The organism is Amycolatopsis albidoflavus, assembly GCF_039525725.1.
GTDB classification, from domain to species: Bacteria; Actinomycetota; Actinomycetes; order Mycobacteriales; family Pseudonocardiaceae; genus Amycolatopsis; species Amycolatopsis albidoflava.
Genome location: NZ_BAAAHV010000022.1, coordinates 276282 through 388967, shown reverse-complemented (window position 1 = coordinate 388967; position 112686 = coordinate 276282). Strand labels below are relative to the sequence as shown.

Here is a 112686-nt window from a genome sequence, read left to right as displayed (position 1 = left end):
CGTCGGCAAGCTCACGAGCAGCTGATTCGTCACTGCGGGCCGGGCCAGTCCGAGGACCCAGTAGGTCGGCATGATCTGCGCGACGTCGTGCATCCAGGACGGCATGCCCTCCAGCGGGATCCAGAGCCCGCCGAGGAAACCCATGCCGAGGGTGACGATCATGCTGATCGGCTGCATCGACTCCGGCGTGCCGAACTGGCCCAGCAGCAGTCCGAGCAGCACCAGCGGGATGGTGCCGAGGAAAACGCCGAGGAAGACGCGCAGCCAGCCCGCCGGGTCGAGGTGCACGCCCTGGGAGAAGGCCGCGATAGCCGGGACCAGGATCAGCGCGGGCAGCCCGGCGAGCATCCCGGAAAGCGCTTTGCCGCCGAGGTAGCCCGCGCCCGACAGCGGGGTCAGCCGCAGCTGCCGCTGCCAGCCGCCCGCCCGCTCGATCGCGAGCCGGGCGCCGTTCGTGGTGGCCGCGGCGAAGGTGCCGAACGTCATCATGTTGACCATGATCACGCCCGCGACCGCGACGTGGTCCGGCGCGGATTTGTCGGTGAACACCGTGGCCTGCAACAGGAACATGATGACCGGGAAGGCCACGACGAAGATCAGGAACCGCGGCGAGCGGAACAGCCTGCGGGTTTCGACGACCAGGTAGGCGGGGTTCATCGGACTGCTTCTTCCGTTTCGTCGGAGGTCAGGGAAAGGAACGCGCCTTCGAGGCCGACCGCGCCGATCTCGATGTCGTGCACGGCCGGGACGGCGGCGAGCAGCGCGCGCAAGGTGGTGTCGGAGTCCGAACTGGACAGTGCGACGCGTTCGCCGCGCAGTTCGAAGGACGTGACCGCGGGCAGCGTCGAAACGAGCTGATCGCTGACCCCGGCCGGAAGCACCGCGCGAATCGTGCGGCCGCCGGCGAGCGCGCGGACCTCCGCGACAGACCCGTCGGCGACGACCTCCCCGGCCCGCATCAGCACCACCCGGTCGGCGAATTCTTCCGCCTCTTCGAGGTAATGGGTCGCGAAGAGCACGGTGCGGCCGGTATCAGTGAAGGAGTACATCGACTTCCAGAACTCGCGCCTGCTGCCGACGTCCATCGCCGCGGTCGGCTCGTCGAGCACGAGCAGATCGGGATCGGACACCAGCGCGACCGCGAACCGCACGCGCTGCTTCTGGCCGCCGGAAAGCTTGTTGGCCCGCCGGTCGGCGATGTCCTCGACGCCGGCGCTGCGCAGCGCGTCGCGCACCGGCATCGGACGGCCGTGCAGTTTCGCGACGAGGCCGACAGTTTCGCGCACGGTCAAGTCGTCCAGCAGCGTGCCGCCCTGCAGCATCGCGCCGATCATCCCGGCGCGCACCGCGTCGGCGGGTGTCTGGCCGAACACCGAAACGGTGCCCTCGTCGGGTTTGGTGAGCCCCAGAATCATGTCGACGGTGGTCGATTTGCCCGCCCCGTTGGGTCCGAGCAGCGCCACCACTTCCCCCGGCGCGATGGTCAGGTCGACGTGCTTGACCGCGCGCACGTCGCCGTAGCGCTTCGCGATCCCGCCCAGCCGGATCGCCGCCCCCGCCGCGATTGCCTGTGTGTTGTCCATGGCTTGAAGCGTGCCGCGCCGAGGGGGCCGGTACGCAGGCCGAGCGTCACGACCCGACCGTGACAAGTGTCAGGGGTGCCGGTGGGTGCCGGGGGTGAAATGCCGGACGGCCCTCCCCCCGTTGCGCGGGAAAGGGCCGTCCGGAAGGGTTTTCGCGTCCGTCAGCAGCCGAGCAGACGACCGGCCAGGTACGACTCGACCTGGTCGATCGAGATGCGCTCCTGGCTCATGCTGTCGCGCTCGCGCACCGTCACCGCGTTGTCCTCGAGGGTGTCGAAGTCGACCGTGACGCAGTACGGCGTGCCGATCTCGTCCTGGCGGCGGTACCGGCGGCCGATCGCCTGGGCGTCGTCGAAGTCGACGTTCCAGTGCTTGCGCAGCCGCGCGGCCAGGTCGCGTGCCTTCGGCGACAGGTCGGCGTTGCGCGACAGCGGCAGCACCGCGGCCTTGAACGGCGCGAGCCGCGGGTCGAGGTGCAGCACGGTGCGCTTGTCGGTGCCGCCCTTGGCGTTCGGCACCTCTTCCTCGTCGTACGCGTCGACCAGGAACGCCATCATCGAACGGCCGACGCCCGCGGCGGGCTCGATCACGAACGGCCGGTAGCGCTGGCCCGATGCCTGGTCGAAGAACGACAGGTCCACGCCCGAGTGGTTCGAGTGCGTGGTCAGGTCGAAGTCGGTGCGGTTGGCGATGCCTTCCAGCTCGCCCCACTCCTGGCCCGCGTTGAACGCGAACCGGTACTCGATGTCGACGGTGCGCTTCGCGTAGTGCGAGAGCTTTTCCTTCGGGTGCTCGAAGTGGCGCAGGTTCTCGGCCTTGATGCCGAGGTCCTTGTACCAGTCGGTGCGCGCGTCGATCCAGTACTGGTGCCACTGCTCGTCGTCGCCCGGCTCGACGAAGAACTCCATCTCCATCTGCTCGAACTCGCGGGTGCGGAAGATGAAGTTGCCCGGCGTGATCTCGTTGCGGAAGGACTTGCCGATCTGGCCGATGCCGAACGGCGGCTTCTTGCGCGAGGCCTTCTGCACGTTGAGGAAGTTCACGAAGATGCCCTGCGCGGTCTCCGGCCGGAGATAGTGCAGGCCTTCCTCGGACTCGACCGGGCCGAGGTGCGTCTTCAGCATCATGTTGAAGTCGCGCGGCTCGGTGTACTTGCCGCGAGTGCCGCAGTTCGGGCACGGCACCTCGGACAGGTCGTCCTCGGTGGTCGCCTTGCCGGTGCGCGCCTCGAAGTCCTCGGCGAGCTGGTCGGCGCGGAACCGCTTGTGGCACGAAAGGCACTCGATCAGCGGGTCGGTGAACACGTTCACGTGCCCCGAGGCGACCCAGACCTGGCGCGGCAGGATCACCGACGAGTCGATGCCGACGACGTCTTCGCGGCTCTGCACGACGGTCTTCCACCACTGGCGCTTGATGTTGTCCTTCAGCTCAACGCCGAGCGGCCCGTAGTCCCACGCCGACTTGGTGCCGCCGTAGATGTCTCCCGACGGGAAGACGAAGCCACGGTGCTTGCACAGGCTGACGACGGTTTCGATTTTGTTGGCGGGCACTCCACGCTCCGGACGCATGCGGGGACAGTTATCGGAAGGTCCAGCGTATCCGGCCGGTCCCTGGAGCCTCCGCGCAGGTCGGAGGTCACGAACGAGTGACCGGGGAGGCCGTCACGACCCGGTTGTCGTCGTAGCCCTCCTGGCCGCCGACGTAGTCGCCGCCGCACGTGACGAGCACCAGCCGGTGCGGGCCGTCGGGGTCGAAGAGTTTCGCGGATTCCGCGGCGAGGTCCGATTTGTGGATCGTGCGCGCCTCGTCGATCTTGTACTCCCACTGCTTGCCCGCGGTGTCGGTGACGGTGACGACCTGGCCCGCCTTCATCTTCCAGAGCTCCTGGAACGGCCCCGACTTGCCTGCCCAGTTGACGTGCCCGGACAGCAGCGTGACGCCACGGGCGGCCCCGAGGCCGGATCCCCACCAGGCCGCTTCGGCGAGGCTCTTCGGGATCGGCAGCGCGCCGTCGGCGCCGACCTCCTCGGCAATCAGCTTCGCCTGCCCGCCGCCGGGCAGCTTGACGGTGCCGGGGGTCTGCCCGGGGTCCGGCTGGGTGTTCCCGGCCTGGCTGTTTCCGGACTCGCCGGTGCCGGCCTGTGCGGTGCCGGTCTGCTGCTGCGGCTGCGCCACGTTGTCGTTGCCGGTGAAGAAGATCAGCACCGCGGCGATGACGGCTGCCACGACTACGACGGCCGCTGCGACGATCAGTGCGCCGCGTTTGCGTGCTGGTTGGGCCTGTGTCCCCTGCATCGTGCTCCCTGGTCTGGAGGTTTCTCCGGGGAGACATGCGGTGGGGCGGCGAAGGGGTTGCACTGATTTTCGCCGCGGTGGCGGGTTCCTTCGCGGCCTTGGTGCTCGCGTTTTCGGATGAGGGGACCCGTCACGCGGCCGATGTCCAAAGCTCAACGAGCCGTTCCAGCCCTGAACGGCGCGGGCCGACCGGCTCAGTCCGGCCGCGAGACCAGGTCCGCCGTGACGATCCGGTTCTCGTCGTAGCCCTCGGTGCCGCCGACGTAGTCGCCGCCGCAGGTGACCAGGACCAGGCGGTGCGGGCCGGTCTGGGCGAACCAGCCGGGGGCCTGCGCGGGCAACTGTTCCTTCGGGATCGTGGTCGCGCCGGTGACGCGGTAGAGCCAACGGCCGCCGGAGGCGTCGACGATGCTGACGTTGTCGCCAGTGTGGACGCGCCACAGGTCGTCGAAGGGTCCCTTCGCGCCGGCCCAGTTGACGTGTCCGGACAGCACCGCCGCGCCCTGCTGCGCGCCGAGACGGGCACCCCACCACGCGGCGTCGCTGAGGCCGCGCGGGATCGGCAGGATGCCTTTCTGGGTGATCTCGGTGCGCTTCAGCCGGGCCTCGGAGCCGTCGGGCAGCCGGATGCTGCCGGGGCGCTGCAGGCCGATCGCCTGGCCGTCCGAGGGCAGTTCGGCAGGCGCGCCGTCCTCGCCCGGCAGCGAGCCGGGCGGCGGGTCGGCGACGGCCGTGGTCGGAGCGGGCACCCAGGTCAGGACGATCACGCCGGCCGCGATCGCCAGGACGGCGATCACCGCCGACACGACCGTCAGCACGGTGCGCGGCATGGTCTATTCGCCGCGGGAACGGACGACCCGCGCCGCGCGGCGCCGGCCGAGCACGATCGCGACCGCGCCGAAGAGCAGACCGCCGCCGAGCAGGCCGAAGCCGAGCTGCAGGCGCAGGCCGTCGGACGGCGCGGCGGCCTGGGCGCCGAGGTAGCCCGCCGGGACCTCGGTGGGCACCGACGGCTGCTGCACCGTGCCCCCGCTGCCCGAGCCGTTGCCGGCCGCGGCGACGAAGTTCTTCGGGATCGAGCAGCTGACGCCGCCGAGCACCATGGTGGTCTGCACGTCGCTCAGCTTGGTGTCCTTGGCGTCGCGCGCGTGCGTGGTGATCTCGACGCGCCAGCCCGCCTGCGCGGTGACGTCGCCGGAGCGCCAGCCGTCCTGCTTGATCAGCTGGTCGAACGCGGAAACGCGGGACACGACGACGTCGGAGACGGTCTTGCCGGGGTCGCTCTGCGGCACGCTCGTGGGCGAGCCCATTTTGAGGCCGGTGACGCTGAGCGTCCCGTTGGCGGGCATCGCGACCTGCTTCAGCGCGTCGTCTTCGCCGCGCACCCAGACGCGGGCGGCCGTGGTGGAGCCGGTGACCTTGCCGGGGCCGGAGCAGTCGACCGAGCTGCGCGCGCCTTCGAGGACCAGCATCGTGTTGTCGAGCGACTTGAGCTTCTTGCGACCGAGGTCGCGCAGCGCGTAGTTCGTCTCCGCGACGGCGGTGGGCACGTGGGTGGTCTGCAGCGCGGCGACGACCTGGTGGTCGCGGCTCGCGATGCCGGCCGGGTACGGGCTGGTCGAGCTGTCGCCGTACTTGCCGAGGTCGATCTCGTAGTTCGGGCCGAAGCTGGAGCGCTCGCCCGCGTCCTTCGGCACCGCCACGCGGTCCGTGCCGAGCTGAGACTGGCCGGGGGTGAGCGGGGACCGCTGGGTTTCGGTGATCAGCGCGCCGCCGTGCTGCGGGTCGCCGCCGAGCCGGACGGACGCCACGTTGGCGAACGACACCGGCCCGGTCTTCTCATCGACGGCCTGCCCGGCCGGAGTCTGCGCCGCGGCGGCCGGAGCCAGGACGGGAAGTGCCACCAGGGCCGCCACCGCGGCCTTCGTCACGAAACGAGTCATGTCTCCCCACTGCCCTCCGGCAACCCCGAGCGATCCGCCACTGTACGAGACGCGACGAAACGCCCCCGCGACAACCTTGCACCGTCCGCCACGACTTGCGAAGCCGACAAGCCAAATCTTCCCGAACTCACCCGATCGGGTCACGCGGAAGGCTAGTCCCCTCGCGACCCGGCGATCACCGAACCCGGAGAAGGGAACACTACGATGGCGGCGACGGTTATCGGCAATGACATCCGGCTTCGGAAACGCCGCTCCCGACAGGCCACGGTTCGCGCCGTCGCCGCGCGTCGGGAACGGCGGGCGAGGCGGGCGGCGGGACGCGAGTGGAGGCAGCGATGAAGTCGGCACCTTCGAGCGCCCTGTCCGACGGCCTGGGGGCTGGATCTCCGGGCGTGGGGGCGGCTGGTTCGGCTGGGGTGGGCTCGGCTGGGACCGGCTCGGCTGGCGCGGGCTCAGCTGCCGCGAGTTCGGCCGGGGCGGGCTCGTCGGGTTCGGCTGAGGCAGGCTCAACCGGGGCAGGCTCGGCCGATTCGGCTGGCAAGGGCCCGGCTGCGACAGGCCCAGTCGGGGAAGGCTCAGCTGGCGCGAGTTCGGCCAGGGCGGACTCGGCGGGCTCGAATAGCGCAGGCTCGAACGGAGCGGGCTCGACCGCGTCGGCTGAGGCCGGGACTTCTGGACCGGCCGGGCAGCACGCAGGCCTGGCAGAGGCAGCCGCCGCAAGTTCAGCGGCGGCGGTCAGCGGTGGTGGCGCGACCGGCTCGGACCGCGCAGATGCGGGCGAGGCAACCACAGCACATCTGGCCACCGACGAGGCTTCTGCGGAGCACGCGGGCGCGGGCGCCGCGAGCTCGGCCACCACCGGGCGGGCCCCTTCGGAACCTGCGGACGAGCCGGTCGGCGGAGGGCAGGCGGAGCCGACTGCGGACCCGCCGCATCCCGTCGATGCGGGCGGAGCGGATGGCGTCCACGCGGGCGGTGCGAGCGGCTCAATCGGCCAGTCCCCCGGTTCCGGACCGGCGGTTCTTCCCTCGGGCGTGCTCGCCGACGCGGGCGAATTGCTCCGGGCGCTCGCCGCTCCGGTGCGGATCGCTATCGTGCTGCAGTTGCGGGAGGCGGACCGGTGCGTGCACGAACTCGTGGACGAACTCGACGTCGCCCAGCCGTTGATCAGCCAGCACCTGCGCGTCCTCAAGACGGCGGGCGTGGTGCAGGGCGAGCGGCGCGGTCGCGAGGTCGTCTACCGGCTGGTGGACGATCACCTGGCGCACATCGTCGTCGACGCGGTCGCCCACGTGCAGGAAGGGAAGTGACGATGTCCTCGGTCCCCAAGCCGGTCCCGGTGCCCGGCCGGCGTTCCACGAAGCAGCGTGCGGCGGTGGTCGACCTGCTCAGCACCGTCGACGACTTCCGTTCGGCCCAGGAACTGCACGACGAACTCCGCAAACGCGGCGACGGCATCGGCCTGACCACCGTCTACCGCACGCTGCAGTCGCTCTCCGAGGCGGGCGAGATCGACGTGCTGCGCACCGACTCCGGCGAGGCGATCTACCGCCGGTGCTCGTCGCACCACCACCATCACCTCGTCTGCCGCGTGTGCGGGCGCACGGTGGAGGTCGAGGGTCCCGCGGTGGAACGCTGGGCGGAGAAAATCGCGGCGGACCACGGGTTCACCGAGATCAGCCACACCGTGGAGATCACCGGCACCTGCGCCGAACACTCGAGCTGACCGCGCCGGGGCCGTGGCTGCCTCTGGCCGGGGCGCTCCGGCTCGGCGAGTACGCGAGCTGCCGACCATGGCGGCGAACTGCTCGGCAGCGGGCCGGAACTCGCAGGGTGATCGAGTACGCGAGCGGGTCCCCAGGACAGCGAGCGCAGTGTTCGGGACGCTCCCGGATTGCCGTCTGGTTGGCGAGCCGGTCCCTTCGGACTAGCAGTACTGCCGCATCTGGCCGCTGGGCAGCAGAGCCGACTCGGTTCGGCGGCGAAACCGTTTCGGCTCTGGGAGGAGCGGGGCTCGTCACGGGTCCGGAGCACGCTTCCGGCAAGCGGGGCCGCCGCGAGGGCGGCTGGCCGCAGGGGTTTCGCAACTCTGAGCAACTCCGGGCTGACCGCGGTCAGGTTCCGTTCGGGAGCCGTCTCAAGCCGGGGGCTTGAGCGAGCGCTCGAAGCAGAACCGCTTCGGGATCGGTCGGTGAGGCTCAGGTGCACCGGGCGGGTAGGCGCGGCGGGCCGCGTTCCGAGGACGTCGAGTCCAAGGGGGCGTCGCTCTTTTCAGTATTCATACGGATCCTTCGGCGCGGTGATCCGCTCGACTGTCACCGGGACCAGGTCCGGTGTGTAGCTGTTGGCTTCGGTCGCCGTGCCCGGGACGACTTGGCCTGCGACGCGCAGCCAGGTGTCGCTCGGGAAGCGGTCAGCGTCGCCGCCTTTGAGGTGCACGGTGACGGGGGCCGCGTCGGCTGCGCAGCAACTGATCACCAGGCGGGCCAACAGGGTTTGGCCTCCGGTGTGGACGACGAACCCGGAGATTTCGACGGTGCGTCCGTTCATGGTGCCGTTGGCGTCCCAGCCCGCACGCGTGACTACCTGGTTCATCGCCATCGGCACCACTGCCCCGGCAGGCAGCGGCGGGAACGCGGCTGCGGACGTGGTCGCGGCGCTGGCGGGCAGGCGTGCTTCGGTGCGGGTGACCGAATCCGCGCCGAGAGCGGGTGGTGCGACGAGGAATACCGCCAGTACCGGGACGACCAGCAGCCAGGCGGAGCGCGCCGGGTGATGGTGGTGGCCGTGTGCGTCTGGATGGTCGGCGGTTTCGGATTCTTGGGCTGCTTTTGCCGCGGCGCGCGCGGCCGTGATGTCGCGGATGATGGCTGTCGCGCCTAGCACCAGCATTACCGCGCCGCCTGCGATGATCCATGGCTGCTGGGCTGGTTTTACGTAGCGCAGGTAGTCGCCGTTGAGCGCGATCTTCACGAGGGCGCCGCCCAGGAGGATCAGCAGCACGTTTTGGGTTTCGCGCCTCATCGGACTCCTCCGAGGAAGATCACGCCCGCGACGGTGCCGCAGGCGATCGCCACCACGAAGGTGACCGGGGCGAACCGGGCGGCGAAGGATCGGCCGAAAGTGCCTGTCTGCAGGGCGAAAAGCTTGACGTCGACGGCGGGGCCGACCACCAGGAACACCAGCTTCGGCAGCAAGGGCACGGCGGTGAGGGAAGCGGCGACGAAGGCGTCGGCCTCACTGCACAGCGCGAGGACTACGGCCAGCACCGCCATCACTACGACACCGACGATTACCTGTCCGGACAACACTTCGAACCACTTCGCGGGCACGAGAACGTTGAGGGAAGCGGAAATCAGTGCGCCGAGGACGAGGAAACCTCCGGCTTCCACGAGATCGGTGCGGGCGGTTTCGGTGAAGACGCGCCATCGCTGTCCTGGTTGGACGTCGGGCAGCCGGCGCAGCGCTCGTTCGGTGATCCAGGACAGTTTGCCCCAGCGGGCCCAGATCCAGCCCATCACCATCGCGGTGGCGAGCGAGCCGGCGAACCGCGCGAACACCATTTCCGGGCGGCCGGGGAAAGCGACCGCGGTGGCCACCAGCACCACCGGGTTCACCGCGGGTGCGGCGAGCAGGAAGGTGAGCGCGGCGGCGGGCGCGACGCCTTGGCCGATCAACCGGCGCGCCACGGGAACCGACGCGCATTCGCAGCCGGGCAGAGCGACTCCGGCCAGCCCGGCGACGCCGACCGCGGCCGACGCTCTCCTCGGCAGCACCCGTTCCAGCGCGCGGGCGGGCACGAAGGCGGCGATGGCGCCGCTGATCAGCACGCCGAGCACGAGAAACGGCAGCGCCTGCACGCACACCGCGACGAAGACGGTGGACCCGGTGCGCAGCGCGGGCACGTCGAAGAGGTCCTGGAGCTTGCTTTGCGCGAGGACAGCCACGAGCAATACGGCGCACAGGATCTCGATGGAGCTGATTCGGAACCGCCGCGTGCGGGGGCGCTCCTCGGCGGCGTTGTTGGAAAGGGTTTCCACGAAGGCGATGATGCCAGCCGGGTCCGACAGAACCCCAGCCGCCGGTGTCGCGAGGGGTCCCCTCGCGCCGGTTTTGCGTGAATGTCACCCGATTGGGAGGGAGGAAGGGGCGGAATCGGGCGGGCGGCGAGAGGTTGGAGAGCGCGGGGGGCGGGTGGAGTGGTTTGGACGGAAGGGGTTGGCAGCGAAGGGGAATACGGAACGGGGCACGAAGCGAAACTGCCTGCGCGGAGAAAGTCGGCAGCGAAGGGACACTTCGGGCAAGTGGGAGGGGCTGGGGACTCAGCGCGGGGCCGGAACCAAGGTCGGCCGCGCGCTAGCAGACGACGAGCCGTCGGCAGACTCAACCAATCGCGAAACTCGGCCCGGAGCCCGTACCAAAGTCGGCCGCGAACTAGCAGACGGCAAGCCAACGGCGGGCTCAACGCGGACCCGGACCCAAGGTCCGCCGCCAGCTAGCAGACGACGAACCAGCAGCGGACTCAACCAATCGAGACACTCAACCCGGAGGCCGAACCAAACTCGGCCGCCAGCCAGCAGACAACGAGCCAGTAGCGGACTCAACGAATCGCGAAACTCAACCCAGCCAGGGAGATCCGCGATGCGGGAGAAGCAAACGCAGGTGAGGCATCAGCGACCTCCGCGCGCGGCCAAGGCCAGCCAGGACTCGAAACATGGTTCGGCTAAGGAGATTCGCCAGCGAGGGATCAGCGACGCTCACAGGCGAAGTCGATCACGCAGCGAACAGCCGCGAGACAGCGAGGACAGCGAAGACCGCGCAGGCAACACCCCAGCGCTCAGACAGAAACCCAGCTCAGGACTCCGCGCCAAGCAGACAACCAAGCAGGCAACACGTCGCTCCCCAGACAGAAGCCGCCTCAGGCCTCGACCCCAGGCAACTCCGTGCGCAGCTGCGAAGCGGTGGAAACCACCAGCATCAGCAACGTCCCCAACGGCGACGGGTCCATCCCCTCCGCCGGGAACGCGTACCGCAGCGTCACGTCCACCCCGCGCTCAGTGTGGCCGACGCCCAACGTCCCGAACAGCCCCTGCCCGGCCCGCTCCGCGACCGCGACCGCCAGGGCCGGGTCGTCGGGCAGGTCCCAGGCCACCACGCAGGTCAGGCTCAGGACCGTCAGGCCGTCGGCGAGGCGGGTGGCCTGGATGACGCACGGGACGTCCGCATGAGAAAACGTGATCGCGCCGTCGTCGTCGACGTGGACTTCCAGGTAACGCTCCAGCGCCTCGCGCGCCCGGGTGAGCAGCGCTCCGGTCTCGGCGGCTTCCGCGGTGCTCATTTCGTGCTCCCTGCCTGGTCCACCGCGCCGCCGAACCGGCGGTCGCGCTTCGCGAAGTCGAGGCACGCCTGCCACAGGTGCGTCCGGTCGAAATCCGGGAACAGCGTGTCCTGGTAGACCATCTCCGCGTACGCCGATTGCCACACCAGGAAGTTCGACGTCCGCTGCTCCCCGGACGGGCGGAGGAACAGGTCGACGTCCGGCATTTCCGGCTGGTACAGGTACTTCCCGATGGTGCGCTCGTCGATCTTGTCCGGGTTGATCTTCCCCGCCGCGACGTCCTGGCCGATCCGGCGCATCGCGTCGCCGAGTTCGGCGCGGCCGCCGTAGTTGACGCACATGGTCATGTTGAGCTTGGTGTTGTTCTTGGTCTTCTCTTCGGCGATCTGCAGTTCCTTGATCACGCTGGCCCACAGCTTCGGCCGCCGGCCGGCCCAGCGGATGCGCACGCCGATCGAACCGAGGTAGTCGACCTGGCGGCGGATGGTGTCCCGGTTGAAGCCCATCAGGAACCGCACTTCCTCGGGGCTGCGCTTCCAGTTCTCCGTCGAGAACGCGTACACCGACAGCCACTTCACGCCGATCTCGACCGCGCCGCTCGCGACGTCGATCATCACGGCCTCGCCGCGTTTGTGGCCCTCGATCCGCGGCAGGCCGCGCTGGTTGGCCCAGCGGCCGTTGCCGTCCATGACGAGCGCGACGTGCTTCGGCACCAGGTCGGCCGGGATTTCCGGCGGTTTCGCGCCCGAGACATGCGGCTCCGGAGCCCGCAGCTCGTACCCCGCCGAGCGGGTCTCCCGTCCCCTGCGCAGCACTCGCGGCCTCCTGAAGAGTAGATTTCCTACCCGGCCGACCCTACTGGGCCGGGCCCGGCGGTCTCCCGGGCACGCCGCTCCACGAGCGGGAGCGAGCGCAGCTGCCGTTCCAGATGCCACTGCAGATGCGCCGCGACCAGGCCGGACGCGTCCCGGCGGGTGATTCCGGGCGACGATTCGGCGACCGCCCACTCCCCCTGCAGCAGCGCGTCCAGCAGGGTCAGCACCTCGGGCGAGGGATGCACCGAACCCGCGATGCGGCAGTCCGGGCACATCGAGCCGCCCGCGGCGACGTTGAACGCGGCGTGCGGGCCGGGCAGGCCGCAGCGGGCGCATTCGGTGATCGCCGGGGCCCAGCCCGCGTAGGCCATGGCCCGGAGGAAGAACGCGTCGAGCACCAGCGACGCGTCCCGCTGCCCGCCGGCCAAGGCTCGTAAAGCGCCCACGACCAGCAGGTACAGCTTCAGAACCGGTTCGCCCTCTTCGGCCGAGAGCCGGTCCGCGGTTTCCGCGATCGCGGACGCCGCGGTGTAGCGCTGGTAGTCGGCCACCAGCGGCAGGGCGAACGCGTCGACGGTCTCGACCTGGGTGATGACGTCGAGCGTCCGTCCGGGATAGAACTGCACGTCCACGTGCCCGAACGGCTCCAGCCGGGCCCCGAACCGCGACGACGTGCGCCGCACGCCCTTCGCGACAGCCCGGACCTTGCCGTGCCGCCTCGTGAGCAGGGTGACGATCCGGTCGGCCTCGCCCAGCTTGTGCGTGCGCAGCACCACCCCGGTGTCGCGGTAGAGGTTCACCACCCCGACATCGTCCCACTCGGGAGGCGATGCCGGGGCGGGACACCCTGGTTCAGCAGTAGCTGCCGGTGCAGTAGTAGCTGTGCACCTCGGACGCGGCCACGAGGCTGATGATGATCATGATGATCGCGAACACCCAGCCGAGCGCGCCGATGATGGTGGCGACGAGGCACAGCGTGCGCGTCGTCTGCGACGACTGCTGGGCCATCGCGTAGTTGCCCTGCATCTTGTACGTCTGGACTTCGTTCGACTTCATGATCGCGAAGATCGCGACGATCCACATCAGGAAGATGCAGCCGATCGCCCAGCCCTTGTAGTCCTTGATGGCGCTCATGTCGCCGCCGGGCTGGCCGCCGTAAGCGGGCTGGCCGTACGGCGCGGGCTGGCCGTAGGGCTGCTGCGGGTACGGCTGCGCCGGCGTCGCGCCGGACTGCGGGTACGGCTGCTGCCCGTAGGGCTGCTGCGGCTGGCCGCCGTAGGGCTGCTGGGGCTGCTGCGGCTGGCCGTAGGGATTGGTCATCTGGGTTCCCCCGAGTTTCTCGTGCTTACCGTGCTTTCCGTGATCCGGTGCGGATCAGGACTGTGCCGGACCGGGCTCCGGTGTTTCCGGCTTGATCATCTGCGTCGCTTCCGGCTCGCCTGCCGGCTTCACGACCTGGGTGCGCTCGGCGGCGCCGAACGCTTCGGACGGCGATTGCCGGGGTGCGGCCGGGCGCACGACCTGGGTCGGCTCGGGCTGCTCGAACGCCGTGGGACCCGGCTGCTGCGGCGATGCTCCGGCACCCGGCGCGGCGGGCGGCTGCCCGAATCCCGGCTGCGGCTGACCTGGCTGGCCGAACGCGGGCTGCGGTTGAACCGGCTGCCCGAACGCGGGCTGCGGCGGGACGCCCGGCTGCCCGAATCCTTGCTGCGGCGGAGTTCCGGGGACCGGCGGCTGGCCGTATCCCGATTGCGGAGCCCCGAATCCGCCTGGTGCGGCGGGAAATCCGGCGTTCGGCTGCGCGGGGAATCCGGCCGAGGCGGGCTGGCCGAACCCCGGCGCGGCACCTGGCTGGCCGGGGAAATCGCCTGGCTGACCGAATCCCGCCGGAGCACCCGGCTGTCCCGGGAAACCTCCCGGCTGGCCGGGCTGCCCGAAGCCGCCGGGCTGGCAGGGAAATCCGCTCTGCTGACCGAATGCCGCGCCCGGAGCGCCCGAGGGCGAGGGGTCGGCGGGCACCACGATCGTGCTCAGGATCTTGTCCGAGAACGTCTGCGCCTTGTCGTCCCACAGCGGCCACAGGTAACCGAGGGCGAACGCCATGCTGTCCAGCGCGTGCGCGAGGTCGCGGACGAACGCCATCCCGGCCCCGATCGGTTCGCCGGTGGCCTCGCTGACGAGTTTGATGCCGACGATCCGCTTGCCGAGCGACTGTCCCGTGTTGCCGCCGTTGATCCAGCGGTTGAAGACCGTCCAGGCGAGATTGCCGAGAATCGCCAGCAGGTAAACGATCGTGCCCGCGACACCGGACGCCATCGACACGAGCAGAGCGAGGACGATCCCGCCCAGGAGCGGGGCGAAGTCGATGAGATAGGCGCCGGCGCGCCGGCCCCAGTCCGCGTAGACCCGGGCGGGACCGTACGGCTGGGGGTAGCCCGGTGCCTGCTGTCCCGGCGGCGCGCCGAACGACGGTCCGCCTTGAGGCGGGCCGCCGGGCTGGCCGTAGGGATAGGTCATCGAGTGTCCCCCTCGTTCATGGTCTCGGCAGGCGAGTGCTGATCGCGGCCGCTGTGGACACGTCAGTGCGCGGGAGCGTACCTCGTTCATCCGGGCCGGGCCGAGCAGGTGTCCGCATCGGGTGACGCGGTGGACGCGACGGCCCCCGAACCAGTTCCTGGGACAGCGAAAACGGGGCTAACTCAGACAGACAGGCTGGTGAACGGGGCCAACGGAATGTTGCGCGCGACGAACCACAGCACGAACACGACCGCGACGACGTGCGGCGTCCAGCGCCAGTGCAACCAGGACCGCATCGCCCTTCCGCGCAGCCGTCCGATCGTCCAAGCCAGACCGCTCCACGCGAAGAGCGCGACGAACGCCAAAGCCACCGCGTTGTAGTGCAGTGCGGCGGAAAAATCGCCGTGCAGCACGCTGTAGGCCATGCGCATCCCGCCGCAGCCGGGGCAGTCGATGCCGAAAAGCAGCTTCGTCGGGCACACCGGGAGCGGGCCGCCGGGGGTGGTCGGATCGCCGAGCCACACCGCGACGCACGCCAGGCCGATCCCGCCAGCCGCGGCCGCGGGACCGGCGAGAGCCCTTGCCACCGCACGGGTTCCGCGCGCCGGCTGTCCGGTGTAGACGGTGCTCAACGGAACCAGAGCACGTGTCCGGCGAACACCAGGACGACGAGCGCGACGAGCACGTACAGCCCGATCAGGATCGCGATGCTGAGCGCCGACCACATCGCCCACTTGCGCGCCTCGTCCGCCGCGCGGTGCGCTTCGGCCGCGTATCCCTGGTACCACAGGGTGTTCACCTGGCTGGCCTTGACGATCGCGACGATCCCCAGCGGCAGGCAGCAGAACACGGTCGCGAGGATCGCCCACACCAGGTTGCTGTCCGGCGGCGGCGGGTACTGCGGCGGGTAGCCGTACGAAGGAGGGTACGGGCCCTGCGGCGGATACGGGCCGGTCATGCGGTCCCCCTGGACAAATCGGATACGGTTCGGCCTGACGCTACCTTCCCGCGCCGCCGGGCACGACGGGAACCGGTCAGAAACCCAGCCGGCGCAGCTGCTTCGGGTCCCGCTGCCAGTCCTTGGCCACCTTGATGTGCAGGTCGAGATACACCTTCGTGCCGAGCAGCCGTTCGATGTGCTTGCGCGCGGTCGCGCCGACCTCGCGCAGCCGTTCGCCCTTGTGCCCGAGGATGATCCCCTTCTGGCTGGGGCGTTCCACGTACAGCAGCGCGTGGATGTCGATGAGGTCGTCGCGGTCTTCGCGCGGGATCATTTCCTCGACGGTCACCGCGATGGAGTGCGGCAGTTCGTCGCGGACGCCTTCCAGCGCGGCCTCGCGGATCAGCTCGGCGACCAGCGTCTGCTCGGGCTCGTCGGTGAGTTCGCCGCCCGGGTACAGCTGCGGTCCTTCGGGCAGCCGCTGCACCAGCAGATCGGCGACCGTCTGCACCTGGAAACCGTCCACGGCGGACACCGGCACGAGGTCGGCGAATTCCATCACCTCTTGCAGCGCGACCAGCTGCTCGGCGATCTGCTCCGGCTTCACCAGGTCGGTCTTGGTGACGACGCCGATCACCGGCGTGCGCCGGGCGATCTTCTTCAGCTCGGCCGCGATGAACCGGTCGCCCGGGCCGATTTTCTCGTTGGCGGGCACGCAGAACCCGACGACGTCCACTTCGGACCACGTCTCGTGCACGACGTCGTTGAGCCGCTGGCCGAGCAGCGTGCGCGGACGGTGCAGGCCGGGCGTGTCGATGATCACCAGCTGCGCGTCGTCGCGGTGCACGATGCCGCGGATGGCGTGCCGGGTGGTCTGCGGCTTGCTGGAGGTGATCGCGACCTTCGTGCCGACGAGCGCGTTGGTGAGCGTCGATTTGCCCGCGTTGGGGCGGCCGACGAAGCAGGCGAAACCGGAACGGTGCGGCTCGGTCACGGGTGAAGCACCTCGACCACGGCGCCAGACGGATCGGCGAAGACGATCGGCGCCGCGCTGGACACGTCGCGGACCGCGTGCACGGACGCTTCGGCGACGAGCGCGTCGGCGGTCACGACGGCCGCGGCTTCGAGGCCCTCCGCGCCGCTGGAGAGCGCGGCGGCGACGGCGGCCTGCACGGCGGTGAGCTTGAACGACGGCTGGTCGACGGTGGCGGCGGCGTAGGTGCGGCCGTCGCTGTCGCGGACCGCGGCGCCTTCCGCGGCGCCGGTGCGCGCGCGGGCCGAACGGGCCAGCGTGACCAGTTTCTGGTCCTCGGCGTCGAGGTCAGGCATGTTCGACTCTCCTGTCGTGCTCTTCGGGCTGGGGCGGGCGGGTGCGCGGGCGCGCCGACGACGGCCGGACGACCACGGACGTGATCCGCATCCGGCCGCGGCGGTCCTTGCCCCCTTCGGCGAACAGCCGAAGACCGGCGACCTCGGCTTCGGCCCCCGGCAGCGGGACCCTACCCAGTCGCTCGGCGAGCAGCCCGCCCACGGTCTCCACGTCGTGGTCTTCGAGGTCGATGCCGAACAGTTCGCCGAGGTCGTCGACGCCGAGCCGGGACGACACCCGGACCGAGCCGTCTTCCAGTTCCTCGACGTCGGGGCGTTCGTCGGCGTCGGACTCGTCGGTGATCTCGCCGACGATCTCCTCGAGGATGTCCTCGATGGTGAGCAGGCCCGCGGTGCCGCCGTATTCGTCCACCGCGATCGCCATGTGGTTGTGCGTGCGCTGCATTTCCTTGAGCAGCTCGTCGAGCCGTTTGGAGTCGGGCACGAAGCTCGCCGGGTTCATCACCGCGTCGACGACCGTGCTCGGCCCGTCCGGGCCCATGTACTCGGACATCAGGTCTTTGATGTTGGCCACGCCGACGATGTCGTCCACCGAATCGTCGATCACCGGGACGCGGGTGAAGCCGGTGCGCAGCGCGAGCGCGAGGGCCTGGCGGACGGTTTTGGTGCGCTCGATCCACACGATTTCGGTGCGCGGCACCATGACCTCGCGGGCGACGGTGTCGCCGAGCTCGAACACCGAGTGGATCATCTCGCGTTCGGAGTCCTCGACGACGCCGCGTTCCTGGGCGAGGTCGACCAGTTCGCGCAGTTCGACCTCGGAGGTGAACGGGCCTTCGCGGAAGCCGCGGCCGGGGGTGATCGCGTTGCCGAGCACGATCAGCAGCCGCGACAGCGGGCCGAGGACGGTGCCGAGGACGCGGACCGGCCCGGCGACGATCGTGCCGACGCGGTACGGGTGCTGGCGGCCGATGGTGCGCGGGCCGACGCCGATGATGACGTAGCTGACCACCACCATCACGACCGCCGACACCAGGATCGCGAGCCACAGCCGGTCGAACCAGGCGACGAAGGACACGGTGACCAGCACCGTGGCGGTGAGTTCGCAGACGAGCCGCAGCAGAAGCAGCAGGTTGATGTGCCTGCGGCGTTCGGCGACGACCGCGGCGAGCTGGCGGGCTCCGACGCGGCCGGCGCGGACGAGGCCGTCGACCCTGGCTTGCGACACCGTGCCGACCGCGGCGTCCGCGGCCGCGAACACGCCCGCGAGCAGCACCAGCGTCACCGCGATGACGACCTGTGCCGGGGGGTTTCCCATGATCGGAGCCTAGGACGTTTCCCCGGGCTGCGGCGTGTCGAGCCCAGCGATGCCGAGCACGCGGTCGTCGACGTCGCGTTGCGCGTCGCGGGCCTGGTGCGCCGCGACCGCGGCCTGGAATTCGCCGAGGATCCGCTTCTGCAGCCCGAACATCTCGCGTTCCTCGGCGGGTTCGGCGTGGTCGTAGCCGAGGAGGTGGAGGCAGCCGTGGACGGTGAGCAGGTGCAGTTCGTCGATCAGCCGGTGGCCCGCGGTTTTCGCCTGGTCTTTCGCGAAGGCCGGGCAGAGCACGATGTCGCCGAGCAGCGCCGGGGACGCGTCGGGCGCGTCGGGGCGGCGCGAGGAGTCGAGCTCGTCCATCGGGAAGGCCATCACGTCGGTGGGCCCCGGCAGGTCCATCCAGCGTTCGTGGAGGTCTTCCATCACCTCGAGGGTGACGCACAGGATGGACAGCTCGGCGAGCGGGCTGACCTCCATTTTCTCGAGGGTGTAGCGCGCGGCGGAGACGATGGACGCCTCGTCGACGTCGACGCCGGACTCGTTGGCGATCTCGATGCTCATCGGCGGGCGCCCTTCCAGCCGCCGTTCTGCTGCTCTTGCGCGTCCTGCACGGCCTGCCACTTCTCGTACGCGTCGACGATGTCGCCGACCAGTCGGTGCCGGACGACGTCCTGGCTGGTGAGCTCGGCGAAGTGCAGGTCCTCGACGCCGCCGAGGATGTCGCGCACGACGCGGAGCCCGCTGCGCTGCCCGCCGGGCAGGTCGATCTGGGTGATGTCGCCGGTGACGACGATCTTCGCGCCGAACCCGAGGCGAGTGAGGAACATCTTCATCTGCTCGGGCGTGGTGTTCTGCGCCTCGTCGAGGATGATGAAGGCGTCGTTCAGCGTCCGGCCGCGCATGTAGGCCAGCGGTGCGATTTCGATCGTCCCCGCCTGCATGAGCCGCGGAATCGACTCCGGCTCGACCATGTCGTGCAGCGCGTCGTAGAGCGGCCGCAGATACGGGTCGATCTTCTCGTTCAGCGTGCCCGGCAGGTATCCGAGCCGCTCGCCCGCCTCGACCGCAGGACGCGTCAGCACGATCCGCGTGACCTGCTTGGCCTGCAACGCCTGCACGGCCTTCGCCATCGCGAGATACGTCTTGCCCGTACCCGCGGGCCCGATGCCGAACACAATCGTGTGCTTGTCGATCGCGTCCACGTACCGCTTCTGGTTCAGCGTCTTGGGCCGAATGGTCTTGCCGCGCCGCGAAACGATGTTGAGGCTCAGCACCTCCGCGGGCGACGCGTCCCCGCTGGACAACATCCCCACAGTCCGCCGCACCGTGTCGGGCCCCACCTGCTGACCGCCACCGGCGAGCTGCACCAACTCGGTGAACACGCGCTCCGCGAACGCCACATCAGCCGCGGCGCCAGTCAACGTGACCTCGTTGCCGCGCACGTGCACGTCCGCTGCCAGCAGCTCCTCCGCCACCCGCAAATTCTCGTCCCGCGACCCCAGCAGGCTCAGCTGGGCCCCCTCCGGGATCGGAAATCGAACCTGTGCCTCGGCCGATACCCGATTGTCAGGTCGGGCGGCTCCACCCGTCTCAGTTCCGGCCACGTGGCCTCGGTCCTGCTTTCTGCGCACTTCGCAAGTCAACGTACAGGGACCCCATAGATGCTACTTGTCCCCGACACCCACTCGCAGCCCGGTTTCAGTGCACTCCCGCCTGCGGCTTCCCGAACATCCCCAGCTGCTCCCCGCCGAGCACATGGGCATGCACATGAAACACCGTCTGCCCGGCGTCAGCATCAGTGTTGAACACCACCCGATACCCGCTGACAGAGATCCCTTCGATCTCCGCCACCTTCCGAGCCGTCAACAACACCCGGGACAACAACCCCGGATCCGCCTCCGCCAACTCCCCCACGTTCCGATACCGCTTCCTCGGAACCACAAGCACATGCACCCGCGCCTGCGGATTGATGTCCCGAAACGCAAACGTGGCGTCGTCCTGATACACGACGTCCGCCGGAATCTCCCCAGCAATAATCCGCTCGAACAACGTCTCCGCAGCACCAGCATCGCTCATAGACCCACCCTACAAACACAACCCAACGCCCGATACGGACCGCAACCAACGAACGCCACGCCACCACCGGACGCACCCAACGCAACGGACGCACGACACGCAACCACCGGACGCACCCAACGCAACGGCCGCACGGAAGGCAACCACCGCACCGTGGGGGTCCGGGGGGCTCGGCCCCCCGGGAGTAATGAGCGGAACCAGCGGCGGCGAAGTATCGCGCCAGCGATACGAAGACGCCGCGGCGCGGTGGAGCCTGGGGGTCGCTCCACCGCCGCCGCGGCTCCGCCGGACCGAGGGGGGAGGTGCCCGGCGGGGTTCTGGTTCGTACTCAAGAGTAATGCCCGCCTGCGGGCGGGCTGAAACCCTCGTGTTTCGCACGTTGCGAAGCAGAGTAGCCGCCGGGGGTGCGGCGCGCCATCACCTGGTGCGGATGTTTAGGGGTTCTGCCGGGTTTTCCGGTTCTGTGTCAGTGCCAGCGGCCGGTGAGGACGCCGAGTGCGCCCAATGCCACCGCGGCCGCGGTGGATGTGCGGAGGACCGTCGGGCCGAGCCGGACCGTGGTGGCTCCGGACTCTTCGAGGGCTGCGAGTTCTTCGTCGGTGATGCCGCCTTCGGGCCCTACGACAAGGAGGATGTCGCCTCCGCCGGGGAGGTCGAGGTCGGTAAGCCTGCTGGTGACGCCGGATTCGAGGACCAGCGTCGCGGACATCGTCGCGGCCAGCTGTGCGAGTTCGCGCGTGCCGACCGGTTCGGCGACGGCGGGCACATGGGCGCGGCGGGCCTGTTTCGCGGCGGAGCGGGCAGTTGCGCGCCAGCGGGCGAGTGCTTTCTCGCCGCGGGGTCCGTCGTCCCAGCGGGCGACGCTGCGGGCGGCGCGCCAGGGCACGATCGCGTCCGCGCCGGCTTCGGTGGCCAGTTCGACTGCGAGTTCCCCGCGGTCGCCCTTGGCGAGCGCCTGGGCGACGTGGACGCGCAGCGCGGGCGGTTCCTCTTGCCAGCGCTCGAGAACGGTGAGGGTGACCGTGGCCGCGCGGCCTGCTTCGACGGCGTCCACGGCACAGCGGGCCATCGCGCCGGCGCCGTCGGAGAGCACGAGCTGCTCCCCCACGCGCAGCCGGCGCACGGTGGCCGCGTGCCGGGCTTCCTCGCCGTCGAGCAGCGCCCGGCCTTCGGCGGGCACTGCCGGGGCGAGGAAGACCGGCAGGGTGGTGTCCGGCACAGTCAGCGGTTCTTCGCGCGCAGCTTGGAGAACAGGCCGCCGTGCTTGCTGCCGTTGGCGGCGAGCGTCGGGACTTCTTCGCCGCGCTGCTGGGCCAGGTCGACGAGCAGGTCGCGCTGGGCCTCGTCGAGCTTGGTGGGCACCACGACGTCGATGTGCACGTGCAGGTCGCCGCGGCCGTCGACGCGCCCGGACGAGCGCAGCCGCGGCATGCCCTTGCCGGTGAGCACCAGTTCGGTATTGGGCTGGGTGCCGGGTTCGATGTCGAGTTCGTAGTCGCCGTCGACCAGGGTGGCGATCGGCACTGTCGCGCCGAGCGCCGCGGTGGTCATCGGGATGCGGAAGTTGCAGTGCAGGTCGTTGCCCTCGCGGACGAACACCTCGTGCGGGGCCTCGTCGATCTCGACGTAGAGGTCGCCCGCCGGGCCGCCGCCGGGGCCGACCTCGCCCTGTCCGGACAGCCGGATCCGCATGCCGTCGCCGACGCCGGGCGGGATCTTCGCGGTGACGCCGCGCCGCGACCGGATCCGGCCGTCGCCGCCGCACTGGCGGCACGGGTCGGGGATGACCTCGCCGAAGCCGCGGCACACCGGGCACGGGCGCGCGGTGACGACCTGGCCGAGGAACGACCGCTGGACGGACTGGACCTCGCCGGCCCCGCCGCAGGTGTCGCAGGTCTTGGTGCTGGTGCCCTCGGCGGTTCCCGCGCCGCGGCACAGGTCGCAGACGATCGCGGTGTCGACGGTGATCTCGCGGTCGACGCCGGTCGCGCACTCCTCGAGAGTGAGGCCGAGCCGGATCAGCGCGTCGGAGCCGGGCTGCACGCGGCTGCGCGGCCCGCGGCCCCGTCCGCCGCCTCCGCCGGCCGCGCCGAAGAACGCGTCCATGATGTCGCCGAGCCCGCCGAAGCCCGCGAACGGGTCGCCGCCGCCTCCGCCGCGGCCGCCCCCGTCCATCGGGTCGCCGCCGAGGTCGACGATCTTGCGCTTCTGCGGGTCGGAGAGCACCTCGTACGCGGTGGTCACCTCGCCGAAGCGGTGCTGGGCGTCCTCCGACGGGTTCACGTCGGGGTGCAGTTCACGGGCCAGCTTGCGGTACGCGCGCTTGATCTCCTGATCGCTCGCGTTCTTGGCCACCCCGAGGATCCCGTAGTAGTCCCTCGCCACGTTGCTCTGCCTTCTCCTTCGTGTTCCGCCCCCGCCGCCGGTCAGCGGCCGGACAGGATCTGCCCCACGTAGTTGGCGACCGCGCGGACCGCCGCGATCGTGCCGGGGTAGTCCATCCTGGTCGGCCCGACGACGCCCATTCCCCCGAGCAGCATGTCGTCCCGGCCGTAGCCGATGGACACGACCGAGGTGCTGCGCATCTGCTCGTCTTCATTTTCCTCACCGATGAGCACGGTGACCGCACCGGGGTTGCGGGCCGCGGCGAGCAGCTTCAGCACCACCACCTGTTCCTCGAGCGCTTCGAGCACCTGGCGCAGCGAACCGGGGAAGTCCGCGACGTTGCGGGTGAGGTTGCCGGTGCCGCCGAGCACGATCCGCTCTTCCGGGTGCTCGACCAGCGATTCGACCAGCATGGTGCAGATCCGGGTGAGGTGGTCGCGCAGGTCCGCGGGCGCGGCCTCGGGCAGCTCGGCCACGTTCGCCGCGGCGTCGGCGAGGCGCCGCCCGGCGAGCGCGCCGTTGAGCACGGTGCGCAGCCGCAGCACGGTCTCCTCGGTGACCACGTCGCCGAGGTCGACGGTGCGCTGGTCCACCCGGCCGGAGTCGGTGATCAGCACGAGCATGAGCCGCGCCGGTGTGAGCGGAACCACTTCGAGGTGGCGCGCCACGGTGTTGGTGAGCATCGGGTACTGCACCACCGCGACCTGGCGGGTGAGCTGCGCGAGCAGCCGCACCGACCGGCGCAGCACGTCGTCGAGGTCGGTGCCCGAGTCGAGGAAGTTGGTGATCGCGCGCCGCTCGGCGCTCGAGAGCGGCTTGATCTCCGAAAGCCGGTCGACGAACAGCCGGTAGCCCTTGTCGGTGGGGATCCGCCCGGCGCTGGTGTGCGGCTGGGCGATGTACCCCTCTTCCTCGAGGGCGGCCATGTCGTTGCGCACGGTGGCACTGGAAACGCCGAGGTTGTGCCGCTCGACGATCGTCTTCGACCCGACTGGCTCCTGGTTGGAGACGTAGTCGGCGACGATCGCGCGCAGCACCTCGAAGCGACGCTCGTCCGTGTTCGCCACCGGCACCTCCTTCGCGGTCCTCCTGCTACTCACAACGAGTTTACGGACCCGGGAGTGCCCGGCGCGCCCTCCGGTCCGGACAGCCGCGAGTAAATGGCGGGCAAACGATTTTTAATAGCGACGAACCGGGCAACTCGGATCTTCGCTTGCACGGGGAACCGGAACCCGGTTTTCTGCCTCGGAAAGACTATGAACCAGTCGATCCGAAAGCAGTGGCCGACATGAACGCACTTTCTCCCGAAATCGCCGAAATCCGGCAGCGGGCCGCCGAGGCGCAGGAACGGCTGAAGCACGTGTCGGCGACCGCGACGAGCCAGGACGGCGCGGTCACCGCGACCGTCAACACCGCCGGTGCGCTGCAGGAACTCCAGTTCGGCTCCCGCGCGGACGAGATCCCGCGCGCCGCGCTCGCCGCCGCCGTGCTGGCCACCGCCCGGCGCGCCCAGGCCCAGGCGGCGCAGCAGCTGACCGCGATCATGGCCCCGGTGATCGGCGAGCACAGCGACGCGATGAAATTCCTCGAAGAACAGATCCCGGAACCGGAAGTTCCGGAAGAACCGGCCCCGCCTTCGACGCCGCAGCCGCAATTCTTCGACGCCCAGGACGATTCCGCCGCGCCGCCGCCCGCCCGGCCCGCGGCCCCGCCAGCGCCGCCGTCCCGGCCCGCTCGCCCGGCGGCCGACCCGACCGATGACGACGACTACTACAGCGGCGGCTCGTTCCTGGGGAGGAACTGATGACCGGACCCCACGTCGACCTCCCGTCGCTGCGCGAGCACAAGAGCGAGGTCGAGAACATCGCGGCCGGCGTGCACACCGCGGCGCAGGCGACCGACTCCGGGCAGTCGTTCGGCGACGACGCGTTCGGGATCGTCGGACAGGTGTTCGCCATGCCGCTGCAGCTGTGGATGTCGGCCGCGACCTCGTGCGTCAAGCAGCTCGGCCAGGAGGGCGACGAGATCGCGGGCCTCCTGCAACAGGCACACGACCACTACGACACGCACGAGCAACAGACTGTCGGCCACATCAACGGCCTCGGCAAGGAGCTGCCGGAATGACCGAGACGCAAGAAAACCCGCTGGTCGCGAAGTCCGAGTCGCCGAGCGGCCCGACCACGAACATGGGGTCGTCCTCGAACGAACTGGACAACCTCAACGCCCAGACCTCCGGTGCCGGCATCGTCAACGATCTCTCCGCGACACAGACCGATTTCCGCCACGGCGACTGGGGCAATTTCGCCGTTGACGTCGCCACCGACGGCCTCGACCTGCTCGGCGTGGCGATGGACCCGCTCGGCAGCCTCGCGAGCGCGGGCGTCGGCTGGCTGATCGAGCACATCAGCTTCCTCAAGGAGGGCCTCGACCAGCTCGCCGGCAATCCCGAAGCGGTCACCGCCAAGGCCGTGACCTGGGCGAACATCGGGAAGCAGCTCGCCGAAAGCGCGGACAAGTACGAGCAGGCCGCGGCCAAGGTGGCCCCGAACTTCCAGGGCCAGGGCGGCCAGGCATACCAGGGCCGGGCGAAGGACTACGCGGGCAAGCTCCGCAACGCGGCCGGGCAGGCGAACGGCGCGTCCACCGGGATGAACGTCGCCGCCGCGCTGGTCGGCACCGAACGCGGGCTGATCCGCGACATGATCTCGTCGTTCGTCGGCGAGCTGATCGTCAAGGGCATCGCCGCGCTCGCCTCGTCGTGGTGCACCTTCGGCGGGACGGTCGCCGCGTTCATCGCCGACACCGTCGTCGAGGGCGGGATCCTGGCGGAGAAGATCGGCACCCGGATCGCGAAGGTCGTGGAGAAGCTGGACAAGCTCGCGGAGAGCGCGGGCAAGTCGAAGGCGGCGATCGAGCAGCTGGCGAACGCGATGCGCAAGGCGGGCAAGGCAGCGGACAAGATCGCGGACAAGAGCGTCGACGTCGGCGTGAACCTGGAGAAGAAGGCCGGGGAGCTGAAGGACGCGGGCAAGGCCGAGTCCGCCGCGGACAAGGCCGAGCGCTGGAAGGCAAACGCCAAGGACTGGGTCCAGACACCGCTGAGCGGCAAGGTGAAGGATCGGGTCAACGAGTGGGGCGACACCTACTCGGAGGACGGACGCCAGGTGCTGAGCCCGAAGGCGTGGGAAGAAGCGAAGGACGGCGCTCCGAAGTGGAGCCCCGCCGACACGGCAGGCGTCGGGGCCGAAACCCGGCGGCAGGAGAACGAACAGTACGACCGGTACTCGGAAGCATCCGAAAAATCGGAGAAGGAACGCAAGGCCGAAGAGGCGAAGGGCGGCTCCGGCGAGTGACCGAGCAAGCGGTGCAGGCAGCCGCGGACCAGGCCAACCGCGAAGGCAAACTGCATCCGTCCCAGCGGCGGATGGTGCTGGACGGCAACTTCTGGACGCTCGTCGTGGTGCTTCTCGTCCTCATCGCGCTGGCGGTCCTGACGCCGATCAAGATCGGCATGAGCCCCTCGGAGATCCGGACGTCCAACGACCTCGCCGCCTACTTGCACGAGCCGCTGACCTCGTACTGGTCGCAGAACGCGCCCTTGTTCGTGATGTCGCTGGTGTGGCTCGTCCTCGCGGTGTATCCCGGGCGCGCGATCTGGCGGCGGACGGCGGACTGGCGCGAGGGCAAGGTCACCGTGGTGCCCGGCCTGACGCACGATTTCGGGCACGTGCAGCACCGGCCGTCCGGCGTCCTGCCCCCGATGTACCTGTACGAGATCACGGAACGGATCCCCTTCACCTACCTCGTCGTGAACGGCAAGCGCTATCGGCTCGATCCTGATCTGCGGAGCCGGGTGCTCGGCGGCCGCACCAACGCCGCGGTCTTCAGTCCGCGCAGCAAGCTACTGGTCAACGTGGTCGCCGCGTGACCGCGAAGGCCGACCCCGGCGAGGTAGCCGCGGCCAACCTCGCCGGAACACTGCACCGGAGTCAGCGCGGGGAGGTCCTGGGCTGGTTCTTTTGGGCGATCTGGGTGTTCGTCGCGATCGAGGTGGCGATCGCGGTCGTCGCGGTCGCCAAATCCGGCTTCACCGCGTCCGCGTTGGTGGCGGTGGCGGTCGCGCTGGTCATCCTCGTGCTGGCGATCCGGTTCGGGCGGCGGCAGTTCGCCGATCTCCGCGCGCCGCTGACGGTTGTGGCCGGGCCGGCGCACGATTTCGGGGCCGGTCCGATCACCGACGACTATCCGGTCGGGTTCAAGCACACCCCGCGCGGGCCGGGGACAGTCGAGAAGTGGCAGATCCGGGTGGGAGGCCGCACTCACACGGTGAACCCGGTCCGGGGCAGACGGCTGGCGGCTGAGCGGGTCCTCGCGGTGTGCCTGTTCGGGAACAGCGGCTCCGTGGCGAGCATCGTCGGCGAGAACGGCGTGTGGTGAACCCGCGTCACGAGTTCTTCGGGAACCCCAGGTTCACCCCCGCGTGCGAGGTGTCCGGCCAACGAGATGTCACCACCTTCGTCCGCGTGAAGAAGTGGAATCCCTCCGGGCCATACGCGTGCGTGTCGCCGAACAGGGAGTCTTTCCAGCCGCCGAACGAGTAATAGCCGACGGGGACCGGGATGGGCACGTTGACGCCCACCATGCCTACCTCGACCTCGTTCTGGAAGCGGCGAGCCGCGCGTCCGTCGCCGGTGAAGATGGCGGTTCCGTTGCCGTACGGGTTGGCGTTGATGAGCGCGAGCGCGTCGTCGAAGCTCGTCGTTCGGGCGACGGACAGCACTGGGCCGAAGATTTCGTCGGTGTACACCGCCATACTGGGCGTGACGCGGTCGAAAAGTGTGGGGCCAAGCCAGAATCCGTCGTCCGCGCCGTCTGCTTCCACGCCCCGGCCGTCCATCACCAGTTCCGCGCCTTCGGCGACTCCGGTGTCCACATAGGACGAAACGCGCTCGTGGTGTGCCCGCGTGACCAGCGGGCCCATCTCCGACGACGGTTTGCGGCCGTCCCCGACGCGCAGTTTTCGCATCCGGTCCACGATTTTGGCCACCAGTTCGTCCGCGATCGGTTCGACGGCGACCACCACCGAAACCGCCATGCACCGCTCCCCCGCCGACCCGAAACCGGCCGACACGGCGGCGTCCGCGGCCAGGTCGAGGTCTGCGTCCGGCAGCACGATCATGTGGTTCTTCGCCCCGCCGAGCGCCTGCACGCGCTTACCGTGGCTGGTGCCGGTTTCGTAGACGTAGCGCGCGATCGGAGTCGAACCGACGAACGAGATCGCCTTGACGTCCGGGTGCGCGAGCAGTCCGTCGACCGCGACTTTGTCGCCCTGCAGCACGTTGAACGCGCCGGACGGCAGGCCCGCTTCGGCGAGCAGTTCGGCGATGAACAGCGCCGCGGACGGGTCCTTCTCGCTCGGCTTGAGCACGACGGTGTTGCCGCACGCCAGCGCGTTCGGCACGAACCAGAGCGGCACCATCGCCGGGAAGTTGAACGGCGAGATCACCCCGACCACGCCGAGCGGCTGCGCGATCGAGTAGACGTCGACGCCGGTGGAGGCGTTCTCGCTGAACCCGCCCTTGAGCATTTGCGCCGCGCCGCACGCGTACTCGACATTCTCGATCGCGCGCGCGACTTCGCCCGCCGCGTCCGATTCGACCTTGCCGTGCTCGCTCGTCACGATCTTCGCCAGTTCGTGTTTGCGCGCCTGAAGCAGCTCGCGGAAGGCGAACAGCACGCGCGTCCGCCCGGCGAGCGACGTGCCCCGCCAGCCCGGCAACGCAGCGGTCGCGGCGGCTACCGCCTGGTCCACCTCGGCCGGTCCGGCGAAGTCCACCTGCGCGCTGACCTGGCCGGTCGCCGGGTCGTACACGTCGCCGGTGCGTCCGGTGCCGACGACCGGCTTGCCGTCGATCCAATGGCTGATGCGGTCGGTCACGACGTCCGCTCCTTCCGGTCGGGTGCCCACGAGTCTCCGGGCGAGGCGCCCGGGTCCGCCATCGACAACGTGTACGGACTACCCCTCTCCGCCGTACAGTCTGTGCCCTGCCGGCCAGCAAGGGGGACCGATGTACCCGACCGTCGCCGAGGCGCTCGCGTTGCCGGTGCTGCGCCAGGGCTGTCCACGCGTCGTCGCGGGCAGCACCGGGCTCGAACGGCGGGTCCGCTGGGCGCACGCGGCCGAGGTCGCCGACATCGCGCATCTGCTGCGCGGCGGAGAACTCGTGCTCACCACGGGCGTCGCGCTCCCGGATGACGACGCGACGCTGACCCGGTACGTCGCTGACCTCGCCGAAGTCGGTGTCGCGGGCCTGGTCGTCGAGCTGGTGCGGCACTGGAACGACCGGCTGCCGCGCGCCCTCGTCACCGCGGCCGAGCAGCGCGGCTTGCCGCTGGTGACGCTGTCTCGCGAGACGCGCTATGTCGCGGTGACCGAGGCAGTGAACGGAATGATCGTGGACGCGCAGCTCGCCGAGCTTCGGGCGGCGGAACGGGTGCACGAAACGTTCACGTCGCTGACCGTCGCCGGAGCCGAGCCCGCCGCGGTGCTGGCCGAGGTGGCGCGGTTGACCGAACAGCCGGTCGTGCTGGAAACCCTCGAACACGAAGTCCTCGCCTACGACACAGCCGGCACGGACCCGGGCGAGCTGCTGATCGGCTGGCCGGCACGGTCGCGGGTGGTACAGCTCGGCGAGCGCACCGGTTACCACTCGGCGGCGGGCTGGCTGGTTACCGTGGTCGGCGCGCGCGGGCACGACTGGGGACGGCTGGTGCTGGTGTGCGCCGAGCCGCCGCCGCACCGGTACCAGGTGGTCGCCGAACGAGCGGCGTCCGCGCTCGCGGTGCACCGTCTCGTCGCGCGCGACTCCGACACGCTCGAACGGCAAGCGCACCGCGCAGTGTTGACCGAACTGCTGAATTCGCCCGCGCCGACAGCAGAAATCCTCGCGCGCTCTTCTGCGCTCGCGGTGCCGCTGACGGGGCGACAGTTGGTCGGCCTCGCGGTACGGCCGCGCATTACCGCAACTACGCGACCGACGCTGTCTACGCCGCCGTTGTTGCGCGAGCTCGCTGAAGCCACCGCGCTCGCGACGCGACGCGCGAAGGTGTCCGCGCTGGTGTCGACCGACGAGACTGCCGTACGCGCGCTTCTCGCGCTCTCGCCCGAAGCCAACGCCGACGCTGTGCTTCAGCGGCTAGCCGCCGACATTCACGACGCGCGCGCTTCCGCTCCCGCCGCGCTCGGCGTAGGCACGACGGTCACTGGACCTGCTGAGGCACAACGCACTTTGGTCGAAGCCGCGCACGTCGCTGCCGCCGCCCTCGACGAGCACGACGGCCAACCGTTCCACCGCCTCAAGGATGTTCGGCTACGCGGGCTGCTGCACCTTCTCGCCGACGACGAACGCGTACACGCCTTCGCGGCGCGCGAACTAGGCCCGCTCCTGGAACGCGACGCCGCTTCCGGAAGCCGCCTCGTTCCGGCACTGCGGCACTACTGCGCGCATGGCGGCAACAAGTCCGCCGCAGCCGTCGCCGCCCATACCTCAAGGACGGCTTACTACCAGCAACTCGCCCGCATCGAACAGGTGCTGGGAGTGCGACTGGAAGATCCGGAGTCGATGTTGTCGCTGTACGTGGCGTTACTCGCGCACGACCTCGGGAGCGCCACCCGTCCGAGCGAGGAAAACCCACCCGGACGAGGAGCACAGTGATCGGGTTCGGCGAGCCGATATCCCTCGTATGGTGTTCTCTTCCTTCGCTCCGGTCGCCGCCGCCCTGATCGGATTCGGCGGCGTGGCCGCCCCGCAGGTCCCGGAGTCCGTGCTGCAGCTGACCGTGCACGAGACTTCCGGGCGCGTCACGAGCGCTTCCCTGACCTGCGACCCCACCGGCGGCACGCACCGCCACCGCGACACCGCCTGCGCGACGCTCACCGCGGCCAACGGCGATTTCGCCCGCATCGCCCCGCATCGGCAGAAATGCACGATGATCTACTCGCCGGTGGACGTCACCGCGCTGGGCAGCTGGCGAGGCACGCGGGTGACCTACCGCGCGACGTACCCGAACAAGTGCGCGGCGGACAGCCAGTCGAACGGGGTGTTCGCGCTCTAGGCCGCGCGGTCTGGTCGGCCCGGCGGTCGCGAACGGCGAACGCCGCCGGGCCGCTTCCCGCGGGCAGCGGCGGAATCGGTTGCCGCACCGAACAATTCGGCAGGGAGCCGCCGCGGTCCCGCGTAGGCTGCGGCGTCGTGCTGACCCCGACGACCTTCCGCGAGCTCTACTACGTCGTGCACGACCACACCGGCCCGGCGTTGTTCTCCGACGTGCTTTCCCCGTGGCTCGATGAGCACGCGGCCGCCGCACGCGAGCTGCTCGTCCCGCTGGCGGTCTGCGGAGAATGGCAGCGGACGGAATACGTCTGGGGCGACCTGCTCGAGCAAGCGTACGCACTCAGCCGGATCAGCGATCTCTTGCTGCTGGGCTTCCAGCCCGGTCTTCCGGACGGAACTGAAACACCGTGGGCGCACCAATTGCACCTGCCCGAGCACGAAGTGCGTGTCACCGCGGAGGAGTACCTCGGCTTTTTCTCCGCACTGGGCCTGCGACAAGCCGAGGTCGCGCGGTTCGATCCGTTCTTTCACGAGATCGCGGCCGTCGAACAGAGCGAGGATCCGGACGCGCCGATCGAGATCGTCGCCGAGCGGTGGCCGTGCCTCATGCTCGGCGAGATGCTGTTCGGCCGGGCCGGCGTCGCCGTGCGGGCCGGGGAACGTCGCGCGGCAGCCGGGATCGCGGACCGGTCGATGCTGGAGGATTCGTTCCTCCGCCGCCATCGGCCGACCAGCGACGGATCACTCGGCTGGGGGCACAATTCGCAATGGAAGACGTCGTTCCGCCGCGACTACCTGACCGCGGACGCCTACCAGTTCACCGTCGACGCGAACCTGGACATCGACGAGGAAAACCCGTTCAGCGACGAGGAACTGACCCCGGCGGAGCGCCGCGACCTGGTGCGCCATCGTTGCGCGGTGCGCCGCTCCGAGCACCTCCCGCAGCACGAAAACCCCGTGCTCGGCTGGCGGCTGACCGTGCCCCGGAAGTGAAACCGATCATTCGCACGGCGCCTGCGACCGGACGATCTCCCGGGCCCGGGAGCGGCCTAAGTTCCAGGCAGGCCAAGGGTCGTCCGCGAGAGACACGACGATCGGCCGCAACAGGCAGGCCGCGTCGGGGCGGCGCCGCGCCACCGCCGGAGCCACATCCGCGGAAAACCGGCTGAGATAACGGACGTCGAGCGGTTTGCCGTGCGCCGCCCGGTCCAGGTTGGCGTCGGCGATCAGGCCTTCCGGGTTCGCCGCGGCCAACCCCAGCAGCGCCAGCGCCCCGGTCGCGATCGCCGCCCGGGGCAGCCAGGTCGCGCGGAACGTGCCCAGCGTGGCAACCGTCAGGAGAAACACCACGCCCAGCCAGATCTCGCAGACCTCCACCACCAGGCGCAGCACGGTGAACCCGTAAGCCTCCTGGTAGGTCCACATGCGACTCAACGCCGACAGCACCAGCACCAGGCTCAGCACCGCCAAGGCCCCGAGCAGCGCACGCAGCAGAATCCGGTCGGAGCGGCTGGCTTTCGGAGCCCAGCGCAGTGCCGCGGTGACGATGCCGAGCGTCAGGACGGTACAGGCGCAGAGCTGCCAGAAGCCGCTGCGGGCGTAGTCGGCCGAGGTGAGACCGTCGGTGCGGAGGACATAGTCCGTGCCGCCGAAGAGGGCTACCGCCTGCACCAGAACGTAGGCGGTGAACAAGACTGCCAGCGTGGCCAACGCCGCCGTCCACAGTAGACGGTCGCCGACGGTGGCCGTCCGGTTTTCCCGTTCCGGCAACGGATCCGCGGAGATCAGGAAGGCAGCGGCGATACCGCCGAAGGTCACGGCGAACACCAACGCCCACTGGAAAACCGAATCAGGCCGGACGGTCGGGACGAGGTCGCCGACGAAGTGCGCGAAGTTGTCGTCCGCGCTGATCAGCAGCGGAAGGAACACGACCACCACCAACGCGGACACCAGCACCGCCGCGAAAACCCGCGGTTGGCCTCGCCCCTGACGCCGCGCGCGGCGAAGCACCCACGGCACCGCGCGGAAAGCTTCGAGGGGAATCGCGAGGGCGTCGTAGGTGGTGCCGTGCACGGTTCGCCTGCCGACCACCGCGAGCGACGCCGCGACTCCCGCCGCCAGCACGCACAGCACGAACAACCAGTCCGCCGCCCGCACCGCTCCGACGCCCAGCAACGCGATCGCCAGCACTCCCCACCCCGCGCGACGCCATCGCAAACCCGGCCCCACCTGCACGACCAGCACCGCGATGGCCGCCAGCACCGCCGACAACACCCATCCGGCCCCCGGCCGATCGACCGGCACCAGCGCCGCGGCGACCACCGCGACAGCCACCGCCGCCAGCCTCGCTCCGCCCGGCACCGCGGCCCCGGCCCGCGCGAACAACGGCCGCGGTCCCGACCGCCGCTGGTCGATCACCACAATCCCGGGCGGTACGGCGTGCGCGGGCCGGACTTCGACGTCCTCGGACATGAAACCTCTCTTCGCATTGGCAAATATCGGACGGGATTTCGCTCCCGCCAAGGAGAAATGGGCAGGTTCAGGAGAGCGCGGGGGCCGGGTGCTTCACCGGAGGCGCTGCGGGAACGGAAGCGCCCGGCCAGTGAAGAACCGCGCAAGGGCCTGCCAGTTGACCGCCGCGATCAACCGCCGGGGTCAGCGAACACCTGGCCAGTCGACCGCCGCGCTCAACAACCGGCCTCAGCACCCAGCCAGTGCTTCCCCCGTCACCTTGAGCCCAGCAGCGCGCCACCGCAGCCAGCCACTCGGCCCGCTCGCTCGTCTCCGTCCCGACGGCAGCACGGACACCGAAACAAACCCCTCAAGCAGGCAACGTCACCCGGATCCGGCACCCCGGCCCGCCGCCCCCGGCGGCACGACCGGGTTCCGCGTCGACCACCGCGACCGTCCCGCCGTGCAGTTCCACCACCCACCGCACGATCGCCAGCCCGAGCCCGGTCCCGCCGCCCCCGGCGCGTTCTCCCCGGGTGAACCGCTCGAACACCCGGTCCCGGTCGGGTTCCGCGATCCCCGGCCCCTGGTCGTGCACCTCGATCCGCGCCTCCCCGGCCTCGACCCGGGCCAGCACCGCCACTTCTCCCCCGGCCGGACCGTGCCGCGCGGCGTTCTCCAGCAGGTTCACCACGACCTGGTAGAGCCGCTCCCGGTCGGCGGGCACCGTCGCGCCCGGCGGGCTCACCGAGACGGTGAACCGGACTCCCCGTCCCGCCGCCGCGGCCATCGCTTCCGCCTCGGCGGCGACTTCGGCCAGCAGGTCCGCCAGATCGACCGTCGATCGGTCCAGCGGCAGGGTTCCGGCGTCGATCTGCGACAGGTCCAGCAGCTCGGTGACCAGCCTGCCCAGGCGTTCGGTCTGGTGCAGCGCGGTGCGCAGCGTCGCGGGATCCGGCGAGGCGACGCCGTCCACCAGGTTCTCCAGGACGGCGTTGAGCGCGGTGATCGGCGTCCGCAGTTCGTGCGAGACGTTCGCGATCAGTTCCCGGCGCTGCTGGTCCGCAGTGGACAGATCGGCGGCCATCTGATTGAACGCCGCGGCCAGCGAGCCGACCTCGTCGCGCGCGGTGGCGCGGATCCGCCGGGTGTAATCGCCCTTCGCCATTTCGCCCGCGGCGGCGGTCATTTCGCGCAGCGGACGGGTCATGCCGTGCGCCAGGATCTGCGACGTCACCAGCGCGATGACCATGGCCATCACCGTCGTCTGCGGCGGCAGCCAGCCGATCTGGTACCGGAAAAACCCGAACGCGATCCCGCCGGACGCCACCATCAGGATCGCCAGCTTCAGCTTCACCGACCGGATCGGGTCGAGCGGCCGAGGCAGCAGATCGACGGCTTTCGCCACCAGCACTCTCACGCGGGAACCTCCAACGCGTATCCGACGCCGTGCACCGTCCGGATCAAATCGGCCCCCAGTTTCCGCCGCAACGCCTTGATGTGGCTGTCCACCGCCCGGGTGCCGGCCCCGGTTGCCTGCACGTCCCAGTCCCACACCTCGCTCAGCAGCCGTTCCCGCGGCTGCACCGCACGCGGCCGGCGCGCGAAATGCACCAGGAGGTCGAATTCGATCGGCGTCAACTGGGCGGGTTCGCCCCCTCGGCGAACCCGCCGTTCAGCGATGTCGATCTCCAAATCCCCCAGCACGATCCGCTCCTCCGCCGCGGCCGAAGACCGCTCCACCCGCCGCAGCAACGCCTGGATCCGCGCGGACAGCACGCGCATCGAGAACGGCTTCGTGAGGTAGTCGTCCGCACCGACGCCGAGGCCCACCAGCAGGTCGGTCTCGTCGGCGCGCGCGGTGAGCATCAGCACCGGCACCGGCCGTCGCGCCTGGATCCGGCGGCACACCTCGAGACCGTCGAAACCGGGCAGCATCACGTCGAGAACCACCAGGTCGGGACTGGTCGCCGCCTCCGCCTCGACCGCCGCCGGGCCGTCGTGCGCGACCGTCACGGAGAACCCCTCCGCGCTCAGCCGGGCATCGATCGACGCGGCGATGGTGAGGTCGTCCTCGACGACCAGCACCCGTCTTCCCCCGTTGTCCATGCCGCCGACTTTAAGCAATCGCCGTGGAGGCCATCCGGGTGAGCTGTGGAGATCCGGTGGAGATGTTTCCGCCGTTTTGCCCGGACGTCACCAGCAGGTTGTGACGCAGGTCATGCACCCCGGCGCGGTTCGGCGCAATCGACAGACTGCGCCAAGGGCGTCCGAACAGTGAACAGTCTGTCTCTGCCCCCGGCCCCCGCCCGGCGCGCAGGATTCCGCAATGGAGCCGACGACACGTGAGCACAGCCGGGTGGACCTCGGCGACGTGCGGGCGCTGCGAGGCAGCCGGTTCTTCAACGACGAACTGGCCCCGGTCCCGGTCGAGAAGCGGACCTGGACGACCTACAACTATTTCGCGCTGTGGATGGGGATGGCGCACAACATCCCCTCGTACGCACTGGCCGCGTCGCTCATCGCGCTCGGCATGAACTGGCTGCAAGCGCTGATCACGATCACCATCGGGAACCTGATCGTGCTCGCGCCGATGCTGCTCAACAGCCACGCCGGCACCAAATACGGCATCCCGTTCCCGGTGTTCGCTCGCGCGTTCTACGGCCTGCGCGGAGCGAACCTCGCGGCGTTGCTGCGCGCGTTCATCGCGTGCGGCTGGTTCGGCATCCAGACCTGGGTGGGCGGCGAGGCGATCTACGTGATCGTCGGACGCCTCGCCGGATCCGGCTGGCGCGATTCGGCGGTGATCGCCGGGCAGCACTGGACGCTGTGGCTGTCGTTCGCGGTGTTCTGGCTCGTGCAGATGCTGATCATCTGGCGCGGCATGGAAGCGGTCCGCAAGTTCGAGAACTGGACCGCGCCGCTGGTGTCGGTCGGGTTCCTGATCCTGCTCGGCTACGTGCTGGTGAAGGCGGGCGGGCTCGGCCCGATCCTGCACGACAGCGGGAAGCTCGGCTGGGGGCCGGGGTTCTGGAAGGTGTTCGCGCCGTCGCTGATGGCGATGATCGCGTTCTGGTCGACGCTGTCGCTGAACATGCCGGACTTCACCCGCTTCGGCGGCAGCCAGCGCAAGCAGATGCGCGGCCAGATCCTCGGGCTGCCGACGACCATGACGTTCATCGCGGTCGTCGCCATCCTCACCACGTCCGGCGGGCACGTGCTCTACGGGCAGGACATCTGGGACCCGGCGCAGCTGGCGGACAAGTTCTCCAGCCCGGTCGTGGTGGTCGTCGCGCTGGTCGCGCTGGTGCTGGCGACGATCTCGGCCAACCTGGCGGCGAACGTCGTCAGCCCGTCCTACGACTTCTCCAACGCTTTCCCGAAACGGATCACGTTCGCCCTCGGCGGGCTGATCACCGGCGTGATCGGCATCCTGATCCAGCCGTGGCGGCTCTACTCCGACCCGGACATCTACATTTTCGCCTGGCTCGGGTTCTACGGCGGGCTGCTCGGCGCGGTCGCCGGGGTGCTCGTCGCCGGGTACTGGGTGGTGAAGCGGACGCGGCTGAAGCTGGCCGACTTGTACCTGCCGAGCGGGCAGTACTGGTTCACCGCGGGCTGGCATTGGCGCGCGCTCGTCGCGACCCTGATCGGCGCGGTGCTCGCGGTCGGCGGCGCCTACGGCGGTCCGTTCCCGGCAGATGGCCTGATTCCTTTCCTGAAGCCTTTGTACGACTACAACTGGGCAGTGGGATTCGTCGGCGCTTTCGTCGCCTACATCCTGTTCAGCCTTCCTTTGAACGCGCACCGGAACGAGGAGGAAACCAGTGTCTGACACGGTCCGAGCCGGCTTGATCCAGCAGCGGTGGACGGGTGACAAGGAGTCGATGATCGCGAACGCGGTCGATGCCATCGGCAAGGCGGCTTCGCAGGGCGCGCAGGTGGTGTGCCTGCAGGAACTGTTCTACGGCCCGTATTTCTGCCAGGTGCAGGACGCGGATTTCTACTCCTACACCGAAGCGATCCCGGACGGTCCCACCACGAAGCTCATGCAAGAGGTCGCCGAGCGGCACGGCGTGGTGCTCGTGGTGCCGATGTACGAACAGGAACAGCCGGGCGTCTACTACAACACCGCGGCGGTGATCGACGCCGACGGGAAATACCTCGGAATGCACCGGAAGAACCACATTCCGCAGGTGAAGGGGTTCTGGGAGAAGTTCTACTTCAAGCCGGGCAACCTCGGCTATCCGGTCTTCGACACCGCGGTCGGCCGGATCGGCGTGTACATCTGCTACGAACGGCACTTCCCCGAAGGCTGGCGCGCACTCGGACTGGCCGGGGCGCAGATTGTGTTCAACCCGTCGGCGACGAGCCGCGGGCTGTCCGAGTACCTGTGGCGACTGGAGCAGCCCGCCGCCGCGGTAGCGAACGAGTACTACGTGGGCACGATCAACCGGGTCGGCGTGGAACCGCTGGGCGACAACGACTTCTACGGACAATCGTACTTTGTGGATCCACGAGGCCAGCTCGTCGGCGAGGCGGCGTCGGACACCGAAGAGGAAATCGTGGTCCGCGATCTCGACATGGGCAGGCTCGCCGAGGTCCGCGATCTGTGGCAGTTCTACCGCGACCGCCGCCCGGACAGCTACGGCCCGCTCGCGGAGGCCTGATGACTACCCTGATCCAAGGCGGGCAAGTAGTTTCGCCGTCCGGCGCGGTCACCGCCGACGTGCTGGTGGACGGCGAAACCATCGCGGCGGTAGGCGCTCCCGGCACGCTGACCGGCGACGAAACTCTTGACGCGACCGGCAAGTACGTGCTGCCTGGCGGAATCGACGCGCACACGCACATGGAGATGCCGTTCGGCGGCACGCATTCCGTCGATTCCTTCGAGACCGGCACCATCGCCGCCGCGTGGGGCGGGACGACGACGATCATCGACTTCGCCGTGCAGGCCAAGGGAACGTCATTGTTGTCCACACTGGACAAATGGCATTCCAAAGCAGACGGAAACTGCGCGATCGACTACGGGTTCCACATGATCGTGTCGGACGTCAACGACTCCAGCCTGAAGGAGATGCGGGCGTGCGTCGACGGCGGCGTCGGCAGCTTCAAGATGTTCATGGCCTACCCCGGCGTTTTCTACTCCACCGACGGGGAAATCCTGCGCGCCATGCAGCAGGCGCGCGAGATCGGCGCGACGATCATGATGCACGCGGAAAACGGCATCGCGATCGACGAACTGGCCGCGCAGGCAGTCGCCGCCGGGCACACCGACCCAGTTCAGCACGGCTTGACCCGCCCGCCCGAACTGGAAGGCGAGGCGACCTCGCGGGCGATCCGGCTCGCCCAGGTGACCGGATCACCGCTGTACATCGTGCATTTGTCGGCTTCACAGGCGCTCGCAGCGGTCGCCGAAGCACGGGATAGTGGGCAGAACGTCTTCGCCGAGACCTGCCCGCAGTATCTCTATCTGTCCATTGAGGACTTGGCGAAACCCGATTTCGAGGGTGCCAAGTTCGTGGCCTCCCCGCCGCTGCGGGAGAAATCGCACCAGGCCGACCTGTGGCGCGGACTGCGTACGAACGACCTGTCCGTGGTGTCCACCGACCATTGCCCGTTCTGCTTCAAGGACCAGAAAGAGCTGGGACGCGGCGACTTCCGGGCGATCCCGAACGGGATGCCGGGCGTCGAGCATCGGATGGACCTGCTGCACCAGGGCGTCGTCGCGGGCGAGATCTCGCTGGGCCGCTGGGTCGAAACGTGCTCGGCGACGCCCGCGCGGATGTTCGGACTGTACCCGCGCAAGGGCGTGATCGCGGCGGGCTCGGACGCCGACATCGTGGTGTACGACCCTTCCGCGACCCAGACCCTGTCCTCGGCGACGCACCACATGAACGTGGACTACTCGGCGTACGAAGGGTTTTCGCTCGCCGGGAAGGTCCACACTGTACTGTCGCGCGGTCGAATCGTGGTCTCTCCGGACGGCTTCCACGGCAGCCCTGGGCACGGCAAGTTCCTTTCCCGCGAACTCAATCAATACTTGAATTGAGGGCCGCCTGATGGATTTCGGGATCGTGCTGCAGACCGACCCGCCCGCGGCGGAGGTCGTGCGGATGATGAAGGCCGCCGAGGACGCCGGGTTCCGGTACGGCTGGACGTTCGACTCGTGCGTGCTGTGGCAGGAACCGTTCGTGATCTACGCGCGGATTCTGGAAGCGACTTCCGCGCTGGTCGTGGGGCCAATGGTGACCAGTCCCGGCACGCGGGACTGGTCGGTGATGGCGTCGACCTTCGCGACGCTCAACGACATGTTCGGCAACCGCACGGTGTGCGGCATCGGCCGCGGCGACTCCGCACACCGGGTCGTCGGGCGGCCACCGTCCACTTTGGCCACGGTGCGCGACTGCATGCGCACGGTGAAAGACCTCGCCGAGGGCCGCGAAGTCACGATGAACGACACCGCGGTCCGCATTCCGTGGATCCGCGGCGGACGGCTGGAAATGTGGATGGCCGGGTATGGTCCGAAGGCACTGCAAACCGTCGGCGAACACGCGGACGGCTTCATCCTGCAGTGCGCCGATCCGGCCATCGCCCGCTGGACCATCGGCGCGGTCCGAGACGCCGCCCGCGCCGCCGGCCGCGACCCCGGCGGAATCACGATCTGCGTCGCGGCTCCCGCGTATGTCGGCGAAGACCTGGCACACCAACGGGAACAGCTGCGCTGGTTCGGCGGAATGGTGGGCAACCACGTCGCGGACCTGGTGTCCCGCTACGGCTCGTCCGGCCCGGTGCCGCACGAGCTGACCGATTACATCCGCGAGCGCGAAGGCTACGACTACTCCCACCACGGCCGCGCCGGCAACCCGTCGACCGCGTTCGTCCCAGACGAAATCGTGGACCGATTCTGCTTGCTCGGCCCGGCGTCGGCGCACATCGCTCGGCTGGAGGAATTGGCGGAGCTGGGGGTGGACCAGTTCGCGCTGTACCTGATGCACGACGAGCGGGAGGAGACGTTGGCGGCTTACGGGGCGCAGGTGATTCCTAAGCTGACCGCGTGATCAGTCCAGCATCGCCTGATAAACCAGCTGCCGCAGCTGCTGCCGGATCGGATGGGTCGACGACGGCAGCAGCTGTGTGTAGAACGCCACCGTCAGGTCCTCGTCCGGATCCACCCAAAATGCCGTCGACGCAGCCCCACCCCACGCGTACTCACCAGGCGTAGCAAGGGTTTTCGCCTTAACCGAGTCGATCAGAACCGAGAAGCCCAACCCGAAGCCGTACCCGTCGAAAGGCATCTCCGCGAACAGCGGCCGCCCGTACGCCTCCAGGTCCACATGCCCCGGCAAGTGGTTGGCCGTCATCAGATCCACCGTGCGCGGGCTCAGAATCCGCACGCCGTCGAGCTCTCCGCGGCGCAGCAGCATCTGCGTGAACCGGTGGTAGTCCGCCGCCGTCGAGACGAGGCCGCCGCCGCCCGAGAGGCATGCCGGGCGCGACGTACCCACTGCGCCGAAGGCGTCGTTGCGGACCAGCTTCTTCGTCCCGGGCGCAGGCAGATACAGAGCCGCCAGACGGTCCGTGTCCGAGGTCCAGAAGGCCGTGTCAGTCATGCCCAGCGGGCCGAAGATCCGCTCGGCGAACACCTCGTCGAGCGGCTTCCCCGCCAGCACCTCGACCAATCGGCCCAGGACGTCGCTGGCCACCGAGTAGTTCCACTCCGCACCCGGCTGGAACACGAGCGGGAACCGCGCCCACGCCTTGGTGCACTCCGCCAGATCCAGCCCCGGCGGCGTGCCCCATTCGTACCCGCCGGCCCGGTAGATCGCGTCGGCCGGGTGCGTGTGGTGGAAGCCGTAGGTGAGGCCCGCGGTGTGCGAAAGCAGGTGCCACAGCCGGATCGGTTCGGTCGCCGGCTCGGTGACCGGAGCCAGCGCCGAACCTTTCACGTACACCCGCGGCTCGGCGAATTCCGGCAGCCACCGCGAGATCGGGTCCGTGAGGTCGATCAGGCCTTCCTCGACGAACGTCATCGCCGCCACCGAGGTGACCGGCTTCGTCATCGAGAAGATCCGCCAGATCGTGTCGGTCTCGACCGGCGCACCGGCCTCGACGTCGCGCGCGCCATGCGACGCGACGTGCACGATCCGGCCGTGCCTGCTCACCACCGCGAGGAAGCCCGGCAGCAAGCCGTCGTCCACGTACCGGGCGAAATGCCGGTCGATCCGCCGCAGCCGTGCCCCGTCGAAACCCGCGTCGGCCGGATCGGCCTCCACCTTCACCTCGGTCGCCATGGCGGCGACCTTACGCCGAAGCAGCCGACTTTCGCTCCGCTGCCTTTTCCTCGCGCCAGGCCTCGTCGTTCTTGCCCTCGCGCCAGTATCCGGACAGCGACACCGCGTCCCGCGCGACGCCGCGGTCGTCGAACAGGTACCGCCGCAGCTCCCGCACGAAACCGGCCTCGCCGTGGACGAACGCGTGCACGTCCTGGCCAGGCCACGGCAGCGCCTTCACCGCGGCGACCAGATCGTCGGCCGCCGAGCGGTGCAGCCAGGTGACCTGCGCGTCGGCCTTCGTCGCGAGCGGCTGGTGCTCCGACTTGTCCGCCACCAGCAGGAACACGTGCGCCAAGGCTCCCGGCGGCAGCGCCTCGAGCGCGGCGGCGATGGCGGGCACCGCCGATTCGTCACCCACCAGCAGGTGCCAGTCGGCGTCGGCTCGCGGCGCGTACGCCCCGCCCGGACCGGCCAGCAGCAGCTCGTCACCAGGCTGGGCACGCTGCGCCCACGGCCCGGCCAGCCCCTCGTCGCCGTGCACCACGAAGTCGAGCACCAGTTCGCCCGCCGCCTCGTCGTACGAGCGGACCGTGTACGTGCGCAACCGCGGCGCGTGCTCGCGCGGCAGTTCCTCGCGGATCCGGTTCAGGTCGAACGGCTCCGGATACTCCACCCCGTCCACCTTGAAGATCACCTTCACGTACGCGTCGGTGAACTCGTTCGGGCGGAAATCGCGAAGCCCCTCGCCGCCGGCCACGATCCGGATCATGTGCGGGGTGAGGTGCTCCTTGCGCAGCACCTCCAGCCGCACCGCGGTCCTCCCCTTGCGCGCCGGACCTTCGGCCATCGAACACCCCTATTTCAGTAAGGTTTACCTAAGTCGCGTCTCCCACGGTACGCGCCCTCACCCGTTCCGCCCAGTGCCGCCGTCCCCGAGTTCCGCGAGCATTGCCCGGAAACCCGCCCCGACCCGGTCCCGGTACCCGGCGAAAAGCCGGTTCGCCAGCAGTACTGCCCACCACTGCCCGGTGGCGGCGTTCCGGACGCGGTGCGTGACGCGAGACCCGGCCGGGTCGTCGGCGACCTCGTACTCCCCGCGGTACCACCAACCGCCCTGTGCGGCCAGGAACCGGCGCGAGCGGTCGACTTCCAGCTTCATCGCGTAACCCGAAGCCGTCAACTGCCTTTCCAGCCGCGCGAACACCTCTGTCGGCGCGGCGGGAACGACTCCGGAGACCTCGACGATCGTTCTCATGCTTCCCACGGCTTCGAGACCCGCGTGTTCTGGAACGCGGTGATCTGCCAGCCCTCGTCGCCCCGCAGCATCACGTAGGTCAGCGAGCTCTCGCGCCCCTCGGCGGCCGGGTCGTCGCCTCCGGTCAGCGACGAGCCGCCGCCGGTCACGACGACCGCGACGTCGTCCCGCAGGAGCCGCACCCGCGGCTCGCCCCAGCCGGTGAGCTTCGAACCTTTCAGCGGCCCCTGGAACAGCTCGCGATGCGAGTCCACGATCGCCTGGCGGCCGACGGACCGAAGCCCGAAGAAGGTCACGTAATCGGCGTCTTCGGTGAAGCAGTTGCCGTAGGCGTCGGCGTCTCCGCTGTTCCAGGCGTCGGCGAGACGAGTGAGGACACACCGGACTTCTTCGTGCTGCGACATGTTTTTCTCCTTAACGAACGTCGTTCGCGTACGAGACAAGTTGTACTCACGAACACCGTTCGCGTCAAGCGCGGGGTTCGTCTAGGCTTCGGGGATGACCGCACCGCCCCCGCCCTGGCGCCGGACGCCGAGCCCGCGCCGGCGCGCCGCGAAGCAGATGCTGTCGCAGGAACTGATCGTGAAAACCGCGCTCGAAATCCTCGCCGCCGAGGGCATTGACGCCGTCTCGATGCGCCGGGTCGCCCAGCAACTGGAGACCGGGCCCGCGTCGCTGTACGCGTACGTGGCCAACAAAGAGGAACTGGACGAACTCCTGCTCGACGCGGCGCTGAGCGAAGTACCGTGCCCCGAGCCGGATCCGCAGCGGTGGACCGAACAGGTCAAGGAGCAAGTGCGCCACCAAATCCGGGCGATGATGGCGTATCCGGGCATCGCGAAAGTCGCGTGGCAGACGCCGATCCCGGTGACGCCGAATTCGTTGCGGCAGGGCGAAATCATGCTTCAACTGCTGCGCGCGGGCGGCCTCGATCTCAAGCAGGCGGTGTTCGCGGGCGACGCGTTGAGCACGTACGCGAAGGCATTCGCGTACGAAGCGAGCGGCTGGACGTTCGGCGATTACGACCCGGAAAAAATGAGCGAACGCGGGCAGCAGATGGCGGAGTACATGCAGTCGCTGCCCGCGAGCGCCTTCCCGAACCTGTTGCGGGCCGGGGAATTCTTCACCGAGGAGACCAGCCAGCCCCGGCTCGAATTCGCCTTGGAGGCGTTCGTGGCCGGGCTGGCGGCGATGGTCAGAAAGTGAGCACGATCTTGCCGCGCGTGTGGCCCTGTTCCAGCTCGCGGTAGGCGGCCTGGACCTCGGCCAGCGGGTACGTCGCGGCGATCTCGACGTCGAGCAATCCCTTGTCCGCCAAGGCAACGAGGTCGCGCATGACCTCGGCGCTCGCCCCGGCGATGTTGCCCTCGGTCTTCACCCGGTACGTCTCGGCGGCGTCGAAATCGACCACCGTGTCGATCCGTCCGGGGTAGACGCCGAGCCGCAAGGCGAGTTCGACGTAACCGTCGCCGTAAGTGTCGACGAACGCGTGCACCTGGTCGCCAGTCAGCTCGCGGAGCCGCTCTTCGAGCCCTTCGCCGTACGCGATCGGGACAATGTCGTGCTCGCGCAACCACTCGTGGTTCGCTTCGCTGGCAATGCCGATCACGGTCGCGCCGGTGAGCTTCGCCAGCTGCACAGCCAGCGAACCGACCCCGCCAGCAGCGCCGGACACGACCACCGTCTCGCCCTCGCGCGGGCACACCGCGCCGACCGCGGCGTACGCAGTCGTTCCGGCCACGAACAACCCGCCCGCGACCTCCCACGACAGCCCGCTCGGCTTCGGCACGAGATGCTCCGCCGGGACGAGCACGTATTCAGCGTGGCTGGAGCGGGTGTGCACGAAGCCGACGACCTCGTCCCCCACCTGGATTTCTTCGACGTCCGCGCCCAGCTCGACCACTGTTCCGGCCAGGTCGCTGCCCTGCCCGGACGGGAAGGTGGACGGCCAGCGTTCCGCCAGCGCGCCGACGCGGATCTTCGTTTCCCCCGGATTGATGCCCGCGGCCCGGACCCGCACGAGCACCTGCCCGGATTCCGGCGCCGGCCGGGGCACTTCGGCCAGCTGCAGCACTTCGATCCCGCCGTGTTCGCCGTATCTGACCGCCTGCGGCATACGCGTCTCCCTCGCTCGTATGCTTAGCCCAACAAACGATCGAACGGATTTATGCCCGGCGGGCGAAAATTCAGCCGGCCAGCCTCCGGACCACGGCATCCGCGAGCAACCGGCCGCGGTCGGTCAGCACCGCGCGGCCCCGACTGTCCAAATCGGACACTTCGAGCAGCCCCTCCGCGGCGGCCGCCCGCGCTTCCTTGATTCCGGACTCGTCGAGCGCCGACAACGCCAGGCCGTCGGAGATCCGCAGCTCCAGCATGATCCGCTCCAGGTGCTGGTCCTCCTCGGTGAGCACCTCGCGATCGGCCTCCGGGCTCTGTCCCTCCGCAAGCAGGCTGGAGTACTTGGCCGGATGCTTGACGTTCCACCACCGCACTCCGCCGACGTGGCTGTGCGCGCCCGGCCCGGCGCCCCACCAGTCGCCGCCCTGCCAGTAGCCGAGGTTGTGGCGGCACCGCGCGGCCTCTTCGGTCGCCCAGTTCGACACCTCATACCAGGTCAAACCCGCGCCGGCGAGGACGGAGTCGATCATTTCGTAGTAGCTGGCCAGCGTGTCGTCGTCCGGCGCGGGCAGTTCGCCGCGCCGCACCCGGCGGGCCAGCGCGGTGCCGTCCTCCACGATCAGCGCATACGCCGAGACGTGATCAACCCCGGCCGACAACACCGCGTCGAGCGATGCGCGCAGGTCTTCGACCCGCTCCCCCGGCGTGCCGTAAATAAGGTCGAGGTTGACGTGCTCGAACCCGGCGGCCCGGGCCTCGCGAGCGGCGTCGACCGGACGGCCGGGGGTGTGCACGCGGTCGAGCACCTTCAGCACATGCCGGGCCGCGGACTGCATGCCCAGCGACACCCGGGTGTAACCCGCGTCACGGATGCCCGCGAAGAACTCGGGCGAAGTGGACTCCGGGTTCGATTCGGTCGTCACCTCCGCGCCCGGCGCGAGCCCGAACGCCGACCGGACGCCGTCGAGCACCTCGGCCAGCCCGTCCGCGCCGAGCATGGACGGAGTTCCGCCGCCGACGAACACGGTCTCTGCCCGCGGCGCGCTGCCGAGGATCTCCGCGCCCAGCTCCAGCTCGCGGCGCAGCGCGTCCAGCCACGACCGCGGCGAGGCGGCCGAGCCGAGTTCGCCCGCGGTGTAGGTGTTGAAGTCGCAGTAACCGCAGCGGGTCGCGCAAAACGGCACGTGGACGTACACGCCGAACGGACGGGTGCCGAGGCCGGCGAGCGCGGTCTCGGGCAGTCCGGCGGGAGGGCGGTGAGTGTCGGGAACAGGCACGACGTCCATTCTCCCCCGCCTGCCGCGGACTCCCGCGCGCCCCTGCGCCACCCGGCGGAAAGTTCGGCCGCCGAACGATGCGCCGCCGGTCGCACCGCCGGTTGACAAGCGCCCGAAACCGTCCCACGATGCGTCCGAAAGCCGGGAAAGACCTGGCAGATCGCCCGGCCAATGCACATCGGCGGCCGTTTCGCACCCCCGCAGTGAGCCTTCTCCCACGATCCGGACGCCCTTGGACGACGTTCGGCCCGCGTGGCAATCTGAGCCGGTGAGTCCTGCCGGTGTCCTTCTCGTGGCGCGCCGCCACGTCGACCTTCTCCGGGTCGCGAGCGCGCTCTGCCGGCCTGTTCGCTGACTCCCGCGCAAAGCCTGCCCAGCCCACCACCTGGACCTGCTCCCGCCCCGCGCCGATGCCGCGGCGGAGCCGCCTCGATCACCCCGCCCGGAGGATCTCCATGTCCGCACCCCCGCGTGAGACGCCCGCGAAGGCCCGCACGCCTCGGACTCGCCAGAAGCGCGGCGAGGGCCAGTGGGCGCTCGGCTACCGGGAGCCGCTGAACCCGAACGAGCGCTCGAAGAAGGACGACAGCCCGCTCAACGTCCGCGCGCGGATCGAGAACATCTACGCGCACCGGGGTTTCGACTCGATCGACCCGGGCGACCTGCGCGGCCGGTTCCGCTGGTTCGGCCTCTACACCCAGCGCAAGCCGGGCATCGACGGCGGCCGCACCGCGCTGCTGGAGCCCGAGGAGCTGGACGACCGCTACTTCATGATGCGCGTCCGCATCGACGGCGGCGCCCTCACCACCGAGCAGCTGCGAGTGATCGGCGAGATCTCGAAGGAGCACGCGCGCGACACCGCCGACATCTCCGACCGGCAGAACGTCCAGTACCACTGGATCCAGATCGAGGACGTGCCCTCGATCTGGTCGCGGCTCGAAGCCGTCGGCCTGAGCACCACCGAGGCCTGCGGCGACTGCCCGCGCGTCGTGCTCGGCTCCCCGGTCGCCGGCATCGCCGAGAACGAGGTGCTCGACGCCACTCCCGCGATCGACGAGATCCTCGAGCGCTACATCGGCGACCCGCGCTTCGCCAACCTGCCGCGCAAGTTCAAGACCGCGATCTCCGGGCTGCCGGACATCGTGCACGAGATCAACGACATCGCCTTCGTCGGCGTCAACCACCCCGAGCACGGCCCCGGCCTCGACCTGTGGGTCGGCGGCGGGCTCTCCACGAACCCGATGCTCGCGCAGCGGCTCGGCGCGTGGATCCCGCTGGACGAGGTCCCGCAGGTGTGGGAAGGCGTCGTCTCCATCTTCCGCGACTACGGCTACCGGCGGCTCCGGTCGAAAGCCCGGCTGAAGTTCCTGGTCAAGGACTGGGGCATTGAAAAATTCCGGGAAGTCCTCGAAACCGAGTACCTCAAGCGGAAGCTGATCGACGGCCCGCCGCCGGAGAACCCGGCGACCCCGATCGACCATGTCGGCGTGCACCGGCAGAAGGACGGCAACTTCTACGTCGGGGCCGCGCCGATCGCCGGGCGGGTGTCGGGCAGCACGCTGGTCGCGGTCGCCGAGGCGGCCGAGCGCGCCGGATCGCGGCGGGTGCGGCTGACCCCGCACCAGAAGCTGGTCGTGCTCGACGTGCCCGAGGCCAAGGTCCCCGCGCTGGAGACGGAGCTGGCCGAGCTGGGCCTGCAGACCAAGCCGTCGCCGTGGCGGCGCAGCGTGATGGCGTGCACCGGGCTGGAGTTCTGCAAGCTCGCGATCGTCGAGACGAAGGTGCGCGCGCAGCAACTGGTGGCGGATCTGGAGAAGTCGCTCGCCGACATCAACGCGCAGCTGGAAACGCCGGTCACGGTGCACCTCAACGGCTGCCCCAACTCCTGCGCCCGCGTGCAGACCGCGGACATCGGGCTCAAGGGCCAGATCGTCAGCGACGCCGACGGCAACCAGGTCGAGGGCTTCCAGGTGCACCTCGGCGGCGGGCTCGGGCTCGACGCCGGATTCGGCCGGAAGCTGCGCGGCCACAAGGTCACCGCGGGCGAGCTGGTCGAGTACGTGGAACGCGTGGTGCGCGCGTACGTCGCGGGCCGCGAGCCGGGCGAACGGTTCCCGCAGTGGGCGTTGCGGGCGGACGAAGGGGTGCTGCAGTGACCGCGGTGGCGGACTATCGGGCGCTGGCCGAACGCGCCGAGAAGGAACTGGCCGACGCGACCGCCGAGGAGGCGCTTCGCTGGACGGCCGAGACCTTCGGCGACGACTTCATCGTGGCGTCGAACATGCAGGACGCCGTGCTGATCGACCTCGCCACGAAGGTCAAGCCCGCGGTGGACGTGCTGTTCCTGGAGACCGGCTACCACTTCGCCGAAACCCTCGGGGTGCGCGACGCGGTGCAGACGGTGTACCCGGAGGTGCGGATCGTCAACGCGCAGGCCGAGCAGAGCGTCGCCGAGCAGGACGCGGAGTACGGGCCGAAGCTGCACGAACGCGACCCCGGCCAGTGCTGCTTCCTGCGCAAGGTCGTGCCGCTGCGGCAGACGCTCGGCAAGTACTCGGCGTGGGTCACCGGCGTGCGCCGAGTGGACGCGCCGACCCGCGCGAACACGCCGATCGTCACCTGGGACGAGCGCAACGGCCTGGTGAAGATCAACCCGATCGCCGCGTGGACCGACGACGAGTTCAACGGCTACCTGCACTCGAACGGGATTCTGGAGAATCCGCTGGTGTCGATCGGCTACCTGTCGATCGGCTGCGCGCCGTGCACCGCGAAGGTCGAGGCGGGGCAGGATCCGCGCAGCGGCCGGTGGGCGGGGCAGTCCAAGACCGAGTGCGGACTGCATGGCTGATGGCTAACACAGGAGGACTGATGACGACGGCGGAACCGGCGGCCGACGCGGCTGTCGACAACCTGGCCGCCTTGGAGTCCGAGGCCATCCACATCTTCCGCGAGGTCGCGGGCGAGTTCGACCGGCCGGTGATCCTGTTCTCCGGCGGCAAGGACTCGACGCTGATGCTGCACCTGGCGATCAAGGCCTTCTGGCCCGCGCCGGTGCCGTTCCCGCTGCTGCACGTGGACACCGGGCACAACTTCGACGAGGTCCTCGAATTCCGCGACCGCGTCGTGGAAAAGCACGGGCTGCGGCTGGTCGTCGCAAAGGTCCAGGACTGGATCGACGACGGCCGGCTCGAGGAGCGCGCCGACGGCCTGCGCAATCCGCTGCAGACCACGCCGCTGTTGGAGACGATCGCGGAGAACAAGTTCGACGCGGTCTTCGGCGGCGGTCGCCGAGACGAGGAGCGAGCGCGGGCGAAGGAGCGGATCTTCAGCCTGCGCAACGCTTTCGGCCAGTGGGAGCCGCGCCGGCAGCGGCCGGAACTGTGGAACCTCTACAATGGACGGCACCGTCCGGGCGAGCAGGTCCGCGTGTTCCCGCTGTCCAACTGGACCGAAGCGGACGTGTGGAACTACATCGCCCGCGAAAAGGTCGAACTGCCTTCGATTTACTACGCCCACCAGCGCGCGGTCTACCAGCGCGACGGCATGTGGCTCAGCGAGGGCCCGTGGGGCGGGCCGCGTCCCGGCGAGGACGTGCGCGAGCTGAGCGTGCGCTACCGGACCGTCGGCGACGGTTCGTGCACTGGCGCGATCGAATCCACGGCGTCCACTGTGGACGAAGTGATCGCTGAGGTCCAGGCTTCGCGGCTCACCGAACGCGGCGCCACCCGCGCCGACGACCGGATGTCCGAGGCGGCCATGGAAGACCGCAAACGGGAGGGCTACTTCTGATGTCGAGCCTGCTGAGGCTGGCCACCGCGGGCAGCGTGGACGACGGGAAGTCCACGCTGGTCGGGCGGCTGCTCTACGACACCAAGTCCGTCCTCGCCGACCAGCTCGACGCGGTCACCCGCGCGTCTGTCGACAAAGGACTGTCTACTCCGGACCTTTCGCTGCTCGTCGACGGCCTGCGCTCGGAGCGCGAGCAGGGCATCACGATCGACGTCGCGTACCGGTATTTCGCCACGCCGAAGCGGTCGTTCGTGCTCGCCGACACCCCGGGACACGTGCAGTACACCCGCAACACGGTCACCGGCGCGTCCACCGCGCAGCTCGCGGTACTGCTGGTCGACGCGCGCAACGGCGTGGTCGAGCAGACCAGGCGGCACGCGGCCGTGCTCGCGCTGCTCGGCGTGCCGCAGCTGGTGCTGGCGGTGAACAAGATCGACCTCGTCGACTACGACGAGAACACCTTCGGCGTCATCGCCAAGGAGTTCACCGCGCACGCGGAATCCCTCGGCTACGACTCGGCGTCCGTCGTCTCCATCCCGGTTTCCGCGCTGGTCGGCGACAATGTGGCGACCCGGTCCGAGAAAACCCCGTGGTACGACGGCCCGTCGCTGCTGGAGCACCTTGAAAACGTGCCCGTAGCGCCGGATCCGCACGATTCCGCGCTGCGGTTCCCGGTCCAGTACGTGATCCGCCCGCGCACCGCCGAGTACCCGGATTACCGTGGCTATGCAGGGCAGATCGCCGCCGGCACTGTGCGTCCGGGCGACGAGATTGTCGTGCAGCCGCAAGGGATTCGCAGCCGAGTCGAGCGGATCGACACCGCGGACGGTCCGCTGGAAGAAGCGGGTGCCGGAACCTCGGTGACCCTGCTGCTCGCCGACGACATCGACATCAGCCGCGGCGACCTCATCGCCGCCGCGGACGCGCCGCCGGAGGTCACTGACGAGATCACCGGCACGCTCTGCTGGCTGTCCTCGAAGCCGCTCAAGACCGGCGCGCGCGTGCTGATCAAGCACGGCACCCGGACCGTGCAGGGGCTCACCACCGAGTTGCACGCCCGGTTCGACGAGCAGACCCTGTCCAGTGTGGACTCTCCGGGCAGCTTGGAGCTCAACGACATCGGCAGCGTCAGCCTGCAGCTGGCCGAACCGCTGCCGGTGGACGACTACGGCGTGAGCCCGCGCACCGGCGCGTTCCTGGTGATCGACCCGAAGGACGGCGACACCCTCGCCGCCGGACTCGTCGGAGAACGGTTCTCGTGACGCCTCCCCTGGTCGCCGTCGCGCACGGCAGTCGTGACCCCCGCTCCGCCGCGACGGTGCGGGCGCTGGTCGACGTCGTCCGTGCGCAGGCGCCGGGGCTGGACGTGCACGAATCGTTCCTCGACCTGTCGGAGCCGCGGGTCACGGACGTCCTGCGCGGCCTTTACGCACAGGGGCATCGCTCCGCGGTCGTCGTGCCGTTGTTGCTGGGCAGCGCTTTTCACGCCCGGGTCGACCTGCCCGCGCTGGTCGACGAGGTGACCGCGGAGTGCCCCGGGTTCCGGATCCAGGTGTCGGACGTGCTGGGCGCCGACCCGGCGCTCGAAGCCGTCGCCCTCGACCGGCTCGCCGGAGCCCGCCTCCGCAGCGGAACCGGCGTGCTGCTGAGTGCGGTCGGCTCCTCGAACCCCGAGGCCAACGCCGTCGTCGCCGGAGTGGCCGCACGCTGGGAAAAGCAGCTCGGGCTTCCGGTGAGCGAGGCGTTCGCCAGCGCCGCTCAGCCGGACATCCCGGCCGCCGCCGCTCGCCTGCGCGATCGCGGCGTACGGCATCTCGTGGTGGCGTCGTGGTTCCTGGCCCCCGGTCTGCTGCCGGACCGGATCGCGTTGCTGACCCGCGAGGCCGACCCCAGCGCGTTCATCGCCGAGCCGCTCGCGGACGACCCGCGCGTAGCGGACGTCGTGATCGGCCGGTATGCCGCCGCGATCTCCGGGCTGCTGCGGACGGCCGCCTGACAGTCGCACCCGGGCAGCCCACGCCGGTGGTCCGGCCTGGCTCGCCCTGTCGGACCACCGTCGGTAGACCCGAACGGCCGATCAGACCACTCCTACCGCCACAAGGTGAGTGGTATTCACATTTTTCGTCACGGTGCGCGCCTGTGAACGGTCAATCCTTGACGCGCTACTTAACTTGCCGGTAACTCTCTAATCGCTGCGCAGCTTTCTCTCTCCCCCGTGAAACCCGCAGGTAGGAGCACACAGATGAAAGCACCTCACCTTTACCGGCTGGCCGCGCTGACGGCGGTCGCCGTCCTTCCGCTCGCCCTCGCGGCCCCGGCGTCCGCCGCGACCGCGATCAACTTCGACTGCCAGGCCGACGCACCGGTGGTCGGCCCGCAGCAGGTGTCGCTGACCCAGAACGCCGACGTCACCGCACCCGCGACGGTCGCACCCGGCGGCGCGTTCGACGTCGTCATCGACCCCGCGCCCAACACCGTCCCGAGCGACGTGGGCGGCAACAAGGTCAAGAACATCAACACCTTCGCGCTGAAGTTCCCGATCCCGGCGAACTCGACCTACGTCAGCGCCGACCTCGCCGGAGGCTCCGGCCTCGGCGACACCCCGCCGACGATCGCCGTCGCCAACGGCGTGGCGACCCTGAGCTTCCCCGGCCCGATCGCCGGCGGTTCGACCTTCGAGCTGCCGACCATCACCGCGCACCTCAAGGCAGGCGACTCCGGCAAAATCGAGACGAAACTGTCCGGCACCAGCTACAGCGACCCCGGCCTGACCTTCAAGGCCGTGGCCAGCAGCATCATCGGCGACGTGACCGCGCCGACGGCGTGCTTCCCGAACCCGAGCCCGGTTTTCACCACGACGACGATCGGCTGACCCGGACCGCGGCCACCCGCTGCGCCCGGGTGGCCGCGCCCGGTTCACGGCAGCAGCAGTCCCCAGTAGACCGCCCACGGAACGAACACCAGCCCGGCCACGAGCGGTGCGATCGTGCCGCGCTGCCGGCCTGGTTTCCGCAGCCCGGTCGCGGTTACCGCCAACGCCACTACGGTCGCGATCGCCAGCGCTTGCACCGCCAGCCACGGCAACGGCCGCCCGACGAATACCGGTCCGAGATCCTTCATCCCGGACACCTGAGCCCAGCCGAGCATTCCGACGAACCCGGCGACAGCCGCCGTTCCCAGCCCAGCCAGCCACCGCGACGGCCTAGTCCCCCGGCGACGGATCAACGCAACCACACCGCCGACCACGAACCCGCCGAGGAACAAGACGAGCGCGATCCCTTGCACCCCAACAGATTCCCACCAGGCCAACGGCTGAAGCGCTTCCGTCGGACGCTGCGTGAAGGCCGCGGTTTCGACGTGCACGCCCCGCCGATCCGCCAGCCATTCCCCGACCACTGCCGGATAGCCGGGCACGACCCGAGGCTGGCGGTCGAACCCGGCGTCGCTGGTCGCGTACAGATCCGGCCCTCCGCCCGTGACGAACCGAATCGTGTGGTTCGGGTGTCCGGCCAGTGCGTCCGCGAAAATCCGCGAGCTCTCGACCGGCACGTGATTGATGTCGAGGTCTCCCCACAACGCCAGGATCGGCTGTTTCAGCCGCCGCAACACCGGCACCGGGTCGTAGTCGGCCTCGGGAAACAACCCCGCTCCGACGGCGAACCGCGTTCCCCGCACCGGCAAGGTCGTCAGCAACGAACCGGAAATCCCTTGGTGGCGAAGGACATTCCCCCAATACCACGAGGTCTGCCTGGCTCCGCCCAACCCCGATCCGCCGACCGTGATCACATACGAGATGTCAGCCGTCCGCGTCGCCGCGAGCGGCGCGACCCACGCACCCTCGCTGACTCCCCAGACGCCGACTTCCGCGGCTTCGGAATGAGCCCGCAACGCGTGCACCGCCGAGACCAGATCGTCCGCCAGCACGCCGTAATCGCGCTGGGTCTTGGAATAACCGCTGGTACGCCGGTCGTACACGAGCGTCGTGACGCCGAGCCGCGTGAACATCTCGGCCTGCAACCGGAGGTTGTCCCGCGTCCGCCAGTCCGATCCGCCTTGCAGGACGATCGCGGACTTCGCCGGGCCTTCCGGCCGGAATACCGTGCCGTGCAACGTGATTCCGCCCGCGCCGGTGAAGCTGACGTCAGCGGACGATTGTGCTTGCGCTGGCTGGGCGGTCGGCAGGACCGAGCCCAGCGCGAGGATCGCGGCAACGAGCCGCGATTTGCCCCAGGGCAGCATGAAGTGTTCTCCTTGCTTCGGGAGATCGTGCGACGTTTTCCCTTATTCCTGGGTGCCGAGTTGCCGCTCGGCACCCAGGGCCTCCTCCAGTTCAGTCCTGGACGGCCTCCTCTCCGGCCGGCGTCGGGAACGCGATCATCCGCGTCTCCACCCGGCGCGCCCCCTCCGGCGTCTCGTCGTCCGGCCGCTGATACCGGCGCAGCAAGGCGAGATACGCCTCGACGAAGTCGCCCAGCTCGTCCAGCGTCACGGTGATCGCGCCGCGCGAGTACGGAATCGCGTCCGCCCACTCCCCGAGCCGCGGCCGCTCGCGCTCGAACCGTTCGTACAGCTCGGTATCGCCCGCGAGCCACAGCCGGTGCAGCTCGCCGATCGCCGCCTTCGCCGGATCGTCGCGCTCGTCCGCGGGCGGCAAGCGGAGGTCATGCGGCACCGCGCGCCACCAGCGCTCTCGCCCGCGCGCGCGTTCGGGAAGCTCCTCGACGAACCCGTTCTCGGCCAGCACCCGCAGGTTGTAGCTGGTCCCGCCGCTGGTCACGCCCAGCCGCTCAGCGAGCGTCGTCGACGTCGCGGGCCCGGACGCGGCGAGCGCCTCGAGAATCCGCTGCCGCAACGGATTCGCGAGCGCCTTGAGTGCCTTGAGATCGGCGGGGCGAGGTTCTGCCATGCTCCCAAGGTAGCTGTGCACGAGTTTTCATGCACGGGTTTTCGTGCATGAACTTCACACCCGCTCCCGGGCAGGCGGTGTGCGAAAGTGTCAGGCATGGCTGACGAACTGGTGCACTACGAGGTGGCGGCCGGCATCGCCACGATCACCCTGGACTCCCCGCACAACCGCAACGCGCTGTCGGCGCAGCTGCGGCGGGAACTGAGCGAGTCGCTGACCAAGGCCCGCGAGGACGACTCGGTGCGCGTGGTGCAGCTGACCCACACCGGCCCGGTCTTCTGCGCGGGCATGGACTTGAAGGAAGCCCGCGGCGCCGGTTCGTCCGACCAGGGCGTGAACGAGTTCCCGCAGATCCTGGACCAGCTGTGGACGAGCCCGAAGCCGGTCGTCGCCCGGTTGGCCGGCCCGGCTCGCGCGGGCGGCATCGGCATGGTCGCCGCGTGCGACATCGCGGTCGCGGTCCCGGAAGCGACCTTCGCCTTCTCGGAAGTCCGCATCGGCGTCATCCCGGCGGTCATCAGCCTGACGGTCCTCCCGCGGCTGAACGCCCGGGCCGCGCACGAACTCTTCCTGACCGGCGACGTCTTCGACGCGAAGCGCGCGGTGGAGATCGGCCTGCTGAACGCCTGCGTCCCCTCCGAGGACCTGGACAAGACCGTCGAGGGCTACCTCAAGTCGCTGACCCTGGGCGGCCCGAAAGCCTTGGCCGCCACCAAGGAACTGCTGGCCCGCCCGCGTCCGGCCACTCCGGCCGAAGGCTTCGCCGACATGAACGCCCTCTCCGCGGGTTTCTTCGCCAGCGAAGAAGGCCAGGAAGGGATCCAGGCTTTCGCTCAGAAGCGCAAGCCGAACTGGGTCCCGCAGGACTGACGTCCGTGAGGGGAACCCTGAGGGACTCTGATTCCCTCAGGGTTCCCCTCACGGCCCGCTAAGCGTCCACCAGCACCAAAGTCAGCCGCCGCTCGCCGGAGCCCATCGCGCGCTGCGCGTCCGACAACACGCTTCGCACCGCCAGATAAGCCTTGGGCTCAGCGGCTTTCAGCCCGTCCGACCCGGCCCAGATCAGCACGTGCTCACCGGTCGGCAGCCACGACAAATCCGTGAGCATGTCGTACAGCGCGTCCAAATTCCGTCCGAAATAAGACGGAAAAGACAGCGCCTCGCCGATCGCGTCCAGCGCCGACAGTTTGTCCAGCGCCCGCGCTCCGTCGACCCGATGCGGATAGGCCCCGCGCGCGAACGCCGCGTCGGCCGCGGCCTGCGCCGTCTCGCCGGTCACCGCGCGGAGTCCACGACGACGAACGACGCGTAATGATCGCCTGTGTAATACAACTCTTTCCCCGCCCCTGTGATCAACCGGCGGGCCCCTCGGTCCGGGCTCCCCGGCGTCTTCACGGTGTATTCGTGGTAATAGCCGTTCTTCTCCGCGGGAAGCTTTTTCTCCCGGTTCTGGAAGACGACGTCGTCATTGCGCGGATACGGGTAGGGCCCGCCCTTCTGGATCAGGCTCCACGTGTCTTTCGCCTGCGAGGGCAGCGACGACAACGGCTTGACCGGCAGCTGGGAATCGGCTCCCGGCACTTTCCCGGAAGCGGCGGCGGGAGCACCCGACGAGGACGAGGGCGCCGGCGAATCCGAGGAGCCGGCGGTTTCCTTGACGAGCCACCCGCCGAGCACCAGCACGAGGAGACCGACGAGCGCAGCGGTGATCCGCCTACGGTTGACCATGGTGTGCCAGCTTAGGAGCGGCCGGGACCGTCGTCGTCACGGGCCGTGCCGAACCAGCGGCCGAAGCGTTCGACCAGCTTGTCGATGGCCCACGCGGCGAGCAGGCACAGCGGCACGAGTACCGCCATCACCAGCACGAACTGCACCGGGAACCAGGCTTGGGCGAGCCACAGCTCGACCCCGTCCCACCAGTTGGCCAGGCCCTCAAACACGAGTGTGAGCCTACGCGCGCTCGCCAGCGCGGCGGCGGGCAGGGGAGGTAGGTTGCTGCCATGTTCGCCGTATACGCGCAGGAACCCAACGCCGAGTCCCCGCTCGATTCGCTGGTCGTCGGCGAGCGGCCGGAACCCGAAGTGCCCGAAGGCTGGGTCCGGGTGCACGTCAAAGCCGCCAGCCTGAACATGCACGACCTGTGGACCTTGCGCGGCGTCGGCATCAAGGCCGACCAGTTCCCGATGATCCTCGGCTGCGACGGAGCGGGCACGCTCGACGACGGCACCGAGGTCGTGCTGCATTCGGTGATCAACGCGCCGGGCTGGCAGGGCGACGACACGCTCGACCCGAAGCGCACTCTGCTCACCGAAAAGCACCAGGGCACGTTCGCGGACCAGGTCGTGGTCCCGGCCCGCAACGCGGTGCCGAAGCCGGCCGGCCTGAGCTTCGCCGAGGGCGCGACGATGGGCACCGCGTGGCTCACCGCGTACCGGATGCTGTTCGTGAAGTCGGACCTGCGACCTGGCCAGACGATGCTGGTGCAGGGCGCGTCCGGCGGGGTGTCGACCGCGCTGATCGCGCTCGGCCGCGCGGCCGGGTTCCGCGTGTGGGTCACCGGGCGCACCGAGGAGAAGCGCGCGCTGGCCGAGAGCGTCGGCGCGCACCAGACGTTCGAGTCCGGCGCGCGGCTGCCCGAGCGGGTGGACGCGGTGTTCGAGACCGTCGGCAAGGCCACCTGGGGGCACACGCTCAAGTCGCTGAAGCCGGGCGGCGTGGTCGTGGTGTCCGGTTCGACCAGCGGCCCCGACCCGTCGGCCGACCTGCAGCGGGTTTTCTTCCTGCAGCTGCGGGTCCTGGGCTCGACCATGGGCACCCGCGACGAGCTGGCCGACCTGCTCGCCTACCTCGATCTGAAGGGCATCAAGCCGCAGATCGGCACCGAGCTCCCCCTTGCGGAGGCCCCCGCGGGATTCGCCGCGATGGCCGCCGGCGAGACCGCGGGCAAGATCGTCTTCACTCGCTGAGCGTGACCCCACGGCGCTGACCTGGGCTTTTCCGTTCCGGAAAGGTCCAGGCCAGTGCTTGTACCCGCTGTCTCGTGAATCGTCAACACCCCAGCTTCGCAATCAGATGGTGACCCCCCAAATTCCACCAGAAATCGACCTTGGGCGGTTAACCTGGAGAACATGACCGCGACGCAGCGGCCAGTCCCGGCCGGCCGGGGCGGCCGGAACCCCAGCGAACCGGAGCCGATCCGGGAATCCTTCCGGCGGTTCGCCGGCATGCGCACGCGCGTGCTGGAGGTCGGGCCGCCGGTCGCCGAGGCTCCCGCACCCAAGCGCACGCGCCGCAAGGGCGACGGGAAACCCCGCGCGCCCCGGCTCGTGTTGCTCCACGGGTATTGCGACAGTGCCGACACGTGGCGTCCAGTACTCGGAGAATTAGCCGCCGCGGGCATCGCCGCGATCGCGGTCGACCTCCCCGGCTTCGGCGACGCGCAGCCGCTGCGCCCCGGCCCGATGCTTCCGCAACTCGACGCGTTCACCGCCGCGGTGGTGCGCGAACAGGCCGTGCTCGGACCGGTGGTGCTCGCGGGAAACTCGCTCGGCGGCACGATGAGCCTGCGCGCGGCGCAGAACCGCCGGCTGCCGACCGCGGGCGTGGTGTCGATCGCCGCGCCCGGTTTCGTCGACTCGTGGCTGGTGCGCACGGTCGGGCGCAATCCGCTGCCGCTGCGGCTGTACTCCTCGCTTCCGTTGCCGGTGCCGGGTTTCCTGGTCCGCGCGGTCGCCGAACAGCTCGTGCCGCGGATCCTCTACGCCGACTCGCGGCAAGCCGACGCGGGCCAGGTCCGGCGGTTCACCACGCTCTTTCCCGACTACCGGGCCACCACGTCGCGGCTCGAACAGGCCCGGCAGCTCGTCGCGGAGCTGGCGGACGCCTACCGCCTCGACCAGATCAAGATCCCGCTGCTCGCGGTCGCGTGCGGCAAGGACAAGCTGGTGACGGCCGCGTCCGGGCGGAAGCTGCACACCCTGGTGCCGCACAGCAGGCTCGTCGTCCGCGAGGACTGGGGCCACTGCCCGCAGCTCGACGACCCGCCCGAGGTCGCGGAGCTGCTCACCTTCTTCGCCGCGGGCGCGATCCGTTCGGCCGCGCGCCCGGCGCCCACGGTCAACGACGTCGAGGACGACTCCGCGACCGGGTGACTCAGGCTGCCAAGATCGTCACACTATGGAGTCGGTGACAGGTGAGGCGCCGCCGGGTACGGTGCCCTGCCAGGGCCCGGAACCCGGGGCCTGCGAACCACCAGTCTGAGGAGACATCGATGTCAGCTCCGCGCGGCCCTAACCTGGGCTCCGGGTCCGGGATCTTCCGGCGGAAGCCGATCGACACCATCGAGCAGGCCGGGGAAAGCGGCCTGCAGCGCACGCTCGGCTTGCGGCAGCTGACCGCGATCGGCGTCGGCGGCATCATCGGCGCCGGCATCTTCTCGCTCGCCGGGGCGGTCGCGAACAAGACCGCGGGCCCGGCCGTGCTGATCTCGTTCCTGATCGCGGGCATCGCGAGCGCCGCGGCGGCGTTCTCCTACGCCGAATTCGCCGGCCTCATCCCGCGCGCGGGCTCCGCCTACACCTACGGGTACGCGGTGCTCGGCGAGATCGTCGGCTGGTTCATCGGCTGGGACCTGCTGCTGGAGTACACCGCGATCGTGTCCGTGGTGGCGATCGGGATTTCCGGTTACTTCAACGATTTGCTGGGCTTCCTGCACGTCTCGCTGCCGCACTGGATGTCCGGCGCGCCAGGAACGGAACCGGCGGGCGTCGAACCGGGGTCGTACAAGATCAACCTGTTCGCGGTACTGCTTTGCCTGCTGATCGCCTTTATCCTGAACCAGGGCATGAAAAACGCGGCGCGCTTCGAAACCCTGCTGGTGTACCTGAAGGTCGGCCTGGTGCTGCTGGTGATCGTGGTCGGCGCCTTCCACATCCAGAGCGGCAACTACAGCAACTTCTTCCCGTTCGGCCTCAGCGGCGCTTTCACCGGCGCGGCAACGGTGTTCTTCGCGGTCTTCGGCTACGACGCCATGTCCACCGCGGCCGAGGAGTCGCAGGACTCGCAGAAGCACATGCCGAAGGCGATCATCTACTCGCTGGCGATCTCGATGGTGCTGTACGTGCTGGCCTGCCTGGTCCTGACCGGCATGGTGAAGTACACCGACATCAACCCGGAAGCCGCGTTCTCGAGCGCGTTCGCGAAGGTCGGCCTCGGCTGGCTGGGCGCGATCATCGCGGTAGGCGCGATCATCGGCATCCTGACGGTGCTGTTCACCTTCCTGCTGGGCGCGACCCGCGTGGGCTATTCGATGAGCCGCGACGGCCTGCTGCCGAAGTGGTTCGCGAAGACCCACCCGGTGAAGAAGGTCCCTTCGCGCATCACCTGGATCCTTGGCGCCGCGTCCGCACTGATCGCCGGCGTGCTGCCGATCGGCGAGGCCGCGGAGCTGACGAACATCGGCATCCTGCTGGCCTTCGTGGTCGTGTGCATCGCGGTGATCGTGCTGCGCTACAAGCGTCCTGAACTGCCGCGCACGTTCAAGACGCCGGGCATGCCGGTGGTGCCGATCATCGGGGTGATCTTCTCGATCTGGCTGATCACGTTCCTGAAGCCGGAAACCTGGCTGCGCTTCGCGATCTGGTTCGCGATCGGGATGGTGATCTACTTCTCCTACAGCAAACGGCATTCGGCGATGGAGCGTGGCGAGGCCGCTGGCTCCGGGGACGGGGATGCCGGCGGGGTGAAGTCCACTTCGGACTGATGCTGGGCTTTTGATGCGGGGGACGCCATCGCGGTGTCCCCCGCATTTTTCTTTGGCCCTGTTGGCGATCCACTGGCGTGCACCTGGGGCAATGCCGCCGCCGCTCCGATGAGGTCGTCTTTCCTGCGTAATCGGGCAGCATCTCGGGCCGCTCGCGCACATCGCACTCGCCGGAAACCTCGTTGCGACAGCTCTTCCAATACCGCGCGCAACCACATCACCGCGACTGTTCGAGGCGCGCCACCACCACATAAGCCCTTCTCGGCCCGCCGGAAGCCTCAGCGCAACCGGTCGAGCCGTTCCGCCGCGGCCTTCGCCTCCGTGCGGAGCCGGGCCACGATCGAGGCCGCTGAGCCGTCACTGGCGAGCTGATACGTCTGCCCAGCCCACAACGACATCGCCTCCGGGTCACCAGCTTTCCCTGCCGCCGCGCGGACCGGTTTGCTCAGGTGGTGCAGCTGCGGGTACGCGGCGGGCGCGTTCGCGGAGAGGTCGCTCAGGACGCGGTTCACCATGCCCCGCGCCGGGCGTCCGCTGAACGCACGTGTGAACGCCGTTGCCCGACCAGCCTCGGCGAGCGCACGCCGCTGGGTGTCGCCAGTGCCGGCTTCCGTCGCGAGCAGGAAGGCCGTGCCCAGCTGCGCCGCCGACGCCCCGGCCGCCAGCACCGCCGCGATGTCGGCACCGTTCACCAGTCCCCCGGCCGCGATCAACGGCAGGCTCGTGCGCGCGCCGAGCAACCGCAGCAGCGCGAGCAGGCCGTACTCCTCGCCGCCGGCAGGGTTGCTCGGGTCGTCGGTGAACAGACCGCGATGCCCGCCGGCCTCGAAGCCCTGCACGACCAGCGCGTCCGCTCCGCGCGCGGCAGCGAGGTCGGCTTCCTCCGGATTCGTGACGGTGACCGCGACCTTGCCGCCGGCTTCGTGAATCCGCTGCACCTCGGCGGACGTCGGCGCGCCGAACGTGAATGACACCACCGGAACCCGGTGCCGCACGACGAGATCGAGCTTCGCCGGGTACTCGTCGTCGTCCCAGACCGGGTCGCCGAGTTCGACGCTGTAGCGCACGGCCTCGGCGAGCAACCGTTCGCGGTGCGCGGCGAGGTCGGCCACCGACCGGCCGCCGGGGACGAACAGGTTGACGCCGAACCGGCCGCCGGTGAGGTCGGCGGTGTGCGCGATCTGGGCGTCGAGCGTCTCCGGGCTGAGATAGCCGGCGGCGAGGAAACCGAACCCGCCCGCGCCCGTGACGGCACCGACCAGCTGCGGAGTCGTCGGCCCGCCCGCCATCGGCGCCGCGATCACCGGGAACTCGAGATCATCGAACATGTCCCCGAGCCTAGTGCCGCACCGGAAATGCGCCGGGCAGCCGCCGCGTTGCAGAAGAGCATGACGGCAACCCTGGAACAGCTCCGCGCGCTGACCGTGGAGGAGAACGGCCTCGCCACCGTGGCCACGACCCGCGCCGACGGCACCGTGCACGCGTCCGTGGTGAACGCGGGCATCCTGAACGACCCGGTGACCGGCAAGCCGAGCGTGGGCTTCGTCGCCGTCGGCGGTGCGCACAAGCTCGCGCTGCTGCGCCGCAACGGCCACGCGACCGTAACGTTCCGCCGCGGCTGGCGCTGGCTCTCGGCAACCGGCCCGGTCCGCCTGATCGGCCCGGACGACCCCGACCCGTCCTTCCCGGCCGCCGACCTCCCGCCCCTGCTGCGCGAGGTGTTCCGCGCCGCCACCGGCACCCACGACGACTGGGCGGAGTACGACCGGGTGATGGCCGCCGAACGCCGAGCCGCGGTGTTCGTGGAGGTGGGCAAGATCATCGGGAACGGCTGACCGCCTTCGCCGCACGATATCCGGGCGACTCAACCGGAACAGATCAGCTCCTTCCGATCAACTCTTCGGGCACCACCCGGACCGAGAACGGCCGCTGTGCTTCGAAAACCTCGGCACCCGCCGCCTTGGCGACCTGGCGATAGCGACCGTCCTCGTCCAGTTCGAACACGGCCAGTTCGGCGGTCACCGGGTCGATCACCCAGTAGCTCGGGACGCCCAGCCGTTCGTAGAGCGCCTTCTTGGTGTTCAGGTCGTGAATCGACGTGCTCGGCGACAGCACCCCGACCGCAAGCACCGGCGGCACGGGCAGATCCTTGGCAGTGAAATCCTCGGTCCGTCCTACCAGCACATCCGGCTGCAGCTCTATCCGATCGCCCACGTGCACCGCGAACGGCGCGCCGACGACGAACAATTCTTCCGGACAGGCCGCATCGAGCACGCCGTACAGCCGGTAGCCGATGGTCTGGTGTCTCAGACCTGGCGCGGGGCTCACGAGGAGTGTCCCGTCGATGAGTTCGCAACGGCGGCCATCCCGCGGCATCCCCTCGAGGTCGTGCACCGTCATGGGGCCCGACCCGGGCGGATACTCGATGCCCGTCATGACCGTCATGCCGCTCTCCTTTCCCTGTTCGCGCCAGAGAGTCTCTGTCCGCAATTGAGAACACCAGCCCCCACCGACAAAAACGGCGGCTCCGGGAAACCCGGAGCCGCCGTTCACCCGAAGGTGGAACCTACTTCTTGTTCTTCCCGTTGTCCTCAGTGGACAGGGCCGCGACGAACGCTTCCTGCGGCACCTCCACCCGGCCGACGGTCTTCATCCGCTTCTTGCCTTCCTTCTGCTTCTCCAGCAGTTTCCGCTTCCGCGAGATGTCACCGCCGTAGCATTTGGCCAGCACGTCCTTGCGGATGGCGCGGATCGTTTCGCGCGCGATGATCCGGGAACCGATCGCCGCCTGGATCGGGACCTCGAACTGCTGCCGCGGAATCAGCTCGCGCAGGCGCGTCGCCATGCGGTTTCCGTACGTGTAAGCGGCGTCCTTGTGCACGATCGCGGAGAACGCGTCCACCGTCTCGCCCTGCAGCAGGATGTCGACCTTCACCAGGTCCGCCACCTGCTCGCCGGACTCCTCGTAGTCCAGCGACGCGTAACCACGCGTGCGCGACTTCAGCGTGTCGAAGAAGTCGAAGATGATCTCCGCCAGCGGGATCGTGTAGCGCAGTTCGACGCGGTCCTCGGACAGGTAATCCATGCCCAGCAGGTTGCCGCGCTTCGCCTGGCACAGCTCCATGATCGTGCCCACGAATTCCGACGGCGCCAGGATGCTCACCTTCGACACCGGCTCGTGCACCTCGGAGATCTTGAGCCCGCCCGGCCAGTCCGAGGGGTTCGTGACGATCACCTCGCTGCGGTCCTCCAGCACCACGCGGTACACCACGTTCGGCGCGGTGGAAATCAGGTCCAGGCCGAACTCGCGCTCCAGCCGGTCCCGGGTGATTTCCAGGTGCAGCAGGCCGAGGAAGCCGCAGCGGAAGCCGAAGCCCAGTGCGACCGACGTTTCCGGCTCGTAGGTCAGCGCGGCGTCGTTGAGCTGCAGCTTCTCCAGCGCCTCGCGCAGTTCCGGGTAGTCCGAGCCGTCCACCGGGTACAGGCCGGAGAACACCATCGGCTTCGGTTCGCGGTAGCCGGCCAGCGGTTCCGTCGCGCCGTGCCGCTCGGACGTCACAGTGTCGCCGACCTTCGACTGGCGCACGTCCTTCACGCCGGTGATCAGGTAGCCGACCTCGCCGACGCCGAGTCCCTTGCTGGCCTTCGGCTCCGGCGAGATGATCCCGACCTCGAGCAGTTCGTGCGTCGCCCCGGTGGACATCATCTTGATCTTCTCGCGCGGCGTGATCTTGCCGTCCACTACGCGGATGTACGTCACGACGCCGCGGTAGGTGTCGTAGACCGAGTCGAAGATCATCGCGCGGGCGGGCGCGTCCGCGTCGCCGACCGGCGGCGGGACCTGACGCACGCATTCGTCCAGCAGCTCGGTCACGCCCATGCCGGTCTTGGCCGACACGCGCAGCACGTCCGAGGGCTCGCAGCCGATGATGTGCGCGATCTCCGCCGCGTACTTCTCCGGGTCCGCCGAGGGCAGGTCGATCTTGTTCAGCACCGGGATGATGTGCAGGTCGTTCTCGAGCGCGAGGTACAGGTTCGCGAGCGTCTGCGCCTCGATCCCCTGCGCGGCGTCGACCAGCAGGATCGCGCCCTCGCACGCCTCGAGCGCCCGCGAGACCTCGTACGTGAAGTCGACGTGGCCGGGCGTGTCGATCAGGTGCAGCACGTGGTCCTGCCCGTCGACCTGCCACGGCAGCCGGACGTTCTGGGCCTTGATCGTGATGCCGCGTTCCCGCTCGATGTCCATGCGGTCGAGGTACTGCGCGCGCATGGCTCGCTCCTCGACGACGCCGGTGAGCTGCAGCATCCGGTCCGCCAGCGTCGACTTGCCGTGGTCGATGTGGGCGATGATGCAGAAGTTGCGGATCAACTCCGGCGGCGTGAAGGTGGTGTCGGCGAACGTCTTGGGCGCTGTCACTCGGGCTGTCCTCGGGATGGTGGGGGATGTCCGTACCCCATCGTCCCATGGACCTCCGGGTGCGGGTGGGGGTCATCCCCGATGCGGCCCCGCGCGTCTCGTGATGACCTCGAAGCATGACCACTTCACCCTCCCCCTCGCCGCCCGGCCCCGGCGTCCTCGACGCCGCGCTCGACCGGGCTTTCGGCCACCCCAGCGGCTTGCTGGGCAGGCTCGGCGGCAAGCTGATGGCGGTCAGCAACGCCGCGACCGAGCACCGCGTCGTCGACCTCGCCCGCCTCGAACCGGACGAGACCGTTCTCGTCATCGGCCCTGGTCCGGGGATCGGCCTCGACGCGGCGAGCAAACTCGCCGGCGAGGTGATCGGCGTCGAACCCTCCCCTCAGATGCGCGACCTGTGCACGGACCGCTGCGGCGACCGCGCCGAGGTGCGCGCGGGCAGCGCGGCTCAGACTGGCTGTGCGGACGCGTCCGCGGACGTCGTGCTGACCGTGAACAACGTCCAGCTTTGGGAAGACCGCGCGGCGGGCTTCGCCGAGTTGTTCCGGGTGCTGCGGCCAGGCGGACGCCTGCTGCTCTCGGCGCACGAGAAGTGGCTTCCGGTGACCCGGCACCAGTTGGCCGACGAAGCCGCCGCCGCGGGATTCACTGACCTGCAGACCTGGACCTGGGACCCGCCGGGGTTCGCCCCGCTCGCCGCCCAGCTCCGAGCCGTGAAACCGAGCTAGCGCTTGTCGCGACGCAATGGGTGGTCCTCCGGGACCTCGACGAGGACGATCCGCAACCCGTCCGGGTCGGCGATCCACGCCTCGTCGGTGCCCCACGGTTCGCGACGAGCCTCGCGCACCGGTTCGACCCCGCGTCCGGCCAATTCGGCCAGGGTCGCCGGGAGATCGCGGACCTGCAGGAACAGATTGACGTCCGGCCCGGGTCCTTCTTCGCCGCTGCCGACCACCTCGATCGAACCGCCGCCGGCGAAAAACCGCGTGCCACCAGGGAACTCGCGCTCGATCGCGAGGCCGAGGGCGTCCCGGTAGAACGCGGTGGACACGTCGTGGTCGCGGGGGTGGATCAGCACCCGGCTGCTCAGTACGTCCATGGGTCCTGCCTACCTGAGCGGCTCAGGCGACCGCAATCGCAGCGATCCCGGCCAGCACCACCAGCGACCCGGCGAGCCGGCGGACCGCGTTGCGCTCGCGGAGCACGAGCCAGGCGGCAACCCCGCCGAAGACGATCGACAGTTCGCGCGCCGGCGCGACGAGGCTGACCGGCGCGATCCGCAGGGCGTACAGGACCAGCAGGTAGCTGACCGGCGAGGCCAGTCCGACGATCAGCACCTCGCGCCGGTGGTCGCGCCACAGCCGCTTGATCTCGGACCGGCCGCGGGCGACAGTCGGCGTGAGCAGGACGCACTCGCCGATCGCGCTGCCGCCGAAGTAGACGAGCGGGGACACTCCGAGCGACGTGACCGAGTGCGCGTCCCAGAGCGTGTAAGCCGCGATGACCGCTCCGGTGGCGACGCCGTAGAACACCCCGGCGCGGCGGGCTTTGGCGTCGCCGGTGCTGCCGCCGAGGCTGATCACCAGGACGCCGGCGATGACAAGGAAGGCGCCGACCAGCCCAAGCACGCCCGGCCGTTCGCCGAGAACTGTGACGGCCACGAGCACCGACACCAGCGGTCCGGTGCCACGGGCCAGCGGGTAGACGATCGACAGGTCGCCGACCTCGTAGCCGCGCTGCAGCACGATCCCGTACATCACATGCAGGACCGCGGTGACCAGTGCGGCGAGCAGCCAAGTCCACTGTGGACGTTCGGGTTCGACGGCGAGCGCGACCGCGATCACCGGGAGCATCGCGACCGCGGAAACCGTGTAGTACAGCCAGACGAATCGCGGACCGCCGCCGGAAACCCGTTTGGCGGCGAGGTTCCACACGGCGTGCACGACCGCGGCGACGAGAACCATGGCGAGGGCAGTGGTGTTCATCCGGGACCCTTTCAGGTTTTCAGCGCATGCTGAAGACCGGGTCCTCCAGGCTTTTGTCCCGTCAGATGAACGGCAGGGCTCGGTGTCCCGCCGAAGGTGCCGCTCGGACCAGTCCCGCCCGCCCTCGTTGTCTTCGCGACCCGCTCTGCGGGACCACGGGCAGGCGACGGAACCCTAGGCACTACCGAAATCCACCGTAACGGAGACGCGGGCGGGATGCCGAACGGTTATCGGCTCCGGGGCCCGTTCCAGGGCCGCGAGCAGGGCTGTTAAGATTTTCGATTGTTGCCGTGCGGCATTCCGTCAGGGAGGAAACCCGGCAGTCCCTCGGGACTGATCCGGAGCCACGCGAACGCGGCAGCGACCTTCACCGAGTGAAAGAGGAACGCCTCCATGGCCAACATCAAGTCGCAGGTCAAGCGCATCGACACCAACGAGAAGGCGCGGCAGCGCAACCTGGCGATCCGGTCCTCGGTGAAGACCGCGATCCGCAAGTTCCGCGAGGCCGCCGAAGCCGGTGACAAGGACAAGGCCCTCGAACTGCAGCGCGACGCTGCTCGCAAGCTCGACAAGGCCGTCACCAAGGGCGTCATCCACGCCAACCAGGCCGCGAACAAGAAGTCGGCTCTCGCGAAGCGCGCGAACCAGCTCTGAGCGCAGTCTTTCCGGAAGGCCCGGCGGCTTCGGCTGCCGGGCCTTTTCCGTGTCCGGGAATCGCGGATTACCTTGCACCGATGACGGCTGACCGCACCTCTTAGCCAGCGGTCATCATGGCGTGCGGCGGAACCGAACGCCGCAGCCGGTCAGAGCCGCATTTCGCCGGAGCGTCAGCGGTCTCCCTTGGCCGCGACCACCTCGAGGACCGCGCGCTGCAGGGCGTAGTTCGCATCGGCCGCCGCACCTTTGACCTCGGCGTTCAGCCGCGCCACGACGCGCATCGCGGTCGCCAGGCCGTCCTGGCCCCAGCCGCGCGACTGGCCCTGCGCCTTGCGGATCTTCCACGGCGGCATGCCCAGTTCGCCCGCCATCTGGTTCGGGTTGCCGCGGCCGGCGGCGGACACGCGAGCGATCGTGCGGACCGCGTCAGCTAGCGCGTCGGCCACCAGGACGTGCGGAACGCCCAGCTGCATCGCCCACTGCAGCGACTCCATCGCAGCCGCCCGATCTCCCGCGACGGCCTTCTCCGCGACCGCGAAGCCGGTCACGTCGGCGCGTCCGGTGTGGTAGCGGCGGACCGCCTGCTCGTCGATGACTCCCCCGGTGTCGGCGACCAGCTGCGTCGCCGCCGAGGACAGTTCGCGCAGGTCCGAGCCGACCGAGTCGAGCAGCGCCAGCAGGCCCGCGCCGTCGATCTTGCCGCCCGCGCGCCGCACCTCGTTGCGGACGAACGCCTCCCGCTCGGCCGGCTTGGTGAGCTTCGGGCATTCGGTGATCTCCGCGCCCGCCTTTTTCAACGCGCCCGGCAGGGCCTTCGCGGCCTTGCTCCGCCCGCCGCCGCTGTGCACGACCACGAGGACGATGCCGTCGGCCGGCGCCTTCACGTACGCCAGGACGGCGTCGGACAGCTCCTGCGAGATGTCCTGCGCCGACTCCAGCACGATCACGCGCCCTTCGGCGAACAATGACGGGCTGACCAGCTCAGCCAGGACGGGCGGTGTGAGATCGGACACCCGCGTCCGCGTGAGGTCCGCCGTCGGGTCCGCGGCCTTGGCCGCGTCGAGGGAAGCTCGCACAGCCCGTTCGATGAGCAGTTCTTCCTCGCCCGTGACGAGGTGCAGCGGCGCGGGTGCGGTGGTCACCTCGTCATCCTCTCACCCGGCCGCCGGGCCGTCCGCCCCGGTGATGTGGGCCGCCTCCGTGGCACGAGCTGATCGGGATGTCGTACGGTGTAGCCGAGGACGCGCCCACCGGCGCTCCGACAACCGAATACCGCTCATCCAGAGGGGCAGAGGGAACGGCCCGACGAAGCCCCGGCAACCGGCGTACAGCCTGTCATCCCGCGATCGCGGGATAGCTGACGACCACGGTGCCAATTCCGGCCCGCTTCGGCGGGGCAGATGAGGAAAGGAACCTCGCGATGACTGCAGCCCTCAGCGCCACCTCCGCCAACAAGACGATCGACCTCGGTCCGGCCGTCGAACTGGTGTCGAAGGAAGAAGGGCACCGGCAGCCGCTCGCTCCGGAATTCGTCTCCGCCGAAGACTTCTCGCCGCTCGAGGTCGCCTACGACTTCGGCCGCGTCCGCCGCGAGGACATCGAGGCGGGCCCGCGCAACATCTGGCGTTACAAGAAACTCCTTCCCGTCCCCTCGACCGTCGAGGAGACCCCGAACACCGAACCCGGCTGTACCAGGCTCGTGCGCGCCGACCGGCTCGCGAAGGAGCTCGGCCTCAAGAGCGTGTGGGTCAAGGACGACACCGGCAACCCGACGCACTCGTTCAAGGACCGCGTGGTCGCCGTCGCGCTCGCGGCCGCGCGCGAGTTCGGCTTCGAGGTCCTCGCGTGTCCCTCGACCGGCAACCTGGCCAACGCGACCGCGGCCGCCGCGGCCCGCGCCGGCTGGCGGTCGGTCGTGCTGATCCCGAAGAACCTCGAGCGCGCGAAGATCCTCACCACCGCGGTCTACGACGGCGACCTGATCGCCGTCGACGGCAACTACGACGACGTGAACCGGCTCGCCACCGAACTGGCCGGCGAGCACCCGAAGTGGGCGTTCGTGAACGTCAACGTCCGCCCGTACTACTCCGAGGGCTCGAAGACGCTCGCCTACGAGGTCGCCGAGCAGCTCGGCTGGCGCATTCCCGAGCAGATCGTCGTGCCGATCGCCTCCGGTTCCCAGCTCACCAAGGTGGACAAGGGTTTCCGCGAGCTGGGCCAGCTCGGTCTCGTGGACGCCAGCCCGTACAAGGTGTTCGGCGCGCAGGCCACCGGTTGCTCGCCGGTCTCCACCGCGTACCGCAACGGCCACGACGTGGTCCAGCCGGTGAAGCCGGACACGATCGCCCGCTCGCTCGCGATCGGGAACCCGGCCGACGGTCCGTACGTGCTCGACGTGGTCAACCGCACCGGCGGCGCGATCGAGGACGTCACCGACGAAGAGGTGGTCGAAGGCATCCGGCTGCTCGCGCGCACCGAAGGCATCTTCACCGAGACCGCGGGCGGCGTCACCGTGGCGACCGCGAAGAAGCTCGTCGAAACCGGCAAGCTCGACCCGGACGCCGAAACCGTCCTCCTCATCACCGGTGACGGTCTGAAGACCCTCGACGCGGTCGAGAACCACATCGGCCCGAAGGCCACCGTGCCGCCGTCCGCCGCAGCCGTCGCCAAGGCGCTCGGCTACTGACCCGCCGGCCCGGGGTCCGCCGCCTTACCTCGGCGGACCCCGCGGCTCGCCTCGGCGCGCGACCGCCGGTCCGTTTCCCGCGGGCAGAACGGCGGTGTCGCCGTCGATATCGGTCCGGGTGACCAGCACTCCCATCGTGCCGAGAACGTCCACTGTGGACTTGCTCGGATGTCCGTACCCGTTGCCCGCGCCGACACTGATCAGCGCCGTGCGCGGCCGCACCGCCGCGAGGAACTGCGGCAGCGAATATCTCGAGCCGTGATGCGGCACCTTCAATACGTCAGCCCGCAAATCGACGCCCTCGGCGAGCAGGTCTGCTTGCGCGGCCAGTTCAACGTCTCCGGTCAGCAAGACCCGGCCAGCCGAGGTGTCGGCGCGCAGGACCACCGAACTGTTGTTGATCATCGTGCCGTCCTGCAACGCAGGTGACCGAGCAGTGGCGTAGCGCGGACCTAGCACGTCCAGTGACAATCCCGGCCATTCCAGGCGTTGCCCCTCGCTCAACTGCACGAGCGGCACGCCACGACGCCGCGCTTCGCCGGAAACCGACTGCCACGCCCACGCCGGAGCACGTCCGGGCCCGACCGCGATCGCACCGACTGCCCGTCCGTCGAAGACCGAGGCGAGACCACCGATGTGATCCGCGTGCAGATGGCTCAGCACGAGCAGCGGCACCCGTTCGACTCCCAGCCTCTGCAGGCATTCGTCGACCGGCCCCGGCTCCGGCCCGGTATCCACGACCACGGCACGGCCGGGCTCGGCAGTCGCGAGAACTACCGCATCTCCCTGTCCGACATCGCATTCCACCATCGCCCAGCCGCCCGGCGGCCAACCGGGGGCCAGGACTTTGGCCGGCACGACCGTCAGCAGCACAACAACCAGTCCGATCGCCACCAGCAGCCGAAGTCGGCGAAACCTTGCCGCCACCACGACTACGACCAGCAGGCCCGCCGCGCATAATCCGCCCCACCAGCCGCCGGGCCAGGACAGCGCCGCCCCTGGTGCCCTCGCGCCGTGTCGGGCGACAGTGATCAGCCACCGCGCCTCCGGGTCCGCTAGACGGATCAGCACCTGCCCGGCACCTGGCCACCACGGCCCGACGACTGTCGAGAGCACACCTAGCACGGTGACCGGCGCGACCACTGGCGCCGCAAGGACATTGGTGACGACCGAGACCAGGCTGACCGTGCCCGCCATTCCGGCGATGACTGGTGCGGTGACCACGAAAGCGGCAAGAGGGACGGCGAGGCCTTCGGCGTAACCGGATGGAACTCCCCGTCGTACCAGCGAATCCGCCCAGCGCGGCGCGAGCAGCACCAGCCCGGCCGTCGCGAGAACAGAGAGCGCGAAGCCGAAATTCGCCGCCATCGTCGGATCCCACGCCACCAGGACGCACACCGCGAACGCCAGTGCGGGCAGCGCTGAACCACGTCGTCCGAGAGCCAGCGCGAGCAAACCGATACCGCCCATGACACCGGCCCGCACCACGCTCGGCTCAGGACCCACCAGGACGAGGAATCCCGCCAGGCAGGCGCCAGCCGCCGCTGCGGAAAACCTTGGCCCTGCGCGGACCAATCGGCACAGCAGCAGGACAGCTCCGCCGATGATGACAAGATTTCCGCCGCTCACCGCCATCAGGTGGGTGAGCCCGGAGGCGGTGAACTCGCTTTCGACCCGCTGCGGCAACGCACTCGTGTCGCCGAGCACCAGTCCGGGCAGCAGGCCCGCCGGTTCCTCCGGCAGGATCGCGCACAGCGAATGCAAGCTGCTCCGCAGGGCCGCGGCGGCGCGCTGCCACCACGGCGCTGGTCCTACGTCGACGGGTGCGGCACGGACGGAGAGCACCGCGGCGGTCAGCTCGCCGCCGCGTGCGGGCAGGAGCCGTCCGGACGTCGACGCTTCCTGCCCTGGCAGCAGACCGCTCCATCCGGTGACCGGTGCCAGCAACAGAACCCGGCCGGTCGACTCGACGGGCCGACCGTCCACTGTAGCCGTGGTAACCCTTGCCGGAATCGCCACTGAGCGGGTGCCCGCTTGCTGGTCCGCGTAGCCAGCTTGATGGATCGGCCGTGGGCGCTCGCTGATCTCGACCCGCAGCGTCGCCGTGACGCCATGGGCCGCGGCGGCTCCCAGCGGATCGGATGCCGCGTCGTGAATGCGAAGGGCTGTTGGCACGGCGGCAACGAGCCCGGTCAGCAGCAACGCTCCCCCAACGCCCGCGTATCGGGAACGGCCGCGCGCCAGAAGCGCCGCGGCGCCGATGACCGCTACGGCTCCGAGCACGGTCGCAGCCCACCAGCCGAGTTGCAGTCCGGCGAGGGTGGCCGCCCATCCGGCGACGGCGGCGGGGACAAGGCGGAAATCGTGGTCACGGCGCGACTTTTCCTCGGTCTCCAGTTTCATCCGACGGTCACCTGCTCGCGAAGCTTTTGGAACTTGCTTTCGCCGATGCCGTCGACGTCGCGGAGTTGTTCGACGCTCGAGAAGCCGCCGTGCTGAGTGCGCCAGTCGGTGATGCGCCGGGCGGTGACCTCGCCGACGCCGGGGAGGCTGTCGAGTTGTTCGGCGGTCGCGGAGTTCAGGTCGATCTTGCTGGCTGCAGCGGCTGAACCGGCCGGTGCGGCTTGCGCAGCGGGGACGCCGACCGCCAACTGTTCCCCGTCCGTGAGTTTGCGGGCGAGGTTTAGTGCGGTCAGGTCGACACCCGGATTCGCGCCTCCGGCGGCGCGGAGGGCGTCGGCGACGCGGGAACCCGAGGGCACGGTGACGAGTCCCGGGGAGCGCACGTGGCCGACGACGCTGATTACCAGGTTCTCGTTGGCTTTCGAGGCGTGTGGCGGCTGCGCTCGGGCGGTCGGGAGCGGCGGGGCGATCTCGGCCGTGGGTGAGCGACCGAAGATTGCCAGGCCACCGGCGACGACCGCGGCGGCTGCCAGCAAGGCGAGAGCGAAGATCATTCCTCGGCGGCCCAGGACGCCCGGCAAGCCGGTTGCTCCGGGGAGCCAGCGGCGTGTCCACCGCTGTTCGGTGTGTTCTGGGAGCCAGCTGCGGACCAGTTTGCCGCCGGGCAGCTGGCTTTCCGGAGGGGCTGGGTTGTCGGCAAGTGCGGACAATCGGGCTTTGCGGCTCGTTGGCTGCGAGAGTCGCGCGGAGCTGGATGGGGAAGCGTCTGCCGCAGCCGTCGGCTGGCTGTCCGGAAGTGGTGAACTGTCAGCAGCTGCGGACAGGCGGGCTTTTAGGCCCGTTGGCCGCGAGAGTGGCAGGGGCTTGGACCGCAAACTGTCCGCGTCGGTCGCGGACTGCCCATCCAAAAGCGGTGAGCTGTCAGCACCTGCAGACACTCGATGCTTCGCCCCCACGTCCCGAGCACGCACACCAGGCAACTCCGTGCCCACGGACAGCTGGTTGTCTGCACCTGCCGACAACCGTCCGCGCGCTGCTCGGCCCGCGCGGCCGGTGGGCAGCCAGCGACGCACTGACTGGCCGCCGGTTCCGGCGGTATGCGGGACCACGGCCAGCTGGTCGGCCAGCCAGGTGAGCCTGACGTTGACGGGAGTGCCCGGATCCCGGGCGGAATTCTCGAACACACGATCGACGCTAGGCGTCGGCCGGCTCGGCGGCGAGAGGGTTCCGCGCGATCTGTGGACAACCCGCCCCTTGGGGACAACTCGGCCGTCGCGGCCGGAGACGCGGCGGAACTTGTCGGGGTGCGCGGTCATACTGGCTGGTTTGCCTGCGGCACGGGTGATCGAAAAGCGTTCGCTCCTTCCGTCGTCATCCGTTAGACCTGGTAGTCAGCCGTCGAACAGGAGCCGCCGCAGCTGTGGACCACGCCGAACTGACCTTGCGCCCGATCACGGGGCCGGAAGAGCTCGATCTCTTCTGCGGGCTCACCTACGCCCTCGACCACGAACTTGCCGACGACCTTGCCGCCGGTCGCCGCAGGCCGGGGTGGATGTGGGTCGCGCTTCGCAGCGGCGAGCTCGTCGCCAGGGCCGCGTGGTGGGGCCGCGCCGAGGAACCGGTCCCGTTTGTGCTGGACGTTTTCGATCTTGAGGACGTGGCCGTCGGAGCGCGGCTGTTACGAACCGCGATGGCGGAGATTCTGCCTACGGGCACCCGGCCTCCGACTTACCACCGGCTGGTCCCCTCGGATTGGCGCGAAGAAGCGACGACTCGAAGCGTGGTCGAAGACCGGATGACCGCGCTCGCACAGACCGGCGCGAAGCTGCTCGCCGAGCGGCTGCGCTTCGAGTGGACACCGGGGACTCCGGTCGCTCCACCGAACCGACTGGTCTTCCGTCCGATCCGCGACGAAGCCGAGATCCTCGACCTGATGACCCGTGTCCTGGACGGGACGCTCGACGCGCACAGCCGCGACGACCTGACGCGGATGTCCGCTCGCGAGGCGGCAATCCGGCATTACGAGGACGAACTGGCGCACTACCGCAGCCCCCGGGACTGGTGGCGGGTCGCGACGCTGTCCGACGGCACGCCGGTCGGTTTCGTCACGCCGGCGCGCAACAACTACAACCCGATCATCGGGTATCTCGCCGTCCTGCCCGAGCATCGCGGCAACGGCTACATCGACGACATTCTCGCCGAGGGCACCCGAATCCTTGCCGCCCAAGAAGTTCCTCGCATCCGGGCGGCGACGGATCTCGGCAATGTCCCGATGGCGAACGCGTTCCGGCGCGCGGGATACGTCGACTTCGAGCGGACGATCACGATGGCCTGGCCATGATTCGCGCGGAACCGTGGGAACGCGCGGTCGCTCACGTGGCCGCGTTGGCGGCTGGCGGCCCGGCGGATCCGTCGTGGCGGGTCACGCTGCATTTCCATCCGGACCGGCTGGTCAACGGCGTGCCGATCCTCGAGAGCATGGCGCGCGACGGCCGATATCGCTCGCAGTTCGAGACCGGAGTCAGCAACGGCGGGCTGACCGCGCGTCGGGGAGGAGACCGCTGGCGCTGGGAAAGCCGGTTGTTCGCTGGTGTCTACGACGACGTCGAGGCCGCGCACCGGCCGAAATACGGGTCGCTGAATTTTCGCGGCCGAAAGACAGGCGGCTCGCCGCGGTTCGGCTCGGCGTATCTGCGGCTCGCGCGGCACACGATGTCCCGCGCGACTTTCGCTTATCCCGACAGCGTTTTCGAACCGACCTCTTTCGGCGTCGAGGCCCGGCTTTCCGAGCTGGTCGCGATTGCCGAGGCGGACGACAAAGACTTGCTGGACGACTACATCGAAGCGCAGGTGCACGGAGAGGTAAACCTGGCGCGGGACGTCGAGGCGCTGGTTCTCGATCCGTCTTACCGAGGAACCGAAATCGAGACCGCGGCCCAAAAACTGGGTGCGGTCGAATGGCACGACGGGTTTCGGCTAGACACCGGAGAACTGCTCCGGCATCCCGAATACCGAGGTCCGGAATTCACTGCGCTGGGTGCAGAACTCGCCGAGGACGGAAAACTCGATCCGCGTATCCTCGGGAAAGCCACCGGCCAGGACGAGCAAGCGCTCAAACGTGTCTGGCATCTGCTCGCGCGATTCGGCAACCAGGAACTCAGCTAGGCGCGCTGCACGACCACGCCGAGCACGCCAGGGCCGGTGTGCGCGCCGATGACCGCGCCGATCTCCGACACCACGCATCCCCCGGCACAGCCAGGGATCGCTTCCTCCAGCCGGTTCGCCAGCTCGACAGCGCGTTCCGGCGAAGCGAGATGATGCACCGCCAGCTCGACCGGCCCCGTCCCCGCCGCCTGCACGGACAACTCGACCAAGCGCCCGATCGCGCGGTTCATCGTGCGCACTTTCTCCAGCGGCAGGATCCGGCCGTCGGACATGTGCAGCACCGGTTTCACCGCCAGCGCGGTGCCGAGCAGCGCCGCGGCCGAGCCGATCCGACCGCCTCGGCGCAGGTGTTCCAGCGTCTCGACCACGAACAACGTCGACGACCGGTCGGCCGCATTCGTCGCGACTGCTTCGACTTCGGCCGGGCTGGCTCCGGCAGCGGCGGCGTCCGCGGCATGCAGGGCCGCGAAGCCCAAACCCATCGCCGTGGTGCGGGAATCGACGACCCGGACCCGGTCCGAGCCGACTTCTTCCGCGGCCAGGACGGCGGCTTCCCAGGTACCGGACAGCTCTCTCGACAGGTGCACGGACACTACGGCGTCCGCGCCGGCGTCGAGCGCGGCCCGGAATTCGGTGGCGAACTCGGCCGGAGTGGGCCGCGAAGTCGTGACGATCTTGCGCTCCCCCAGCGCTTCCGCGAGCGCGGCGGGACCCATTTCGACGCCGTCGAGCGAACACACGCCTTCCACCAGGACGTGCAGGGGCACCACCCGCACCGAGTGCCGCTCGGCGAAGCCTTCGGGCAGGTGCGCGGTGGAGTCCGTGACCACGGCGACCGACACGTCGTCAGCCTACGTTGCCAGAGCCGAGGTGCGGGGCAACGAGCTTCGCCATCGCGGTGCCGACAGCTTCGTGCCCGGCCCATCCCCAGTGCATGCCGTCGGGATTTCCCGCGCCGCTCAAGACATGTTCGCCAACCACGCCGGGCGTGTCGAGCAACGGCACTTCGCGTCGCGCGGCCCACGAAGCGAGCGCAGCGGCCGCTTCGGCGCGTCCCGTGTGTACGCGTCCGTACGCATCAGCGCGGTGCACCGAAGGCAGCATGCCGAACACCGGCAACTCAGGGCGTAGCGCGCGCAACGCTTCGACGGACTGGTCCAGATAGCTCACGCTCAGGCGCGCAGGAAGCACGCGAGGACGTCCGCGCATCACGACAGACAAACGTGGCTGCGCAGCGAGATAAGCACCGCGTACAACGCGACGCACGCCGTCGGGGCGAAGGTAGCGAAGCCCCTGACGCAAGTACGTCGGCAGAGGCGACGGCAGTGTGTCCATGTGACCGACGGCGAGCACGACGGCGTCGACGCGACGCAGATCCGCCCACACGCGCGGGTCGCCGGTGAGCGACCACCACAGGTCTCGCGCGGTCCAGCCGATTCCGGCGACAAGATCGGCTTGGCCGGACAGCGCGTTCGCGGCGACGTTGGGCCACAGGCGCGGATCATCGGCCGCGCAAGGGCCCTCGGGGCCGTGGAAACAGAGTGAATCGCCGAAGACGAGCAGCTGCGGGCTCATCGGGTCAGCCGGTGATGCCCGCGTTGTACGCGTGCAACCGCCACTTCCCCTCGCGGTGGCCGAGTTCGACCCAGTGGCAGTTCATGATCCCGCCGAGCGACGGCCAGACCTCGACCGGCAGGCCGAGCAGCTTCGCGGTCAGCGCGAGGATGAGCCCGCCGTGCGAGGCGAGCAGGACCGATTCGCCGACGTCGGAGTTCGGCTGCATCAGGTCGTTGACCACCTCGGCGGCGCGTTCGGCGACCTCCACCCGGGATTCGCCGCCCGGCGGAGCCCACGCGGCGTTGGTGCGCCACAGCTGGCGGTCGCCCGGATAGCCTTCGTCGACCTCGGCGCCGGTCAGGCCCTGCCACTCGCCGAGATGCGTCTCACGCAGCCGCTTGTCGATCTGCAGCGGCACGCCGATCGCCTCCGTGAGCACCGTCGCGGTGTCGGTGGCGCGGCGCAGATCGGACGCGATCACCAGCTCCGGCGCGAAGCGCGCGAGCGCGGGCACGGCGAAGCGCGCCTGGTTCCAGCCGACCGGGGTCAGCGCGGAATCGAGGTGTCCCTGCATGCGGCCGGCGGCGTTGTAGTCCGTCTCGCCGTGCCGCCAGAGCAGCAGCCGCCGCGGGCTCACGCCTCCGGACCGTCCGCGTCGTCGGTGTCGTTGGCGGGGACCGTCGCCAGCCCTTCGACCTCGATCCGCGGGCAGTCCTTCCACAGCCGCTCGAGGCCGTAGAACGAGCGCTCGTCCGCGTGCTGGACGTGGACGACGACGTCGACGTAGTCGAGCAGCACCCAGCGGCCCTCGCGGGCGCCTTCGCGCCGGACCGGCTTGTGCCCCTCGATGCGGAGCTTCTCTTCCACGTTGTCGACGATCGCGCCGACCTGGCGCTCGTTGGCCGCGGAGGCGATCACGAACGCGTCGGTGATCACGAGCTGCTCGGACACGTCCAGGACGACCACGTCGCTGGCCAGCTTGTCGGCCGCCGCGTGCGCGGCCGCCACCGCCAGGTCCCGTGCCTCGGACGTCGCTGCCACAGTGCTCCTTCAGATTCGGGGTATGCCCGGACGAGGGTACCCGGTCAGGCCTCGGCGTCCTTGCGGTAGAGGTCCTTCTTGGCGATGTAGCGCACAACGCCGTCGGGCACGAGGTACCAGACCGGCTCGCCCCGCTCGACGCGTTCGCGGCATCCGGTGGACGAGATGGACATGGCGGTGACCTCGACGAGGCTCACCTTGCCGCTCGGCAGATGGTGCGAATTGAGCCGGTAGCCCGGGCGGGTGACGCCGATGAAATGCGCGAAGTCGAACAGCTCGCCTGCCTTGTGCCAGGTGAGGATCTGCTCGAGCGCGTCGGCCCCGGTGATGAAGAACAGCTCGTCGTCCGGGTACTCCTCGTGCAGGTCGCGCAGCGTGTCGACGGTGTAGGTCTGGCCGCCGCGGTCGATGTCGACCCGGCTCACCGAGAAGACCGGGTTGGACGCGGTGGCGATGACCGTCATCAGATAGCGGTCCTCGGCGCGCGTGACGCGGCGGCCGGACTTCTGCCACGGCTGCCCGGTCGGCACGAAGATGACCTCGTCGAGCGCGAACCGCGACTGGACCTCGCTGGCCGCGACGAGGTGGCCGTGGTGCACGGGGTCGAAGGTGCCGCCCATGACCCCGATCCGGCGTGGTGACATAGCCGGTGAGCCTATACGCGCGGGCACGCGAGGGCTTCCCGTCGCGACTGCGACCTAGGTTACTGTTGTGACATGAGTCACATAACTCTGCGTTTACGACCGGAAACTGTCCGTTCGGGGTCGGTCGGCTCCGGGATTGTCGGGGGCATGGGGTAGACCGGGGGACGTGGACACCACCGCTACCACCCCAGACCTCCGGACCCGCGCCGAGACCCTGCTCCGCGCGCTCGCCGGGGACAACGCCGCCCTCCGAGAGGACCAGTGGACCGCCATCGAGGCGCTGGTCGCGCACCATCGGCGCGCGCTCGTCGTGCAGCGCACCGGCTGGGGAAAGTCGGCCGTGTACTTCCTGGCCACCGCTCTGCTGCGGGAACAGGGAGCGGGGCCGACGGTCATCGTGTCGCCGCTGCTCGCCCTGATGCGCAACCAGATCTCCGCCGCCGCCAGGGCGGGGATTCACGCGGCCACCATCAACTCGGCGAACGCGCAGGAGTGGGACCAGGTCCAAGCGTCGGTGGCGGCGGGCGAGGTGGACGTGCTGCTGGTCAGCCCGGAACGGCTCAACAACCCGGACTTCCGCGACAGCGTGCTGCCGAAGCTCACCGCCAGCGCCGGCCTGCTGGTGGTGGACGAGGCGCACTGCATTTCCGACTGGGGCCATGACTTCCGGCCGGACTACCGGCGGCTGCGCACGCTGCTGGGCGATCTGCCGGAAGGCGTGCCGGTGCTGGCCACCACCGCGACCGCGAACGATCGGGTGGCCACGGACGTCGCCGAGCAGCTCGGCATCGGCGGCGAGACGGACACGCTCGTCCTGCGCGGTCCGCTCGACCGGGAAAGCCTGCGGCTGGCCGTGGCCGAGCTGCCGAGTGACGAGGCGCGGCTGGCCTGGCTCGCCGAGCACCTGGCGGAACTGCCGGGGTCGGGCATCATCTACACGCTCACCGTCGCCGCCGCGCACGACGTCGCCGCGCTGCTGTCCGATCGCGGCTACCCGGTGGCCGCCTACACCGGGAAGACCGATCCGGCCGACCGCCAGGCCGCGGAGGACGACCTGCTGGAGAACCGGGTCAAGGCGCTGGTGGCGACGTCCGCGCTCGGGATGGGGTTCGACAAGCCGGACCTCGGGTTCGTGGTGCACCTCGGCGCGCCGTCGTCGCCGATCGCCTACTACCAGCAGGTCGGGCGTGCCGGTCGTGGCGTCGAGCGGGCCGAGGTGGTGCTGCTGCCGGGGCGGGAGGACAAGGCGATCTGGGCGTACTTCGGATCGCTGGCGTTCCCGGACGAGCTGCGCGTCACGCAGGTGCTCAACGCGCTCGCGTACTCCGACCGTCCACTTTCGACAGCCGCGCTGGAGCCGTCAGTCGAGCTTTCCCGGTCGCGGCTGGAAATGGTGCTGAAAGTGCTCGATGTGGACGGTGCGGTGCGCCGGGTGCGCGGCGGCTGGGAAAGCACCGGACAGCCGTGGGAGTACGACCGGGAACGGTACGAACGCGTCAGCGTCGCGCGGGCGGCCGAGCAGGAGGCGATGCTCGGGTACATCCGCACGGCCGGATGCCGGATGGAGTATCTGCGGCGGCAGCTCGACGATCCGGAGGCAGCGCCGTGCGGGCGGTGCGACAACTGCACCGGGGAGCATTGGAATACCGCGGTATCCGAGGAAGTCGCGGGCGAGACGCGGGAACGGCTGGACCGGCCCGGGGTCGCGGTGGCGCCGCGAAAACAGTGGCCGAGCGGGATGAAGGGGCTCGACGTGCCGCTGTCGGGCCGGATCAAGACGGAAGAGCAGGCCGAGCAGGGACAGGTGCTGGGCCGGCTCACGGACGTGGGCTGGGGCGGCCGGTTGCGCGAACTGCTCGGCCCGGGCGCGCCGGACGCCGAGGTCCCCGACTCGGTTTTCGACGCGTGCGTGAAGGTGCTCGCGGGATGGCAGTGGGCGCAACGTCCGGTGGCGGTGGTGGCGATCCCGTCGGCGACGCGGCCGCAGTTGGTGGACAGCCTCGCGTTGCGCTTGTCGGCGATCGGGCGGCTGGACTACCTGGGTGAGCTGACGTCGGCCGGGCCGCCGCCCCGGCAGGCGAACAGCGCGCAACGGCTGGCCGATCTGTGGCGGAGGTTGAGCCTGCCGGACGACGTGGCGGCGAGTGTCGCGCAGGCGCAGGGGCCGGTGCTGCTGGTGGACGACCTGATCGACACTGGCTGGACGATGACACTGGCGGCGCGGCTGCTGCGCCGGGCCGGGGCGGAGGGGGTGTTGCCGTTCGCGTTGGCGACCACTGCTTGAGGTGCGGTGCGGCCTCGGTGCGTGGGCGGCTGGGCGGGATCGGTTTGAGGTGCGCGGCGGCCTGGGCGACCGAACGGAATCGGCTTGAGCTCCGCCGCGGGCCGGTGCGGACCGAGGCTGTGTTTGCGGCGGGAGCGAGTCGGGCACGGTTAGTCCTGGCGGGTTGATCCGGCCCGGTGCGCGGGCACTGAATCGGTGATGCCGCTGCGGTGCCTCCCGACGCGGTGCGCCCGATCCGCGCTACGCGACTGAGGCCGTTCAGGTGACCGCGGGATGCCGCACGAACGAAGCGGGGCGGGCGACGGGGACAAGCCCCGGACATGACGGCCTGGCTCAGCCGGAGCGGCCGGCGCGTCCGCATCGCCACCCGCGCCCCCATGATCCCCCTGCGGCAAAAGCATTCCCGCATCACAGACCGCAGTGGGACAAGCACCAACTGCCATCATGGGGCGAGATCTACCGATCTCCGGGCATTTCTGGCAAAGTCCCGTTCCACTCGGCGGACGTGCGGACGTGTGGAGGTTGCCCGATGGCCGGTCCTACGACCGAAGGCGTCGCCCGGCATCGGTTGCCGGTGCGGAAGTTGTTCGCTGCCAGTGCGGGCAATGCGCTCGAGTGGTTCGACTGGACGATCTACGCGACCTTCAGCATCTACTTCGCCGGCGCGTTCTTCCCTCCCGGCAACGAAACGCTCGCGCTGATCAACACCTTCGCCACCTACGCGCTCGCGTTCTTCTTCCGGCCGCTCGGCGGCGTGCTCCTCGGGCGCTTCGCCGACGTGCACGGGCGCAAGCCCGCCATGTTGCTCACCATTTCGCTGATGGCGGGCGGGTCGGTCGCGATCGGCGTGCTTCCGACGTTCGCGCAGGTCGGGTGGCTGGCTCCGATTCTCCTGCTGCTCGCGCGGATCGCGCAGGGGCTTTCGCTCGGTGGCGAGGTGTCCAACGCTTCCGCGTACCTCGGCGAGGTCGCGCCCAAGGAGCGGCGCGGTCGGTACTCGTCCTTCTTCTACATCTCCACCGGGTCCGCGGTGCTCATCGCGACGGTGCTCGGGTTCGTGCTCGCCCGCACGATGGACAAGGCGCACCTCACCTCGTTCGGCTGGCGGATTCCGTTCCTGCTCGGCGGCGTGCTCGGGCTGGTCGGGCTGTGGCTGCGGCGCAGTCTCGAAGAAACCGAGCTGTACCACGAGAAAAAGGAGAGCGCGCGGCAAGTGAAGCGGCCGTTGCTCACCACGGTCACTCAGCATCCGCGGGCGGTCGGGCAGCTCATCGGGTTCTCGATGCTCTCGACGCTTTGCTACTACACCTTCTTCAGCGCCCTCACGTCCTTCGCGGTCAAGGGGCGCGGCGCGAACGACGTCGACACCTTCCTCGCGCTTTCCATCGCGACCGCCCTCTTCGTCGTCCTCCAGTACCCGATGGGCGCGCTCGCCGACCGGCACGGGCGGCGGCCTCAGTTGCTGGTCTGGTCCGGGGCCACCGCGCTCGTGATCGTGCCTCTCTCCTACCTCGTGCGGCCCGGGTTCGGGAATCTGCTCATCGTGTTCTGCGTCGGCCTCGCGCTCTACACCGCGATGACCTCGCTGGCGCCGGCGATCATGAGCGAGCTCTTCCCCACCGAACTGCGCGGGCTGGGCATCGGCGCTTGGTACAACCTGACCGTCGCCGTGTTCGGCGGGACCGCGCCGCTCGTGCTCAGCGCGCTTTCCGCGGCGGGCGCTGCCACTGCCTTCTTCTGGTATGTCGCCGTCGCGGCGGCGATCGCGTTCTTCGTGATCCTCCGGATGCCCGAAACGAAGGGCAGCGAACTGCGGTAAACCCGCTCGCGCGCGGTCGGTAGGCTTCACCGATCGACTACGCGAAGGAGGGACACCGTGCGCAAGCCCGAGGTTAGTGAGGAACTGGCCCGACGCGTGGTGGCCTCGCTCCGCCGCGCGTTCGACGTCGACCTCGACCCGTCCGCGGCGCTCATCGCGGTGTCCACTCGCGACGGTGTCGACTACCAGTGCAACCTGGCGATGAGCCTCGGCAAACGGCTCGGCAAGCCGCCGCGCGAGGTCGCGGCCGGGATCGTCGAGAACCTGGAGCTGGACGGCATCGCCGACCAGCCGGAGATCGCCGGGCCCGGGTTCCTGAACTTCGTGTTGCGCCGCGAATGGCTTGAGCAGCGCGTGGCCGAGCAAGCGAAAGACGACCGGCTCGGGGTCGCCGAGGCCGAGCAGCCGCGCCGGGTCGCGCTCGACTACAGCAGTCCCAACGTGGCCAAGGAAATGCACGTCGGGCACGTGCGCTCCACGGTGATCGGCGACGCGATCAGCAGGCTGCTGCGCTTCGTCGGGCACGAAGTGCTGCCGCACAACCATCTCGGCGACTGGGGCACGCCGTTCGGCATGCTGATCGAGCATCACCTGGACGAACCGTCCGGGGATCGCAGCGACCTCAATGCGTTTTACCAGGCCGCACGCCGGAAGTTCGACGCCGACGAGGCCTTCGCGACCCGTTCCCGCGAGCGCGTCGTGAAGCTCCAGAGCGGCGACGCGGACACGCTCGCCTTCTGGCAGGAACTCGTCGATGAGTCGACAAGGCACTTCAACGCGGCCTACCGCCAGCTCGGCATCACGCTCACCGACGACGACATCTACGGCGAAAGCTTCTACAACCCGTACCTGGGCGAGGTCGTCGACGAACTCGAAGCCGACGGGCTCACCGAGCTCAGCGACGGCGCGGTGTGCGTGTTCCCCGAAGGCTTCACCAACCGCGAAGGCGACCGGCTCCCGCTGATCGTCCGCAAGCGCGACGGCGGCTACGGCTACGCGGCCACCGACCTCGCCACCATCCGGTACTGGACCGCCGAACGCGGGGCGACCGATCTGCTGTACGTCGTCGGCACCCCGCAGGCGCAGCACTTCGCGATGATCTTCGCGGTGGCCCGTGCGGCGGGCTGGCTCGAAGGCGTGCACGCCGAGCACATCGGGTTCGGCTCGATCCTCGGCGCGGACGGCAAGGTGATGCGCACCCGCGCCGGCGAGACGATCAAGCTCGCCAGCCTGCTCGACGAAGCAGTGGCGCAGGCCGCGGAAGTCGTTGCGGAGCGCAGTAAACTGAGCAAGGAAGAGCAGCGGGAAGTCGCGCGCGCAGTCGGTATCGGAGCGGTCAAGTACGCCGACCTTTCCAGCGACCGCGAACGCGACTACGTGTTCGACTGGGACCGCATGCTCGCCAAGGACGGCAATACGTCCGTCTACCTGCAGTACGCGCACGCACGGATCGAGTCGATCCTCGCCAAGGCGGGCGAAACCGACGATAACGCGCCCGTCCTTCTTCAAAAACCAGAGGAACGCACGCTCGCGCTGACGCTGCTGCGGTTCAGCGAAGCGATCAGTGCGGCGACGTCCGCGTACGCGCCGCACAAGCTCTGTACGTACCTGTACGACACCGCGGTCACGTTCTCGCGCTTCTACGAGGAGTGCCCGGTGCTGACCGCGGAAACCCCGGAGCTGCGCGCTTCGCGGGTACAGCTGGCCACGCTCACGTCGCGCACGCTCGTGCAGGGCTTGGCGTTGCTCGGCATCGAAGCCCCGCGACGCCTCTAAATCAGGGTCCGATGTGGACGAGCGCCATCAACGTGTCGGCGACCTCGTCCACCGCTTTTCCCCGTGCGGCGGACGGCAATTCACCGCACCACGTCGGCGCCTGGCTCATCGCTGCGTGCATGCACTGCAGCACGGTGTCGACGCTGGTGACGGTGAACTCGCCGCTCGTCAGGCCTTCTTCGACCAGCGCGCGGAACAGCGCGTCGTGGCGGAGGCGGAGTTCCTTGATGCGTTCGCGTTGCGCGCTCGGCCATTCGCGCGGCATCAGGAACAGCCGCAGCGCCGCCGGATAGTCGTTGACCGCGATCGTGACGTGCTCGTGGATCAACGCGCGCAGGCGGTCTCCCGGCGTGCCCTCGGTGCGGTCGAGCAGTTGCTCCAGCCGCGCCGTCCACTCGTCGCCGAGCGTCTCGATCGCCGCCGTGCCTAGCTCGTCTTTGCTGGAAAAGTAGTAGTACAGCGAACCCTTCGTGACGTCGAGGCGCTCGGCGACATGCTCCAGGCTCACCGCGTCGTAGCCGCGCTCGCCGAACAACTCGGCCGCCGCCGTCAGGATTTCCTGGATCCGCTTGCCCCGTTTGCGCTGCACGCGCTCGGACGGCGGTTTCACCCCGTTCACCGCGCCCATCTCGCTCCTCCGTGTTCTCCGCTGCCCCGAAAGCCTATCGGTTGACCGCAAGTTCAACTCTTGACTTGAGAGTCAAATTTTGTCACCGTGGTCAGACGACAGACGGGAGCGGACGATGGAGTTCGAGGACATCCGGTACGAAATCGACGGCCCGGCCGCGGTCGTCACGATCGACCGGCCGGAGCGCTACAACGCCTTTCGCGGGAAGACGGTCGACGAGCTGATCAAGGCGTTCCGCCTGGCCTGGGCGGACAAGCAGGTGCAGGCGGTGATCCTCACCGGTGCCGGCGAGAAGGCGTTCTGCACCGGCGGCGACGTCAAACAGCGTGCGGAGACCGGCGACTACGGTCCGACCGAGAGCGGCATGTTCGAGATCGGCAACCTGCACAAGCTCATCCGCGACATCCCGAAGCCGGTGATCGCCGCGGTCAACGGCGTCGCGGTCGGCGGCGGGCACGTGCTGCACGTCCTGTGCGACGTCACGATCGCCAGCGAGACCGCGCGGTTCGGCCAGGCCGGTCCGCGGGTCGGGTCGTTCGACGCCGGGTTCGGCTCGGCGTATCTCGCGCGGGTCGTCGGCGAGAAGAAGGCGCGCGAGATCTGGTTCTTCTGCCGCCAGTACGACGCGGCCGAGGCGGAGCGGATGGGCCTGGTCAACGCCGTCGTCCCGGCGGGCGAACTGCTCAAGACCGCCAAGGCGTGGGCTGACGACGCTGCCGCACTAAGCCCGACCGCACTGCGTTTTCTCAAGCAGTCCTTCAACGCGGACACCGACCACCAGGCCGGACTGTCCAATTTGGCCATGTCCGCGCTCGACCTGTTCACCGCCTCGCCGGAGGGCTTGGAAGGTGCGCAAGCGTTTGCGGAGAAGCGCAAGCCGGACTTCGTCTCGCACGTGAACTGGCACTGACCATGGACTTCACGTTCACCGACGACGAGGACGCCTACCGGAACGAGCTGCGCCGGTTCGCGACGAAAGTCCTTGCGCCGCATTACCAATCCGACGACAAGGCGGCGAAGCTGCGGCCCCAGCTCGTCGCGGACCTGGCGTCGATGGGCCTGACCGGCCTGCGCATCCCGGAACGCCACGGCGGCCAGGAGGCCAGCGCGGTCGTCGCCGGGATGGCCGCCGAGGAGGTCGCGCGCGGCGACTTCAACGCCGCCTATCTGATCATCGTCAGCGCGCTGGTCAGCGACATCCTCACCCGGAACGCGACCGAACAGCAGCAGGCCGCGTGGCTGCCGCCGATCGCGTCCGGCGAGGTCGTACCCGCGTTCTGCATCACCGAACCCGGGCACGGCACCGACGCCGCGAAGCTGGAGATGAAGGCCGAACCGGACGGTGACGGCTGGCGGCTCACCGGCGAGAAAACCTCGATCACGCTGGGGATGTCCGCCGACGTCGCGCTCGTGCTCGCCCGCACCGGCGGCCCCGGCGCGCGCGGGGTCAGCGCGTTCTGGGTCGAACTGGACGACGCCTACGTCTCGCGGGCGGCGTTCGACGATCTCGGCAGCCGGGCCATCGGACGCGCGTCACTGCACTTCGACGGGCTGCCCGTCGCCAAGGAAGCGTTGGTCGGCGGCGAGGGCCAAGGGTTCGTCTCCGTGATGCAGGGTTTCGACTATTCGCGCGCGATCATCGGGCTCGCTTGCCTTGGCGCGGCGCAGGTTTCGCTCGACGAGGCGCTGCAGTGGTCCCGCGACCGCGAGGCGTTCGGCAGTCCGATCGGCACCTTCCAAGGCGTCGCGTTCCCGCTCGCCGAGCAGGCGACGTACCTGCGCGGTGCCCGGCACGTCTGTTACGAAGCGTTGTGGCGCAAGGACAACGACGTCGAGCACAGCACCGAGGCGGCGATGGCGAAGTTCTGGGCACCGAAGCTCGCCGCGGAGACCATTCACCAGTGTCTGCTGACGTTCGGGCACCTCGGCTACTCCAGCGAAAGCCCGGTCGGGCAGCGGCTTCGTGACGTGATCGGCCTCGAAATCGGCGACGGCACCGCGCAGGTGTCGAAGCTCGTCATCGCGCGCAACCTGCTCGGCCGCGCCTACGCCCCCTAGAGGAGAACACGCATGCTCAAGGACAAAGTCATCATCGTCACTGGTGCGGGCCAAGGCATCGGCCGTGGCATCGCCGAGAAGCTGGCCGCCGAAGGCGCGACCGTCGTGGTCAGCGACATCAACGAGACCACTGCGAAGGAGACCGCGGCCGCGATCGGCGGGGTCGGCGTCAAGACCGACGTCACCTCCCCCGAATCCGTCGCCGCCGCGGTCGAGCAGGTCCGCGCGCAGTTCGGCCGGATCGACGTGCTGGTCAACAACGCCGGCTGGGACAAGGCGGGCCCGTTCATCGAGTCCGACCGCGCCGACTGGGACCGCGTCGTGCAGATCAATCTCTACGGCGTGCTCAACACCTGCCGCGAGGTCTTGCCGGTGATGGCCGAGCAGGGCTTCGGCTCCGTGGTCAACATCGCTTCCGACGCCGGCCGCGTCGGTTCGTCGGGCGAGGCGGTGTATTCGGCCGCGAAGGGCGGCATCATCGCGTTCACGAAGTCCATCGCCCGGGAATTGGCGCGCAGCAAGGTAAACGCCAACGTCGTGTGCCCCGGTCCCGCCGACACCGAACTGTTCGCCTCGCTCGGCGGCGACAACCGGAAACTGCGCGAAGCGCTGACGAAAGCCATCCCGTTCCGGCGGCTCGCGCAGCCGTCCGACATCGCGAACGTGGTCGCCTTCCTGGCCTCCGACGAGGCCGCCTACGTCACCGGCCAGACCGTCAGCGTCAGCGGCGGCCTCACCATGAGCTGACCCGGAGCCCGCCATGCCGTTCGCGACGATCCTCAACGACGAGACGATCGAGGCCCACACCCGCGCCGGGTACTGGGTGAACCGCACCATCACCGACTACCTCGACGACGCCGCGGCGGCCACGCCGGACAAGACCGCGTTCGTCGATTCGCAGCGCAGCATCACCTTCGGCCAGCTCAAACATGAGGTCGATCGGTGCGCACGAGGGCTGCTGGAACTGGGCGTCCGGTCTGGCGACGTCGTGTCGTTCCAGCTGCCTAACCGGATCGAGTGGATCGTCGTGCACTACGCGGCGAGCCGGATCGGCGCGGTCAGCAATCCGCTGATTCCGATCTACCGGGACCGCGAGGTCGGCTTCATGGTGGCGCTCGCGAAGTCGAAAGTCCTGGTGGTGCCGCAGGAATTCCGCGGTTTCGACTATCCGGCGATGGCGCGGCGGCTCCGTCCGCAGTGGCCGGATCTCGAGCACGTGCTGGTGGTCGGGTCGTCCTGGGACGAGTTCGCCGCGACGCCCTGGGAGCAGCGGCGGGAACTGCCGTCGTGGCGGCCTGATCCCAACGACGTCACGCTGCTGATTTTCACCTCCGGCACCACCGGCGAGCCCAAGGGCGTGATGCACACGCACAACACCGCGATCGCCGCGAACAACCCGCTCCCGGATCGGCTCGGCATCACCTCCGACAGCGTCCTGCACATGGCGTCGACACTCGCGCACCTCACCGGTTTCCTTTACGGCGCAAGGCTCGGCGTGCAGAACGGCGCGACCTGCGTGCTGCAAGACGTGTGGGATGCGGCGCGATTCGTGGAACTGGTCGCCGAACACGGCATCACCTACACCTCCGCAGCCACGCCGTTCCTGCACGACCTGTTGTCCGCACCGAACCTCGCCGAGCACGATCTCCAGTCCCTGCAACGGTTCTGTTGCATGGGCGCGCCGATCCCCCGGGCGCTCGTGCGGCAAGCACGACAGAAATTGCCCGGCCTTGTCGTGCTCGGCGGCTGGGGGCAGAGCGAGGACGCGCTGGTCACGCTTGGCATCCCGGGCGATCCGGACGACAAGCTGATCGACACCGACGGCTATCCCTGGCCGGGCATGCGGATCCGGGTTGTCGACCCCGACGGAACCGAATTGCCGCCGGGCGCCGAAGGCCGTCTGCAGGTCGCCGGGCCGTTCCTGTTCGTCGGCTACGCGGAACGGCTTGGGCTGGCTCGCGAGAGCTTCACCGGCGACTGGTTCGACACCGGCGATCTCGCGGCCATCGACGCCGACGGCTACCTCCGCATCGCGGGCCGGACCAAGGACGTGATCATCCGCGGCGGAGAGAACATCCCGGTCGCGTACGTGGAGAACGTCCTTTACGAACACCCGGACGTCGAAGCGGTCGCCGTGGTCGCGGTCCCCGATCCGCGGCTGCAGGAACGCGCCTGCGCCTGCCTCGTGCTCAAGCCTGGCGTCGACCTGGATCTCGAAAAGCTGCGCGGTTTTCTCGCCGGGAAGGGGGTCGCCAAACAGTACTGGCCGGAGCGCGTGGAGCTGTTTCCGGAACTCCCCCGGACCGCCAGCGGCAAAATCCAGAAGTTCCAGCTCCGGTCGCTGGTGGAACAGGAGAACGGGACCGGTCCCCGGCCGATTCAGTAGCTTCGGGCGCGAGAGAGGGGAGAATCTCGTGTCCCGCAACGATCCCGACTTCGCCCGCGCCCTCGCGCTGGTCGACGAGGCGCTGTCCCGGCTGCGCCGCCCGATCCGCCGCGAACGACGGCGGCTGCGCTGGGAGCAGTGGCGCAAGCGCCCGTACTACCGTTTCGAACCGGACGGCAGGAAACCGCAGCTCGTCCACCTGGCCGGACTCCGCGTCACTCCATTGTGGACGACCGTCGGCACCGGGGTCTCCGACGTCGACGTGCGCTACCCGGTGACCGCGCGCCGCCGGTTCACGATCGGGTGGCGCTGGCTCGTGCGGCACGACTACGACGAGTTCCGCGTGCCGATCTCGCTGGTCGCCGACGCGAGCGGCCAAGCAGTGCTGATCGCGCCGGGCGGCCGGACGTTCACCGCGGACGAGACCGGCTGGCACGCCCTGGCCGCTCTCCTGTACACGGAGTACGCGATGCCGCCCGGCGGACGCTGGTACGGCGCGGGCTGACCTCAGCGGGCTCGCAGCTTCCGCCGCAACGAGAGGCCCACCCCCATGGCGGCCGTCGAAGCGCGCATCGCACCGCGGCTGAACCGGCTCTCGGTCACGAACTGATCTGCGCTGCGGAGCGAACCGCGCACTTGCGGGTACGCGTACTTCCGCATCTGCCGTTCGTAGTCGGCCACCGCGGCTGTTACATCGCCGCCTCGGGAAAGGTTGCGGCACAACACTTGCGCGTCGCGGAGGGCGATGTTCGCGCCGATGCCGCGGAACGGCGTCATGCTGTGCACGGCGTCGCCGAGCAAGGTGACCGGACCGGTCTCCCACTCGCGAACCGGCACCGACGTGCGGATCGGGAGCATGGCCACCGTGGCGTCCAGCGAGTCCCGCACCACCCGGCTGAACGACGGATGCCAGTCGCGGATCCGGTCCAGCACCACCGAACGCAGCTCCGGCACGGCCAGCTCGGCGAGGTCCGCCGGGAAGTGCGCCGCCTTCGCGCCATAGGACCACATCACGTAGCTGCTGGTGTTGTCGAACAGCACCGGGTCGACGGTCGCGGACTCGTCGTTCTCCGAAGCCGCCGAAAACTCGTGCGGCGCGGTGAACATCCCGCAGCCGGGAGGCGGCAGCACGAACGTCGGGGCCGTCGCCAGCCGGTGCGGGATCAGCGCGCGAGACTCGGGGGTCAGCGGGAATTTGCCGATGACAGTGCGGATTCCGGTGTCCACCCGCTTCGCGTGCGGCAACAGCTGGGCGCGGACCCGGGAGTTCGCGCCGTCCGCGCCGACCACCAGATCCGCTTCGGCGGTGGTGCCGTCGGCGAAGTGCAGGCCGACGCCCTTGGCATCGGTCTCGTACCGCACGAATTCCTTGTCGTACCAGAGGACTTCTTCCAGCCCGGACGACAGCACCTGGTGCATCGAGATCCGGCTGGCCGAATGGTGCGCGGCAGCCGGGTCGGAGCCGGGCGGCGGGTCGAGGACCGCCAGCTCGCGCATCTGCTCGGTCACGAAGCCGAACGTTCCCTTGCTCACCCCGGTGGTGGCCAGGAACCGCTCCCACGCGGCCGGCGGAAGGCATTCGTGCAGCGCCGCGGAGCCCATCGGCGCGATGTGCACCCGGTAGCCCTGCAGCCGATCGGCCCGGGTGCGGCTGCGCTCGTAGACCGCCACCTGGAATCCGGCTCGCACCAGGCCGTGCGCCAGGCACAACCCGCCGGTGCCGCCGCCCACTACCGCCACCTTGATCTTGTTCACGGTCATCCCCTCTCGGTCGGCCTCCATAATTATCCAAGCGGATGATTGTGTCAACCTTAAGGATGATTAACCCGTCGGTTAGGCTGCCCGGGTGTCCGAGACCACCCCGCGCCGCGCGCCGCGCCCCGGCGAGCGCCAGCGCGATCCCGAACGCACGAAGGCCCGCATTTTCGAGGCGGCGAAGGCCGAATTCGGGAGCAAGGGATACGCGGCCGCGCGGGTCAGCGACATCGCACAGCGCGCGGGCGTGAACAAGCAGCTGATCTCGTACTACTTCGGCGGCAAGGAAGGCCTGTACGCCGAGGTCGCGAGCGAACCGTTCGCCGGGTTCGCCGCGATGACCACGACCGACCGGCCGCTCGCGGACGTGCTCGAGGACTTCGCCAAGGGCGGCCTCGCCGACCAGGACCAGGCGCGGCTGTTCCTGCGGGAGAACATGGCCGAGGGCGCGCCGAACGAGGCGGGGGCAGAGTCGCAGCGCGAGTTTCTGCGGGGGCAGCTCGCCTACATGCGGGCGCGGCAGGAAGCGGGCGATTTCCCGGCCGACGTGGACCCGAAGACGTTCCTGCTGATGCTGATGGCGGCGGCCAGCGCGCCGATGTCGCTTCCCCGGATCGCGGAGGCGCTGACCGGGGAGAATCCGTCGTCAGAATCCTTTGTGGAGTATTACGCGGAGCAGCTGGCTCGCGTGGCCCGGCATCTCGCGGGCTGAACGAAGCTCAGGCGGGCGAGTCGAGGACCGCGTCCAGGAGGCCGGGAAACCGCGCCTGCAGTTCAGCCCTTCGCAGCGTGAGGATCCGCTGCGAACCTTGCACCCGAGCGTGCAGGATTCCCGCCTCGCGCAACACTTTCTGATGATGCGAGAACGTCGAGCGGCTCATTTCCAGCCCGGCGTCGGCCTGCAGCCGGGTGCAGTCGGACTCGCCTAGCCGAGCCAGCGCCCGCACCGTGGCGAGCCGCCCTTCGTCGCCGAGCGCGGCCAGCACCCGGGCCAGCCGCAGTTCGCTCGCGTCCGGATGCAGTCCGTCGGTCGTCGCCGTCACGAGCCGAGCCTATCCCGAGCCTTCCGCTATGTCGAACTTTCTTGTACTGTTCGAAACTCTTCGAACACATCGAAGATTATCGAACAAGGGGGTGTCATGGTTGCGTCCGACCGCCGGCCGCTGCTGCTGCCGGTCGTCCTCGCGGCGATGTTCATGTACGGCTTCGACCTGAACGTCGTCAACGTCGCTGTCCCGTCGCTGCACCGCGACCTGAACGCCGGGCAAGCCGCGCTGGAACTGGTCGTCGGCGGGTACGCGTTCGCTTACGCCGCGGGGCTGGTGACCGGAGGCCGCCTCGGCGATCTGTTCGGCTACCGGCGGATGTTCCTGTCCGGCATGGGCGCGTTCACCGTGGCGTCCGTGCTGTGCGGGATCGCGCAGTCCCCCGGCCAGCTAGTCGGTGCCCGGCTGCTGCAGGGCCTGACGGCGGCGATGATGGTGCCGCAGATCCTGGCCGTGATCACGAGCAGTTTTCCCGTGCCGGAACGGCCCAAAGCGCTGGCCTGGTTCGGGGTCACCGCCGCGGTCAGCGGGGTCTTCGGGCAGGTGCTGGGCGGAGTGCTGCTGAGCGCCGACGTGTTCGGCCTCGGCTGGCGGGTGATCTTCCTGCTCAACGCGCCGGTCGGCATCGCTGTGCTGCTGCTGGCGGCGCGAGTGCTGCCCCGCGCCGCGACCGCCCGGACCGCGGGCCTCGATCCGATCGGCGTCCTCGGCGTGTCCGGTTCACTGGCGCTCGCACTCATCCCCTTGGTGCTGGGCCGGGGCGCGGGCTGGCCGTGGTGGTGCTGGGCGATGCTGGCGCTGTCCGTCCCGGCGGCGCTGCTGATCGTGTCCTACGAACGACGGCTGCTCGCCCGCGGCGGAGCCCCGCTGCTCGACCTGTCCTTGTTCCGGGTGCGCAGTTTCCGCGCCGGGCTGGCGATCAGCGTGGCGTTCATGGCGTCCTTCGCCGGCAGCATCTTCGTCGTCAGCCTCTTGCTGCAGAACGGGCTCGGGCTGGGGCCGTTCCAGGCGGGGCTGACGTTCGCGCCGATGGCGCTCGCCGGGGTCGTCGCGCCGTTCGCCGGCAAACGCCTGATCGCCACACACGGCCCGGCCAGGGCGATCCTGCTCGGCTGCGCCGCCGATCTGGCCGCCATGCTCGGGCTCGCCATCGCGTTGAACCTCCGAGGCGGCGGAGTCGAAAGCTGGTGGCTGGCGATCGTCCTTGCGTTGCTGGGGCTGGGAAACAGCCTGATCCTGCCCGCGTTGATCGGCACCGCACTGTCCGAAGTGGACCCTCGGCAAGCGGGCATCGCTTCCGGAACTCTCAACACCACGCAGCAGTTCGCCGGTTCGGCCGGGCTCGCGGTCATCGGCACGATCTTCTTCGCGGTGCTGGGAGATCGTCCGTCAGGCGCGGCCGAATACGCATCGGCGGCCGAAGCAGCGGCCTGGATCTGCGTCGTTCTGGTCGCCGCGATGGCGGCGCTCACTGCCTTGCTGAGCCGGCGTCGCGCTGCCCCGGACCGCGAGCCCGCGGCGGCGCGAAGCTGAACGGACTTAACGGCGCAGCGGGACGAGGTCGTCCGCGTGCACGACCTCCCGGCGATACTCCACCGGAACCTCGTGGCTCGACCGCCCGATCAACGCGGGCAACTCCCCCGCGTCGAAACCGACCACCCCGCGCGCCACCGGCACGTCCGCGGAATCCACCAGATCCACGACATCCCCGGCCTCGAAATCCCCGTCCAGACCGGTGATCCCCGCCGCCAGCAGCGAACGGCGGCGCAGAATCGCCCGCACCGCGCCATCGTCCAGACGGAGGCGGCCGGAGGTGTCGGCGGCGTAGCCGAGCCAGAAGCGGCGGGCGGACAGTCGGGTGTCGGCGGGCGCGAAAGCGGTGCCGACGTTCGCGGCGCGCAGCGCGTCCCCGGCGTCGGCGGCAGCGGCCAGCAGCACCGGGATTCCGGCGCCGGCCGCGGTGCGCGCGGCGGAGAGTTTCGAGACCATGCCGCCGGTGCCCAGGCCCGAGGACGACATCCCGACCGCGATGCCCTCCACATCGGACTCGCCGCGCACCTCGGTGATCTTGCGCGTCGCGCCGTCGCGCGGGTCGCCGTCGTACAGACCGTCCACATCAGACAGAAGGACCAGCGCGTCGGCGCCGACGAGGTGCGCCACCAAAGCGGCGAGCCGGTCGTTATCGCCGAAGCGGATCTCTTGCGTGGCAACGGTGTCGTTCTCGTTCACCACCGGCACCGCGCCGAGCGCGAGCAACCGGGAAAACGTGCGTTGCGCGTTCCGGTAGTGCGAGCGGCGGACGACGTCGTCCGAGGTGAGCAGCACCTGGCCGACGGTCAGCGAGTAGCGGCCGAACGATTCCGCGTACGCGTGCGCCAGCGCCAGCTGTCCGACACTCGCCGCGGCCTGCTGCGTAGCAAGGTCGCCCGGGCGCTTACCCAGCTTCAACGGCGCGAGCCCGGCACCGATCGCGCCCGAGGACACGAGCACGATCTGCGCGTCGCGGGACACTCGGTCCGCGATGGCGTCGACCAGTGCGTCGAGACGAGCGACGTCAAGGCCGCTGCCCGCGGTGGTCAGCGCCGAGGAACCGACCTTGACGACCAGCCGGCGGGCATCCGCGATCTCTTGCCGCGTGCCGCTCACCGGTCGCGCTCCGCCTGCTCCTCGTCGTCCCACACGCCGTCCAGTTCGGAGTCGACCGACGGGGTGGTTTCCTCTTCCACCAGCTCTTCGTCCTCGCCGGTGCCGTCGCGACGGATCCGGCGGGCTTCCTTGCGCTCGGACGCGCCGACGCGGTCGGTGCGCTCCAGCCGGACGTCCGTGCCGCGGCCCGAAAGGTGCACCGCCACGCCCGGCGTGGAGGGCTGCCATTCGAACTGGATGTCGCCGATGGTGACCGGGCTGCCCGGGCGGGCGCCGTTCTTCGCCAGCGCCTCCTCGACGCCGAGCCGGTTGAGCCGGTCGGCGAGGTAGCCGACGGCCTCGTCGTTGGCGAAGTTCGTCTGCCGGATCCAGCGCTCCGGGCGCGAACCGCGGACGATGAACCCGCCCTCTTCCTCCGGATCGCGTTCGACGGTGAATCCGCTGTCGTCGATCGCGAGCGGGTGCAGCACGATCTTCTCCGGCTCCAGCACCGGCTGCGCCTCGCGGTAGGCCTCGACGACCTCCGCCAGCGCGAAGCTCAGCTCCTTCAAGCCCTTGCGCGACGCGGTGGACACCTCGAACACGCGCAGCCCGCGAGCCTCCAGCTCGGGCCGCACGAACTCGGCCAGCTCGGCCGCTTCCGGGATGTCGATCTTGTTCAGCACCACCACGCGCGGGCGTTCCTCGAGCTTGCCGCCCAGCCCCGGCGTGTAGCGGGCCAGCTCCTCCTCGAGAGCGTCCACATCGGACAGCGGATCGCGGCCCGGCTCCAGCGTCGCGCAGTCGACCACGTGCACCAGCACGGCGCAGCGTTCGATGTGGCGCAGGAAGTCCAGGCCGAGGCCGCGGCCCTCGGACGCGCCCGGGATCAGGCCCGGCACGTCGGCCATGGTGAACACCGACGATCCGGCGGTGATGACGCCGAGGTTCGGCACGAGCGTGGTGAACGGGTAGTCGGCGATCTTCGGTTTCGCCGCGGACAGCACGGAGATCAGCGACGACTTGCCCGCGGACGGGAAGCCGAGCAGGCCGACGTCGGCGACCGAACGCAGCTCCAGCACGAGGTTGCGGCTCTCGCCCGGCTCGCCGAGCAGCGCGAACCCGGGCGCCTTGCGGGCCTTCGACGACAGCGCGGCGTTGCCGAGCCCGCCGCGCCCGCCCTGCGCGGCGATGAACCGGGTGCCGGGGTTGGTGAGGTCGGCGACGAGCTCGCCGTCCTCGGTGAACACCACGGTGCCCGGCGGGACCTTCATCTCCAGTCCCTCGCCCTGGGCGCCGTTGCGGTTGCTGCCCATGCCCATCTTGCCGTTGCCGGCGCGGGCGTGCGGGCGGAAGTGGAAGTCGAGGAGGGTGTGCACGTTGGCGTCGACGATCAGGGTGACGTCACCGCCGTTGCCGCCGTTGCCGCCGTCCGGGCCGCCGAGCGGCTTGAACTTCTCGCGGTGCACCGAGGCACAGCCGTTTCCCCCGTCCCCGGCGGTCAGATGGATGACCGCGCGGTCCACGAACCGGGACGCCATGGGTTTGCCTCACTTCACGTGCGATGGTGCGAAAAGGGATCCGGACAAAACAAACGAGGGGTGGCACCGGAGATATTCCGGTCCCACCCCTCGTTCGAAGGTTATTGCTCGCCGAGACCGAAGATCAGACCTCGGACGGGACGATGTTGACCGTCTTGCGGCCGCGCTTCGAGCCGAACTCGACCGCACCGGCGGCGAGCGCGAACAGCGTGTCGTCGCCACCACGGCCGACGTTCACGCCGGGGTGGAACTTGGTGCCCCGCTGACGGATCAGGATCTCGCCCGCGTTCACCTCCTGGCCGCCGAAGCGCTTCACACCCAGTCGCTGGGCGTTCGAATCACGACCGTTGCGGGAGCTGGACGCACCCTTCTTGTGAGCCATCGCTCAAGCCCCTTCCAGGAAAAGTTTCAGTCTCGAAAGTTCGAAGAACTACTTGGAGATGCCGGTGACCTCGACGCGGGTCAGCTTCTGCCGGTGACCCTGGCGCTTGTGGTAGCCGGTCTTGTTCTTGAACTTGTGGATCCGGATCTTCGGACCCTTGGTCTGCTCGACGACCTTGCCGGTGACCGAGACCTTCGCCAACGCGTCGGCGTCCGTGGTGACCTCGCCACCGTCCACGAACAGCACGGCGGGGAAGGTGTGCTCGGTGCCCGGCTCGCCCTCGAGCTTCTCGACCTCGACGACGTCGCCAACGGCAACCTTGTACTGCTTGCCGCCGGTCTTGACGATCGCGTACGCCGACACGGATGTCTCCTGCATTACTCGACAATGGGTTAGGGGGCTGGCGCGGCCGGCCCGCCCGAAGACGGTCCAGGTGCTCGCGCAGCAACTCATGCTTGCGATGAGCCGTACTACAGGTTACGGGAGGCCCCGGGCGCTGCTGCACCCGGGGTACCCGTGGTGGATCAACTCTGGTCCGAAGCCTTCACCGGCGGCCCTGCCGGACGCGAAGCGGCGCGGCGCGGACGCCGCCGGGTGCTCCGCACGGCCGGGGCCGGGACGTCGACCTCGGGTTCTTCTCCCGCGTCCGCCTCGGCGGCCGCGGGCTGCTTGGTTTCCGGCTCCGGCGCGGCCTGGCCCGCCGCGGGCTCCGGCTGCTTCGGCTCCTGGACGGCGGCCGGGGCCTCCGTCTTGGCCTCGGCCTTCTCCGGCTTCTCGGCCGCGGTGTCCTGCTCGGACGGCTTGACCGGGTCCTGCGCCTTCGCCTCGGCGGTGTCCGCCGAGCCTTCCGGACCGTGGTGCTCGTGCTTCGCCTTCGACGCGTTGGCCATCGCCTGCACCGCCGACACCACGGACTCGCGCTGCACCGGGGTCGGAGCCGGGGCGGCCTGCTCGGCCTTCGGCTCGTGGTGCTGCTGCTCTTCGCCCTTGCCGCGGCCGCGGGAGCGCCGGGAGCTCTTGGTGTCGCCGCCGCCGTGGCTGTGGCCGTTGTTGCCGTTGTGCCCGTTGCCGCCGTTGCCTCCGCCGCCGGTGCGCTGCGGTTCGGTGGACACGACGACGCCGCGGCCCTTGCAGTGCTCGCACGGCGTGGAGAACGCCTCGAGCAGCCCGGTGCCGATCTTCTTGCGCGTCATCTGCACGAGGCCCAGCGACGTGACCTCGGCCACCTGGTGGCGCGTGCGGTCGCGGCCGAGGCATTCGGTGAGCCGCCGCAGCACCAGCTCGCGGTTGGACTCGAGCACCATGTCGATGAAGTCGATGACGATGATGCCGCCGATGTCCCGCAGCCGGAGCTGGCGGACGATCTCCTCCGCCGACTCCAGGTTGTTGCGGGTCACCGTCTCCTCGAGGTTGCCGCCCGAGCCGGTGAACTTGCCGGTGTTGACGTCGATGACGGTCATCGCCTCGGTGCGGTCGATGACCAGGTAGCCGCCCGAGGGCAGCCAGACCTTGCGGTCGAGCGCCTTGGTGATCTGCTCGTCGATCCGGTGGTCGGCGAACGCGTCGCCGGTGCCGGTGTAGCGCTTGAGGCGGTCGGCCAGGTCGGGCGCGACGTGCTGCACGTAGCCGTGGATGGTGTCCCACGCCGTCGAACCCTGGATCTCCAGCTTCGCGAAGTCCTCGGTGAACAGGTCGCGCACGACCTTCACCAGCAGGTCCGGCTCCTCGTACAGCATGGTCGGGGCGCCGCCCTTCTTGGCGGACCCGGCCGAGGCCTTCTCCTTGATGACGTCCCACTGCGCCTTGAGCCGCTGGACGTCCCGGTCGAGCTCCTCCTCGCTGATGCCCTCCGAGGCGGTGCGGATGATGACGCCCGCGTCCTCCGGGACGATCCGCTTGAGGATGTCCTTGAGCCTGCGCCGCTCGTTCTCCGGCAGCTTGCGGGAGATGCCGGTGGCCCCGCCCGCGGGGACGTAGACGAGGAACCGGCCGGGCAGCGAGATCTGCGTGGTCAGCCGGGCGCCCTTGTGCCCGACCGGGTCCTTGGTGACCTGCACCAGCACGCTGTCGCCGGTGGACAGCGCCTGCTCGATCTTGCGCGCCTTGCCTTCCAGGCCGGCGGCGTCCCAGTCGACCTCGCCCGCGTAGAGCACCGCGTTGCGGCCGCGGCCGATGTCGATGAACGCGGCCTCCATGCTGGGCAGCACGTTCTGGACGCGGCCGAGGTAGACGTTGCCGACGATCGAGCCGGTGCCCGACGAGGTCACGAAGTGCTCGACCAGCACGCCGTCCTCGAGCACGCCGATCTGCGTGGACTCGCCCTTCTCGGCGACGACCATGGTGCGCTCGACCGATTCGCGGCGGGCCAGGAACTCGGCCTCGGACAGGATCGGGGCGCGGCGGCGGCCCGCCTCGCGGCCGTCGCGGCGGCGCTGGCGCTTGGCCTCGAGCCGCGTGGAGCCGCGGACGCTGCGCACCTCGTCGCGCGCCGGGCGCTCGGTCTCGGCGGCCTTGACCTGGCGGACGTGCGTGACGGTGTTCGGCGGGTCGTCTCCGCCGGTGGCCTCGGCCCCGTCGTCGTCCCCGCCCTTGCGGCGGCGGCGACGGCGGCGGCGCTTGCTGCCGCCGTCGGACTCGGCGTCGTCGTCGGACTCCGCCTCGGCTTCGCCCGCCTCGTCCGGCTTCTCGGTCTTGTCCTTGGAGTCCTTGGAGTCCTTGCCGTCCTTGGCGTCTTTCGCGTCCTTGGCCGGCTGGTCGTCGGAGGTTTCGTCCTCGTTCTCGGACTGGGCCTCGTCGCCGCCCTTGCCCCGGCCGCGGCCACGGCGGCCGCGACGGCGCCGGCGACGGCCGTTCGCGTCGTCGCCGTCCTCGTCGGAACGCTCGTCGCGGGCCTCGTCGGAGGTTTCTTCCTCGGCGGTGTCGGCGGCGCGCTCGGCCCGTCCGGGACGCTCCGGACGCTCGGTCTGCGCGGGAGCCTCGCCGACGCCGAACACCGGCTCGGGCTTGCTGCGCGTCTGCTGCGCGGGCTCGGGCGGCAGGAAGACCGGCGACGGCGCGGCGAACACCGGCACGTGCACGGGGCCGCGGGCCGGGGTGGCCTGCTCGGTTTCCTCCTGGCCGGCCGGGATCGCGGGCGCGACGGCCCGGCGGGCGCGACGGGTGCGGCTGCGGGCAGGCTTCTCGCTCTCCTGAGCGGACTCCTGCTCGGTTTCCGCGGCGGCAGTCTCGGCGGAGAACGGGCGGGCCGACCAGCTCGCCGGGGCGGCGGTTCCCTGGTCCGCGGCGGTTTCCGACGCGGCAGCGGGCTGCGCCGCGGCGGTCTCCGGGGAAGAGCCCTGCGCCGGGGCGGACTCCGCAGCGGCAGTTCCAGCGGAGGCGACGTCCTGCGCGGCGGCGGCTTCGGTTCCGGCGGCGCTCGGGGCCTGCTCGGCATCGCTGCCGGCGACGGCCGCGGCGGTGGCTTCCTGGGCGGCCTCGGCCGTCGCGCCCTGGTCGGCGGTGGCGTCGCCGGACTCGGCGGCGGTCTCCGCGTCGAGGATCACCGCCACGCGGTGCGCGACCTCCTTGGTCACGCTCGACTGGGCGCTGCGGGGGCTTTCCCCCAGCTCGGCGAGCTTGCCGAGCAGGTCGCGGCTGCTCAGGCCGAGCAGCTTGGCCAGCGCGTGCACGCGGATGCGCGGCGGCAGCTCGCCCAGCCTGCTGGTCGTGGGTGCGACGGTATTCCCGCCGGTCTGATCGGCGGGTGTGTCCGCGTTCGACATATGTCTCCTCCGCCCCCGGGCGCGTCAGCCGGTTCGCACCGGTGGTGACGCGGCCGCGCAGGGGCCCTTTCTGTTCCGTGCCCGCCGTGGTGGTGACCAGCGGCGGGAATCCTGCTGGCAGCCGTGCGGTCCGCCGGGTCGGCGGCCGCTCGGTTCCTGGTCTGCTCGGCGGGGTGCCGGCCTGCTCGCGACCCCCGGGCCACCCGCCACGACATCGACCTTGGCCCGGCCTCCCGGGGGCGACGCGCGTGGTGCCGGTCCGGCACTCCTCCGGGCCGCTCACGACGCGGGCGGGATGCCCGTCGGCGCAGCGGCCAACGCGAGTATCCCACACCCGGGGGGACACCCGGTGTAGTCGGTGTCCCCCGGCAGGCGCCCGGGCGTGCCGCGATCATGCACTCGGGCGAACTTCCGCGCTTCGCTTGTCGCGCCGGGCCAGGGGTGGTTAGCGTGCGGGCTCGGGCGCTCGCGCGGGCGCCCGGCATAGCCCCGCGCGCGGTGGGAGGTCCGGTGTCTGTGCTGGCGCGGCCGCTGCGGGCGGCCGTGTGCTCCCTCCTGGTCCTCGCCGGATGCGCCGCGGTCTCTCCGCCGGCCGTCGCGGGTCCCGGATGCGCCGCCGGCGGCCGGGCGGTGCGCTACGTCGTCGCGTTCGACCGCGGAACCCCGGAATCTTCCGCCCGCCAGCAGGCGAGCGCGGGCTGCGGGCAGGTCGCCGTTTACTACCCGCAGATTTCCGTGGCGGTCGTCACGTCATCCGATCGGGCGTTCGCGGACCGGCTCGGCCCGGAGCGGACGTTCAGCGCGCAAGCCACCCGGACGGCCGCCGAACAGCCCGGCGCCGCCGCCCAGCCCGCCCGTGCCGAGCTCCCGCTCAGCGACCCGGCGCGAGTCCCCGCGGCGGACCTGTCCGCGCAGCAATGGGACATGAACCTGATCGGCGCCCCGGCCGCGCACCAGGTGACCGGCGGCAGCCGTTCGGTGGTCGTCGGCGTCCTGGACTCCGGCGTCGACCCGAAGCACCCCGACCTCGCCGCCGCGATCGACCCGGAGGATTCGGCGGGCTGCCTCACCGGCGTCCCGGACCCGAGCCCGGCCGCGTGGCAGCCGACGACCTCGGCGCACGGCACGCACGTCGCGGGCATCATCGCCGCGGCCGACGACGGCAAGGGCGTCACCGGCGTCGCGCCGGGCGTGCGGATCGCTTCGGTGAAAGTCATCGACGACCGCGGCTACGCCGATCCCGAGGCGGCGGTCTGCGGGATCATGTGGTCGGCGGCGCGGCATCTGCCGATCGCCAACAGCAGCTGGTTCGTGAACCCGTGGTCGCTGTCCTGCGTGCGCGGCAACGACCGCGGCGTGGTGCACGAGGTGCTGGCGCGGGCGGTGGAGTACGCGACCTCGCAGGGCACCTTGAACGTCGCCGCCGCGACCAACGAGGCCGTCGATCTCACCCCGTCGGCCCATTCGGGTTCGCCGTCCGCCGCCGGGAAGTGCGAGGCACTGCCAGCCGGGCTGCGGGACGTGGTGACGGCGTCGGCGATCAGCCAGGACCGGGTGAAATCGGGCTACAGCTCGTACGGGCTCGGTGTGGTTGATGTCACTGCCCCGGGCGGCGACGACGACCGGTGCGTGGTTTCGACCGTTCCGGGCGGGTACGCGCCGATGTGCGGGACGTCGATGGCCGCGCCGCACGTCGCCGGGGTGCTGGCGTTGCTCAAGTCGGTGCATCCCACGTGGTCGGCCGCCGAGCTGCGCCGCGCGCTCGACTCCCGCGCGACGCCGATGCCGTGCCCGGACAATTACGACCTGACCGGCGACGGCGTCCAGGACGCCTACTGCTCCGGTTACGACGGATACAACGGCTTCTACGGCCACGGCCTCGTCGACGCCCGCTCCGCGGTGGCTCCCGCACAGACCGGAGGCCCGAGCCCGGCCCGCTGACCGTCTCGCTTTTAAGTCAGCAGCAGTTTCGCGATCCTCCTTGTCGCGCCCCAGATCCCGATCCCGGCGAGCGCCAGCAGGTACGCCAGGTTGCCCAGCATGCTCCAGGAGAAGATGCCGGTGGACAGCCCGCGCATCAGCTCGATCCCGTGGTACAGCGGGAAGCAGCGGACCAGCCACTGCAGCGCCTCCGGGTAGACCGTGATCGGGAAGAACGTGGTGGAGAACAGGAACATCGGCATCAGGACGAGCTGGATGTAGTCGAACTGGGACGTCGACTTCAGGAAGCTGACCAGCGTGATGCTGATGGCCGCGAACGCGAACGACACGAGCAGCGCGGCGGGCAGGAGCAGCAGCGCCCACCACGACGTGAGCAGCCCCATCACGCCGGTGACCGCCAGGAACGCGACCGAATAGAGGCCGCCGCGCATCATCGCCCAGGCGATCTCGCCGAGCGCCACGTCGAGCGGGCCGACCGGGGTGGCCAGCATCGCGTCGTATGTCTTGGCGTAGCGCAGTTTGAAGAACAGGTTGTACGTGCACTCGAACACCGCGCCGTTCATCGCCGACGACGCCAGCAGCGCGGGCGCCACGAACGCGACGTAGCTCATCGGCTGCCCGTCCGGCCCCGGCACGGTGGTGACCAGCTTGCCGAAGCCGACCTGGAACGCGAGCAGGTAGAACAACGGCTCGAGCGCGCCGGACACGAGGATCGTCCACGACCGTCCGTAGACGGTGAGCGCGCGTTCGATCAGCGCGGTCGCGCGCCCGCTGTACATGCCCGCGGGCAGGACGCGGAGCAGAATTCCGCGCCGCTGCGGGAGAATCGGGGCGCTTCGCAGGTCGGTCATCACGCCACCAGCCGTCGGTAGAAGCCGCGGTGCGCGATCGCCCAGCCGATCGCGACCAGCACGGCCAGATACGCGAGGTGCCCGAGCATCGGGAGCGGATCGCGCCCGCCGAGCGTAACGGCGCGGGACAGCTCGGTTCCGTGCCACAGCGGGGAAATCCAGGCGAGCCAGCGCAGGTACAGCGGCAGCTGGGCGATCGGGAAGAACGTGCCGGAGAACAGGGTCATCGGGATGACGACGAACCTGAAGATCAGCCCGAACCGCTGTCCCTCGTCGAAGGTCCACGCCGCCAGCGCGGTGATCAGCGATCCGCAGGCGAGCCCGGTGAGGACCCCGACGAGGATCACCAGCAGCGCTCCCGCGTTGTCCCAGGCGCCGAACAGCCACGCGATGAGCGCGTAGACCGCGCCGGAGAGGGCGAGCCGCAGAATCGTCCAGATCTGGTGGCCGCCGAGGACTTGGCCCGGCGACACCGGTGTCGCGGTGACCGCCAGATAGTCCTTCTGCCATTTGAATCCGCTGAGCACCGGGTAGCTCGACTCGCTGACGCCCTGCTGCGCCGCGCCGGCCACGAGCAGCGCCGGGGCGACGTACACGAGGTACGACACGCCGCCGGTCGCCGGACCGGCTTTGACCTGCGAGCCGAAGCCGAGCCCCATCGCGGCGAGGAACAGCACCGGTTGCAGGCCGGTGGAGTAGAGCGTGCTGAGCCAATGTCTGCGGTACCAGGTCCAGTAGCCCTCGACGCGCAGCCAGGCGCCGTGGAACCGGCCGACGACGCGGCCGGTGGCGGGAGCGGTCATCAGTCCACCAACGTCCGGCCGGTGAGGCGGAGGAACACGTCTTCGAGGGAACTGCGCCGCACCAGGCTCGACAGCGGGCGCAGGCCGCGCTCGTGGGCGCGCTCCAGGGTGGCCTCGCCCGTCATCGTGTAGAGCAGCACCCGGTCCGGGAGGACCTCGACGCGTTCGGCCAGCCCGTCGAGCCGGTCCGCCGCGTCCTGCTGCTCCCCCGGCGCGAACCGCAGCTCGACCACTTCGCGAGTGGAATGCCGCGCGATCAGGTCAGCGGGAGAACCTTCCGCGGCGATCCGTCCGCCGTCCATGACGACCAAGCGATCGCACAGCTGCTCTGCCTCGTCCATGTAATGAGTGGTGACGATCAGCGTGGTGCCGCGCGCTTTGAGCCGGAAAAGCCGGTCCCACAACAGATGCCGCGCTTGCGGGTCGAGGCCGGTGGTCGGTTCGTCGAGCAGGAGCAGCTCCGGGTCGTTGACCAGCGACCGGGCGATGGTGAGCCGCCGCTTCATGCCGCCGGACAGGGAATCGACCGGCTTCTCGGCGCGATCGGACAGCTGCGCGAACTCCATCAGCTCGACGGCTTTCTGCCGCACGTGCGCGCGGGAAAGACCGAAGTAGCGGCCGTAGACGTGGAGGTTCTGCCGGACGGTCAGCTCCACGTCGAGGTTGTCCTCCTGCGGCACCACGCCCAGGCGCGCGCGGATCCGCGGCCCGTCGACGTCCGGGTCCATGCCGAGGACGCGCAGATCGCCGTCGGTGCGCGGGGACACGCACGCGATCATCCGCATCGTCGACGACTTCCCGGCGCCGTTGGGCCCGAGGAAGCCGAACGCCTCCCCCGGCCGCACCTCGACGTCGATGCCGCGGACTGCCTCGAATTCCCCGAACCGTTTGACCAGCGCCTTCGCTTGCACGAGCGCTGGTTCCGATGCCGACTCTCCCACGAGAAACGACACTAGAGGGAGGGACCGACAATTCTCGACCCGTTTCCTCAGCCGCCGGGCGGCTCAAGCGCACCGACGGCCCGCCACAACGTTTCCCGGCACCGGTCCAGCTCCTCGCGCCCGACCTCGTCGGCCACCCGGGACTCCAGCACGCGAACAGCTTCCGCCGCCGCTTCCGCCAGCTCCCGGCCCGCCCCGGTGAAATCGACGAGTTTCGCGCGGGCGTCGGCGGGATCGTCGCGCCGAGCGAGATAGCCCCACGCGACCAGTTCGTCGATCACCGGCCCGGTCGTCTGCTTGGTCGTCCCGAGAAGCCGGGCGACGGCGACCGCTCGCGCCGGGCCGTTCTCCAGCGACGCGAATACCCGCAGGTGGACCGCGCGGATCCGGGCGTCCCGCTGCTGCACCTCGGCGAGGACTCCGGCGGTCACCGCCTGGGCGAGCCGCCGGGCCAGCGCGCCGAGCCGCGACGAGCCGGTCAGCGCGACGAGGGCGGGCGGCTCCTGCGGCGTGCTTCTTGACACACCCGTCAGGCTACCTTACTTTTTTGGTCAGGTTACCTGACTTCCTGGAGGCCCGGTCGTGCTGCTCTCCCCCGAGGCTTCGCAGACCCGTTCCCGGTTGCTCGGCTCGATCCTCGCCTTGTCGGCGGTGACCCACGTCAGTCAGCTGGCCGTCTACGGAACCGGTTCGGACACAGTCGGGTCGGCGGCCTTCGGGGTCCTCTACGCGGCGATCGCGGCCGGGGTGGTCCGGCAGGCGCGGCCGGCGTTCCTCGCGGCCGCGGTCTTCCCGGCGATCGGCGGGCTGCTCGGGCTGTACCGGCTGATCGCCGTCCATCCCAACCCGTTCAGCGTGTTCCACCCGATCCTCGACGTCGTGATCGTCCCGCTCGCGATCAGCCTTTGGCGCGGTACCGCGCGGGAAGGCGGGGCGGCCCGCAGACCGCCCCCGCCCGCGCTAAATCAGCGCACGGTCACCGGAACCGAACGGGTCACCCCGTTCACCGTCACCGAGATTTCCGCCGTCCCCGGCCGCAATCCCCGCACCGACCCGGTCGCCGGGTCGAGCGAAACCACGTCCCACGGGGCAGGCGGCCAGCTGCCGATGTGCACCCCGCGACCGCCCCACACGGCGCTCACCGGATACGCCACCGGAATCGAGCGGCCCTCCTGCGTGACCGCGGCGGTCACCTTCCCGGTGCCGCCCCACGGCAGGGTGCCCGGGCCGGTCACCGTCAGCGCGTCGACGTTCGGGCGCGTTTCGAAGCGCACTGGCTGACTGCGGCCCGAAGGGTCGACCTGAACCAGGGTCCAGCCGACGAAACCGCCGTCGCCGGGAGCCGCGGCGGGGGTCTTGCCCGAGTTTCCGTTCACCAGGTACGGCACGCCGTCCGTGCGCGACAGGCCGAACACGCCCGCGTGCGAAGCCAGCGAAGCCGCCGGTTTGCCGGACTTTTCCTCGAAACCGGTCAGCCACGTCTGCAGCAGCGCGGCCTCCTTCCGGTCGCCCAGCTGCGAATTGCCGGTCGGGCTCGGGTCCTTCACCGGGTGGTGCATCGCGACGACCACACCCCGCACCGAACGGTCCTGCGCGGCATTGTCGAGCGCCTCGCGCATCATGCGGACCTGGTCGAATCCTCCGGCGCGCAGCGAGCCGCGCGAGGAGTCCATCAGGATCAGCCGTACGCCGTGCACATCGACCACCCGGTGCGTTTCCCCGAACGCGGCCTGGAAGTTCTTCAGCCCGTCGCCGGCCTCGGCTTCGTGGTTGCCGGGGACGTAATACCAGGGGACGCGGCCCTCGAGCTCTTCCGTGATGATCTTGCGGGCCAGGACGAAGTCCGGTGCGGTACCGCGATCGACGAAGTCGCCGTTGATCAGGACCAGGTCCGGTTTCGCCGCGACAGCCTCGCGCAGCGCTCGGCGGGCCTGGGCGACGAGCGGTCCGTCCGGCGCGTCGGCGGTGAACTGGGCGTCGCTGACCACCGCGATCTTCAGGCCGCCCTTGCCGAGCGTGCCGTTGGTGACGAGCGCCGGGTCCGGGACAGCCGGATCGTGCGGCACGTTCGTGGTCGGCGCGACCTCGAAGGTGAGGTCGTTGAAGACCAGCTTGCCCTCGTATTGCTTGCCTGCCGCGGTTTCCACGGCGTAGAAGCGGGTGAACCGCTGTCCGTCCGGCAGTCCGGCGGGAACCGCGGCGGTCACGTATCGCCAGCCGGTCCAGGTGACGCTCAACGAAAGGTCCACAATGGACGCGGTGTTGGCGCCGTCGCGGAGTTCCGCCCGGATCCAGGCGCCCTTGCCGTCGCCGTTGATCCACATGCCGATCTTCTGCGTGCCGGCCGGGACCGGGATCGGGTTGGCGGCGTTGACATACGCGGCGCGGGTGGCGGTGGTGCCAGTGAGCCGGTAGTCGAGCGCCAGGCCCTTGCCGCCGTTGCGCCCGTCCGCGGACGACAACGCGGCGCCGACCACCGCCGGGTACACGGTGGCGGACCAGCCTTCCGCACCGGCCAGCGGAGCCGCGACCTTGGCTTCGGTGCCCACCGAAGCCGCCAGGTGCATGGTCTTCCCGCCTGCGTGCACGGTGATCGCGGTGGCCCCGGACGCGGTCTTCGCGGACACCGCGAACCCCTTGCCCGACGGCTCGATCTTCACCACGGCGGGGTCGTACTCCAGCTTCACGTCCGACGGTTCGATCCAGGTGCCGTAACCGTCCGCGTCGTAGCCGTAGACCTGGAACTCGCCGCGCGCGTCAGCACCGGAAAGCGCGACCTGCTTCGTGCTCGCGCCGAGGCGGACCGGCTTGCCCAGCACGGTCAGCTTCGTGCGGCCGTTCACGAAGTTCTGGTGCGCGGTGACAGTGACGTCGGCGCGCGCGTCCGGATGCAGAAAGTCGGGCTGCGCGGTGAAGACGTTCTTCGTGACAGTGCCGCGGAACGGGTTCGACGTGGTCCAGAACGGCTTCGAAGCTACCGCGGCGCCGGTCTCGTCGTGTCCGTTCGGCACGAGCGCGCGGCTCAGGCCGGACAGCACGCGGGTCGAGTTGTCGCCTTCCTGCGCGGGGGCGGGCGCGAAGCCGGTCAGCCGTCCGCTGCCGGGCACGGTCGCGACGCCGATGCCGTTGGGCACCAAGCGTTCCCCACCGTCCGAAGGCGAGTTCCGCACCGCCGGAGCGGCCTCTCCTTCGCCGCGCGCGAGTAGCGTCGAAGAGCCGCCGCCGTCGAGGTTGATCGCGTCGTCGGCACCGAGCCGCTGCAACTGCCGAGCCATTTCCAGCTCGGTCATCCCGCGGCTGTCGGCTTGCCGACCGTCGACCGTGACGAGCCACATCCGCTTGCCGTCAGCGGAAAAACCGACGCCGGTACGCGGTGCGAGGGTGACGTCGTCGAGTTGCTGAAGCTGGCCGTCCTTCAGCAGCGTCTTGTTCCCGCCGACCGCGACCGCGATCTTGCCCGCGTCGGTCCGCGGCGAGTACGAAACGCCGACGCGGTCGCCGTTCTTCAGCGCCGACAACGCATCCGCGCCAGCTTCACGGCCGAGCAGCAGCGTGCTGCCAGCCGGAATCGGGCCGTCCGCGGGCTTCGGACGCACCTGCGTCACGATACCGTCGCGGATCTCGACCTCGGCGACGCGCTGCGCACCGGCAACCGACGTCGCGCGCGCCGAAGCGCCCCAGAGCGGCGTGTAGACGCCGAGAGCGTCCTTCGCGAGCACCGGGCTGTTGAAGTTCGTGGCCGGGACAGCTTGCCCGTTCGGCAACGTGACCGAGGCTTCGAGGAAGATGTCGGCGAGCTTCGCGCGACCCTGGTCGGTGATCGCGGCGGTGGTGTTGTGGCCGGACGCGGGCGCGTTGTGCAGCTCGCCCTTGTCGATGCCGACACCGAGCGGCGCGCCGGACGCGTTGATGTCGAAGAAATCGCCGTTGACACCCGCGACCGCACCGGCGCGAGCGACCTGCTGGGACAGCGGGGTGCGCGCGGAAACGGTGCCCGGGCTGAGGTAAGTCGGCTTCAGGACCTTGCTGGTGAGGTCGACGCTCAGCGCGTCGCCGCGGATCCAGCCCTTCGGGTCGAAACGGTCGAACTGGGTGAGGTTCAGACCAGGCGCGACCGCGTTGGTGGCGCTGCTGGTCTCGAGGCCGTCGTCGGCTCCGGGCGCCGCGGCGACGGCCGGGGCCTCCCTGGCCGAAGAGAAGGCGGGTGCGCTCTCGACCGGCGGCGGGCCGAGCGGAGCGGAGAGCGGGTCGGCAGTGGCAGGCGTGGCCAGCGTCAGCACCAGGAGGGCGCTGAGCAGCACGGATCTTGATCTTTTCACCAGGTACCCCACGATCGCGAAAATGGCTCAGGTCAGCCAAATCCATCGGCGCGACCGCCGGAAGTCCCTGCGGTGAACGGGACCTGAATGGCGCAGGATTATCCGCTCAGGGTGTCATGCGAGCGGCGAGAAACTCCTTCGCGACGCCTTCGTCGCCAGCGATCTCCGGCTGGGCGTCGGTGCGTTTCCACAGCAGCAACAGCAAATCCCGCGCGGGCGCCGCGACCGTGGCGACCGCTTCGCCCTCGCCGAGCTCGGGCGGTTCGCCGGGCACGACGGTCCACGAATGCCCGGTGTCGGTGGCGCGCAAGGCGATCGGCGCGGCCAGCGGGACCTGGTGCTTCCAGCGCGCGACGCGCGGCAGCATCGTGCCGAGCACCTCGAGGACGCCGTCGGCGGCGATCAGCGGATCAAGCTGCGCCGCCCGGCCTCGTGCACCGAACAGATCGACCAGATGCACGGCCGTTTCGTGCACCTGGCGGCGGAACCAGAATCCCTTCGCCTTCTCCGCGGCGCCGAAAACCCAGCACGAGTCGGCGGGATCGGCCGCTTCGAGCGCGTCGAGCAGTTCGGCGGCGCTTTCGGCGTACCAGGGCGCGAGGTCGCCGCTCGGCGAGACGTCGAAGTCCTGGTCGCTCAGTTCGCCGGTGCGGACGATCCCGGCGGCCCACCGGTGCACGTTGCCGAGGTGCGTGACGAGGTCGCGTTTGGTCCAGTCGCCGCAGTACGGAACCGGATTGCCGAGGTCGCCCGAGGCTTCGGCGGCGAAGGCCCCGGTGAGCGAACGGAGGTGCGGCAGGTATTCGCGGGGCGGCAGCGGCAAGACAGTCACCGGTGGAGGTTAACCGATGCGCTGGGTTCCGAGCACCGACAATAACCGCAGCGCCTCCTCCCCCGGCGAGCCCGGCGCGGCGGTGTACAGCACGACCTCCTGGTCCCGGTCGGCAATGGCGAGCACGTCGCAGTCCACGGTCACGGTCCCGACGGCCGGATGCTCGAACGTCTTGCTGAACGTCGATTCCGCCACGACGTCGTGCGCCGCCCACAGCGCGGCGAACCGCTCGCTCCCCGCGAGCAAGTCCGCGACCAGGGCCCGCACCTCGGGGTCGTCCGGGTACTTCGCCGCGGTCACCCGCAGCCGGTTGGCCATCGCACGGGCGAACGCCTCGGCTTCGACCAAGCCGTACAGGCGCGATCGTCCGCGATCAAGGAAGACCCGGCGCGGCAAGCTGCGTTCTTCCCGGGACAGCGCGGAGAAGTCCTCCAGCAGCGCGGCGGCGAGCGGATTCCAGGCGAGCACCTCGTAGGTCGCCGAGAACACGACCCCGGCCGTCTGCGGCAACCGGTCCAGCAGGTCGAGGATGGTCTGCCGGACCTCCCGCGACGGCCCGCGCGCGGGTCGCCGCGCACCGGCGAGTTCGTGGAGGTGGTCGCGTTCGACGTCCGAAAGCCGCAACGCGCGGGTCAGCCCGGCCAGCACCTCGTTCGACGGGTTCGGGCCGCGAGCCTGTTCGAGCCGCGTGTAGTACTCGACCGAGATGAACGCCAGCCGCGCGACTTCCTCGCGCCGCAGCCCGGGCGTGCGGCGCCGCCTGCCCGCGGGAAGGCCCACGTCGGCCGGGGCGATGCGCTCGCGCCTGCTTCGCAGGAAGCCCGCCAGTTCCGTTCGGTCCACCTGTCCAGTCTGCGGAGTCCGGGCGGGCTCAGCCAGGTACATCCGGTGCCTGGCTGTCCGGGCTTGCCGGAGAAACCCTCGAAGCCATGACCGAAACACGAACGAACAGCCTGCTCGGCGGCAAGATCGCTTTCATCACCGGTGCCGGGCGCGGGATCGGCGCGGCGGCGGCCCGGTTGTTCGCCGCGGAGGGCGCGAAGGTCGTCTTGGCCGCGCGGACCGAAACGCAGTTGAAGGCGGTCGCCGAACAAGTGCGCGCGGACGGCGGTGTCGCGGATTACGTGCGGTGCGATCTCGCTGACCCGGCAAGCGTGCAGGCCGCGATCGAACGGGTGCTGGAGCTGCACGGACGGCTGGACCTCGCGTTCAACAACGCCGCGGCCGTCACCCCGCCGGGTCCGCTGGACGAGGTGCCGCTGGCCGACTTCGACCGGCTGTACCAGGTGAACCTGCGCGGACCGTGGCTGGCGATGACCGCCGAGGTGAAGGCGATGCGGGCCAGCGGCGGCGGGGCCATCGTGAACACGTCCAGCGTCGGCAGCTTCGGCGCGAATCGTGCGCTGCCCGTTTACGGTGCCGCGAAACGCGCGCTGAACAGCCTGACCGAATCGGCGGCGGTCACGTATGGGCAGGAGGGGATCCGGGTGAACGCGATCGCGCCCGGCACGACGATGACCGAGATGATCCGGCAGTGGGAGGCGGACTCGCCGGGTGTCGTCGCCCGGCTCGTCGCGGCCAATCCCCTTGGCCGCGCGGCTGATCCCGCCGAAATAGCCGAAGCCGCGGCGTGGTTGCTGAGCGACCGGGCTTCCTACGTGACCGGCGCCGTCCTGCGCGTCGACGGCGGCACCGGGGTCTAGAAAGCACGAACGCCGGGCCGGAACCGAAGTCCCGGCCCGGCGTTCGCGGGGTCTAGCGCTGGATCACAGGTCCGGGAACCACAGCTTCAGCTCGCGCTCGGCCGACTCCGGCGAGTCCGAGCCGTGCACCAGGTTGTACTGGGTCTCCAGCGCGAAGTCGCCGCGCAGGGTGCCCGGGGTGGCCTTCTCGACCG

112 protein-coding genes and 1 riboswitch (2 of these 113 running past the window's edge) are annotated in these 112686 nt (G+C 69.7%); of the genes, 44 read left to right on the top strand and 68 right to left on the bottom strand.

The window, feature by feature from the left end; genetic code table 11:
• The 6 genes from ABD156_RS34955 to ABD156_RS34930 all read right to left on the bottom strand — a co-directional run.
• Nucleotides 1-657, bottom strand: the 5' portion of a protein-coding gene (locus tag ABD156_RS34955; protein ID WP_344284013.1) for an ABC transporter permease. The gene continues 84 nt to the left of window position 1, outside the view; 657 of the gene's 741 nt are visible here — the first part of the coding sequence; its start codon is at nucleotides 655-657; its stop codon lies off the left edge, out of view.
• Entirely contained in the window at nucleotides 654-1583 is a 930-nt protein-coding gene (locus tag ABD156_RS34950) for an ABC transporter ATP-binding protein (protein WP_344284010.1), read from the bottom strand. Before ABD156_RS34950 ends, ABD156_RS34955 begins: the two co-directional genes overlap by 4 nt.
• Nucleotides 1584-1744: 161 nt before the next feature.
• Nucleotides 1745-3133 (bottom strand): glycine--tRNA ligase, encoded by a 1389-nt coding sequence (locus tag ABD156_RS34945; RefSeq protein ID WP_344284007.1) that lies wholly within the window; start codon nucleotides 3131-3133, stop codon nucleotides 1745-1747.
• Nucleotides 3134-3218: 85 nt separating this feature from the next.
• Nucleotides 3219-3878, bottom strand: a complete 660-nt coding sequence (locus ABD156_RS34940) for a class F sortase (protein WP_344284004.1) — start codon at nucleotides 3876-3878, stop codon at nucleotides 3219-3221.
• Between the two features lie 194 nt (nucleotides 3879-4072).
• Entirely contained in the window at nucleotides 4073-4708 is a 636-nt protein-coding gene (locus tag ABD156_RS34935) for a class F sortase (RefSeq protein WP_344284001.1), read from the bottom strand.
• A 3-nt stretch (nucleotides 4709-4711) separates the two neighbouring features.
• A complete protein-coding gene (locus ABD156_RS34930; RefSeq protein ID WP_344283998.1) occupies nucleotides 4712-5821 on the bottom strand; it encodes a hypothetical protein in 1110 nt (369 codons plus the stop codon).
• A gap of 989 nt (nucleotides 5822-6810) precedes the next feature.
• On the opposite strand from ABD156_RS34930, the gene ABD156_RS34925 reads away from it, so the two are divergent.
• Nucleotides 6811-7131: an ArsR/SmtB family transcription factor gene (locus tag ABD156_RS34925; RefSeq protein WP_344285314.1), complete on the top strand. Its 321-nt coding sequence runs from the start codon at nucleotides 6811-6813 to the stop codon at nucleotides 7129-7131.
• A gap of 2 nt (nucleotides 7132-7133) precedes the next feature.
• Nucleotides 7134-7547, top strand: coding sequence for a Fur family transcriptional regulator (locus ABD156_RS34920; protein ID WP_344283995.1), 414 nt, complete (start codon nucleotides 7134-7136; stop codon nucleotides 7545-7547).
• 545 nt (nucleotides 7548-8092) lie between these two features.
• Here the strand turns inward: ABD156_RS34920 and ABD156_RS34915 are convergent.
• From ABD156_RS34915 to hrcA, 18 genes are all read right to left on the bottom strand, one after another.
• Nucleotides 8093-8845 (bottom strand): TIGR03943 family putative permease subunit, encoded by a 753-nt coding sequence (locus ABD156_RS34915; RefSeq protein WP_344283992.1) that lies wholly within the window; start codon nucleotides 8843-8845, stop codon nucleotides 8093-8095.
• Nucleotides 8842-9861, bottom strand: a complete 1020-nt coding sequence (locus ABD156_RS34910; protein WP_344283989.1) for a permease — start codon at nucleotides 9859-9861, stop codon at nucleotides 8842-8844. The genes ABD156_RS34915 and ABD156_RS34910 overlap by 4 nt, the downstream gene beginning before the upstream one ends.
• A gap of 878 nt (nucleotides 9862-10739) precedes the next feature.
• Nucleotides 10740-11159 (bottom strand): YbjN domain-containing protein, encoded by a 420-nt coding sequence (locus ABD156_RS34905; protein ID WP_037813576.1) that lies wholly within the window; start codon nucleotides 11157-11159, stop codon nucleotides 10740-10742.
• A complete protein-coding gene (locus tag ABD156_RS34900; protein WP_344283983.1) occupies nucleotides 11156-11974 on the bottom strand; it encodes an isoprenyl transferase in 819 nt (272 codons plus the stop codon). The genes ABD156_RS34905 and ABD156_RS34900 overlap by 4 nt, the downstream gene beginning before the upstream one ends.
• A gap of 26 nt (nucleotides 11975-12000) precedes the next feature.
• Nucleotides 12001-12777: a DNA repair protein RecO gene (recO, locus tag ABD156_RS34895; RefSeq protein ID WP_344283980.1), complete on the bottom strand. Its 777-nt coding sequence runs from the start codon at nucleotides 12775-12777 to the stop codon at nucleotides 12001-12003.
• 49 nt (nucleotides 12778-12826) lie between these two features.
• Nucleotides 12827-13294, bottom strand: coding sequence for a CD225/dispanin family protein (locus tag ABD156_RS34890; RefSeq protein ID WP_344283977.1), 468 nt, complete (start codon nucleotides 13292-13294; stop codon nucleotides 12827-12829).
• 54 nt (nucleotides 13295-13348) lie between these two features.
• The gene (locus ABD156_RS34885) at nucleotides 13349-14491 is read right to left on the bottom strand and encodes an RDD family protein (protein ID WP_344283974.1); all 1143 of its coding nucleotides are present in this window, start codon (nucleotides 14489-14491) and stop codon (nucleotides 13349-13351) included.
• A gap of 182 nt (nucleotides 14492-14673) precedes the next feature.
• Nucleotides 14674-15123 (bottom strand): DUF2752 domain-containing protein, encoded by a 450-nt coding sequence (locus ABD156_RS34880; protein ID WP_344283971.1) that lies wholly within the window; start codon nucleotides 15121-15123, stop codon nucleotides 14674-14676.
• The gene (locus ABD156_RS34875; RefSeq protein WP_344283968.1) at nucleotides 15120-15449 is read right to left on the bottom strand and encodes a CD225/dispanin family protein; all 330 of its coding nucleotides are present in this window, start codon (nucleotides 15447-15449) and stop codon (nucleotides 15120-15122) included. The genes ABD156_RS34880 and ABD156_RS34875 overlap by 4 nt, the downstream gene beginning before the upstream one ends.
• A gap of 76 nt (nucleotides 15450-15525) precedes the next feature.
• Entirely contained in the window at nucleotides 15526-16425 is a 900-nt protein-coding gene (era, locus tag ABD156_RS34870) for a GTPase Era (RefSeq protein WP_344283965.1), read from the bottom strand.
• Nucleotides 16422-16760: a cytidine deaminase gene (locus ABD156_RS34865; protein WP_344283962.1), complete on the bottom strand. Its 339-nt coding sequence runs from the start codon at nucleotides 16758-16760 to the stop codon at nucleotides 16422-16424. Before ABD156_RS34865 ends, era begins: the two co-directional genes overlap by 4 nt.
• Nucleotides 16753-18078 (bottom strand): hemolysin family protein, encoded by a 1326-nt coding sequence (locus ABD156_RS34860; RefSeq protein WP_344283959.1) that lies wholly within the window; start codon nucleotides 18076-18078, stop codon nucleotides 16753-16755. The genes ABD156_RS34865 and ABD156_RS34860 overlap by 8 nt, the downstream gene beginning before the upstream one ends.
• Before the next feature lie 9 nt (nucleotides 18079-18087).
• Nucleotides 18088-18639, bottom strand: coding sequence for an rRNA maturation RNase YbeY (gene ybeY, locus ABD156_RS34855; protein WP_344283956.1), 552 nt, complete (start codon nucleotides 18637-18639; stop codon nucleotides 18088-18090).
• Nucleotides 18636-19682 (bottom strand): PhoH family protein, encoded by a 1047-nt coding sequence (locus ABD156_RS34850; protein ID WP_344285311.1) that lies wholly within the window; start codon nucleotides 19680-19682, stop codon nucleotides 18636-18638. Before ABD156_RS34850 ends, ybeY begins: the two co-directional genes overlap by 4 nt.
• A gap of 94 nt (nucleotides 19683-19776) precedes the next feature.
• Nucleotides 19777-20154, bottom strand: coding sequence for a histidine triad nucleotide-binding protein (locus ABD156_RS34845; protein WP_344283953.1), 378 nt, complete (start codon nucleotides 20152-20154; stop codon nucleotides 19777-19779).
• 466 nt (nucleotides 20155-20620) lie between these two features.
• Nucleotides 20621-21373 carry a 16S rRNA (uracil(1498)-N(3))-methyltransferase gene (locus tag ABD156_RS34840; protein ID WP_344283950.1) on the bottom strand — a complete coding sequence of 251 codons (753 nt, stop codon included), beginning with the start codon at nucleotides 21371-21373 and terminating at the stop codon, nucleotides 20621-20623.
• Between the two features lie 2 nt (nucleotides 21374-21375).
• Entirely contained in the window at nucleotides 21376-22539 is a 1164-nt protein-coding gene (dnaJ, locus tag ABD156_RS34835) for a molecular chaperone DnaJ (RefSeq protein WP_037813614.1), read from the bottom strand.
• Nucleotides 22540-22580: 41 nt separating this feature from the next.
• On the bottom strand, nucleotides 22581-23606 hold the full coding sequence (gene hrcA, locus ABD156_RS34830; RefSeq protein WP_344283947.1) for a heat-inducible transcriptional repressor HrcA: 1026 nt from the start codon (nucleotides 23604-23606) through the stop codon (nucleotides 22581-22583).
• A 221-nt stretch (nucleotides 23607-23827) separates the two neighbouring features.
• Between hrcA and ABD156_RS34825 the strand changes: the two genes are divergently transcribed.
• Genes ABD156_RS34825 through ABD156_RS34805 form a run of 5 tightly spaced genes read left to right on the top strand, consistent with a single transcriptional unit; the run spans nucleotide 23828 to nucleotide 26976 of the window.
• Nucleotides 23828-24343, top strand: coding sequence for a YbaB/EbfC family nucleoid-associated protein (locus ABD156_RS34825; protein ID WP_344283944.1), 516 nt, complete (start codon nucleotides 23828-23830; stop codon nucleotides 24341-24343).
• Entirely contained in the window at nucleotides 24343-24663 is a 321-nt protein-coding gene (locus ABD156_RS34820) for a type VII secretion target (protein ID WP_344283942.1), read from the top strand. The genes ABD156_RS34825 and ABD156_RS34820 overlap by 1 nt, the downstream gene beginning before the upstream one ends.
• Entirely contained in the window at nucleotides 24660-25892 is a 1233-nt protein-coding gene (locus ABD156_RS34815; protein ID WP_344283940.1) for a hypothetical protein, read from the top strand. The genes ABD156_RS34820 and ABD156_RS34815 overlap by 4 nt, the downstream gene beginning before the upstream one ends.
• A complete protein-coding gene (locus tag ABD156_RS34810; RefSeq protein ID WP_344283938.1) occupies nucleotides 25889-26467 on the top strand; it encodes a hypothetical protein in 579 nt (192 codons plus the stop codon). The genes ABD156_RS34815 and ABD156_RS34810 overlap by 4 nt, the downstream gene beginning before the upstream one ends.
• On the top strand, nucleotides 26464-26976 hold the full coding sequence (locus tag ABD156_RS34805; protein WP_344283935.1) for a hypothetical protein: 513 nt from the start codon (nucleotides 26464-26466) through the stop codon (nucleotides 26974-26976). Before ABD156_RS34810 ends, ABD156_RS34805 begins: the two co-directional genes overlap by 4 nt.
• Nucleotides 26977-26983: 7 nt before the next feature.
• On the opposite strand, the gene ABD156_RS34800 is transcribed toward ABD156_RS34805, so the two are convergent.
• On the bottom strand, nucleotides 26984-28477 hold the full coding sequence (locus tag ABD156_RS34800; protein ID WP_344283931.1) for a CoA-acylating methylmalonate-semialdehyde dehydrogenase: 1494 nt from the start codon (nucleotides 28475-28477) through the stop codon (nucleotides 26984-26986).
• Between the two features lie 130 nt (nucleotides 28478-28607).
• Between ABD156_RS34800 and ABD156_RS34795 the strand changes: the two genes are divergently transcribed.
• From ABD156_RS34795 to ABD156_RS34785, 3 genes are all read left to right on the top strand, one after another.
• Nucleotides 28608-30254 (top strand): PucR family transcriptional regulator, encoded by a 1647-nt coding sequence (locus ABD156_RS34795; RefSeq protein ID WP_344283928.1) that lies wholly within the window; start codon nucleotides 28608-28610, stop codon nucleotides 30252-30254.
• A gap of 28 nt (nucleotides 30255-30282) precedes the next feature.
• Entirely contained in the window at nucleotides 30283-30654 is a 372-nt protein-coding gene (locus ABD156_RS34790; protein ID WP_344283925.1) for an SSI family serine proteinase inhibitor, read from the top strand.
• Between the two features lie 137 nt (nucleotides 30655-30791).
• On the top strand, nucleotides 30792-31646 hold the full coding sequence (locus ABD156_RS34785; protein WP_344283922.1) for a nucleotide exchange factor GrpE: 855 nt from the start codon (nucleotides 30792-30794) through the stop codon (nucleotides 31644-31646).
• Between the two features lie 6 nt (nucleotides 31647-31652).
• Here ABD156_RS34785 and ABD156_RS34780 read toward each other — a convergent pair whose 3' ends face one another.
• The 3 genes from ABD156_RS34780 to ABD156_RS34770 all read right to left on the bottom strand — a co-directional run bounded on the left by ABD156_RS34780 (nucleotide 31653) and on the right by ABD156_RS34770 (nucleotide 35192).
• A complete protein-coding gene (locus ABD156_RS34780) occupies nucleotides 31653-33125 on the bottom strand; it encodes a DUF4153 domain-containing protein (RefSeq protein WP_344283919.1) in 1473 nt (490 codons plus the stop codon).
• A 349-nt stretch (nucleotides 33126-33474) separates the two neighbouring features.
• Nucleotides 33475-34524 (bottom strand): HAMP domain-containing sensor histidine kinase, encoded by a 1050-nt coding sequence (locus ABD156_RS34775; protein WP_344283917.1) that lies wholly within the window; start codon nucleotides 34522-34524, stop codon nucleotides 33475-33477.
• Nucleotides 34521-35192, bottom strand: a complete 672-nt coding sequence (locus tag ABD156_RS34770) for a response regulator transcription factor (protein WP_037714914.1) — start codon at nucleotides 35190-35192, stop codon at nucleotides 34521-34523. Before ABD156_RS34770 ends, ABD156_RS34775 begins: the two co-directional genes overlap by 4 nt.
• A 241-nt stretch (nucleotides 35193-35433) precedes the next feature.
• Between ABD156_RS34770 and ABD156_RS34765 the strand changes: the two genes are divergently transcribed.
• Genes ABD156_RS34765 through ABD156_RS34750 form a run of 4 tightly spaced genes read left to right on the top strand, consistent with a single transcriptional unit; the run spans nucleotide 35434 to nucleotide 40165 of the window.
• Nucleotides 35434-36939 (top strand): NCS1 family nucleobase:cation symporter-1, encoded by a 1506-nt coding sequence (locus ABD156_RS34765; protein WP_344283914.1) that lies wholly within the window; start codon nucleotides 35434-35436, stop codon nucleotides 36937-36939.
• Nucleotides 36932-37774 (top strand): nitrilase-related carbon-nitrogen hydrolase, encoded by an 843-nt coding sequence (locus ABD156_RS34760; protein ID WP_037813646.1) that lies wholly within the window; start codon nucleotides 36932-36934, stop codon nucleotides 37772-37774. Before ABD156_RS34765 ends, ABD156_RS34760 begins: the two co-directional genes overlap by 8 nt.
• Nucleotides 37774-39156, top strand: a complete 1383-nt coding sequence (gene hydA, locus ABD156_RS34755; protein ID WP_344283911.1) for a dihydropyrimidinase — start codon at nucleotides 37774-37776, stop codon at nucleotides 39154-39156. Before ABD156_RS34760 ends, hydA begins: the two co-directional genes overlap by 1 nt.
• A gap of 10 nt (nucleotides 39157-39166) precedes the next feature.
• Nucleotides 39167-40165, top strand: coding sequence for a TIGR03842 family LLM class F420-dependent oxidoreductase (locus tag ABD156_RS34750; protein ID WP_344283908.1), 999 nt, complete (start codon nucleotides 39167-39169; stop codon nucleotides 40163-40165).
• Here ABD156_RS34750 and ABD156_RS34745 read toward each other — a convergent pair whose 3' ends face one another.
• From ABD156_RS34745 to ABD156_RS34730, 4 genes are read right to left on the bottom strand one after another with little or no spacing between them, the layout of a single operon-like run.
• On the bottom strand, nucleotides 40166-41398 hold the full coding sequence (locus tag ABD156_RS34745; protein ID WP_344283905.1) for a serine hydrolase domain-containing protein: 1233 nt from the start codon (nucleotides 41396-41398) through the stop codon (nucleotides 40166-40168). It lies immediately after the preceding gene.
• 10 nt (nucleotides 41399-41408) lie between these two features.
• A complete protein-coding gene (locus tag ABD156_RS34740) occupies nucleotides 41409-42227 on the bottom strand; it encodes a siderophore-interacting protein (protein ID WP_344283903.1) in 819 nt (272 codons plus the stop codon).
• Nucleotides 42228-42284: 57 nt separating this feature from the next.
• Nucleotides 42285-42635: a hypothetical protein gene (locus ABD156_RS34735; RefSeq protein ID WP_344283900.1), complete on the bottom strand. Its 351-nt coding sequence runs from the start codon at nucleotides 42633-42635 to the stop codon at nucleotides 42285-42287.
• Nucleotides 42632-43039: an SgcJ/EcaC family oxidoreductase gene (locus tag ABD156_RS34730; RefSeq protein WP_344283898.1), complete on the bottom strand. Its 408-nt coding sequence runs from the start codon at nucleotides 43037-43039 to the stop codon at nucleotides 42632-42634. The genes ABD156_RS34735 and ABD156_RS34730 overlap by 4 nt, the downstream gene beginning before the upstream one ends.
• A gap of 94 nt (nucleotides 43040-43133) precedes the next feature.
• On the opposite strand from ABD156_RS34730, the gene ABD156_RS34725 reads away from it, so the two are divergent.
• Entirely contained in the window at nucleotides 43134-43841 is a 708-nt protein-coding gene (locus ABD156_RS34725) for a TetR/AcrR family transcriptional regulator (RefSeq protein WP_344283896.1), read from the top strand.
• On the opposite strand, the gene ABD156_RS34720 is transcribed toward ABD156_RS34725, so the two are convergent.
• Nucleotides 43831-44751, bottom strand: a complete 921-nt coding sequence (locus ABD156_RS34720) for an NADP-dependent oxidoreductase (RefSeq protein ID WP_344283893.1) — start codon at nucleotides 44749-44751, stop codon at nucleotides 43831-43833. The genes ABD156_RS34725 and ABD156_RS34720 overlap by 11 nt on opposite strands.
• A gap of 70 nt (nucleotides 44752-44821) precedes the next feature.
• The gene (gene hemW / locus ABD156_RS34715; RefSeq protein WP_344283890.1) at nucleotides 44822-46039 is read right to left on the bottom strand and encodes a radical SAM family heme chaperone HemW; all 1218 of its coding nucleotides are present in this window, start codon (nucleotides 46037-46039) and stop codon (nucleotides 44822-44824) included.
• Between hemW and ABD156_RS47900 the strand changes: the two genes are divergently transcribed.
• From ABD156_RS47900 to ABD156_RS34685, 7 genes are all read left to right on the top strand, one after another.
• Complete coding sequence (locus ABD156_RS47900) at nucleotides 46014-46385, top strand: putative leader peptide (RefSeq protein WP_352268126.1); 372 nt, start codon at nucleotides 46014-46016, stop codon at nucleotides 46383-46385. The genes hemW and ABD156_RS47900 overlap by 26 nt on opposite strands.
• A 100-nt stretch (nucleotides 46386-46485) precedes the next feature.
• The gene (locus ABD156_RS34710) at nucleotides 46486-48186 is read left to right on the top strand and encodes a nitrite/sulfite reductase (RefSeq protein ID WP_344283887.1); all 1701 of its coding nucleotides are present in this window, start codon (nucleotides 46486-46488) and stop codon (nucleotides 48184-48186) included.
• Nucleotides 48183-48878, top strand: a complete 696-nt coding sequence (locus tag ABD156_RS34705) for a phosphoadenylyl-sulfate reductase (RefSeq protein WP_344283884.1) — start codon at nucleotides 48183-48185, stop codon at nucleotides 48876-48878. The genes ABD156_RS34710 and ABD156_RS34705 overlap by 4 nt, the downstream gene beginning before the upstream one ends.
• A gap of 20 nt (nucleotides 48879-48898) precedes the next feature.
• Nucleotides 48899-49819 carry a sulfate adenylyltransferase subunit CysD gene (gene cysD / locus ABD156_RS34700; RefSeq protein ID WP_344283880.1) on the top strand — a complete coding sequence of 307 codons (921 nt, stop codon included), beginning with the start codon at nucleotides 48899-48901 and terminating at the stop codon, nucleotides 49817-49819.
• Entirely contained in the window at nucleotides 49819-51081 is a 1263-nt protein-coding gene (locus tag ABD156_RS34695) for a sulfate adenylyltransferase subunit 1 (protein ID WP_344283877.1), read from the top strand. Before cysD ends, ABD156_RS34695 begins: the two co-directional genes overlap by 1 nt.
• Nucleotides 51078-51815, top strand: a complete 738-nt coding sequence (locus ABD156_RS34690) for a sirohydrochlorin chelatase (protein WP_344283874.1) — start codon at nucleotides 51078-51080, stop codon at nucleotides 51813-51815. The genes ABD156_RS34695 and ABD156_RS34690 overlap by 4 nt, the downstream gene beginning before the upstream one ends.
• A 246-nt stretch (nucleotides 51816-52061) precedes the next feature.
• Complete coding sequence (locus ABD156_RS34685; protein WP_344283871.1) at nucleotides 52062-52691, top strand: cyclase; 630 nt, start codon at nucleotides 52062-52064, stop codon at nucleotides 52689-52691.
• A gap of 44 nt (nucleotides 52692-52735) precedes the next feature.
• Here ABD156_RS34685 and ABD156_RS34680 read toward each other — a convergent pair whose 3' ends face one another.
• Both ABD156_RS34680 and ABD156_RS34675 read right to left on the bottom strand, forming a co-directional pair.
• Nucleotides 52736-54058 carry an alpha/beta hydrolase family protein gene (locus ABD156_RS34680; protein ID WP_344283869.1) on the bottom strand — a complete coding sequence of 441 codons (1323 nt, stop codon included), beginning with the start codon at nucleotides 54056-54058 and terminating at the stop codon, nucleotides 52736-52738.
• A gap of 91 nt (nucleotides 54059-54149) precedes the next feature.
• Nucleotides 54150-54725: an ArsR/SmtB family transcription factor gene (locus ABD156_RS34675; RefSeq protein WP_344283867.1), complete on the bottom strand. Its 576-nt coding sequence runs from the start codon at nucleotides 54723-54725 to the stop codon at nucleotides 54150-54152.
• 96 nt (nucleotides 54726-54821) lie between these two features.
• On the opposite strand from ABD156_RS34675, the gene ABD156_RS34670 reads away from it, so the two are divergent.
• Entirely contained in the window at nucleotides 54822-55595 is a 774-nt protein-coding gene (locus ABD156_RS34670) for an enoyl-CoA hydratase-related protein (RefSeq protein ID WP_344283864.1), read from the top strand.
• A 58-nt stretch (nucleotides 55596-55653) separates the two neighbouring features.
• Here ABD156_RS34670 and ABD156_RS34665 read toward each other — a convergent pair whose 3' ends face one another.
• From ABD156_RS34665 to ABD156_RS34655, 3 genes are read right to left on the bottom strand one after another with little or no spacing between them, the layout of a single operon-like run.
• Nucleotides 55654-56004: a barstar family protein gene (locus ABD156_RS34665; protein ID WP_344283862.1), complete on the bottom strand. Its 351-nt coding sequence runs from the start codon at nucleotides 56002-56004 to the stop codon at nucleotides 55654-55656.
• On the bottom strand, nucleotides 56001-56453 hold the full coding sequence (locus tag ABD156_RS34660) for a guanyl-specific ribonuclease (protein WP_344283859.1): 453 nt from the start codon (nucleotides 56451-56453) through the stop codon (nucleotides 56001-56003). The genes ABD156_RS34665 and ABD156_RS34660 overlap by 4 nt, the downstream gene beginning before the upstream one ends.
• Before the next feature lie 11 nt (nucleotides 56454-56464).
• Nucleotides 56465-56665, bottom strand: a complete 201-nt coding sequence (locus tag ABD156_RS34655; RefSeq protein ID WP_037813693.1) for a hypothetical protein — start codon at nucleotides 56663-56665, stop codon at nucleotides 56465-56467.
• 60 nt (nucleotides 56666-56725) lie between these two features.
• Here ABD156_RS34655 and ABD156_RS34650 point away from each other — a divergent pair, with 60 nt between their 5' ends.
• The 3 genes from ABD156_RS34650 to ABD156_RS34640 all read left to right on the top strand — a co-directional run bounded on the left by ABD156_RS34650 (nucleotide 56726) and on the right by ABD156_RS34640 (nucleotide 60486).
• Nucleotides 56726-57691, top strand: a complete 966-nt coding sequence (locus ABD156_RS34650) for a zinc-binding dehydrogenase (protein ID WP_344283854.1) — start codon at nucleotides 56726-56728, stop codon at nucleotides 57689-57691.
• Nucleotides 57692-57853: 162 nt separating this feature from the next.
• Nucleotides 57854-58876 carry an alpha/beta fold hydrolase gene (locus ABD156_RS34645; RefSeq protein WP_344283850.1) on the top strand — a complete coding sequence of 341 codons (1023 nt, stop codon included), beginning with the start codon at nucleotides 57854-57856 and terminating at the stop codon, nucleotides 58874-58876.
• Nucleotides 58877-58995: 119 nt separating this feature from the next.
• Nucleotides 58996-60486, top strand: a complete 1491-nt coding sequence (locus ABD156_RS34640) for an amino acid permease (protein WP_344283847.1) — start codon at nucleotides 58996-58998, stop codon at nucleotides 60484-60486.
• Between the two features lie 278 nt (nucleotides 60487-60764).
• On the opposite strand, the gene ABD156_RS34635 is transcribed toward ABD156_RS34640, so the two are convergent.
• Nucleotides 60765-61814, bottom strand: a complete 1050-nt coding sequence (locus tag ABD156_RS34635; protein WP_344283844.1) for an NAD(P)H-dependent flavin oxidoreductase — start codon at nucleotides 61812-61814, stop codon at nucleotides 60765-60767.
• Between the two features lie 60 nt (nucleotides 61815-61874).
• On the opposite strand from ABD156_RS34635, the gene ABD156_RS34630 reads away from it, so the two are divergent.
• Nucleotides 61875-62321 (top strand): pyridoxamine 5'-phosphate oxidase family protein, encoded by a 447-nt coding sequence (locus ABD156_RS34630; protein WP_344283841.1) that lies wholly within the window; start codon nucleotides 61875-61877, stop codon nucleotides 62319-62321.
• Between the two features lie 43 nt (nucleotides 62322-62364).
• On the opposite strand, the gene ABD156_RS34625 is transcribed toward ABD156_RS34630, so the two are convergent.
• A complete protein-coding gene (locus ABD156_RS34625; protein ID WP_344285305.1) occupies nucleotides 62365-62931 on the bottom strand; it encodes a Uma2 family endonuclease in 567 nt (188 codons plus the stop codon).
• Nucleotides 62932-63052: 121 nt separating this feature from the next.
• On the bottom strand, nucleotides 63053-64903 hold the full coding sequence (gene lepA / locus ABD156_RS34620) for a translation elongation factor 4 (protein WP_344283838.1): 1851 nt from the start codon (nucleotides 64901-64903) through the stop codon (nucleotides 63053-63055).
• A gap of 116 nt (nucleotides 64904-65019) precedes the next feature.
• Between lepA and ABD156_RS34615 the strand changes: the two genes are divergently transcribed.
• Nucleotides 65020-65631: a class I SAM-dependent methyltransferase gene (locus tag ABD156_RS34615; protein ID WP_344283835.1), complete on the top strand. Its 612-nt coding sequence runs from the start codon at nucleotides 65020-65022 to the stop codon at nucleotides 65629-65631.
• On the opposite strand, the gene ABD156_RS34610 is transcribed toward ABD156_RS34615, so the two are convergent.
• Together ABD156_RS34610 and ABD156_RS34605 are read right to left on the bottom strand one after the other, a co-directional pair.
• Nucleotides 65628-66002: a VOC family protein gene (locus ABD156_RS34610; protein ID WP_344283833.1), complete on the bottom strand. Its 375-nt coding sequence runs from the start codon at nucleotides 66000-66002 to the stop codon at nucleotides 65628-65630. The two genes, ABD156_RS34615 and ABD156_RS34610, sit on opposite strands and share 4 nt — an antisense overlap.
• Before the next feature lie 22 nt (nucleotides 66003-66024).
• Nucleotides 66025-66888, bottom strand: a complete 864-nt coding sequence (locus tag ABD156_RS34605; RefSeq protein ID WP_344283830.1) for a DMT family transporter — start codon at nucleotides 66886-66888, stop codon at nucleotides 66025-66027.
• A 393-nt stretch (nucleotides 66889-67281) separates the two neighbouring features.
• On the opposite strand from ABD156_RS34605, the gene rpsT reads away from it, so the two are divergent.
• Nucleotides 67282-67542, top strand: coding sequence for a 30S ribosomal protein S20 (rpsT, locus tag ABD156_RS34600; RefSeq protein ID WP_116200451.1), 261 nt, complete (start codon nucleotides 67282-67284; stop codon nucleotides 67540-67542).
• 173 nt (nucleotides 67543-67715) lie between these two features.
• Here rpsT and holA read toward each other — a convergent pair whose 3' ends face one another.
• Nucleotides 67716-68687, bottom strand: a complete 972-nt coding sequence (gene holA / locus ABD156_RS34595; protein ID WP_344283825.1) for a DNA polymerase III subunit delta — start codon at nucleotides 68685-68687, stop codon at nucleotides 67716-67718.
• A 131-nt stretch (nucleotides 68688-68818) separates the two neighbouring features.
• Nucleotides 68819-68952, top strand: a riboswitch (SAM riboswitch).
• Between the two features lie 13 nt (nucleotides 68953-68965).
• On the opposite strand from holA, the gene thrC reads away from it, so the two are divergent.
• Nucleotides 68966-70231 carry a threonine synthase gene (gene thrC / locus ABD156_RS34590; RefSeq protein WP_344283822.1) on the top strand — a complete coding sequence of 422 codons (1266 nt, stop codon included), beginning with the start codon at nucleotides 68966-68968 and terminating at the stop codon, nucleotides 70229-70231.
• A gap of 24 nt (nucleotides 70232-70255) precedes the next feature.
• Here the strand turns inward: thrC and ABD156_RS34585 are convergent, their stop codons facing one another.
• Together ABD156_RS34585 and ABD156_RS34580 are read right to left on the bottom strand one after the other, a co-directional pair.
• Nucleotides 70256-72634 (bottom strand): ComEC/Rec2 family competence protein, encoded by a 2379-nt coding sequence (locus tag ABD156_RS34585; protein WP_344283819.1) that lies wholly within the window; start codon nucleotides 72632-72634, stop codon nucleotides 70256-70258.
• The gene (locus tag ABD156_RS34580) at nucleotides 72631-73215 is read right to left on the bottom strand and encodes a ComEA family DNA-binding protein (protein ID WP_344283816.1); all 585 of its coding nucleotides are present in this window, start codon (nucleotides 73213-73215) and stop codon (nucleotides 72631-72633) included. Before ABD156_RS34580 ends, ABD156_RS34585 begins: the two co-directional genes overlap by 4 nt.
• 839 nt (nucleotides 73216-74054) lie before the next feature.
• On the opposite strand from ABD156_RS34580, the gene ABD156_RS34575 reads away from it, so the two are divergent.
• The gene (locus ABD156_RS34575) at nucleotides 74055-74975 is read left to right on the top strand and encodes a GNAT family N-acetyltransferase (protein ID WP_344283813.1); all 921 of its coding nucleotides are present in this window, start codon (nucleotides 74055-74057) and stop codon (nucleotides 74973-74975) included.
• A complete protein-coding gene (locus ABD156_RS34570) occupies nucleotides 74972-75799 on the top strand; it encodes a DUF3626 domain-containing protein (RefSeq protein WP_344283810.1) in 828 nt (275 codons plus the stop codon). The genes ABD156_RS34575 and ABD156_RS34570 overlap by 4 nt, the downstream gene beginning before the upstream one ends.
• On the opposite strand, the gene ABD156_RS34565 is transcribed toward ABD156_RS34570, so the two are convergent.
• From ABD156_RS34565 to nadD, 5 genes are read right to left on the bottom strand one after another with little or no spacing between them, the layout of a single operon-like run.
• Complete coding sequence (locus tag ABD156_RS34565; protein WP_344283807.1) at nucleotides 75796-76641, bottom strand: DegV family protein; 846 nt, start codon at nucleotides 76639-76641, stop codon at nucleotides 75796-75798. The genes ABD156_RS34570 and ABD156_RS34565 overlap by 4 nt on opposite strands.
• Before the next feature lie 4 nt (nucleotides 76642-76645).
• Nucleotides 76646-77374, bottom strand: coding sequence for a diglucosylglycerate octanoyltransferase (gene octT / locus ABD156_RS34560; protein WP_116200457.1), 729 nt, complete (start codon nucleotides 77372-77374; stop codon nucleotides 76646-76648).
• A 4-nt stretch (nucleotides 77375-77378) separates the two neighbouring features.
• Nucleotides 77379-77993: a histidine phosphatase family protein gene (locus tag ABD156_RS34555; protein ID WP_344283803.1), complete on the bottom strand. Its 615-nt coding sequence runs from the start codon at nucleotides 77991-77993 to the stop codon at nucleotides 77379-77381.
• Nucleotides 77990-78397, bottom strand: a complete 408-nt coding sequence (gene rsfS, locus ABD156_RS34550) for a ribosome silencing factor (protein WP_344283800.1) — start codon at nucleotides 78395-78397, stop codon at nucleotides 77990-77992. The genes ABD156_RS34555 and rsfS overlap by 4 nt, the downstream gene beginning before the upstream one ends.
• Before the next feature lie 44 nt (nucleotides 78398-78441).
• Nucleotides 78442-79041 carry a nicotinate-nucleotide adenylyltransferase gene (gene nadD / locus ABD156_RS34545; protein ID WP_344283797.1) on the bottom strand — a complete coding sequence of 200 codons (600 nt, stop codon included), beginning with the start codon at nucleotides 79039-79041 and terminating at the stop codon, nucleotides 78442-78444.
• Between the two features lie 166 nt (nucleotides 79042-79207).
• Here nadD and ABD156_RS34540 point away from each other — a divergent pair, with 166 nt between their 5' ends.
• The 3 genes from ABD156_RS34540 to argS all read left to right on the top strand — a co-directional run bounded on the left by ABD156_RS34540 (nucleotide 79208) and on the right by argS (nucleotide 84920).
• Nucleotides 79208-81325 carry a RecQ family ATP-dependent DNA helicase gene (locus ABD156_RS34540; RefSeq protein WP_344283794.1) on the top strand — a complete coding sequence of 706 codons (2118 nt, stop codon included), beginning with the start codon at nucleotides 79208-79210 and terminating at the stop codon, nucleotides 81323-81325.
• A 529-nt stretch (nucleotides 81326-81854) separates the two neighbouring features.
• Entirely contained in the window at nucleotides 81855-83144 is a 1290-nt protein-coding gene (locus ABD156_RS34535; protein ID WP_344283792.1) for an MFS transporter, read from the top strand.
• A 57-nt stretch (nucleotides 83145-83201) separates the two neighbouring features.
• Entirely contained in the window at nucleotides 83202-84920 is a 1719-nt protein-coding gene (argS, locus tag ABD156_RS34530) for an arginine--tRNA ligase (RefSeq protein WP_344283790.1), read from the top strand.
• Between the two features lies 1 nt (nucleotide 84921).
• Here argS and ABD156_RS34525 read toward each other — a convergent pair whose 3' ends face one another.
• Entirely contained in the window at nucleotides 84922-85548 is a 627-nt protein-coding gene (locus ABD156_RS34525) for a TetR/AcrR family transcriptional regulator (RefSeq protein ID WP_344283787.1), read from the bottom strand.
• 115 nt (nucleotides 85549-85663) lie between these two features.
• On the opposite strand from ABD156_RS34525, the gene ABD156_RS34520 reads away from it, so the two are divergent.
• Genes ABD156_RS34520 through ABD156_RS34500 form a run of 5 tightly spaced genes read left to right on the top strand, consistent with a single transcriptional unit; the run spans nucleotide 85664 to nucleotide 90497 of the window.
• Nucleotides 85664-86458, top strand: coding sequence for an enoyl-CoA hydratase-related protein (locus tag ABD156_RS34520; RefSeq protein ID WP_344283784.1), 795 nt, complete (start codon nucleotides 85664-85666; stop codon nucleotides 86456-86458).
• A gap of 2 nt (nucleotides 86459-86460) precedes the next feature.
• A complete protein-coding gene (locus tag ABD156_RS34515) occupies nucleotides 86461-87606 on the top strand; it encodes an acyl-CoA dehydrogenase family protein (protein ID WP_344283781.1) in 1146 nt (381 codons plus the stop codon).
• Between the two features lie 12 nt (nucleotides 87607-87618).
• Nucleotides 87619-88353 carry an SDR family NAD(P)-dependent oxidoreductase gene (locus ABD156_RS34510; RefSeq protein ID WP_344283779.1) on the top strand — a complete coding sequence of 245 codons (735 nt, stop codon included), beginning with the start codon at nucleotides 87619-87621 and terminating at the stop codon, nucleotides 88351-88353.
• A gap of 13 nt (nucleotides 88354-88366) precedes the next feature.
• Nucleotides 88367-89992 carry an AMP-binding protein gene (locus tag ABD156_RS34505; RefSeq protein ID WP_344283778.1) on the top strand — a complete coding sequence of 542 codons (1626 nt, stop codon included), beginning with the start codon at nucleotides 88367-88369 and terminating at the stop codon, nucleotides 89990-89992.
• Nucleotides 89993-90020: 28 nt separating this feature from the next.
• Nucleotides 90021-90497, top strand: coding sequence for a hypothetical protein (locus tag ABD156_RS34500; RefSeq protein ID WP_344283776.1), 477 nt, complete (start codon nucleotides 90021-90023; stop codon nucleotides 90495-90497).
• A 2-nt stretch (nucleotides 90498-90499) separates the two neighbouring features.
• Here the strand turns inward: ABD156_RS34500 and ABD156_RS34495 are convergent, their stop codons facing one another.
• Complete coding sequence (locus ABD156_RS34495; RefSeq protein ID WP_344283774.1) at nucleotides 90500-91753, bottom strand: FAD-dependent oxidoreductase; 1254 nt, start codon at nucleotides 91751-91753, stop codon at nucleotides 90500-90502.
• Nucleotides 91754-91838: 85 nt separating this feature from the next.
• Here ABD156_RS34495 and ABD156_RS34490 point away from each other — a divergent pair, with 85 nt between their 5' ends.
• Nucleotides 91839-92459 carry a TetR/AcrR family transcriptional regulator gene (locus tag ABD156_RS34490; protein ID WP_344283771.1) on the top strand — a complete coding sequence of 207 codons (621 nt, stop codon included), beginning with the start codon at nucleotides 91839-91841 and terminating at the stop codon, nucleotides 92457-92459.
• 7 nt (nucleotides 92460-92466) lie between these two features.
• Here the strand turns inward: ABD156_RS34490 and ABD156_RS34485 are convergent, their stop codons facing one another.
• Nucleotides 92467-92790: an ArsR/SmtB family transcription factor gene (locus ABD156_RS34485; protein WP_344283768.1), complete on the bottom strand. Its 324-nt coding sequence runs from the start codon at nucleotides 92788-92790 to the stop codon at nucleotides 92467-92469.
• A gap of 96 nt (nucleotides 92791-92886) precedes the next feature.
• Here ABD156_RS34485 and ABD156_RS34480 point away from each other — a divergent pair, with 96 nt between their 5' ends.
• Nucleotides 92887-94326: an MFS transporter gene (locus tag ABD156_RS34480; protein ID WP_344283765.1), complete on the top strand. Its 1440-nt coding sequence runs from the start codon at nucleotides 92887-92889 to the stop codon at nucleotides 94324-94326.
• Between the two features lie 6 nt (nucleotides 94327-94332).
• On the opposite strand, the gene proB is transcribed toward ABD156_RS34480, so the two are convergent.
• The 5 genes from proB to ABD156_RS34455 form a co-directional block, all read right to left on the bottom strand.
• Complete coding sequence (gene proB / locus ABD156_RS34475) at nucleotides 94333-95439, bottom strand: glutamate 5-kinase (RefSeq protein WP_344283762.1); 1107 nt, start codon at nucleotides 95437-95439, stop codon at nucleotides 94333-94335.
• Nucleotides 95436-96959 (bottom strand): GTPase ObgE, encoded by a 1524-nt coding sequence (gene obgE / locus ABD156_RS34470; RefSeq protein ID WP_344283759.1) that lies wholly within the window; start codon nucleotides 96957-96959, stop codon nucleotides 95436-95438. The genes proB and obgE overlap by 4 nt, the downstream gene beginning before the upstream one ends.
• Nucleotides 96960-97083: 124 nt before the next feature.
• Nucleotides 97084-97341, bottom strand: a complete 258-nt coding sequence (gene rpmA, locus ABD156_RS34465; RefSeq protein ID WP_344283755.1) for a 50S ribosomal protein L27 — start codon at nucleotides 97339-97341, stop codon at nucleotides 97084-97086.
• 48 nt (nucleotides 97342-97389) lie between these two features.
• Nucleotides 97390-97704 carry a 50S ribosomal protein L21 gene (rplU, locus tag ABD156_RS34460; protein WP_009081084.1) on the bottom strand — a complete coding sequence of 105 codons (315 nt, stop codon included), beginning with the start codon at nucleotides 97702-97704 and terminating at the stop codon, nucleotides 97390-97392.
• 161 nt (nucleotides 97705-97865) lie between these two features.
• Complete coding sequence (locus ABD156_RS34455; protein ID WP_344283752.1) at nucleotides 97866-101102, bottom strand: translation initiation factor IF-2 N-terminal domain-containing protein; 3237 nt, start codon at nucleotides 101100-101102, stop codon at nucleotides 97866-97868.
• Between the two features lie 510 nt (nucleotides 101103-101612).
• Between ABD156_RS34455 and ABD156_RS34450 the strand changes: the two genes are divergently transcribed.
• Nucleotides 101613-103043 (top strand): S8 family peptidase, encoded by a 1431-nt coding sequence (locus ABD156_RS34450; protein WP_344283749.1) that lies wholly within the window; start codon nucleotides 101613-101615, stop codon nucleotides 103041-103043.
• 11 nt (nucleotides 103044-103054) lie between these two features.
• Here the strand turns inward: ABD156_RS34450 and ABD156_RS34445 are convergent, their stop codons facing one another.
• The 7 genes from ABD156_RS34445 to ABD156_RS34415 all read right to left on the bottom strand — a co-directional run bounded on the left by ABD156_RS34445 (nucleotide 103055) and on the right by ABD156_RS34415 (nucleotide 111632).
• A complete protein-coding gene (locus tag ABD156_RS34445) occupies nucleotides 103055-103894 on the bottom strand; it encodes an ABC transporter permease (RefSeq protein ID WP_344283746.1) in 840 nt (279 codons plus the stop codon).
• On the bottom strand, nucleotides 103894-104697 hold the full coding sequence (locus ABD156_RS34440) for an ABC transporter permease (protein WP_344283743.1): 804 nt from the start codon (nucleotides 104695-104697) through the stop codon (nucleotides 103894-103896). The genes ABD156_RS34445 and ABD156_RS34440 overlap by 1 nt, the downstream gene beginning before the upstream one ends.
• Nucleotides 104697-105638 carry an ABC transporter ATP-binding protein gene (locus ABD156_RS34435; protein WP_344283740.1) on the bottom strand — a complete coding sequence of 314 codons (942 nt, stop codon included), beginning with the start codon at nucleotides 105636-105638 and terminating at the stop codon, nucleotides 104697-104699. The genes ABD156_RS34440 and ABD156_RS34435 overlap by 1 nt, the downstream gene beginning before the upstream one ends.
• Nucleotides 105639-105685: 47 nt before the next feature.
• Entirely contained in the window at nucleotides 105686-106162 is a 477-nt protein-coding gene (locus tag ABD156_RS34430; RefSeq protein WP_344283737.1) for a MarR family winged helix-turn-helix transcriptional regulator, read from the bottom strand.
• A gap of 441 nt (nucleotides 106163-106603) precedes the next feature.
• Nucleotides 106604-109939: a phosphodiester glycosidase family protein gene (locus ABD156_RS34425; RefSeq protein ID WP_344283734.1), complete on the bottom strand. Its 3336-nt coding sequence runs from the start codon at nucleotides 109937-109939 to the stop codon at nucleotides 106604-106606.
• A gap of 124 nt (nucleotides 109940-110063) precedes the next feature.
• Nucleotides 110064-110789, bottom strand: a complete 726-nt coding sequence (locus tag ABD156_RS34420; protein ID WP_344283731.1) for a maleylpyruvate isomerase family mycothiol-dependent enzyme — start codon at nucleotides 110787-110789, stop codon at nucleotides 110064-110066.
• Between the two features lie 9 nt (nucleotides 110790-110798).
• Complete coding sequence (locus ABD156_RS34415) at nucleotides 110799-111632, bottom strand: helix-turn-helix transcriptional regulator (protein ID WP_344283728.1); 834 nt, start codon at nucleotides 111630-111632, stop codon at nucleotides 110799-110801.
• A gap of 86 nt (nucleotides 111633-111718) precedes the next feature.
• Between ABD156_RS34415 and ABD156_RS34410 the strand changes: the two genes are divergently transcribed.
• On the top strand, nucleotides 111719-112492 hold the full coding sequence (locus ABD156_RS34410; RefSeq protein ID WP_344283726.1) for an SDR family NAD(P)-dependent oxidoreductase: 774 nt from the start codon (nucleotides 111719-111721) through the stop codon (nucleotides 112490-112492).
• A gap of 63 nt (nucleotides 112493-112555) precedes the next feature.
• On the opposite strand, the gene ndk is transcribed toward ABD156_RS34410, so the two are convergent.
• Nucleotides 112556-112686: the 3' portion of a nucleoside-diphosphate kinase gene (gene ndk, locus ABD156_RS34405; protein WP_020660996.1), read on the bottom strand. Its footprint extends 280 nt past the window's final position; the window shows 131 of its 411 coding nt (coding positions 281-411); its start codon lies beyond the right edge, outside the window; its stop codon occupies nucleotides 112556-112558.

What these genes read in the sequence shown, in the direction of transcription:
- ABD156_RS34950 (WP_344284010.1), bottom strand. Translation starts at nt 1,583, where the DNA reads ATGGACAACACACAGGCAATCGCGGCGGGGGCGGCGATCCGGCTGGGC.
- ABD156_RS34940 (WP_344284004.1), bottom strand. Translation starts at nt 3,878, where the DNA reads ATGCAGGGGACACAGGCCCAACCAGCACGCAAACGCGGCGCACTGATC.
- ABD156_RS34935 (WP_344284001.1), bottom strand. Translation starts at nt 4,708, where the DNA reads ATGCCGCGCACCGTGCTGACGGTCGTGTCGGCGGTGATCGCCGTCCTG.
- ABD156_RS34930 (WP_344283998.1), bottom strand. Translation starts at nt 5,821, where the DNA reads ATGACTCGTTTCGTGACGAAGGCCGCGGTGGCGGCCCTGGTGGCACTT.
- ABD156_RS34920 (WP_344283995.1), top strand. Translation starts at nt 7,134, where the DNA reads ATGTCCTCGGTCCCCAAGCCGGTCCCGGTGCCCGGCCGGCGTTCCACG.
- ABD156_RS34915 (WP_344283992.1), bottom strand. Translation starts at nt 8,845, where the DNA reads ATGAGGCGCGAAACCCAAAACGTGCTGCTGATCCTCCTGGGCGGCGCC.
- ABD156_RS34905 (WP_037813576.1), bottom strand. Translation starts at nt 11,159, where the DNA reads ATGAGCACCGCGGAAGCCGCCGAGACCGGAGCGCTGCTCACCCGGGCG.
- ABD156_RS34890 (WP_344283977.1), bottom strand. Translation starts at nt 13,294, where the DNA reads ATGACCAATCCCTACGGCCAGCCGCAGCAGCCCCAGCAGCCCTACGGC.
- ABD156_RS34885 (WP_344283974.1), bottom strand. Translation starts at nt 14,491, where the DNA reads ATGACCTATCCCTACGGCCAGCCCGGCGGCCCGCCTCAAGGCGGACCG.
- ABD156_RS34875 (WP_344283968.1), bottom strand. Translation starts at nt 15,449, where the DNA reads ATGACCGGCCCGTATCCGCCGCAGGGCCCGTACCCTCCTTCGTACGGC.
- ABD156_RS34865 (WP_344283962.1), bottom strand. Translation starts at nt 16,760, where the DNA reads ATGCCTGACCTCGACGCCGAGGACCAGAAACTGGTCACGCTGGCCCGT.
- ABD156_RS34860 (WP_344283959.1), bottom strand. Translation starts at nt 18,078, where the DNA reads ATGGGAAACCCCCCGGCACAGGTCGTCATCGCGGTGACGCTGGTGCTG.
- ybeY (WP_344283956.1), bottom strand. Translation starts at nt 18,639, where the DNA reads ATGAGCATCGAGATCGCCAACGAGTCCGGCGTCGACGTCGACGAGGCG.
- ABD156_RS34845 (WP_344283953.1), bottom strand. Translation starts at nt 20,154, where the DNA reads ATGAGCGATGCTGGTGCTGCGGAGACGTTGTTCGAGCGGATTATTGCT.
- ABD156_RS34825 (WP_344283944.1), top strand. Translation starts at nt 23,828, where the DNA reads ATGAACGCACTTTCTCCCGAAATCGCCGAAATCCGGCAGCGGGCCGCC.
- ABD156_RS34820 (WP_344283942.1), top strand. Translation starts at nt 24,343, where the DNA reads ATGACCGGACCCCACGTCGACCTCCCGTCGCTGCGCGAGCACAAGAGC.
- ABD156_RS34815 (WP_344283940.1), top strand. Translation starts at nt 24,660, where the DNA reads ATGACCGAGACGCAAGAAAACCCGCTGGTCGCGAAGTCCGAGTCGCCG.
- ABD156_RS34795 (WP_344283928.1), top strand. Translation starts at nt 28,608, where the DNA reads ATGTACCCGACCGTCGCCGAGGCGCTCGCGTTGCCGGTGCTGCGCCAG.
- ABD156_RS34790 (WP_344283925.1), top strand. Translation starts at nt 30,283, where the DNA reads ATGGTGTTCTCTTCCTTCGCTCCGGTCGCCGCCGCCCTGATCGGATTC.
- ABD156_RS34780 (WP_344283919.1), bottom strand. Translation starts at nt 33,125, where the DNA reads ATGTCCGAGGACGTCGAAGTCCGGCCCGCGCACGCCGTACCGCCCGGG.
- ABD156_RS34765 (WP_344283914.1), top strand. Translation starts at nt 35,434, where the DNA reads ATGGAGCCGACGACACGTGAGCACAGCCGGGTGGACCTCGGCGACGTG.
- hydA (WP_344283911.1), top strand. Translation starts at nt 37,774, where the DNA reads ATGACTACCCTGATCCAAGGCGGGCAAGTAGTTTCGCCGTCCGGCGCG.
- ABD156_RS34750 (WP_344283908.1), top strand. Translation starts at nt 39,167, where the DNA reads ATGGATTTCGGGATCGTGCTGCAGACCGACCCGCCCGCGGCGGAGGTC.
- ABD156_RS34745 (WP_344283905.1), bottom strand. Translation starts at nt 41,398, where the DNA reads ATGGCGACCGAGGTGAAGGTGGAGGCCGATCCGGCCGACGCGGGTTTC.
- ABD156_RS34740 (WP_344283903.1), bottom strand. Translation starts at nt 42,227, where the DNA reads ATGGCCGAAGGTCCGGCGCGCAAGGGGAGGACCGCGGTGCGGCTGGAG.
- ABD156_RS34735 (WP_344283900.1), bottom strand. Translation starts at nt 42,635, where the DNA reads ATGAGAACGATCGTCGAGGTCTCCGGAGTCGTTCCCGCCGCGCCGACA.
- ABD156_RS34730 (WP_344283898.1), bottom strand. Translation starts at nt 43,039, where the DNA reads ATGTCGCAGCACGAAGAAGTCCGGTGTGTCCTCACTCGTCTCGCCGAC.
- ABD156_RS34725 (WP_344283896.1), top strand. Translation starts at nt 43,134, where the DNA reads ATGACCGCACCGCCCCCGCCCTGGCGCCGGACGCCGAGCCCGCGCCGG.
- ABD156_RS34720 (WP_344283893.1), bottom strand. Translation starts at nt 44,751, where the DNA reads ATGCCGCAGGCGGTCAGATACGGCGAACACGGCGGGATCGAAGTGCTG.
- hemW (WP_344283890.1), bottom strand. Translation starts at nt 46,039, where the DNA reads ATGGACGTCGTGCCTGTTCCCGACACTCACCGCCCTCCCGCCGGACTG.
- ABD156_RS34710 (WP_344283887.1), top strand. Translation starts at nt 46,486, where the DNA reads ATGTCCGCACCCCCGCGTGAGACGCCCGCGAAGGCCCGCACGCCTCGG.
- cysD (WP_344283880.1), top strand. Translation starts at nt 48,899, where the DNA reads ATGACGACGGCGGAACCGGCGGCCGACGCGGCTGTCGACAACCTGGCC.
- ABD156_RS34695 (WP_344283877.1), top strand. Translation starts at nt 49,819, where the DNA reads ATGTCGAGCCTGCTGAGGCTGGCCACCGCGGGCAGCGTGGACGACGGG.
- ABD156_RS34685 (WP_344283871.1), top strand. Translation starts at nt 52,062, where the DNA reads ATGAAAGCACCTCACCTTTACCGGCTGGCCGCGCTGACGGCGGTCGCC.
- ABD156_RS34680 (WP_344283869.1), bottom strand. Translation starts at nt 54,058, where the DNA reads ATGCTGCCCTGGGGCAAATCGCGGCTCGTTGCCGCGATCCTCGCGCTG.
- ABD156_RS34675 (WP_344283867.1), bottom strand. Translation starts at nt 54,725, where the DNA reads ATGGCAGAACCTCGCCCCGCCGATCTCAAGGCACTCAAGGCGCTCGCG.
- ABD156_RS34670 (WP_344283864.1), top strand. Translation starts at nt 54,822, where the DNA reads ATGGCTGACGAACTGGTGCACTACGAGGTGGCGGCCGGCATCGCCACG.
- ABD156_RS34660 (WP_344283859.1), bottom strand. Translation starts at nt 56,453, where the DNA reads ATGGTCAACCGTAGGCGGATCACCGCTGCGCTCGTCGGTCTCCTCGTG.
- ABD156_RS34650 (WP_344283854.1), top strand. Translation starts at nt 56,726, where the DNA reads ATGTTCGCCGTATACGCGCAGGAACCCAACGCCGAGTCCCCGCTCGAT.
- ABD156_RS34645 (WP_344283850.1), top strand. Translation starts at nt 57,854, where the DNA reads ATGACCGCGACGCAGCGGCCAGTCCCGGCCGGCCGGGGCGGCCGGAAC.
- ABD156_RS34640 (WP_344283847.1), top strand. Translation starts at nt 58,996, where the DNA reads ATGTCAGCTCCGCGCGGCCCTAACCTGGGCTCCGGGTCCGGGATCTTC.
- ABD156_RS34635 (WP_344283844.1), bottom strand. Translation starts at nt 61,814, where the DNA reads ATGTTCGATGATCTCGAGTTCCCGGTGATCGCGGCGCCGATGGCGGGC.
- ABD156_RS34630 (WP_344283841.1), top strand. Translation starts at nt 61,875, where the DNA reads ATGACGGCAACCCTGGAACAGCTCCGCGCGCTGACCGTGGAGGAGAAC.
- ABD156_RS34625 (WP_344285305.1), bottom strand. Translation starts at nt 62,931, where the DNA reads ATGACGGTCATGACGGGCATCGAGTATCCGCCCGGGTCGGGCCCCATG.
- ABD156_RS34615 (WP_344283835.1), top strand. Translation starts at nt 65,020, where the DNA reads ATGACCACTTCACCCTCCCCCTCGCCGCCCGGCCCCGGCGTCCTCGAC.
- ABD156_RS34610 (WP_344283833.1), bottom strand. Translation starts at nt 66,002, where the DNA reads ATGGACGTACTGAGCAGCCGGGTGCTGATCCACCCCCGCGACCACGAC.
- ABD156_RS34605 (WP_344283830.1), bottom strand. Translation starts at nt 66,888, where the DNA reads ATGAACACCACTGCCCTCGCCATGGTTCTCGTCGCCGCGGTCGTGCAC.
- rpsT (WP_116200451.1), top strand. Translation starts at nt 67,282, where the DNA reads ATGGCCAACATCAAGTCGCAGGTCAAGCGCATCGACACCAACGAGAAG.
- thrC (WP_344283822.1), top strand. Translation starts at nt 68,966, where the DNA reads ATGACTGCAGCCCTCAGCGCCACCTCCGCCAACAAGACGATCGACCTC.
- ABD156_RS34585 (WP_344283819.1), bottom strand. Translation starts at nt 72,634, where the DNA reads ATGAAACTGGAGACCGAGGAAAAGTCGCGCCGTGACCACGATTTCCGC.
- ABD156_RS34570 (WP_344283810.1), top strand. Translation starts at nt 74,972, where the DNA reads ATGATTCGCGCGGAACCGTGGGAACGCGCGGTCGCTCACGTGGCCGCG.
- octT (WP_116200457.1), bottom strand. Translation starts at nt 77,374, where the DNA reads ATGAGCCCGCAGCTGCTCGTCTTCGGCGATTCACTCTGTTTCCACGGC.
- nadD (WP_344283797.1), bottom strand. Translation starts at nt 79,041, where the DNA reads ATGTCACCACGCCGGATCGGGGTCATGGGCGGCACCTTCGACCCCGTG.
- ABD156_RS34535 (WP_344283792.1), top strand. Translation starts at nt 81,855, where the DNA reads ATGGCCGGTCCTACGACCGAAGGCGTCGCCCGGCATCGGTTGCCGGTG.
- ABD156_RS34525 (WP_344283787.1), bottom strand. Translation starts at nt 85,548, where the DNA reads ATGGGCGCGGTGAACGGGGTGAAACCGCCGTCCGAGCGCGTGCAGCGC.
- ABD156_RS34520 (WP_344283784.1), top strand. Translation starts at nt 85,664, where the DNA reads ATGGAGTTCGAGGACATCCGGTACGAAATCGACGGCCCGGCCGCGGTC.
- ABD156_RS34515 (WP_344283781.1), top strand. Translation starts at nt 86,461, where the DNA reads ATGGACTTCACGTTCACCGACGACGAGGACGCCTACCGGAACGAGCTG.
- ABD156_RS34510 (WP_344283779.1), top strand. Translation starts at nt 87,619, where the DNA reads ATGCTCAAGGACAAAGTCATCATCGTCACTGGTGCGGGCCAAGGCATC.
- ABD156_RS34505 (WP_344283778.1), top strand. Translation starts at nt 88,367, where the DNA reads ATGCCGTTCGCGACGATCCTCAACGACGAGACGATCGAGGCCCACACC.
- ABD156_RS34495 (WP_344283774.1), bottom strand. Translation starts at nt 91,753, where the DNA reads ATGACCGTGAACAAGATCAAGGTGGCGGTAGTGGGCGGCGGCACCGGC.
- ABD156_RS34480 (WP_344283765.1), top strand. Translation starts at nt 92,887, where the DNA reads ATGGTTGCGTCCGACCGCCGGCCGCTGCTGCTGCCGGTCGTCCTCGCG.
- obgE (WP_344283759.1), bottom strand. Translation starts at nt 96,959, where the DNA reads ATGGCGTCCCGGTTCGTGGACCGCGCGGTCATCCATCTGACCGCCGGG.
- rpmA (WP_344283755.1), bottom strand. Translation starts at nt 97,341, where the DNA reads ATGGCTCACAAGAAGGGTGCGTCCAGCTCCCGCAACGGTCGTGATTCG.
- ABD156_RS34455 (WP_344283752.1), bottom strand. Translation starts at nt 101,102, where the DNA reads ATGTCGAACGCGGACACACCCGCCGATCAGACCGGCGGGAATACCGTC.
- ABD156_RS34445 (WP_344283746.1), bottom strand. Translation starts at nt 103,894, where the DNA reads ATGACCGACCTGCGAAGCGCCCCGATTCTCCCGCAGCGGCGCGGAATT.
- ABD156_RS34440 (WP_344283743.1), bottom strand. Translation starts at nt 104,697, where the DNA reads ATGACCGCTCCCGCCACCGGCCGCGTCGTCGGCCGGTTCCACGGCGCC.
- ABD156_RS34410 (WP_344283726.1), top strand. Translation starts at nt 111,719, where the DNA reads ATGACCGAAACACGAACGAACAGCCTGCTCGGCGGCAAGATCGCTTTC.